This window comes from Nocardioides sp. SYSU D00038 (genome assembly GCF_016924665.1).
GTDB lineage: Bacteria > Actinomycetota > Actinomycetes > Propionibacteriales > Nocardioidaceae > Nocardioides.
In genome coordinates this window covers 1-111,796 of record NZ_JAFFJT010000004.1, presented here as the reverse complement: position 1 = coordinate 111,796, position 111,796 = coordinate 1, and the positions used below count along the sequence as shown (strand labels likewise).

The 111,796-nt window shown below is 73.8% G+C and carries 108 protein-coding genes and 1 tRNA gene (1 of these 109 cut by a window edge); 79 read left to right on the top strand and 30 right to left on the bottom strand.

Annotated elements, in window-relative coordinates; genetic code table 11:
- The 22 genes from thrC to JT721_RS00780 all read left to right on the top strand — a co-directional run.
- On the top strand, nt 1–541 hold the 3' end of the coding sequence (thrC, locus tag JT721_RS00885) for a threonine synthase (protein ID WP_205470999.1). The gene continues 548 nt to the left of window position 1, outside the view; only the last 541 of its 1,089 coding nucleotides appear in the window; its start codon lies off the left edge, out of view; its stop codon occupies nt 539–541.
- Nucleotides 538–1,449: a homoserine kinase gene (gene thrB, locus JT721_RS00880; protein ID WP_205470998.1), complete on the top strand. Its 912-nt coding sequence runs from the start codon at nt 538–540 to the stop codon at nt 1,447–1,449. Before thrC ends, thrB begins: the two co-directional genes overlap by 4 nt.
- A 337-nt stretch (nt 1,450–1,786) precedes the next feature.
- Complete coding sequence (gene rho, locus JT721_RS00875; protein ID WP_240339900.1) at nt 1,787–3,697, top strand: transcription termination factor Rho; 1,911 nt, start codon at nt 1,787–1,789, stop codon at nt 3,695–3,697.
- A gap of 231 nt (nt 3,698–3,928) precedes the next feature.
- Complete coding sequence (gene rpmE, locus JT721_RS00870; RefSeq protein ID WP_205470996.1) at nt 3,929–4,147, top strand: 50S ribosomal protein L31; 219 nt, start codon at nt 3,929–3,931, stop codon at nt 4,145–4,147.
- A 96-nt stretch (nt 4,148–4,243) separates the two neighbouring features.
- Nucleotides 4,244–5,317 (top strand): peptide chain release factor 1, encoded by a 1,074-nt coding sequence (gene prfA, locus JT721_RS00865; RefSeq protein ID WP_205470995.1) that lies wholly within the window; start codon nt 4,244–4,246, stop codon nt 5,315–5,317.
- A 4-nt stretch (nt 5,318–5,321) separates the two neighbouring features.
- Nucleotides 5,322–6,176 (top strand): peptide chain release factor N(5)-glutamine methyltransferase, encoded by an 855-nt coding sequence (gene prmC / locus JT721_RS00860; RefSeq protein WP_205470994.1) that lies wholly within the window; start codon nt 5,322–5,324, stop codon nt 6,174–6,176.
- A gap of 17 nt (nt 6,177–6,193) precedes the next feature.
- Entirely contained in the window at nt 6,194–6,919 is a 726-nt protein-coding gene (locus JT721_RS00855; RefSeq protein ID WP_307827765.1) for an L-threonylcarbamoyladenylate synthase, read from the top strand.
- A complete protein-coding gene (locus tag JT721_RS00850; protein ID WP_205470993.1) occupies nt 6,912–8,165 on the top strand; it encodes a glycosyltransferase family 4 protein in 1,254 nt (417 codons plus the stop codon). Before JT721_RS00855 ends, JT721_RS00850 begins: the two co-directional genes overlap by 8 nt.
- Before the next feature lie 133 nt (nt 8,166–8,298).
- Nucleotides 8,299–8,748 (top strand): hypothetical protein, encoded by a 450-nt coding sequence (locus JT721_RS00845; RefSeq protein ID WP_205470992.1) that lies wholly within the window; start codon nt 8,299–8,301, stop codon nt 8,746–8,748.
- Between the two features lie 30 nt (nt 8,749–8,778).
- A complete protein-coding gene (locus JT721_RS00840) occupies nt 8,779–9,000 on the top strand; it encodes an AtpZ/AtpI family protein (protein ID WP_240339875.1) in 222 nt (73 codons plus the stop codon).
- Between the two features lie 55 nt (nt 9,001–9,055).
- Nucleotides 9,056–9,877, top strand: a complete 822-nt coding sequence (gene atpB / locus JT721_RS00835; protein WP_205470991.1) for a F0F1 ATP synthase subunit A — start codon at nt 9,056–9,058, stop codon at nt 9,875–9,877.
- A gap of 83 nt (nt 9,878–9,960) precedes the next feature.
- Entirely contained in the window at nt 9,961–10,146 is a 186-nt protein-coding gene (atpE, locus tag JT721_RS00830; protein WP_082550515.1) for an ATP synthase F0 subunit C, read from the top strand.
- Nucleotides 10,147–10,181: 35 nt separating this feature from the next.
- Nucleotides 10,182–10,748, top strand: a complete 567-nt coding sequence (locus JT721_RS00825) for a F0F1 ATP synthase subunit B (RefSeq protein ID WP_205470990.1) — start codon at nt 10,182–10,184, stop codon at nt 10,746–10,748.
- Nucleotides 10,748–11,557 carry a F0F1 ATP synthase subunit delta gene (locus JT721_RS00820; protein ID WP_205470989.1) on the top strand — a complete coding sequence of 270 codons (810 nt, stop codon included), beginning with the start codon at nt 10,748–10,750 and terminating at the stop codon, nt 11,555–11,557. Before JT721_RS00825 ends, JT721_RS00820 begins: the two co-directional genes overlap by 1 nt.
- A 50-nt stretch (nt 11,558–11,607) precedes the next feature.
- Nucleotides 11,608–13,251 carry a F0F1 ATP synthase subunit alpha gene (atpA, locus tag JT721_RS00815; protein WP_205470988.1) on the top strand — a complete coding sequence of 548 codons (1,644 nt, stop codon included), beginning with the start codon at nt 11,608–11,610 and terminating at the stop codon, nt 13,249–13,251.
- Nucleotides 13,252–13,253: 2 nt separating this feature from the next.
- Nucleotides 13,254–14,168 carry a F0F1 ATP synthase subunit gamma gene (locus tag JT721_RS00810; protein WP_205470987.1) on the top strand — a complete coding sequence of 305 codons (915 nt, stop codon included), beginning with the start codon at nt 13,254–13,256 and terminating at the stop codon, nt 14,166–14,168.
- Nucleotides 14,169–14,173: 5 nt separating this feature from the next.
- Complete coding sequence (gene atpD, locus JT721_RS00805) at nt 14,174–15,628, top strand: F0F1 ATP synthase subunit beta (RefSeq protein ID WP_205470986.1); 1,455 nt, start codon at nt 14,174–14,176, stop codon at nt 15,626–15,628.
- A gap of 1 nt (nt 15,629) precedes the next feature.
- Nucleotides 15,630–16,019: a F0F1 ATP synthase subunit epsilon gene (locus JT721_RS00800; RefSeq protein ID WP_205470985.1), complete on the top strand. Its 390-nt coding sequence runs from the start codon at nt 15,630–15,632 to the stop codon at nt 16,017–16,019.
- Nucleotides 16,020–16,086: 67 nt separating this feature from the next.
- Nucleotides 16,087–16,548: a DUF2550 domain-containing protein gene (locus tag JT721_RS00795; RefSeq protein ID WP_205470984.1), complete on the top strand. Its 462-nt coding sequence runs from the start codon at nt 16,087–16,089 to the stop codon at nt 16,546–16,548.
- A 44-nt stretch (nt 16,549–16,592) separates the two neighbouring features.
- Nucleotides 16,593–17,732: an MFS transporter gene (locus tag JT721_RS00790; RefSeq protein ID WP_307827761.1), complete on the top strand. Its 1,140-nt coding sequence runs from the start codon at nt 16,593–16,595 to the stop codon at nt 17,730–17,732.
- Nucleotides 17,733–17,792: 60 nt separating this feature from the next.
- Nucleotides 17,793–18,110 (top strand): hypothetical protein, encoded by a 318-nt coding sequence (locus JT721_RS00785; RefSeq protein ID WP_205470982.1) that lies wholly within the window; start codon nt 17,793–17,795, stop codon nt 18,108–18,110.
- Nucleotides 18,111–18,172: 62 nt separating this feature from the next.
- A complete protein-coding gene (locus tag JT721_RS00780; RefSeq protein ID WP_205470981.1) occupies nt 18,173–18,790 on the top strand; it encodes a hypothetical protein in 618 nt (205 codons plus the stop codon).
- Between the two features lie 18 nt (nt 18,791–18,808).
- Here JT721_RS00780 and JT721_RS00775 read toward each other — a convergent pair whose 3' ends face one another.
- The gene (locus JT721_RS00775; protein WP_205470980.1) at nt 18,809–19,393 is read right to left on the bottom strand and encodes a cob(I)yrinic acid a,c-diamide adenosyltransferase; all 585 of its coding nucleotides are present in this window, start codon (nt 19,391–19,393) and stop codon (nt 18,809–18,811) included.
- Between the two features lie 154 nt (nt 19,394–19,547).
- Here JT721_RS00775 and JT721_RS00770 point away from each other — a divergent pair, with 154 nt between their 5' ends.
- The 6 genes from JT721_RS00770 (at nt 19,548) to JT721_RS00745 (ending at nt 24,282) form a co-directional block, all read left to right on the top strand.
- Nucleotides 19,548–19,856: an STAS domain-containing protein gene (locus JT721_RS00770; RefSeq protein WP_205470979.1), complete on the top strand. Its 309-nt coding sequence runs from the start codon at nt 19,548–19,550 to the stop codon at nt 19,854–19,856.
- An 82-nt stretch (nt 19,857–19,938) separates the two neighbouring features.
- Nucleotides 19,939–21,951 carry a protein meaA gene (locus JT721_RS00765; RefSeq protein WP_205470978.1) on the top strand — a complete coding sequence of 671 codons (2,013 nt, stop codon included), beginning with the start codon at nt 19,939–19,941 and terminating at the stop codon, nt 21,949–21,951.
- A 2-nt stretch (nt 21,952–21,953) separates the two neighbouring features.
- A complete protein-coding gene (locus tag JT721_RS00760) occupies nt 21,954–22,565 on the top strand; it encodes a histidine phosphatase family protein (protein ID WP_205470977.1) in 612 nt (203 codons plus the stop codon).
- A 46-nt stretch (nt 22,566–22,611) separates the two neighbouring features.
- Nucleotides 22,612–22,806: a hypothetical protein gene (locus JT721_RS00755; protein WP_205470976.1), complete on the top strand. Its 195-nt coding sequence runs from the start codon at nt 22,612–22,614 to the stop codon at nt 22,804–22,806.
- A gap of 25 nt (nt 22,807–22,831) precedes the next feature.
- Nucleotides 22,832–23,362 (top strand): ferritin, encoded by a 531-nt coding sequence (locus tag JT721_RS00750; protein WP_205470975.1) that lies wholly within the window; start codon nt 22,832–22,834, stop codon nt 23,360–23,362.
- An 11-nt stretch (nt 23,363–23,373) separates the two neighbouring features.
- Complete coding sequence (locus JT721_RS00745; protein WP_205470974.1) at nt 23,374–24,282, top strand: FAD-dependent oxidoreductase; 909 nt, start codon at nt 23,374–23,376, stop codon at nt 24,280–24,282.
- Nucleotides 24,283–24,285: 3 nt separating this feature from the next.
- Here JT721_RS00745 and JT721_RS00740 read toward each other — a convergent pair whose 3' ends face one another.
- Nucleotides 24,286–24,606, bottom strand: a complete 321-nt coding sequence (locus JT721_RS00740; RefSeq protein WP_240339874.1) for a DUF952 domain-containing protein — start codon at nt 24,604–24,606, stop codon at nt 24,286–24,288.
- Complete coding sequence (nucS, locus tag JT721_RS00735) at nt 24,606–25,280, bottom strand: endonuclease NucS (protein WP_205470973.1); 675 nt, start codon at nt 25,278–25,280, stop codon at nt 24,606–24,608. The genes JT721_RS00740 and nucS overlap by 1 nt, the downstream gene beginning before the upstream one ends.
- 25 nt (nt 25,281–25,305) lie before the next feature.
- On the opposite strand from nucS, the gene JT721_RS00730 reads away from it, so the two are divergent.
- The gene (locus JT721_RS00730; RefSeq protein ID WP_205470972.1) at nt 25,306–25,815 is read left to right on the top strand and encodes a GNAT family N-acetyltransferase; all 510 of its coding nucleotides are present in this window, start codon (nt 25,306–25,308) and stop codon (nt 25,813–25,815) included.
- 71 nt (nt 25,816–25,886) lie between these two features.
- Nucleotides 25,887–27,689, top strand: a complete 1,803-nt coding sequence (locus JT721_RS00725) for a 3-hydroxyacyl-CoA dehydrogenase family protein (RefSeq protein ID WP_205470971.1) — start codon at nt 25,887–25,889, stop codon at nt 27,687–27,689.
- On the opposite strand, the gene JT721_RS00720 is transcribed toward JT721_RS00725, so the two are convergent.
- Nucleotides 27,674–28,588, bottom strand: a complete 915-nt coding sequence (locus tag JT721_RS00720; protein ID WP_205470970.1) for a hypothetical protein — start codon at nt 28,586–28,588, stop codon at nt 27,674–27,676. The genes JT721_RS00725 and JT721_RS00720 overlap by 16 nt on opposite strands.
- Nucleotides 28,589–28,799: 211 nt before the next feature.
- Between JT721_RS00720 and JT721_RS00715 the strand changes: the two genes are divergently transcribed.
- Entirely contained in the window at nt 28,800–29,573 is a 774-nt protein-coding gene (locus JT721_RS00715) for an endo alpha-1,4 polygalactosaminidase (RefSeq protein WP_205470969.1), read from the top strand.
- 2 nt (nt 29,574–29,575) lie between these two features.
- Complete coding sequence (locus JT721_RS00710) at nt 29,576–30,364, top strand: alpha/beta fold hydrolase (RefSeq protein WP_307827755.1); 789 nt, start codon at nt 29,576–29,578, stop codon at nt 30,362–30,364.
- Here JT721_RS00710 and JT721_RS00705 read toward each other — a convergent pair.
- Both JT721_RS00705 and JT721_RS00700 read right to left on the bottom strand, forming a co-directional pair.
- Entirely contained in the window at nt 30,333–31,250 is a 918-nt protein-coding gene (locus JT721_RS00705; RefSeq protein WP_205470967.1) for an LLM class flavin-dependent oxidoreductase, read from the bottom strand. The two genes, JT721_RS00710 and JT721_RS00705, sit on opposite strands and share 32 nt — an antisense overlap.
- 53 nt (nt 31,251–31,303) lie before the next feature.
- Nucleotides 31,304–31,840 (bottom strand): CGNR zinc finger domain-containing protein, encoded by a 537-nt coding sequence (locus JT721_RS00700; protein WP_205470966.1) that lies wholly within the window; start codon nt 31,838–31,840, stop codon nt 31,304–31,306.
- A 38-nt stretch (nt 31,841–31,878) separates the two neighbouring features.
- Between JT721_RS00700 and JT721_RS00695 the strand changes: the two genes are divergently transcribed.
- Complete coding sequence (locus JT721_RS00695; protein ID WP_205470965.1) at nt 31,879–32,856, top strand: DMT family transporter; 978 nt, start codon at nt 31,879–31,881, stop codon at nt 32,854–32,856.
- Between the two features lie 174 nt (nt 32,857–33,030).
- Here JT721_RS00695 and JT721_RS00690 read toward each other — a convergent pair whose 3' ends face one another.
- The 4 genes from JT721_RS00690 to mce all read right to left on the bottom strand — a co-directional run bounded on the left by JT721_RS00690 (nt 33,031) and on the right by mce (nt 37,561).
- Nucleotides 33,031–34,197, bottom strand: coding sequence for an AI-2E family transporter (locus JT721_RS00690; RefSeq protein WP_307827753.1), 1,167 nt, complete (start codon nt 34,195–34,197; stop codon nt 33,031–33,033).
- A complete protein-coding gene (locus tag JT721_RS00685) occupies nt 34,194–35,564 on the bottom strand; it encodes a hypothetical protein (protein ID WP_205470964.1) in 1,371 nt (456 codons plus the stop codon). Before JT721_RS00685 ends, JT721_RS00690 begins: the two co-directional genes overlap by 4 nt.
- Before the next feature lie 111 nt (nt 35,565–35,675).
- Nucleotides 35,676–37,013 (bottom strand): crotonyl-CoA carboxylase/reductase, encoded by a 1,338-nt coding sequence (ccrA, locus tag JT721_RS00680; protein WP_205470963.1) that lies wholly within the window; start codon nt 37,011–37,013, stop codon nt 35,676–35,678.
- A gap of 95 nt (nt 37,014–37,108) precedes the next feature.
- Entirely contained in the window at nt 37,109–37,561 is a 453-nt protein-coding gene (gene mce, locus JT721_RS00675; protein ID WP_205470962.1) for a methylmalonyl-CoA epimerase, read from the bottom strand.
- Nucleotides 37,562–37,729: 168 nt separating this feature from the next.
- Between mce and JT721_RS00670 the strand changes: the two genes are divergently transcribed.
- Both JT721_RS00670 and meaB read left to right on the top strand, forming a co-directional pair.
- The gene (locus JT721_RS00670; RefSeq protein ID WP_205470961.1) at nt 37,730–38,932 is read left to right on the top strand and encodes an acetyl-CoA C-acetyltransferase; all 1,203 of its coding nucleotides are present in this window, start codon (nt 37,730–37,732) and stop codon (nt 38,930–38,932) included.
- Nucleotides 38,916–39,881 carry a methylmalonyl Co-A mutase-associated GTPase MeaB gene (gene meaB, locus JT721_RS00665; RefSeq protein WP_205470960.1) on the top strand — a complete coding sequence of 322 codons (966 nt, stop codon included), beginning with the start codon at nt 38,916–38,918 and terminating at the stop codon, nt 39,879–39,881. The genes JT721_RS00670 and meaB overlap by 17 nt, the downstream gene beginning before the upstream one ends.
- A 222-nt stretch (nt 39,882–40,103) precedes the next feature.
- Here the strand turns inward: meaB and JT721_RS00660 are convergent, their stop codons facing one another.
- Nucleotides 40,104–40,679: a DinB family protein gene (locus JT721_RS00660; protein ID WP_205470959.1), complete on the bottom strand. Its 576-nt coding sequence runs from the start codon at nt 40,677–40,679 to the stop codon at nt 40,104–40,106.
- A gap of 80 nt (nt 40,680–40,759) precedes the next feature.
- On the opposite strand from JT721_RS00660, the gene JT721_RS00655 reads away from it, so the two are divergent.
- From JT721_RS00655 to JT721_RS00640, 4 genes are all read left to right on the top strand, one after another.
- On the top strand, nt 40,760–41,419 hold the full coding sequence (locus JT721_RS00655; protein ID WP_205470958.1) for a VOC family protein: 660 nt from the start codon (nt 40,760–40,762) through the stop codon (nt 41,417–41,419).
- Between the two features lie 119 nt (nt 41,420–41,538).
- On the top strand, nt 41,539–41,700 hold the full coding sequence (locus JT721_RS00650; RefSeq protein WP_205470957.1) for a hypothetical protein: 162 nt from the start codon (nt 41,539–41,541) through the stop codon (nt 41,698–41,700).
- Between the two features lie 31 nt (nt 41,701–41,731).
- A complete protein-coding gene (locus JT721_RS00645; protein ID WP_205470956.1) occupies nt 41,732–42,235 on the top strand; it encodes a PH domain-containing protein in 504 nt (167 codons plus the stop codon).
- 58 nt (nt 42,236–42,293) lie between these two features.
- Nucleotides 42,294–42,845, top strand: a complete 552-nt coding sequence (locus JT721_RS00640) for an MmcQ/YjbR family DNA-binding protein (RefSeq protein ID WP_205470955.1) — start codon at nt 42,294–42,296, stop codon at nt 42,843–42,845.
- Nucleotides 42,846–42,849: 4 nt separating this feature from the next.
- On the opposite strand, the gene JT721_RS00635 is transcribed toward JT721_RS00640, so the two are convergent.
- Nucleotides 42,850–44,100 (bottom strand): endonuclease/exonuclease/phosphatase family protein, encoded by a 1,251-nt coding sequence (locus JT721_RS00635; protein ID WP_205470954.1) that lies wholly within the window; start codon nt 44,098–44,100, stop codon nt 42,850–42,852.
- Between the two features lie 97 nt (nt 44,101–44,197).
- Between JT721_RS00635 and JT721_RS00630 the strand changes: the two genes are divergently transcribed.
- Together JT721_RS00630 and JT721_RS00625 are read left to right on the top strand one after the other, a co-directional pair.
- The gene (locus JT721_RS00630) at nt 44,198–45,166 is read left to right on the top strand and encodes a tetratricopeptide repeat protein (protein ID WP_205470953.1); all 969 of its coding nucleotides are present in this window, start codon (nt 44,198–44,200) and stop codon (nt 45,164–45,166) included.
- A gap of 10 nt (nt 45,167–45,176) precedes the next feature.
- Nucleotides 45,177–45,599, top strand: a complete 423-nt coding sequence (locus JT721_RS00625; protein ID WP_205470952.1) for a hypothetical protein — start codon at nt 45,177–45,179, stop codon at nt 45,597–45,599.
- On the opposite strand, the gene JT721_RS00620 is transcribed toward JT721_RS00625, so the two are convergent.
- Nucleotides 45,554–46,495, bottom strand: coding sequence for a LysR family transcriptional regulator (locus JT721_RS00620; protein WP_205470951.1), 942 nt, complete (start codon nt 46,493–46,495; stop codon nt 45,554–45,556). The genes JT721_RS00625 and JT721_RS00620 overlap by 46 nt on opposite strands.
- 74 nt (nt 46,496–46,569) lie before the next feature.
- Between JT721_RS00620 and JT721_RS00615 the strand changes: the two genes are divergently transcribed.
- Nucleotides 46,570–47,508, top strand: coding sequence for an EamA family transporter (locus JT721_RS00615; RefSeq protein ID WP_205470950.1), 939 nt, complete (start codon nt 46,570–46,572; stop codon nt 47,506–47,508).
- Here JT721_RS00615 and JT721_RS00610 read toward each other — a convergent pair.
- The 7 genes from JT721_RS00610 to JT721_RS00580 form a co-directional block, all read right to left on the bottom strand.
- Entirely contained in the window at nt 47,419–47,832 is a 414-nt protein-coding gene (locus tag JT721_RS00610) for a universal stress protein (protein WP_205470949.1), read from the bottom strand. The genes JT721_RS00615 and JT721_RS00610 overlap by 90 nt on opposite strands.
- 4 nt (nt 47,833–47,836) lie before the next feature.
- Nucleotides 47,837–49,372: an APC family permease gene (locus JT721_RS00605; protein WP_205470948.1), complete on the bottom strand. Its 1,536-nt coding sequence runs from the start codon at nt 49,370–49,372 to the stop codon at nt 47,837–47,839.
- 125 nt (nt 49,373–49,497) lie between these two features.
- On the bottom strand, nt 49,498–50,253 hold the full coding sequence (locus JT721_RS00600; protein WP_205470947.1) for an NUDIX hydrolase: 756 nt from the start codon (nt 50,251–50,253) through the stop codon (nt 49,498–49,500).
- Nucleotides 50,254–50,285: 32 nt separating this feature from the next.
- On the bottom strand, nt 50,286–52,505 hold the full coding sequence (gene glgB / locus JT721_RS00595; protein WP_205470946.1) for a 1,4-alpha-glucan branching protein GlgB: 2,220 nt from the start codon (nt 52,503–52,505) through the stop codon (nt 50,286–50,288).
- The gene (locus JT721_RS00590) at nt 52,502–53,938 is read right to left on the bottom strand and encodes a hypothetical protein (RefSeq protein WP_307827745.1); all 1,437 of its coding nucleotides are present in this window, start codon (nt 53,936–53,938) and stop codon (nt 52,502–52,504) included. Before JT721_RS00590 ends, glgB begins: the two co-directional genes overlap by 4 nt.
- A complete protein-coding gene (treS, locus tag JT721_RS00585) occupies nt 53,935–55,656 on the bottom strand; it encodes a maltose alpha-D-glucosyltransferase (RefSeq protein WP_240339871.1) in 1,722 nt (573 codons plus the stop codon). Before treS ends, JT721_RS00590 begins: the two co-directional genes overlap by 4 nt.
- Before the next feature lie 14 nt (nt 55,657–55,670).
- On the bottom strand, nt 55,671–57,656 hold the full coding sequence (locus JT721_RS00580; RefSeq protein ID WP_205470944.1) for an alpha-1,4-glucan--maltose-1-phosphate maltosyltransferase: 1,986 nt from the start codon (nt 57,654–57,656) through the stop codon (nt 55,671–55,673).
- Nucleotides 57,657–57,857: 201 nt separating this feature from the next.
- Between JT721_RS00580 and glgP the strand changes: the two genes are divergently transcribed.
- From glgP to JT721_RS00555, 5 genes are all read left to right on the top strand, one after another.
- The gene (gene glgP, locus JT721_RS00575; RefSeq protein WP_205470943.1) at nt 57,858–60,437 is read left to right on the top strand and encodes an alpha-glucan family phosphorylase; all 2,580 of its coding nucleotides are present in this window, start codon (nt 57,858–57,860) and stop codon (nt 60,435–60,437) included.
- Between the two features lie 61 nt (nt 60,438–60,498).
- Nucleotides 60,499–63,360 carry a BTAD domain-containing putative transcriptional regulator gene (locus JT721_RS00570; protein ID WP_205470942.1) on the top strand — a complete coding sequence of 954 codons (2,862 nt, stop codon included), beginning with the start codon at nt 60,499–60,501 and terminating at the stop codon, nt 63,358–63,360.
- A 100-nt stretch (nt 63,361–63,460) separates the two neighbouring features.
- A complete protein-coding gene (locus JT721_RS00565; protein WP_205470941.1) occupies nt 63,461–63,982 on the top strand; it encodes a GNAT family N-acetyltransferase in 522 nt (173 codons plus the stop codon).
- A 32-nt stretch (nt 63,983–64,014) separates the two neighbouring features.
- On the top strand, nt 64,015–65,817 hold the full coding sequence (locus JT721_RS00560; protein ID WP_205470940.1) for a hypothetical protein: 1,803 nt from the start codon (nt 64,015–64,017) through the stop codon (nt 65,815–65,817).
- A gap of 44 nt (nt 65,818–65,861) precedes the next feature.
- Entirely contained in the window at nt 65,862–66,842 is a 981-nt protein-coding gene (locus tag JT721_RS00555) for an Ig-like domain-containing protein (protein WP_205470939.1), read from the top strand.
- Between the two features lie 1,269 nt (nt 66,843–68,111).
- Here the strand turns inward: JT721_RS00555 and glgX are convergent.
- Entirely contained in the window at nt 68,112–70,265 is a 2,154-nt protein-coding gene (glgX, locus tag JT721_RS00550) for a glycogen debranching protein GlgX (protein WP_205470938.1), read from the bottom strand.
- A 144-nt stretch (nt 70,266–70,409) separates the two neighbouring features.
- On the opposite strand from glgX, the gene JT721_RS00545 reads away from it, so the two are divergent.
- The 4 genes from JT721_RS00545 (at nt 70,410) to JT721_RS00530 (ending at nt 73,748) form a co-directional block, all read left to right on the top strand.
- Nucleotides 70,410–71,189, top strand: a complete 780-nt coding sequence (locus JT721_RS00545) for an enoyl-CoA hydratase/isomerase family protein (RefSeq protein WP_205470937.1) — start codon at nt 70,410–70,412, stop codon at nt 71,187–71,189.
- A gap of 102 nt (nt 71,190–71,291) precedes the next feature.
- Nucleotides 71,292–71,801 carry a hypothetical protein gene (locus tag JT721_RS20595; protein ID WP_240339870.1) on the top strand — a complete coding sequence of 170 codons (510 nt, stop codon included), beginning with the start codon at nt 71,292–71,294 and terminating at the stop codon, nt 71,799–71,801.
- A 189-nt stretch (nt 71,802–71,990) separates the two neighbouring features.
- Nucleotides 71,991–72,779, top strand: coding sequence for an electron transfer flavoprotein subunit beta/FixA family protein (locus tag JT721_RS00535; RefSeq protein WP_205470936.1), 789 nt, complete (start codon nt 71,991–71,993; stop codon nt 72,777–72,779).
- 18 nt (nt 72,780–72,797) lie between these two features.
- A complete protein-coding gene (locus JT721_RS00530; RefSeq protein ID WP_205470935.1) occupies nt 72,798–73,748 on the top strand; it encodes an electron transfer flavoprotein subunit alpha/FixB family protein in 951 nt (316 codons plus the stop codon).
- Between the two features lie 63 nt (nt 73,749–73,811).
- On the opposite strand, the gene JT721_RS00525 is transcribed toward JT721_RS00530, so the two are convergent.
- A complete protein-coding gene (locus tag JT721_RS00525) occupies nt 73,812–74,270 on the bottom strand; it encodes a DNA polymerase ligase N-terminal domain-containing protein (RefSeq protein WP_205470934.1) in 459 nt (152 codons plus the stop codon).
- Between the two features lie 76 nt (nt 74,271–74,346).
- Here JT721_RS00525 and JT721_RS00520 point away from each other — a divergent pair, with 76 nt between their 5' ends.
- From JT721_RS00520 to JT721_RS00495, 6 genes are all read left to right on the top strand, one after another.
- Nucleotides 74,347–75,597 carry a glutamate-5-semialdehyde dehydrogenase gene (locus tag JT721_RS00520; protein WP_205470933.1) on the top strand — a complete coding sequence of 417 codons (1,251 nt, stop codon included), beginning with the start codon at nt 74,347–74,349 and terminating at the stop codon, nt 75,595–75,597.
- 29 nt (nt 75,598–75,626) lie between these two features.
- Nucleotides 75,627–75,779: a hypothetical protein gene (locus JT721_RS00515; RefSeq protein WP_205470932.1), complete on the top strand. Its 153-nt coding sequence runs from the start codon at nt 75,627–75,629 to the stop codon at nt 75,777–75,779.
- 4 nt (nt 75,780–75,783) lie between these two features.
- On the top strand, nt 75,784–76,404 hold the full coding sequence (gene nadD / locus JT721_RS00510; RefSeq protein ID WP_307827736.1) for a nicotinate-nucleotide adenylyltransferase: 621 nt from the start codon (nt 75,784–75,786) through the stop codon (nt 76,402–76,404).
- Nucleotides 76,401–76,778 (top strand): ribosome silencing factor, encoded by a 378-nt coding sequence (gene rsfS / locus JT721_RS00505; protein WP_205470931.1) that lies wholly within the window; start codon nt 76,401–76,403, stop codon nt 76,776–76,778. The genes nadD and rsfS overlap by 4 nt, the downstream gene beginning before the upstream one ends.
- On the top strand, nt 76,775–77,410 hold the full coding sequence (locus JT721_RS00500; RefSeq protein ID WP_205470930.1) for a histidine phosphatase family protein: 636 nt from the start codon (nt 76,775–76,777) through the stop codon (nt 77,408–77,410). The genes rsfS and JT721_RS00500 overlap by 4 nt, the downstream gene beginning before the upstream one ends.
- A 43-nt stretch (nt 77,411–77,453) precedes the next feature.
- Nucleotides 77,454–77,526: transfer RNA gene (locus JT721_RS00495), tRNA-Ala, on the top strand.
- A gap of 147 nt (nt 77,527–77,673) precedes the next feature.
- Here the strand turns inward: JT721_RS00495 and JT721_RS00490 are convergent.
- Entirely contained in the window at nt 77,674–78,069 is a 396-nt protein-coding gene (locus tag JT721_RS00490; RefSeq protein WP_205471006.1) for a RidA family protein, read from the bottom strand.
- 66 nt (nt 78,070–78,135) lie between these two features.
- On the opposite strand from JT721_RS00490, the gene JT721_RS00485 reads away from it, so the two are divergent.
- Entirely contained in the window at nt 78,136–79,140 is a 1,005-nt protein-coding gene (locus JT721_RS00485) for a YafY family protein (protein WP_205470929.1), read from the top strand.
- 10 nt (nt 79,141–79,150) lie between these two features.
- Here JT721_RS00485 and JT721_RS00480 read toward each other — a convergent pair whose 3' ends face one another.
- A complete protein-coding gene (locus JT721_RS00480; protein ID WP_205470928.1) occupies nt 79,151–79,534 on the bottom strand; it encodes a hypothetical protein in 384 nt (127 codons plus the stop codon).
- 198 nt (nt 79,535–79,732) lie between these two features.
- Between JT721_RS00480 and JT721_RS00475 the strand changes: the two genes are divergently transcribed.
- The 3 genes from JT721_RS00475 to JT721_RS00465 all read left to right on the top strand — a co-directional run bounded on the left by JT721_RS00475 (nt 79,733) and on the right by JT721_RS00465 (nt 81,638).
- Nucleotides 79,733–80,878 carry an NAD(P)/FAD-dependent oxidoreductase gene (locus JT721_RS00475; RefSeq protein ID WP_205470927.1) on the top strand — a complete coding sequence of 382 codons (1,146 nt, stop codon included), beginning with the start codon at nt 79,733–79,735 and terminating at the stop codon, nt 80,876–80,878.
- Nucleotides 80,879–81,017: 139 nt separating this feature from the next.
- Nucleotides 81,018–81,161: a GPGG-motif small membrane protein gene (locus JT721_RS00470; RefSeq protein WP_205470926.1), complete on the top strand. Its 144-nt coding sequence runs from the start codon at nt 81,018–81,020 to the stop codon at nt 81,159–81,161.
- Nucleotides 81,162–81,212: 51 nt separating this feature from the next.
- Nucleotides 81,213–81,638 (top strand): cupin domain-containing protein, encoded by a 426-nt coding sequence (locus tag JT721_RS00465; RefSeq protein WP_205470925.1) that lies wholly within the window; start codon nt 81,213–81,215, stop codon nt 81,636–81,638.
- 85 nt (nt 81,639–81,723) lie between these two features.
- On the opposite strand, the gene JT721_RS00460 is transcribed toward JT721_RS00465, so the two are convergent.
- Nucleotides 81,724–83,196, bottom strand: a complete 1,473-nt coding sequence (locus tag JT721_RS00460; RefSeq protein WP_205470924.1) for an NAD(P)/FAD-dependent oxidoreductase — start codon at nt 83,194–83,196, stop codon at nt 81,724–81,726.
- Between the two features lie 90 nt (nt 83,197–83,286).
- Between JT721_RS00460 and JT721_RS00455 the strand changes: the two genes are divergently transcribed.
- Together JT721_RS00455 and JT721_RS00450 are read left to right on the top strand one after the other, a co-directional pair.
- Nucleotides 83,287–84,255: an AraC family transcriptional regulator gene (locus tag JT721_RS00455; protein WP_205470923.1), complete on the top strand. Its 969-nt coding sequence runs from the start codon at nt 83,287–83,289 to the stop codon at nt 84,253–84,255.
- A gap of 28 nt (nt 84,256–84,283) precedes the next feature.
- Nucleotides 84,284–85,084, top strand: coding sequence for a siderophore-interacting protein (locus JT721_RS00450; RefSeq protein WP_205470922.1), 801 nt, complete (start codon nt 84,284–84,286; stop codon nt 85,082–85,084).
- 29 nt (nt 85,085–85,113) lie between these two features.
- Here JT721_RS00450 and JT721_RS00445 read toward each other — a convergent pair whose 3' ends face one another.
- Nucleotides 85,114–85,875 (bottom strand): SDR family NAD(P)-dependent oxidoreductase, encoded by a 762-nt coding sequence (locus JT721_RS00445; protein WP_205470921.1) that lies wholly within the window; start codon nt 85,873–85,875, stop codon nt 85,114–85,116.
- 119 nt (nt 85,876–85,994) lie between these two features.
- On the opposite strand from JT721_RS00445, the gene JT721_RS00440 reads away from it, so the two are divergent.
- The 9 genes from JT721_RS00440 (at nt 85,995) to JT721_RS00400 (ending at nt 98,134) form a co-directional block, all read left to right on the top strand.
- Nucleotides 85,995–86,642 (top strand): TetR/AcrR family transcriptional regulator, encoded by a 648-nt coding sequence (locus JT721_RS00440; protein WP_205470920.1) that lies wholly within the window; start codon nt 85,995–85,997, stop codon nt 86,640–86,642.
- 153 nt (nt 86,643–86,795) lie between these two features.
- Nucleotides 86,796–89,273: a leucine--tRNA ligase gene (leuS, locus tag JT721_RS00435; RefSeq protein ID WP_205470919.1), complete on the top strand. Its 2,478-nt coding sequence runs from the start codon at nt 86,796–86,798 to the stop codon at nt 89,271–89,273.
- A gap of 66 nt (nt 89,274–89,339) precedes the next feature.
- Nucleotides 89,340–90,212, top strand: a complete 873-nt coding sequence (locus tag JT721_RS00430; RefSeq protein ID WP_205470918.1) for an alpha/beta fold hydrolase — start codon at nt 89,340–89,342, stop codon at nt 90,210–90,212.
- Between the two features lie 37 nt (nt 90,213–90,249).
- On the top strand, nt 90,250–91,125 hold the full coding sequence (locus JT721_RS00425; RefSeq protein ID WP_205470917.1) for a DegV family protein: 876 nt from the start codon (nt 90,250–90,252) through the stop codon (nt 91,123–91,125).
- Between the two features lie 108 nt (nt 91,126–91,233).
- Nucleotides 91,234–92,259, top strand: coding sequence for a ComEA family DNA-binding protein (locus tag JT721_RS00420; protein WP_205470916.1), 1,026 nt, complete (start codon nt 91,234–91,236; stop codon nt 92,257–92,259).
- A 26-nt stretch (nt 92,260–92,285) separates the two neighbouring features.
- The gene (locus JT721_RS00415; protein WP_205470915.1) at nt 92,286–94,598 is read left to right on the top strand and encodes a ComEC/Rec2 family competence protein; all 2,313 of its coding nucleotides are present in this window, start codon (nt 92,286–92,288) and stop codon (nt 94,596–94,598) included.
- A gap of 17 nt (nt 94,599–94,615) precedes the next feature.
- Entirely contained in the window at nt 94,616–95,659 is a 1,044-nt protein-coding gene (locus JT721_RS00410; protein ID WP_205470914.1) for a glycosyl hydrolase family 18 protein, read from the top strand.
- A 94-nt stretch (nt 95,660–95,753) separates the two neighbouring features.
- A complete protein-coding gene (gene holA, locus JT721_RS00405; RefSeq protein ID WP_205470913.1) occupies nt 95,754–96,755 on the top strand; it encodes a DNA polymerase III subunit delta in 1,002 nt (333 codons plus the stop codon).
- An 89-nt stretch (nt 96,756–96,844) separates the two neighbouring features.
- Nucleotides 96,845–98,134, top strand: a complete 1,290-nt coding sequence (locus JT721_RS00400; protein ID WP_205470912.1) for an APC family permease — start codon at nt 96,845–96,847, stop codon at nt 98,132–98,134.
- Here JT721_RS00400 and JT721_RS00395 read toward each other — a convergent pair.
- The 3 genes from JT721_RS00395 to JT721_RS00385 form a co-directional block, all read right to left on the bottom strand.
- Nucleotides 98,067–99,485, bottom strand: coding sequence for a PLP-dependent aminotransferase family protein (locus tag JT721_RS00395; protein ID WP_205470911.1), 1,419 nt, complete (start codon nt 99,483–99,485; stop codon nt 98,067–98,069). The two genes, JT721_RS00400 and JT721_RS00395, sit on opposite strands and share 68 nt — an antisense overlap.
- A gap of 100 nt (nt 99,486–99,585) precedes the next feature.
- Nucleotides 99,586–99,846, bottom strand: a complete 261-nt coding sequence (gene rpsT / locus JT721_RS00390; RefSeq protein WP_205470910.1) for a 30S ribosomal protein S20 — start codon at nt 99,844–99,846, stop codon at nt 99,586–99,588.
- 123 nt (nt 99,847–99,969) lie between these two features.
- Nucleotides 99,970–100,944 (bottom strand): phosphotransferase, encoded by a 975-nt coding sequence (locus JT721_RS00385; protein WP_307827728.1) that lies wholly within the window; start codon nt 100,942–100,944, stop codon nt 99,970–99,972.
- A 58-nt stretch (nt 100,945–101,002) separates the two neighbouring features.
- On the opposite strand from JT721_RS00385, the gene JT721_RS00380 reads away from it, so the two are divergent.
- The 3 genes from JT721_RS00380 (at nt 101,003) to JT721_RS00370 (ending at nt 105,936) form a co-directional block, all read left to right on the top strand.
- A complete protein-coding gene (locus JT721_RS00380) occupies nt 101,003–102,583 on the top strand; it encodes an FMN-binding glutamate synthase family protein (RefSeq protein ID WP_205470909.1) in 1,581 nt (526 codons plus the stop codon).
- 114 nt (nt 102,584–102,697) lie between these two features.
- Nucleotides 102,698–104,575 (top strand): translation elongation factor 4, encoded by a 1,878-nt coding sequence (lepA, locus tag JT721_RS00375; protein ID WP_205470908.1) that lies wholly within the window; start codon nt 102,698–102,700, stop codon nt 104,573–104,575.
- Between the two features lie 260 nt (nt 104,576–104,835).
- Entirely contained in the window at nt 104,836–105,936 is a 1,101-nt protein-coding gene (locus JT721_RS00370; RefSeq protein ID WP_205470907.1) for a hypothetical protein, read from the top strand.
- Nucleotides 105,937–105,954: 18 nt separating this feature from the next.
- On the opposite strand, the gene JT721_RS00365 is transcribed toward JT721_RS00370, so the two are convergent.
- Nucleotides 105,955–106,725, bottom strand: coding sequence for a hypothetical protein (locus JT721_RS00365; RefSeq protein WP_205470906.1), 771 nt, complete (start codon nt 106,723–106,725; stop codon nt 105,955–105,957).
- Between the two features lie 87 nt (nt 106,726–106,812).
- Here JT721_RS00365 and JT721_RS00360 point away from each other — a divergent pair, with 87 nt between their 5' ends.
- The 4 genes from JT721_RS00360 to JT721_RS00345 all read left to right on the top strand — a co-directional run bounded on the left by JT721_RS00360 (nt 106,813) and on the right by JT721_RS00345 (nt 111,684).
- Nucleotides 106,813–108,153, top strand: a complete 1,341-nt coding sequence (locus JT721_RS00360; protein WP_205470905.1) for an O-antigen ligase — start codon at nt 106,813–106,815, stop codon at nt 108,151–108,153.
- A 192-nt stretch (nt 108,154–108,345) separates the two neighbouring features.
- On the top strand, nt 108,346–109,617 hold the full coding sequence (locus tag JT721_RS00355) for a hypothetical protein (RefSeq protein ID WP_205470904.1): 1,272 nt from the start codon (nt 108,346–108,348) through the stop codon (nt 109,615–109,617).
- Nucleotides 109,614–110,747, top strand: a complete 1,134-nt coding sequence (locus JT721_RS21530; protein WP_205470903.1) for a glycosyltransferase family 4 protein — start codon at nt 109,614–109,616, stop codon at nt 110,745–110,747. Before JT721_RS00355 ends, JT721_RS21530 begins: the two co-directional genes overlap by 4 nt.
- Before the next feature lie 25 nt (nt 110,748–110,772).
- Nucleotides 110,773–111,684, top strand: coding sequence for an aminoglycoside phosphotransferase family protein (locus tag JT721_RS00345; protein ID WP_205470902.1), 912 nt, complete (start codon nt 110,773–110,775; stop codon nt 111,682–111,684).
- Nucleotides 111,685–111,796: the final 112 nt, after the last annotated feature.

The following is a 111,796-nucleotide window of genomic DNA, read 5'->3' as shown; positions in this document are numbered from 1 at the left end:
CCTCGGCGACGCCCCCGACGTGCACCTGCTGCCGGTCGGCAACGCCGGCAACATCTCGGCGTACTGGCTCGGCTACACGCAGTACGCCGACCTCGGCCTGGCCACCCGCACGCCGGTGATGCGCGGCTTCCAGGCCGAGGGCGCCGCGCCGCTGGTGACCGGCGAGCCGTTCCCCGACCCCGAGACCCGGGCCACCGCGATCCGGATCGGCAACCCGGCGTCGTGGAAGCTCGCCGAGGCGGCTCGCGACGAGTCTGGTGGCAGCTTCGAGGCGGTCTCGGACGAGCAGATCCTCGCCGCCCAGCGCGAGCTCGCGAGCCGCGACGGCGTCTTCGTCGAGCCGGCCTCGGCCGCCGGCATCGCCGGCCTGCTCCAGCAGCTGGGCCGGGGCGAGTCCTACTCCGGGCTCACCGTCGTGGTCACCGTGACCGGCCACGGGCTCAAGGACACCGCCACCGCCCTCGAGGGCTTCGGTCCGATCGCCGACGCGGTCGTGGACGCCGACGTCGACGCCGCCGCCCGGGCGGCCGGGCTCGCGTGAGCGGGTTCGTCGACGGACCGGTGCGGCTGACGGTTCCGGCGACCTCGGCCAACCTCGGCCCCGGCTTCGACTCGCTCGGGCTGGCGCTCGACCTGCGCGACGAGCTGGTCGGCGAGGTGCGCCCCGGCGGCCTCGAGGTCGAGGTCGAGGGGCCCGGCGCCGAGGCGCTGCCCCGCGACGAGCGGCACCTCGTGGTCCGCGCGATGCGGGCGACGTTCGACCGGCTCGACGCCCACCCGCCGGGACTGTGGCTGCGCTGCGGCAACGTGGTGCCCCACGCCCGCGGGCTCGGCTCGTCGTCCGCGGCGATCGTCGGCGGCATCCACCTGGCCCGGGCCCTGGTGCGCGACGGGCGCGAGCGCCTCGACGACCTGGCGGCGTTCGCCCTGGCCGCCGACCTCGAGGGCCACCCCGACAACGTCGCCCCGGCCAGCCTGGGCGGCTTCGTGGTGTCGGGCCGCGACGACGACGGCCGCTGGTGGGCGGTGCCGTCGCCGGTCGACCCGCGGATCGCCGCGGTGGCGTTCGTGCCCCCGGAGCCGGTCTCGACGGCGGTGGCCCGGGCGCTGCTGCCCGCGCAGGTGCCCCACGCCGACGCGGCCGCCGACGCCGGCCGGGCCGCGCTGCTGGTCGCGGCGCTGGCCGGGCGCCCCGACCAGCTCTGGCGCGGCACCCGCGACTACCTCCACCAGGAGCAGCGCCGCACCGCGATGCCGGACTCGCTGGCGCTGGTCGACCGGCTGCGCTCGTCCGGGGTCGCGGCCGTGGTCTCCGGCGCCGGTCCGACGGTGCTGGCCCTCCACGACGCCACCGACCCGGCCGCCACGGCGGGGCTGCTCGACCGCTGCCCGGACGGCTGGGCCGCGCACCGCCTCGCCGTCGACCCGGTCGGCCCGCGGACGGGCTGACGGCCCCGGCGGTGGGATGGGGTGATCCCCGTCTCGCTGGTGGTACATTGGCCGCGCGCCGGCGATCTCGGCGTGGTCTCCCGTTCATCCGAACCCATCCGATGACCCCGGGAGCGCCCCTCTTCCCGTGTCGTGCGAGCTCTCGCACCGTCGTCCTCGTCCGAGGACGACCCGCCCACGGGCAGGCTCATGACCAGACGCCGCCGGCTCCAGCCCGCGCGGCGGTGATACGTGGGAAGGACCTCACGTGACGGAAGCTCTCGACCCCACCACCCCGGCCCCGGAGGCGGCTCCGGCCGGCACGGGCGCGAAGAAGCGCGGCGGTGGGCTCAGCACGATGCTGCTCGCCGACCTCAAGTCGCTCGCCGGCGGCCTGGGGGTGCCCGGTGCCGGCTCGATGAAGAAGGCCCAGCTGGTCGAGGCGATCAAGGCCGCCCAATCGGGTGGCCAGTCGGGTGGCCAGTCGGGTGGTCAGTCGGGTGGCCAGTCCGGTGGCCGGTCCGACAGCCGGTCCGGCAGCGGGTCCGGCGGGGACGACCGCCCGGCCGTCGCCGAGCGGGACGCTTCCCGGCCGCGCGAGCAGCAGGACGGGACGCCGGACACCGGGCGCGACGACCAGCCCCGCTCCGACCAGCAGGGCCGGGGTGACGGCCAGGCCAAGGGTGAGGGCAAGGGCGAGGGCAAGGTTGAGGGCAAGGGCGGCAAGCAGCGCGGCAAGGGTCAGAAGAAGGCGCAGGAGGACCGGGCCGACCGCGACGACCAGCAGGACCGGCAGGACGCCCAGGAGCGGCGCGACCAGCAGGACCGCCGCGACCAGCAGCAGGACCGGCAGGACCGCCGCGACCAGCAGCAGGACCGGCAGGACCGCCAGCAGGACCGCCAGCAGGACCGGTCCGAGCGCCAGGGTGACCGCGACGCCGACGGCCAGCAGGGCCAGGGCGCCCGCGACCGGGGCACCGACCGGGCCACCGATCGGGCGGGCGACGACGGCGACGGCACCAGCCGCCGCAACCGCCGGCGCCGGGGTCGCGACCGCGACCGACCCCGCGCGGCCGGGGGAGCGGGCGGCACGCCGCGCAACGAGCCCGACACCACGATCCTCGAGGACGACGTGCTGGTGCCGGCCGCCGGCATCCTCGACGTGCTCGACAACTACGCCTTCGTGCGCACCAGCGGCTACCTGCCCGGCACCGACGACGTCTACGTCTCCCTGTCGATGGTGCGCAAGTTCGGCCTGCGTCGCGGCGACGCGATCGTCGGCCAGGTGCGCCAGCCCCGCGAGGGCGAGCGCAAGGAGAAGTTCAACCCGATGGTGCAGATCGACAGCGTCAACGGGGCCGACCCGGAGGCGTCGAGGAACCGGGTGGAGTTCGCGAAGCTCACCCCGCTGTACCCCTCGGAGCGGCTGCGCCTCGAGACCGAGCCGACCAACCTGATCGGCCGGGTCATCGACATCGCGGCCCCGATCGGCAAGGGCCAGCGCGGCCTGATCGTCTCGCCCGCCAAGGCCGGCAAGACCATGATCATGCAGTCGATCGCCAACTCGATCACGACCAACAACCCCGAGTGCCACCTGATGGTCGTCCTGGTCGACGAGCGTCCCGAGGAGGTCACCGACTTCGAGCGCTCGGTCAAGGGCGAGGTCATCTCCTCGACGTTCGACCGGCCGGCCAGCGACCACACCACGGTCGCCGAGCTGGCGATCGAGCGGGCCAAGCGGCTGGTCGAGCTCGGCCACGACGTCGTGGTTCTCCTCGACGGGATCACCCGCCTGGGCCGGGCCTACAACCTGGCCGCGCCGGCGTCGGGCCGGATCCTCTCCGGCGGCGTCGACTCCGCGGCGCTCTACCCGCCCAAGCGGTTCTTCGGCGCCGCCCGCAACATCGAGAACGGCGGCTCGCTCACCATCCTGGCGACCGCGCTGATCGAGAGCGGCTCGAAGATGGACGAGGTGATCTTCGAGGAGTTCAAGGGCACCGGCAACATGGAGATCCGGCTGCGCCGCGACTTCGCCGACAAGCGGCTGTTCCCGGCGATCGACGCCGTCCAGTCCGGCACCCGCCGCGAGGAGCTCCTGATGAGCAAGGAGGAGCTCGCGATCGTCTGGAAGCTCCGCCGGGTGCTCTCCGCCCTCGACGGCCAGCAGGCCCTCGAGCTGCTGCTGGAGCGGCTGAAGAAGTCGCAGACCAACATCGAGTTCCTGATGCAGGTGCAGAAGACCACCCCCACCGCCGAGGGCGGCGAGTAGCCCCGGCGAGGAGCGCCCGTCGCGACCCCCGACGGCCGAGCGCCCTCCGGCGGGATCCGGAGGGTTCTCGCCCCACCGGGTCTCGACGACGCTCGCCGGGGCTCGCTGCTCGACCGGCGGGGACGCAGGAATTGGGCGGGACCCGGCGGTGTTACTAGACTTGCGTGTTGGTCCCGGTTCACGTCCGGCGTGTCCGAACGTCGACGACCCGGGGCACCGAGAGAGGACACCATGAAGAAGGACATCCACCCCGACTACATCGAGACCCAGGTGACGTGCACCTGCGGCGCGTCGTTTACGACCCGCAGCACGGCGTCCGCCGGCTCGATCCGCGCCGACGTGTGCTCGAACTGCCACCCGTTCTACACGGGCAAGCAGAAGATCCTCGACACCGGTGGCCGCGTGGCCCGGTTCGAGGCCCGCTACGCCAAGGCGAAGAAGAGCTCCTAGCCGGTCCCGAGCGCCGACCCACCGCGTCCCCACGCGGAGGGTCGGCGCTCGTGCTGTCCCCACCCCCACACGCCACCGCCACCCCAGGAGCGCCAGATGTTCGAGGCCGTCGAGGGCATGGTCGCCGAGCACGCCGACCTCGAGTCGCGGCTCGGCGCACCCGAGACGCACGCCGACGCGCGCCTGGCCAAGCGGCTGAACCGGCGCTACGCCGAGCTCAGCCGGGTGATCGGCACCTGGCGGGAGTGGCAGCGGCTGGCCGGCGACATCGAGGCGGCCCGCGAGCTCGCCGACGAGGACCCCGCGTTCGCCGAGGAGGCCGCCGGGCTGGAGGCCCGGCGCGAGGAGGCGGCCGAGCGCCTGCGCCGGCTGCTGGTGCCGCGCGACCCCACCGACGACAAGGACGCGATCCTCGAGATCAAGTCGGGCGAGGGCGGCGAGGAGTCCGCACTGTTCGCCGGCGACCTGCTGCGGATGTACACCCGCTACGCCGAGGCTCGCGGCTGGGGGGTCGAGGTGCTCGACGCCGCCGAGTCCGACCTCGGCGGCTTCAAGTCGGTCACGGTCGCGGTCAAGGCCAAGGGCACCCCCGACCCCGGGGAGACGCCGTACGCGCTGCTGAAGTTCGAGGGTGGCGTCCACCGGGTGCAGCGGGTGCCGGTCACCGAGTCGCAGGGCCGGGTGCACACCAGCGCCGCCGGCGTCCTGGTGCTGCCGGAGGCCGAGCAGGTCGACGTCACCGTCGACGAGAACGACCTGCGCATCGACGTGTTCCGCAGCAGCGGACCGGGCGGGCAGAGCGTCAACACCACCGACTCCGCCGTCCGCATCACCCACGTCCCCACCGGCATCGTGGTCAGCTGCCAGAACGAGAAGAGCCAGCTGCAGAACAAGGAGCAGGCGCTGCGCATCCTGCGCGCCCGGCTGCTCGTGGCTGCGCAGGAGGAGGCCGACGCCGAGGCGAGCGAGGCCCGCCGCAGCCAGGTGCGCACCGTCGACCGCTCCGAGCGGATCCGCACCTACAACTTCCCGGAGAACCGGATCTCCGACCACCGCACCGGCTACAAGGCCTACAACCTCGACCAGGTGCTCGACGGTGACCTCCAGCCGGTGCTCACCTCGTGCGTCGAGGCGGACCTCGCGGCGCGGCTGGCCGCGCTCGAGGACTGAGCCGATGACCGCCCGTCGGGCGCTGCTGGCCGCGGCGGTCGAGCGGCTGCGCGCCGGCGGGGTCGAGAGCGCCGAGCACGACGCCGCGGCCCTGCTCGCCCACGTGCTCGGCACCGACCGCTCCCGGCTGGTGCTGGTGGACGAGGTCGGGCCCGACGTCGAGCGTCGCTACGCCGACCTGGTCGGACGGCGCGCGGCCCGCGAACCGCTGCAGCACCTCACCGGGGTGGCCCACTTCCGCCACGTCGAGCTGGCCGTCGGTCCCGGCGTCTTCGTGCCGCGGCCGGAGACCGAGCTGCTGGCCGGCTGGGCGGTCGAGCAGGCTGCGGCGCTAACCGCCGACGGGGCGAGCCCGGTCGTGGTCGACCTGTGCACCGGCTCGGGCGCGATCGCGCTGAGCATCGCGGACGAGGTGCCCGCGGCGCGGGTGCACGCCGTCGAGATCGACCCGCCGGCGCACGCCTGGGCCGAGCGCAACCTCGCCGGCACCGGCGTCGACCTGCGGCTGGGCGACCTCGCCACCGCCTTCGACGACCTGCTGGGCGGCGTCGACGTCGTGACCTGCAACCCGCCGTACATCCCCCTCGAGGCGTGGGAGTCGGTGGCACCCGAGGCACGCGACCACGACCCCCACCTCGCGCTGTTCTCCGGCGCCGACGGGCTCGACGCGATCCGGGTGCTCGAGCAGCGGGCCGCGGTGCTGCTGCGGCCCGGGGGAGTGCTCGGCGTCGAGCACGCCGACGCCCAGGGCGACGCCGTGCCGGCGGTCTTCCGCGCCACCGGTCGCTGGGTCGAGGTGCGCGACCACGCCGACCTCGCGGGCCGCCCGCGGTTCACCACGGCACGACTGGCACGATGACTGGCACCATGGGCGGTGTGAGCGAGCGTTACCCCACCACGACCCCCGAGGAGCGCGAGGCCGCGGTCGTCGCGGCGACGCTGGAGGTGCAACGTGGCGGCCTGGTCGTGCTGCCCACCGACACCGTCTACGGCATCGGCGCCGACGCCTTCGACCACCAGGCCGTCCAGGACCTGCTCGCCGCCAAGGGGCGCGGCCGCGAGATGCCGCCCCCGGTGCTGATCAGCTCGCCCGCGACCCTCGACGCCCTGGCGGTGCGGGTGCCCGAGTGGGCGCGCGCCCTGGCCGAGCGGTTCTGGCCCGGTCCGCTCACCCTGGTCTGCCACCAGCAGTCCTCGCTGCAGTGGGACCTCGGCGACACCCGCGGCACCGTGGCGGTACGGATCCCCGACCACGACGTCGCCCGCGAGATCCTCGAGCGCACCGGGCCGATGGCGGTGAGCTCGGCCAACCGGACGGGGATGCCGGCGGCCACCGACGCCGACCAGGCCCAGGAGATGCTCGGCGCCGACGTCGGGGTCATCGTCGACGCAGGGGAGTCGCCCGGCGGCGAGGCCTCGACGATCGTCGACGTCACCGTCGAGGGCGGCCGGGTGCTGCGCCTCGGGGCGATCCCCGTCGCGGCGCTCGACGAGGTCGTCGCGCCGTTCGGCGTCAGGCTGGGCGACGCCGCTCCGGACGAGGGCACCGACGAGGGCACCGACGAGGGCACCGACGAGGAGGGCGACGTCACCGGTGCGTGAGTACCTGGTGGTCTTCCTGGTCGCCGCCGCGGTCACCTACCTGCTGACCGTGGTGGCCCGGGAGATCGCGCTGCGCACGGGGGCGGTCGCGCGGGTGCGCGACCGCGACGTCCACGACGAGCCGATCCCCTACCTGGGCGGGCTGGCGATGCTGGGAGGCGTCGTCGCGGCGTACCTCGTGGCCCGCCAGCTGCCGTTCCTCTCCGAGAGCAGCCCGTTCGTCTTCCGCGACGCCGGCGTCGTGATCATCGCCGGGGCGCTGATCTGCGCGGTGGGAGTGCTCGACGACCTGTTCGAGCTCGACGCGCTCACCAAGCTGGGTGGGCAGGTGCTGGCCGCCGGGTTCCTGGTCGGGAACCAGATCCAGTACAACTTCTTCACCTGGACCAACGGCCACCAGTACTCCTTCGACAACGCCCAGGCCGCGCTGCTCACCGGTTTCGTCGTGGTCGCCACCGTCAACGCCGTCAACTTCGTCGACGGGCTCGACGGACTGGCCGCCGGCGTGGTCGCCATCGGCGCGATGTCGTTCTTCGTCTTCTGCTACCAGCTGACCCGGATCAGCGAGCTCAACCGCGCCACCACCGCGGCCCTGCTCAGCGCCGCGCTCGCGGGCGTGTGCGTCGGCTTCCTGGCCCACAACTTCCACCCGGCCCGGATCTTCATGGGCGACTCCGGCTCGATGCTGATCGGGCTGCTGCTCTCGGCCAGCGCGGTCACGCTCTCGGGCCAGCTGCGCCCCACCGACATCACCGGGACGAGCGGTGCCGGCCCCAACCTGCTGCTGACGCTGCTCCCGGTGCTGCTGCCGGTCTCGATCCTGGTGGTGCCGTTCGCCGACCTGGTGCTCTCGGTCGTGCGCCGCACCCGGCAGGGGCGCTCGCCGTTCTCGGCCGACAAGCAGCACCTGCACCACCGGCTGCTCGAGATCGGCCACTCCCAGCGCCGGGCCGTCTTCATCATGTGGATGTGGGCGGGGCTGGTCTCGTTCGGCACCGTGCTCGGCGCGCTCTACTCCGGACCGCGGCTGTGGGTGCTGCTCGGCGTGATGAGCGCGCTCACCGTGGCGCTGACCTTCGTGCTGCCGATCGTGCACAAGCCGGCGATCCTGGAGATCCTGGACGAGCCCGAGCCCGAGCCCGAGCCTGAGCCCGGCGACGAGGCCGAGGGGGCGGAGGGGGCGGAGCCGGCCGCCGAGGGGCAGGACCGGGGCCCGCTCCAGCAGCCGGCCGGCCCCCGTCCCTGAGCCGGGCCCGCAGCCGGGGTCGGTGTTCTGGATCGATCGAATTCAGTCCTGCCGGACTTTGTGATAGTTTTCACGAGCGTCCCCGATACGCTCGGGAGGCGCTCCCCGCACCCGATGAGAACGGCCGCCGACGATGACGACCGACCAGCCGCGAGACACCCGCCACGGCGTGGTGCGCGTGCTCGTCGGAGCGGTCGCCGCCGCGACGCTGGCGACGCTGGTCGCCGTGCTGCTCGCCGCGACCCGGGCGGACGCCGCCGCTGTCCGCGGCGCGCTGGCCGGGGGAGCGATGGCGGTCGTCGTCTTCTCCCTGGGTGCCTTCTTCGTCAACGCCGTGGCCCGGCTGATGCCCGCGCTGTCGCTGCTCCTGGCGCTGCTCACCTACACCCTCCAGGTGGTCGTCATGGCGGCCTTCTTCGTGGCGCTCTCGCGCGGTGGCGCCCTCGGCGACACCCTCGACCGGCAGTGGCTGGGTGGCACCGTGATCGCCGCCACCGCGGCGTGGCTCGTGGGTCAGGTGGTGCTCACGACGCGCCTGCGCATCCCGGTCTACGAGCTGGCGGGACAGGGGGGTGAACGATGAGCTTTGTCGACGTGTATCGTCCACTTCGCGATGGCTCAGGAGCACCCACCGTCCGAGCGGCGCGAGGAACCGCAGCAGCCGGCCGGCGACCCCTGGATGGCCTTCGGCTACCTCGTGTCGGGCGTCTTCCTCTACGGCCTCGTGGGCTGGCTGCTCGACCGGTGGCTCGACACCTCGTTCCTCGTGGTGGTCGGCATCGTGACGGGCGCGGCCCTGGGTACCTACCAGACCTGGGCGCGGTTCCGGCCCTGAACCCGAACCCGTGCCGTGCGGCAGCAACGACAGTGCAGACACAGGAGACGACACCGTGAGCTTCGGCAGCGTCATCATCCCCGGCGAGTTCACGCCCCCGGGTCCCGGCGACTTCAACCTCCCGGCGATCGGTGGCGGTCACGACACCTTCGAGTTCCTCGGGCAGGCGCAGGTCTCCGGCGTCACCAAGCCGATGCTCCAGCTCGTCGTCTCGGCACTGGTCATCTTCGCGCTCTTCTACCTCGCCTCGCGCAAGCGTGCGATGGTGCCGGGCAAGCTGCAGTTCGTCGGCGAGGAGGCCTACGGCTTCGTCCGCAACAGCCTCGGCCGCGACATCATCGGCAGCCACGACTTCGCGCGGTTCGTGCCCTACCTGTTCGCGCTGTTCTCCTTCATCCTGCTCAACAACCTGTTCGCGACGATCCCGTTCATCCAGTTCCCGACGTTCTCGCGGTCGGGCATGGTCTACTCGCTCGCCCTGATGAGCTGGGTCATCTACAACGTCGTGGGCATCAAGAAGCACGGCTTCGTGGGCTACTTCAAGCTCCAGTCGGTGCCCGCGGGCGTGGGCGGACCGATCCTGCTGCTGCTGATCCCGCTCGAGTTCATGTCCAACATCCTGGTCCGGCCGGTCACCCTGGCGCTGCGACTCTTCGCCAACATGTTCGCGGGCCACCTGCTGCTGATCCTCTTCGCGCTCGGCGGTGAGTACCTCATCACCGAGATGGCGATCCAGTACGCCCCGGTCGGCGTCCTCGCCTGGGTGCTGTTCATCGCCGTCGCCTTCCTGGAGATCCTGATCCAGTTCCTCCAGGCCTACGTCTTCGTCCTCCTGAACGCCATGTACATCCAGGGCGCGCTCGCGGACGAGCACTGATCCACCCTCGTTCGACCCAGATCTGCACCACCCCCTGTGAAGTAAAAACCGAAAGGAAGAGTGCCGTGGAAGGCAACCTCAACATGATCGGCTACGGCCTGGCCGCGATCGGCCCCGGCGTCGGCATCGGTCTGATCTTCGCCGCGTACATCAGCGGTGTCGCCCGGCAGCCGGAGGCCCAGAGCCGCCTGCAGTCGATCGCCATCCTGGGCTTCGCGCTCGCCGAGGCGCTCGCGATCATCGGTATCGCCCTCGCGTTCGTCCTCTGACGTCCGCTCTCCGTAGGTCCTGAAAGGGTTCTGCCATGCAGACACTGATCCTCCCCGGAGTGGTGAGGGCTGCCGAGGAAGGCGGGCACGAGCTCAACCCGCTCCTCCCGCACCCCATCGAGCTGATCCTGTCGCTCGTCGTGTTCGGCCTCCTCTTTCTCCTGATCCGCAAGTTCGTGGCTCCGAAGTTCGAGGAGATCTACACCGAGCGCACCAAGGCGATCGAGGGCGGTCTGGCTGCGGCCGAGACCAAGCAGGCCGAGGCCGACGCCAAGCTCGCCGAGCTCGAGCAGCAGCTCGCCGACGCCCGTCACGAGGCGGCGCGGATCCGCGAGGAGGCCCGCGAGCAGGGCGCCCAGATCGTCGCGGAGATGCGTGAGCAGGCGCAGACCGAGGCGGCTCGCATCGTCGAGCACGGCAAGGCCCAGATCGAGGCGGAGCGCCAGCAGGCGGTCACCTCGCTCCGCAGCGAGGTCGGCACCCTGGCCACCACCCTGGCCGGTCGGATCGTGGGCGAGTCCCTCGAGGACGACGAGCGCCAGGGCCGGGTCGTCGAGCGCTTCCTGGCCGACCTCGAGGCCGGGACCCCGGGGGTCAACTGATGTCCACCCTCCGAGGCGCCTCGGCCGAGGCCGTCGCCGCGCTCGCGGACGAGCTGGGGACCTCGGTCTCCGGCACGTCGGCGGCGCGGGTCGCCGACGACCTGTTCTCCGTGGCGGCGGCGCTGCGGTCCGAGGGCGCCCTGCGCCGCTTCGCGACCGACGCGTCGATCCCCGCCGAGGCCAAGACCGGCCTGGTGACCGAGGTCTTCGGCGGCAAGGTCGACGACGCGACGCTCTCCCTGCTGACCTCGGCGGTCGGCCGCCGCTGGACGGCCGGGCGCGATCTCGCCGACTCGCTCGAGCGGCTCGGGGTCGTCGCGCTGGTGAAGTCGGCCGGCAAGGACGGTGTCCGGCTGGCCGACGAGCTGTTCGCGTTCGCCCAGGCGGTCAAGGACAACCCCGACCTGCGCGACGCGCTCTCCGACCCGGCTCGCACCACCGCCGACAAGCGAGCCCTCCTCGAGGGCCTGCTCGGCGGCAAGGCACTGCCGGCCACGGTGACGCTCGCCGGGCAGTCGCTCGACGGCAGCCACCGCACCGTCGGCGCCGCGCTGGCCGAGTACCAGAAGATCGTCTCGGAGGTGCAGGGCGAGAACGTCGCCACGGTCCGCGTGGCCCGCCCGCTGCCCGACGCCGACGTTGCCCGCCTCGCCGACGTGCTGTCCAAGCAGTACGGCCGTCCGGTCCACATCAACCTGCTGGTCGACCCCGAGGTCCTCGGCGGCATCCGGGTGGAGATCGGCGACGACGTGATCGACGGGACGGTCTCCGGCCGGCTCGACGACGCCCGCCGACACCTCGTCGGCTGACCGCTACCACCCACCCAGACTTTCGAAGACAGAAGAGAGAAGGCACCACGATGACGGAGCTCTCCATCCGTCCGGACGAGATCCGCGACGCCCTGCAGAAGTACGTCGCCGACTACAAGCCCGAGGCGGCCAGCAAGGAAGAGGTCGGCACGGTCGCGGAGGCCGGTGACGGCATCGCGCGGATCAGCGGTCTCCCGTCGTGCATGGCCAACGAGCTGCTCGAGTTCGAGGACGGCACCCGCGGCCTGGCCCTGAACCTCGACACCCGCGAGATCGGCGCCGTCATCCTCGGTGACTTCGACAAGATCGAGGAGGGCCAGACGGTCAAGCGCACCGGCGACGTGCTCTCGGTGCCCGTCGGCGACGGCTACCTCGGTCGCGTCGTCGACCCGCTCGGCAACCCGATCGACGGCCTCGGCGAGGTCGAGACCACCGGTCGCCGCAACCTGGAGACCCAGGCACCCTCGGTGATGCAGCGCAAGTCGGTGCACGAGCCGCTCGCCACCGGCATCAAGGCCATCGACTCGATGACCCCGATCGGTCGTGGCCAGCGCCAGCTGATCATCGGTGACCGCGCCACCGGCAAGACCACGGTCGCGATCGACACGATCATCAACCAGAAGCAGTACTGGGAGACCGGCGACCCGGAGAAGCAGGTCCGCTGCATCTACGTCGCCATCGGCCAGAAGGGCTCGACCATCGCCTCCGTGCGTGGGGCCCTCGAGGAGGCCGGCGCGCTGGAGTACACCACCATCGTGGCCGCCCCCGCGTCCGACTCCGCCGGCTTCAAGTACCTCGCCCCCTACACCGGCTCGGCCATCGGCCAGCACTGGATGTACGAGGGCAAGCACGTCCTCATCGTCTTCGACGACCTGACCAAGCAGGCCGAGGCCTACCGCGCGGTCTCGCTGCTGCTGCGCCGCCCGCCGGGCCGCGAGGCCTACCCCGGCGACGTGTTCTACCTGCACAGCCGGCTCCTCGAGCGCTGCGCCAAGCTCTCCGACGACATGGGCAAGGGCTCGATGACCGGCCTGCCGATCATCGAGACCAAGGCCAACGACGTCTCGGCGTTCATCCCGACCAACGTCATCTCCATCACCGACGGCCAGATCTTCCTGCAGTCGGACCTGTTCGCGGCCAACCAGCGCCCGGCCATCGACGTCGGCGTCTCGGTCTCCCGCGTGGGTGGTGCGGCGATGACCAAGGCGATGAAGGCCGTCACCGGCTCGCTCAAGGTCGACCTGGCGCAGTTCCGCGCGATGGAGGCGTTCGCGATGTTCGCCTCCGACCTCGACGCGGCCTCGCGCCAGCAGCTCGACCGCGGCCAGCGCCTGATGGCGCTGCTCAAGCAGCCGGCCTACTCGCCGTACCCGGTCGAGGAGATGACGGTCTCGCTGTGGCTCGGCACGACCGGTCGCCTCGACAAGGTGCCCACCGAGGACGTGCTGCGCTTCGAGACCGAGTTCCTCGACTACCTGCGCCGCTCGCACGAGGGCGTCCTCGCCGCGATCCGGGAGTCCCTGAAGTTCGAGGACGACACCGAGTCGAGCGTGGCCGACGCCTACGAGTCGTTCCTCGACCAGTTCGAGACGTCCGAGGGCGGTTCGATCAAGGTCGGTCACGAGGCGCCCGCCGAGGCCCTCGAGGACGACGAGCTCGAGCAGGAGCAGATCGTCAAGCAGAAGCGGGGCTGACGATGGCCGTATCGCTGCGTGAGTACCGCGCGCGGATCAGGTCGACGGAGTCGATGAAGAAGATCACGCGCGCCATGGAGCTCATTGCTGCGTCGCGCATCATCAAGGCGCAGCAGCGGGCCCAGGCGGCAGCGCCGTACGCCCGTGAGCTGACCCGGGCCGTCTCCGCGGTGGCGACGTTCTCGAACGTCGACCACCCCCTCACCAAGGAGGAGGAGGACCCCAAGCGGGCGGCGGTGCTCATCGTGACGAGCGACCGCGGCCTGGCCGGGGCCTACTCCTCGAGCGTGCTCAAGGAGGCCGAGCGCCTCGTCGAGCGACTGCGCGACGAGGGCAAGGAGGTCGACCTCTACATCAGCGGCCGCAAGGGCGAGGCGTACTTCAAGTTCCGCAACCGCCCCGTCGTCCGCGCGTGGACCGGCTTCTCCGACCAGCCGTCCTACGACGTGGCCGCCGAGATCGGCGCCGCGCTGATCGAGTCCTTCCTCAAGGAGCAGGGGGAGGAGGGGGACGTGGACGAGGTCCACGTCGTCTACACCCGGTTCCGCTCGATGCTGGTGCAGGAGCCCACCGCGGTGCGGCTGCTGCCGCTCGAGGTGATCGAGGGCGAGGAGGCGCCGTCCGGGTCGGACGTGCTCCCGCTCTACGAGTTCGAGCCGTCACCGGAGGCGGTGCTCGACGGCCTGCTGCCGCAGTACGTCCAGAGCCGGATCTTCTTCGCCCTGCTGCAGGCGGCCGCCTCCGAGCTCGCCGCCCGCCAGAAGGCGATGAAGTCCGCCACGGACAACGCCGACGAGCTGATCAAGAAGTACACCCGCATCGCCAACCAGGCCCGCCAGGCCGGCATTACCCAGGAAATCAGCGAGATCGTCGGTGGCGTCAACGCGCTGGCCGACGCCAACGCCGGGAGTGAGTGAGAGACATGACTGCGACTGTTGAAGAGACCAAGGACACCGCCGCCGGTGCGACCGGCCGTGTCGCGCGCGTGACCGGCCCCGTCGTGGACGTCGAGTTCCCGGTGGACGCGATGCCCGAGATGTACAACAAGCTGGAGGTCGACCTCGAGCTCGAGGGCGAGACCCGCACCCTGGTGCTGGAGGTCGCGCTGCACATCGGCGACGGGATGGTTCGCGCCATCTCGATGAAGTCGACCGACGGCCTGGTCCGCGGCGCCGTCGTCACCGACACGGGCGGCCCGATCACGGTGCCCGTCGGCGACATCACCAAGGGTCACGTGTTCAACGCGACCGGTGACGTGCTGAACCTCGAGGAGGGCGAGACCTACGAGGTCACCGAGCGGTGGGGCATCCACCGCAAGGCCCCGGCCTTCGACCAGCTCGAGTCGAAGACCACGATGTTCGAGACCGGCATCAAGGTCATCGACCTGCTGACGCCCTACGTCAACGGCGGCAAGATCGGCCTGTTCGGCGGTGCCGGCGTCGGCAAGACCGTGCTCATCCAGGAGATGATCGCCCGCGTCGCCAAGGACCACGGCGGTGTGTCGGTGTTCGCCGGCGTCGGCGAGCGCACCCGTGAGGGCAACGACCTCATCGAGGAGATGACCGAGGCCGGCGTCATCGGCCAGACCGCTCTCGTCTTCGGCCAGATGGACGAGCCGCCGGGCACCCGGCTGCGCGTCGCGCTGTCCGCGCTGACGATGGCCGAGTACTTCCGCGACGTCCAGAACCAGGACGTGCTGCTGTTCATCGACAACATCTTCCGGTTCACCCAGGCCGGCTCGGAGGTGTCGACCCTGCTGGGCCGGATGCCCTCCGCCGTGGGCTACCAGCCCAACCTGGCCGACGAGATGGGTCAGCTCCAGGAGCGGATCACCTCGACGCGAGGCAACTCGATCACCTCGATGCAGGCGATCTACGTGCCCGCCGACGACTACACCGACCCGGCGCCGGCCACGACGTTCGCCCACCTCGACGCGACCACCGAGCTCTCGCGCGAGATCGCCTCGCTCGGCATCTACCCCGCGGTGGACCCGCTGACGTCGACCTCGCGGATCCTGGACGCCCAGTACATCGGGCAGGCCCACTACGACTGCGCGATCCGCATCAAGCAGATCCTGCAGCGCAACAAGGAGCTCCAGGACATCATCGCGATCCTCGGTGTCGACGAGCTCTCCGAGGAGGACAAGATCATCGTCTCCCGGGCCCGTCGCATCCAGCGGTTCCTGTCGCAGAACACCTACGTGGCCAAGCAGTTCACCGGCATCGAGGGCTCCACGGTGCCCGTGGCCGACACCATCGAGGCGTTCAACAAGATCGCCGACGGTGACTACGACCACGTCGCCGAGCAGGCGTTCTTCATGTGCGGCGGTCTCGACGACGTCGAGGCCAAGTGGGCCGAGATCCAGAAGAACCTCTGACATGGCCGACTTCCTGCAGGTGGAGCTCGTCGCGGCCGACCGCACGGTCTGGTCGGGCGAGGCCACCATGGTCATCGCGAGGACGGTCGACGGCGACGTCGGCGTGCTGCGTGGGCACGCGCCGATGCTCTCGCTGCTGACGCAGGCCACGGTCGAGATCACCGAGCCCGAGAGCGGCGGCGTGGTCGCGGCGGTCGAGGGCGGCTTCATCTCCGTCGCCAACGACCGGGTGTCGATCCTCTCCGAGCGGGCCGTGCTCGCCGAGGAGATCGACGTGACCGCGGCTCGCCAGGACCTCGAGGCCGCCAGCGCCATCGAGGACCCGGAGGAGTCCGCAGCCGCCGTCCGCAGCGCCGAGGCCCGGATCCGGGCGGTCGAGAAGGCCGGCTGACCCGGTTCCCGGCTCGGCGCGGTCGCCCGCTAGGGTGACCGCACCGAGAGGGGAGAGGGTGCCGGGGATGCCGTGGTGGGAGTGGCTGCTCGACGCAGCAGGCGCGCTCCTGGTCCTCGTCGTCCTGGCCGGCGTCGCCCTGGTCGTCCGCCGGCGGGTGATCGCCCGCAACGGCGGCACGTTCGAGCTCAGCCACCGCGTCCGGTCCGAGAGGGCCGGACGCGGTTGGCTTCTCGGGGTGGGGCGCTACTCCGGGGAGCGGCTGGAGTGGTTCCGCATCTACTCGCTGTCCCCACGCCCGAAGCGCACCTGGGTGCGCTCCACCCTCAGCTACGAGGGCCGGCGTGACCCGGAGGGGCCCGAGCTCCTGGCGCTCTACCCCGACCACCTCGTGATCGAGTGCCGGTCGGCGGACGGACCGGTCGACCTCGCGATGAGCTCGCAGTCGCTGACGGGGTTCCAGGCCTGGCTCGAGTCGCGCCCTCCCGGCACCGACTGGTCCCGGGGCCTGGGCGGTCACCGGCGGTGACCCGCCCCACCCCCACGGTCGCCGGTGCGCGGACGGCCGTATTCGTGACCTTCGCGCTCAACGGGCTGCTCTTCTCGAGTCTCGCCGTGCGCATCCCCGACCTGCGGCACGGGCTCGACCTCGACAACCGGCGGCTCGGCCTGCTGCTGCTGGCGATCGCGGCCGGCTCGCTGCTGGCGCTGCCCACCACCGGCCGGCTGATCGAGCGGTGGAGCACGCCGGTCGTCGCCCGGGCCGGCATCCTGTTCGCGGCCGCGGGCCTGGTGGTCGCGGCCGTCGGCGCGGGGCCGCTGGGGCTGGTCGCCGTGGCCGCGCCCGGGCTCTTCGGCTACGGCATCGGCATCGGTGTGTGGGACGTCGCGATGAACGTCGAGGGCGCCGAGGTGGAGCGCCGGCTCGGCCACACGATCATGCCGCGGTTCCACGCCGCGTTCAGCGTGGGCACCATCGCGGGCGCCGGCATCGGGGTGCCGGTGGCGGCGGTCGACCTGCCGATGACGGTCCACCTCGCGGGCGTCGTCGTCCTGGCGCTGGTGGTCGGGCTGCCCGGCGCCCGGGCGTTCCTACCGCCCGCCCCGGAGCCGCAGACGCCGGCCGCTCCGGCCCGCTCGGCCTGGCGCGAGCCGCGGGTGCTGGCGGTCGGGGTGATGGTGCTGGCCTTTGCCGTCGTGGAGGGCTCGGCCAACGACTGGCTGACGCTCGCGGTGATCGACGGCTACGACGCCCCGCACTGGGCCGGCGTGCTGGCCTTCGCCGGCTTCGTCACCGCCATGACGCTGGGCCGGGTGGTCGGACCGGCCGTGCTCGACCGGCACGGCCGCGCCGCCGTGCTCTGGGCCTGCGCCGCGCTGGCGACCGCGGGCATCCTGCTCCTGGTCTGGGGCGGCCACCCGGCGCTCGCCGGCCTCGGCGTGCTGCTGTGGGGGCTGGGCGGGTCGCTCGGCTTCCCGGTCGGCATGAGCGCGGCCGCCGACGACCCCGCGCGGGCCGCCGCCCGGGTGAGCGTGGTCGCGACGATCGGCTACGCGGCGTTCCTCGCCGGACCGCCACTCCTCGGTGCGCTGGGCGATCGCGTGGGGACCCTGGAGTCGCTCCTGGCCGTAGCGGCGCTGATGGTGCCGGCCGCGGTCACCGTGCTGGCCGCGCGACCGCCGCGGGTCGAGGCCGCGAATCGTCAAGCCTGACTGGCGATTCGCACCTGCTGGGCGGTCGGGTCATTTGGATCGGTCTGGCACGGTGGTGGCATGCTCGTGGCTCTCGGTCTTCTCGCCCTGCTCGTCGCCCTCACCGGGGCCCTGACCGCCGTCGCCGGCCGTCGGCTCGACCCGCGCGACGACGGCGGCCGCGCGCCCTCGGCCCGGGTCGCGGCCGCCATCGACGAGCGGCTCCGACGCACCGGCCAGGTCGTCGACGTGCTCGTCGACCCGCGTCCCGACGCCGAGGTCCTCCGCGGCGAGGAGCCGCTCCCGCGCCGGGCGGCGGCGTACCGCGTGGTGGGCATCGGGCTGCTCGGCGTGGGTCTGGTGCTCGTCGTCGGGCTGCTGCTCCTGACCTCGGGCTGACCCGGCTCCGCCGCTGCCGCGGAGGTGCTTGCCCCGGTGGGGCCGGCGTGGGAATCTCGGCCATGATCCTCCGACACCTGCGCCGCAACGCGGTCGCGTACCTCGCCCTGTTCGTCGCCCTCGGCGGCACCTCCTACGCCGCGGTGAACCTGCCGAAGAACTCGGTCGGGACCAAGCAGATCAAGAAGAACGCCGTCACCTCGGCCAAGCTGAAGAAGAACGCGGTCAACTCCACGAAGGTCAAGGACGGCACCCTGCTCGCCTCGGACCTGCGGGCCGACCAGCTGCCCAAGGCCGCCTGGGGCGATGCGCTGGTGCGCAACGGCGACGACCCGGTCGCCGACCCCGACGGGACGTTGGCCCTGACGTACACGTTCACGGTTCCTCGCAGCGGGCCGGTGCTGCTCGAGCTGTCGGCGCCCGACCGGAACCGCAGCTGCACCGTCGGGTTCGCGTTCACCGGCATGTACCTCGACGGCAAGCCGGTGCCCGGCACGGGCGTCGGGCTCCCGGTGCCGGGTGGCGATCCGGTGCCCTTCTCGTCGGTGGCGACCGTCAACGTGGCCAAGGGGACCCACACCGTGGGCGTCCGGGACGACTGCCCCCTCGGCCTCCTCAACGTCGGCACCTCGGTGTCGACCGGAACCTGGACCGCGGTCGCCCTGGGCAGCACCAGCTGACCCGGGAGGCGAGCGGGGTCAGGCCTGCCGGCCCCGCTCGCCACCCGGCACCCACAGCACGTCGCCGCGCTCGCGGTTGGCGTGGCGAGCCAGGATGAACACCAGGTCGCTGAGCCGGTTGAGGTAGGTGATCGCCAGCCGGTTCATGGTGTCGCCGTGCACCTCGTGCGCCGCCCAGGCGGAGCGCTCGGCCCGCCGGACCACGGTGCGGCACACGTGCAGGTGTGCCGCACCCGGCGTGCCGCCGTTGAGGATGAACGACCGCAGCGCCCCGAGGTCGGCGTTGTAGTGGTCGCACCAGCCCTCGAGCCGGTCGACGTAGGACTGCTCGATGCGCAGCGGCGGGTACTCGGGGTCGGGCACGACCGGTGTGCAGAAGTCGGCGCCCACGTCGAAGAGGTCGTTCTGCACGTGGGTGAGCACCGCGACGACGTCGTCGTCGAGCCCGCCGGTCGCGATCGCGAGCCCCAGCTGGGCGTTCGCCTCGTCGACGTCGGCGTAGGCATGCAGGCGCAGGTCGTTCTTGGAGGTCTCGCTCATGTCGCCGAGCCGGGTGGTGCCGCCGTCGCCGGTGCGCGTGTAGATCCTCGTCAGGTTGACCATGGGCCGAGGGTAGCCCCGGCCCAGCCCGGTCCGGCTCGGCCCCCGGTCCGGGGTCGCGGAAAGTTCCGCGGGCCGCCGAGCAACCTCCGGGGCATCCCGCGCGTCTATGTGGGTAAAGAACGACTACGACGGCGGAGCGGGAGAGCGGGAGCAGATGGACATCGTGCGAGACGGGGCGACCCTGGTGCTGAGCGGGGACTTCGACGTCCGCAGCACCTGGGAGGTCCGCACCGCCCTCCACGAGCTGCTGTCCGGCTCCGACACCGAGGTCGTCGTCGACCTGACCGGCGTCGACACCATCGACCTCACCGCCCTCAAGGTGCTCGCCGCCGCCTCGCGGCAGGCCGGTCGACGCGGCAACCACGTGACGCTGCGCGGCTGCGGTCCCGCCGTGCGTCGCCTGCTCCACCTCTCCCGGCTGATCCGGGTGGTCGAGGTCGAGCGCGCCGCCGCCTCCGCCTGACCCAACGAGCGGGCGTCGCGGTGTCGGATAGGCCACACGCCGAGCTGTTACCAAGCAGTAGCCGACGTCCTACCCTCGGACCATGACCGAGAACGAGCGTCCGCAGAAGGATCGCCCCTGGGTGATGCGCACCTACGCCGGCCACTCGACGGCCGAGGCGTCCAACGCGCTCTACCGCGGCAACCTCGCCAAGGGGCAGACCGGCCTCTCGGTCGCGTTCGACCTGCCGACGCAGACCGGCTACGACCCCGACTCCCCGCTGGCCCGCGGCGAGGTCGGCAAGGTCGGCGTCCCGGTGCCGCACCTCGGCGAGATGCGCAAGCTGTTCGCCGACATCCCGCTCACCGACATGAACACGTCGATGACGATCAACGCCACCGCGATGTGGCTGCTGGCGATGTACCAGGTGGTCGCCGAGGAGCAGAACCCCGAGCTGTCGCCGGAGGAGGTCGCCGCCCAGCTGGCCGGCACCACCCAGAACGACATCATCAAGGAGTACCTCTCGCGGGGCACCTACGTGTTCCCGCCCGAGCACTCGCTGCGGCTGATCAGCGACATGATCGCCTACACCGTCCACCAGATCCCGAAGTGGAACCCGATCAACATCTGCAGCTACCACCTGCAGGAGGCCGGGGCGACGCCCACGCAGGAGCTGGCCTACGCGCTGTGCACCGCGATCGCCGTGCTCGACCAGGTGCAGACGTCGGGCCAGGTCGACGAGGCCGACTTCGAGAAGGTGGTCGGCCGGATCTCGTTCTTCGTCAACGCCGGCGTGCGGTTCGTCGAGGAGACCTGCAAGATGCGGGCGTTCGTGCAGCTGTGGGACGAGATCACCCGCGACCGCTACGGCGTTCAGGACCCCAAGATGCGGCGGTTCCGCTACGGCGTGCAGGTCAACTCGCTCGGCCTGACCGAGGCGCAGCCCGAGAACAACGTGCAGCGCATCGTGCTGGAGATGCTGGGCGTGACCCTCTCGAAGAACGCCCGGGCCAGGGCGCTCCAGCTGCCGGCCTGGAACGAGGCGCTCGGCCTGCCGCGGCCGTGGGACCAGCAGTGGTCGCTGCGCCTCCAGCAGGTGCTGGCCTTCGAGTCCGACCTGCTGGAGTACGACGACATCTTCGACGGCTCCCACGTCATCGAGGCCAAGGTCGCCGAGCTGGTTGAGGGCGCCCGCGCGGAGATCGACCGGGTGCAGGCGATGGGCGGCGCGATCGCCGCGGTGGAGTCGGGCTACATGAAGGAGGCGTTGGTCTCCTCCCACGCCGCCCGCCGGGCCCGGATCGAGTCGGGCGAGGAGAAGGTCGTCGGCGTCAACGTCTACGAGACCACCGAGCCGTCGCCGCTCACCGCCGACCTCGACGCCGCGATCCAGACCGCCGACCCCGAGGCCGAGAAGGCCGCGGTCGCGAGCGTGGAGGCCTGGAAGGCCGGCCGTGACGAGGCCGGCGTGGCCGAGGCGCTCGCCGCCCTGGCCGCCGCCGCGAAGACGTCGGAGAACCTGATGGCCGCGACCCTGGCCGCCGCCCGGGCGGGCGCGACCACGGGCGAGTGGGCCGGCACCCTGCGCGAGGTGTTCGGCGAGTTCCGCGCGCCCACCGGCGTGAGCGGTGCCGTCGGCGTCGCGGAGGCCGGGGCCGAGCTGGCCGCGGTGCGCGCCCGCGTGCAGCAGACCGGCGAGGAGCTCGGCGGGCGGCTCCGGCTGCTGGTCGGCAAGCCCGGCCTCGACGGGCACTCCAACGGCGCCGAGCAGGTCGCCGTCCGGGCCCGCGACGCCGGCTTCGAGGTCGTCTACCAGGGCATCCGGCTCACCCCCGAGCAGATCGTCGCGGCCGCCGTGGCCGAGGACGTGCACTGCGTCGGCCTCTCGATCCTGTCCGGCTCGCACATGGAGCTGGTGCCCGCGGTGCTCGACGGGCTGCGCGCCGCCGGGCTCGACGACGTCCCGGTGGTCGTGGGCGGCATCATCCCCGACTCCGACGGACGCCGGCTGACCGAGCTGGGCGTGGCCGGGGTCTACACCCCCAAGGACTTCGGCCTCACCGAGATCATGGACGGCATCGTCGACGTGATCCGCCGGGCCAACGGCCTGTCCTGACGATGTCGTCGCTCCAGTGCCCGGCGCGCCTGTACGTCGCGCGCCACGGCGAGACCGAGTACGAGACGCAGCTGGTCTCCGACGACGGCGGCAGCCTGACCGCCCGCGGCCGAGAGCAGGCCCGCGAGCTCGGTGAGCGGCTGCGTGGCGAGCGGATCGCCCGGGTGTGGTGCAGCCCGCTGTCGCGCGCGGTGCAGACCGCCGAGATCGCCGCCGGCGTGCTCGGGGTCGACGTCGTCGTCCGCGAGGGCCTGCGCGAGTACGCCGTGGGCGACCTGGCCGGGAGCGACGCCGACGAGGCCTCGACCATCGGGCCGGTGCTGCGCGCCTGGGCCGAGGGCGACGACGAGGCTACGATCCCCGGCGCCGGCCGGGTGGCCGACTGGGTGGCCCGGGTCGGCGGCGTGCTCGAGGAGGTCGCCGACGCCCACCCCGGCGAGGCGGTGCTGGTGGTCAGCCACGGCGGCGCGATCCTCTCGACCGTGCCCCAGCTCGGCGGCCGGCCCCGGCGCAGCGCTGCCGACGTGACGCTCCCGCACGCGGCGTACCTCGCCGTGGAGCGCGACGCCGACGGGTGGCGGCCGCTGGCCGACGAGTCCGAGTCCGGTCGGTGAGCGAGGTCACTGAGGCAAGCCTTGCCTGACTGATATCGTTCGCGTCGTGGGCAAGGGCAAGGACCGGACGCGCAAGCTCCCCAAGCTGGAGTGCTGCGAGTCGCGCTCGAAGTGCGGTCGCTGCCCCCTGCGGATGCTGAAGGAGGGCACCCTCCCCGAGGGGTATACGGTCAAGAAGCGCAAGCTCGTGCGGGTGGACGGCAAGAAGTTCACCAAGAAGAAGCTCGCGAAGGCCGCCTGACCACCGAACACCGAGGAGCCCCCTCATGCCCGCCGATCGCTTCGTCCAGCAGCTGAACGTCCAGATCGGCAACGAGCTGGCGGCCCACAACCAGTACCTCGCGTGCGCGGTGCACTACGACGCCGAGACGATGCCGCAGATGGCGGCGTTCTTTTACCGCCAGGCGCTCGAGGAGCGTGACCACGCCATGATGATGGTCCAGTACCTCCTCGACACCGACGCACCGGTCACCATCCCGGGCGTCGAGGCTCCGATCTCGACCTTCGACGGCGTGGTCGCGCCCGTCGAGCTCGCGCTGGCGCAGGAGAAGCGGGTCACCGAGCAGATCAACGACCTGCTGCGGATCGCCCGCGAGGAGTACGACTTCGCCTCCGAGCAGTTCATGCAGTGGTTCATCAAGGAGCAGGTCGAGGAGATCGCGACCATGTCGGACCTGCTCGCGGTCGTGCGGCGCAACGCCGACGACCTCGAGGACATCGAGGAGTACGTCGCCCGCGAGGCCGGCGGCGACGAGTCCGACCCGACCGCCCCGCGGGTGGCCGGCGCCGGCGCCTGACCCACCGCGCCATGGCCCGCGTGACCGTCGTCGGCGCCGGGGTCGTCGGACTGACCAGCGCGGTCCGGCTGCTCGAGGCGGGGCACCGGGTCGACGTGCTCGCCCGCGACCTGCCGGGCGAGACGACCTCCGCCGTGGCCGCCGCGCTCTGGTACCCCTACCTCGCGCTGCCGCAGGACCGGGTCACGGCCTGGTCGCGCACGTCGTACGCCGCGTTCGCGCGGCTGGCGGACGAGCAGCCCGCGGCCGGCGTGCGGATGCGGCCCGGCAGCGAGCTGCGCCGCACCGCCGGCGACCGACCCTGGTGGGCCGACGCCGTGCCCGACCTGGTCGATGAGCCGGCGCTGACGGGCCCCTACGAGCGGGCGTGGACCTTCACGGCCCCGGTCGTCGAGATGCCGGTCTACCTCGGCTGGCTGGTCGAGCGGGTGCTCGCCCTGGGTGGCACGGTGACCCGGCTGAACCTGTCGGCCCTCCCGTCGGGCGCCGACGTGGTCGTCAACTGCTCGGGCATCGGCGCCCGCCACCTCGCCGGCGACCTCGGCGTCGTGCCGGTGCGCGGGCAGGTCGTGCGGGTGGCGCAGACGGGCATCGAGCGCTGGGCGCTCGACGCCGAGGGGCCGACGTACGTCGTGCCGCGGAGCCACGACGTGGTGGTGGGCGGCACCGAGGTCGAGGGGGAGTGGAGCCGCACGCCCTCGCCCGAGATCGCCGGCGACGTGCTGCGGCGGGCGATCCGGCTGGTGCCCGAGCTCGCCGGTGCCGAGGTGCTGTCGCATAAGGTCGGCCTGCGCCCGCGCCGGGCCGAGGTGCGGGTCGAGCGGGTCGACGACGTCGTGCACAGCTACGGCCACGGCGGCGCGGGGGTCACGCTGTCGTGGGGGTGCGCCGAGGAGGTCGTGGCGCTCGTCGGCGGTTGAGGGTCACCGCGCGAGCGGCTGCACCCCGACCACGGCGTCGGGCTGGATCGGGCCGTAGACGTGGGGGAAGGTCTCCTCGACGCCCGGGGCCGGCGGCTCCTCGACGACCGGGCTGGCGAGCAGGTCGGTGTCGATCTCGAGCAGCACCAGCGGCTCGGTGACGTCGGCGTAGAAGCGCTCCAGCACCCCCCGCCACTGGTCGGCCCGGCTGGCGTGCACGAACCCCTCCTCCTCGAGGCTCACCCCGAGGGTGGACGTCGTGTAGCTGCCGGTGCGCTGCGCCTCGGCCCACTCCGAGGCCAGCGCCACGTGGTAGATCAGCATCAGAACAGCCGCTCGGTCGAGTCGTCCATGCCGCGCAGCGCGTCGTAGTCGACGACCACGCAGCGGATCCCGCGGTCCTCGGCCAGCACCCGCGCCTGCGGTCTGATCGCCTGGGCGGCGAAGACTCCCTGCACCGGCGCCAGCAACGGGTCGCGGTTGAGCAGTTCGAGGTAGCGGGTGAGCTGCTCGACCCCGTCGATCTCGCCGCGGCGCTTGATCTCCACGGCCACGGAGGCGCCGTCGGCGTCGCGGCACATCAGGTCGACCGGGCCGATGGGGGTGGGGTACTCGCGGCGGACCAGGGTCAGGCCCTCGGCCAGGGTGGCGGGGTGCTCGGCGAGCAGCTCCTGGAGGTGCTTCTCCACTCCGTCCTTCTGCAGGCCGGGGTCGACGCCGAGGTCGTGGGAGGTGTCGTGCTGGATGTCCTCGATGAGGATCCGCAGGGTGTCGTCGTCCTTGCCGGTGACGACCCACTCGACCTGGCCCTCGTCGTTGACGCCCTCGCGGACCTTGCACGGCGGCGACATCCAGTTCAGCGGCTTGTAGGAGCCGCCGTCGGAGTGGATCAGCACCGAGCCGTCGGCCTTGAGCATCAGCACCCGGTTCGCCATCGGCAGGTGGGCGGTCAGCCGCCCGGCGTAGTCGACCTGGCAGCGCGCGACGACGAGTCTCACGGTCGCTGAATCTACAGTGGTCTCCGTGCACGCCGTCCGTCACGCCCGCGCGGCCGACCTCGTGGGCCTCGCCGCCATCGAGGACGCCGGCGTCCCGCTCTTCGAGTCGGTGCTCGGCGACCTGACCGGCGACCCCCTCGCCAGCCCGGCGCCCCCCGGTCGACACCGGGTCGACGAGCCGGGCTTCCTGCTGGTGGCCGGCGACCCGGCGGTGGCCTTCGCGCACGTGCGCTTCCACGACGACTGGGCCCACCTCGAGCAGGTCTCGGTGCACCCCGACGCGATGCGGCAGGGTCTCGGCACCACGCTGGTGCGGGCGGCGATGGAGGAGGCCCGCTGGGCGGGCTTCGACCGGATCAGCCTCACCACCTACCGCGACCTGCCGTGGAACGGCCCGTTCTACGCCGGCCTCGGGTTCGCCGAGGTGGAGCGTCCCGAGCCGTTCCAGCAGCGGCTGCGCGAGCAGGAGACGGCGCTCGGGCTGGACCGGCACGGGCCCCGGGTGGTCATGCAAGCGGAGCTCCGGCGCACCTAGGAGCCGATGTTACTGGCGAGTGAACTAAGTCACGGTGACCCTGCCGCGTGACCCGTGACACCATGCCCGGCATGACGGCTGCTCCCCAGGAACCGACCCGCACCTTCGAGACGATCGGCGTGGTCGGGCTCGGCACGATGGGCGCCGGGATCGCCGAGGTCTTCGCCCGCAACGGCCTCACGGTCGTGGGGGTCGAGGTCGACGACGACGGCGTCGCCCGCGGTCGCCGGCAGCTGGAGGACTCCACCGCCCGCGCCGTGCAGCGCGGCAAGCTCACCGAGGCCGAGCGCGAGGAGCTGCTCGGGCGGGTCACCTTCACCACCTCGCTCAAGGACCTCGCCGAGGCCGACCTGGTGGCCGAGGCGATCGGGGAGTCGCTGGAGGCCAAGAAGGACGTGTTCCGCGACCTCGACGCGATCGTGTCGCCGAGCACCATCCTGGCCACCAACACCTCGTCGCTGTCGGTGACCGAGCTGTCGACCGCCACCGCGAGCCCCGGCCGCGTCGTCGGCCTGCACTTCTTCAACCCCGCGCCGGTGCAGGAGCTGGTCGAGGTGGTGCGCACGGTCGTGACCGAGCCCGACGTGCTCGCCGACGTGCAGGCGCTGGCCACCCGGATCGGCAAGGCGCCGGTGGTCTGCGGCGACCGGGCGGGCTTCATCGCCAACTCGCTGCTCTTCGGCTACCTCAACCACGCCGCCTCGATGTTCGAGAGCCGCTACGCCTCGCGCGAGGACATCGACGCCGCGATGCGCTTCGGCTGCGGCTACCCGATGGGGCCGCTGGCGCTGCTCGACCTGATCGGCCTCGACACGGCGTACGAGGTGCTCGAGACGATGTACGACCAGGGTCGCGACCGCCTGCACGCGCCGACCCCGATCCTCAAGCAGATGGTCACCGCGGGGCTGCTCGGCCGCAAGACCGGCCGCGGCTTCTACACCTACGAGGCCCCGCACAGCCCCACGGTCGTCGCCGACGACCGCACCCCGTCGGCCGACGACCTGCCGCAGCTGCGCCACGACGTCAAGCAGGTCGGCGTGGTGGGCACCGGCACCATGGCCGGTGGCATCGTCGAGGTCTTCGCCAAGGCCGGCTACGACGTGCTCTACGTCGGGCGCAGCCAGGACAAGGTCGACGGCGTGGTCGCGACGATCACCAAGAACTTCGACAAGCAGATCCAGCGCGGCCGGGCCACGGAGGAGGCCAAGGCCGAGGTGCTGGCGCGGCTGACCGGCTCGACCAGCCTCGAGGACCTGCGCGACGTCGACATCGTGGTCGAGGCCATCGCCGAGGACCTCGCGATCAAGACCACGCTCTTCGAGAACCTCGACGAGATCTGCAAGCCCGGCGCGATCCTGGCCACCACCACGTCCTCGCTGCCGATCATCGCCTGCGCCCAGGCGACCAAGCGGCCGGAGCAGGTCGTCGGCATGCACTTCTTCAACCCCGCGCCGATCATGAAGCTGGTCGAGGTCGTCTCCACCGTCTCCACCTCCGAGGAGGTCACCGAGACCACCCGGGCGCTCTGCTCCGCGGTGGGCAAGGTCGCGGTGAGCTGCTCCGACCGGGCCGGCTTCATCGTCAACGCGCTGCTGTTCCCCTACCTCAACGACGCCGTGAAGATGCTCGAGGCCCACTACGCGACGGCCGACGACATCGACACCGCGATGAAGCAGGGCTGCGCGCTGCCGATGGGGCCCTTCGAGCTGCTCGACGTGGTCGGCAACGACGTCTCGCTGGCGATCCAGCGCGAGCTCTACCTCGAGTTCCGCGAGCCGGGCTTCGCCCCGGCGCCGCTGCTCGAGCACCTGGTCACGGCCGGCTACCTCGGGCGCAAGACCCGACGCGGCTTCCGCGACTACTCCGCCCGCTGAAGGTCCACCTCCAGCTCGAGGAGCAGGGACGGTGCGGCCGGGTCGTCGGCGTCGACGCACGCCACCAGCCGGCCGCGGTCGCTGTCCCACGACCGCACGGCCAGGCCCTCGACCTTGGCGACCCGACCGCCCACCAGCGGCAGCGGCTCGACGGCGAGGACGGCGTCGTCGCGGAGCAGGCCCAGGGCGGTGGCGGTGACCGGTCCGTCGGCGACGGCGTCGGGCGCGTCCTCGACCGCCGCGGCGACCAGCACCAGGCCGTCTCCTGCCCAGCGAGCCAGTGAGACAGCATCGGTGACGGCGAGCCCGCCGCCGAGGTCGTAGCGACGCACGCCGGTGACCGCCGCCGGGCCGGGATGGCCGGCGAACTTCGCCAGCAGCGTCGTGAGGTCGAGGTCGACACTCGCGGTCGGGACGCCGAGCGCCGGCAGCCCGCGCTGCCAACAGCGCAGCACGCCCGCGGCGGGGGAGCAGCAGCCCTCGAGGTTGAGCCGGTCGGGCGCGACGTCGAGCGCGGCGGCCACGGCGGCGTACGTCGGCGCCAGCTCGGTCACGGCGGTGCGTCCGTCGCCGCGCAGCAGCACCCCGCGGGTGCGGGCGGGCGTCGAGCCCGAGCCGAGCAGCAGCACGTCGGCGCCGAGGGTGCACGCCGCCTCGAGGTCGGGCTTGAGGTGCTTGGTGCCCTCGGCCTCCGAGAACGTCGTCCGCCCGTCGACCGGCGGCAGCAGCCGCAGCGCGGTGACGGGGTCGCCGGGGTCGTCGGGCACCAGCGCGGCGTGGGTGGCGTCGTCCTGGGCCACCAGCCAGCGACCGTCGTAGGCCGCGACCGCGGAGGCGGCCCGCACCGGACGGCCGTCGGCGAACCGGAGCTCGCGGGTGCCGGTGCAGGTCAGCCGCATGGGTCGATTCTGCCGCGAGGGAGGAGTCGGGGCAGGGCGCTAGGACGGGAGTGCCCGAAATGAAGAGCACCGGTTGCCTCCGTACCCGCCCCATGTACGGGTCGGAGGCAACCGGTGCGTCTCATCTCGTGGTGACCGTTCAACGAGCATCCCGCGGCGAGGTCACGCCCGGCCGCGGTGGGCTGGACCACTGCGTTGCTACGGTTCCGGGGTGCCCCGCCGCCTCGTCCCCCTCGCCGTGCTGGCGGCGCTCCTCGGCCTGCTGGCCACCGCGGTGCCCGCGGTGGCGGTGACGCCGCCACCCTCGGCCACCGACGTCGACTACCAGCTCGGCGGGCCGGCGACGGTGCCGGCGAACGTCGGCATCGTGGTGCGCGACCGGACCGCCGCCCCGGTGCCGGGTCGCTACAACATCTGCTACGTCAACGGCTTCCAGACCCAGCCGGACGCGAAGCGCTTCTGGCGCGCGCGGTGGGGCCTGGTGCTCCAGGACCGGCGCGGCCGGCCGGTGGTCGACGAGGCGTGGGGGGAGTGGCTGCTCGACCTGCGCACCGGCGAGAAGCGGCGCCGGATCGCGGCGATCGTCGGCCGCTGGACGGCCGGCTGCGCCCGCGCCGGCTACGACGCCGTGGAGTTCGACAACCTCGACTCCTTCACGCGCAGCCGGGGGCTGCTGAAGCGGCACCAGGCGCTCCGGTTCGCCCGGCTGCTGACCCGCGCGGCGCACCGCGCCGGGCTGGCCGCGGGCCAGAAGAACCTGGCCGGCCTCGACGGCACCCGCGTCGGCTACGACTTCGCGGTCTCCGAGCAGTGCGGCCGCTACGACGAGTGCGGCGCCTACGTCGATGCCTTCGGCGACCGGGTGATCGTCGTGGAGTACCGCGCCCGCGACTTCCGGCGCACGTGCGCGGCGTGGGGCGACCGGCTGCCGGTCGTGCTGCGCGACCTCGACCTCAGGCCCGGCGGCCTGCGCCGGTGGTGCTGAGCGTGCCGCAGCGGTCGACCGGCCTGCACACCACGCTGCTCGGCGAGAGCGGGCCGCTGCTGGCGTTCTGCCACGGTCTGTTCGGGCAGGGCAAGAACTGGACGACGATCGCCCGGGGGCTGGCCGCCGACCACCGGGTGCTGCTGGTCGACATGCCCCACCACGGGCGGTCGGCCTGGCACGACTCCTTCGACTTCATCCAGGTCGCCGACGAGCTGGCCGGGCTCTTCGACGAGGACGACCCCGTGCGGCTGGTCGGGCACTCGATGGGCGGCAAGGCCGCGATGGTGCTGGCGCTGCGCCACCCGCAGCTGGTCGAGCGGCTCTGCGTCGTCGACGTCGCACCGGTGGCCTACCGCTCGCGCAGCGAGTTCGCCGGGTTCATCGCGGCGATGCAGGCGATCGACCTCGAGCGGCTCGAGCGGCGGTCCGAGGCCGACGGGGCGATGGCCGACGCGGTGCCCGACCCGACCGTGCGCAGCTTCCTGCTGCAGAACCTGCGCCGCGACGACGCCGGCTGGTCGTGGCAGCCCAACCTCGAGGTGCTCGGCCGCGACCTCGACGTGGTCGGTGGCTGGCCGGAGGAGGCGCTGGCCGGCGCGGCGCCGTACGACGGCCCGGTGCTGTGGGTGGCCGGGCAGAACTCGGGCTACGTGCGCGAGGAGCACGCCGAGGCGATGCGGCGCTGGTTCCCCCTCCACCGCCGGGTCACGATCAAGGGGGCCGGCCACTGGGTGCACTCCGAGCAGCCGGAGGTCTTCACCGAGGTGCTGCGGCGCTTCCTGGGCTGAGCCCGGCACCGGGCCGGTCAGCGAGGCCGGCCTCCAGCACGGCCAGACGGCTCGCCGCGTCGTCGCCGCGCGGCCACAGCACGGCGACGGTGCCGAACCCGAGGGCGGCGTAGCGGCCCACGCAGTCGCGGAGCGACTCCACCGAGTCCAGCGGTCGCTCGCCGCCGTAGCCGAGCACCACCAGGCGGTCGAGGTCGTCGGGATCGCGTCCGGCGGCCGCGCACGCCTCGTCGAGCAGGTCGACCTGGCGGGCGACCTCGGCGTGCGGGGTGCCGGCGTAGACGCGGGGGTCCTGCGCGACGTCCTGGGTGATCCACAGCCCGGCGTGCCGGGCGGCCAGCGCCATCCCGGCCCGTCCGGTGCCGGCGACGGCCAGCGGGGGACGGCGACCGGGGTCGCCGCCGAGGTCGACGTCGCGGGCGGTGAAGAACTCGCCCTCGACGTGCACCCGGGGCTCACCGAGCAGCTGGTCGGTCATGGTCACGAACTCGCGGAACCGGGCCGTGCGGCGGGCCCGGGGCAGGCCGACCTCGGCGATGGCGTCGGAGTCGGTGCCCGGGCCGCCCGCGCCGAGGCCGAGCACGAAGCGGCCGCCGGCGACGTCGTGGAGGGTGAGCGCGGCCTTGGCGGTGGTGACCGGGTGCCGGAAGTTCGGGGCGGTCACCATGGTGCCGAGCCCGATCCGCGCGGTGGTGGCCGCCGCCGCGGTCAGGGTGACCCAGGCGTCGTGGAAGACCGGGCGGCCGCCGAGCACCAGGTGGTCGTAGAGCCAGCCGCGACCGATGCCGATGCGCTCGGCGTGCTGCCACTCCTCGCGCAGGTCGGGCCAGGGCCCGTCGGGCCACATCACCGCGTCGAGCTGGACTCGTGAGGGGTCGCTGGGCACCCGCGGAAGCCTAGCGACGGTGGGGTCGGGCCTGCGCGCTCGGGCCTGTGCGCTCAGCCCTCCGCCTGGCGGGCGCGGTAGGCGGCGACGGCGTTGCGGTTGCCGCAGGTCGTGGAGCAGAACCGGCGCGAGCGGTTGCGGCTGAGGTCGAGCACCAGGGCCTGGCAGGTGTCGTCGGCGCAGACGCCGAGCCGGGAGAGCTCGTCGGCGCGGATCACATCGACCATCGCCATCGCGGTCTCGACCAGGATCCGCTTCGCGAACGGCTCGTCGGGGCGGACGGCGTGGACGTGCCAGTCCCACCGGTCGTGGCGCACCAGCTGGGGGACCGCCCGGGTCTCGGCGAGCATCTGGTTGACCAGCTCGACGGCGCGGTCGCGGTCGCTGGTGAGCAGCTCGCGCAGCCGCGGCCGCAGCGCGCGGACCTCGTCGAGCTCGGCCGGGTCGTGGTCGCGGCGGCCGGTGTACTCCCACCGCGCGAAGAACGCGTCGAGCTCCTCGAGCGACTCGAGGGTCTCGGGCTCCTCGGCGGTGTTGACCAGGGCCACGGCCGCCTGGAGGGACACGTCGGTGTCATGAGCGAAAACCACGTTGACAGGTTACCGGATCCCCCGTAGCGTCATGTGTCATGACCACCGTGACCAATGACACCCCTGCCGCCCCCGACGTCGCGGCGGGTTCACGCCTCGTCACCGGACTGGTCCTCGCGCTGGTCTCGGCCGGCACCTTCGGCCTCTCCGGGGCGCTGGCCCGCGGTCTGCTCGACACCGGCTGGAGCGCCGGCGCCGTGGTGCTGGTGCGGATCGGGCTGGCGGCGCTGGTGGTGCTGCCCTTCGGTCTGGTCGCGGCCCGCGGTCGCTGGTCGCTGCTGCGCCGCCACGCCGGCACCGTCGTGCTCTACGGCGGCCTGGCGGTCGCCGGCGCGCAGTTCTGCTACTTCTCGGCCGTCTCCCGGATGCAGGTGGGCCCGGCCCTGCTGATCGAGTACACCGCGCCCGCGGCGGTCGTGGTCTGGCTCTGGCTGCGGCACGGGCAGCGTCCGGGCCGGGTCACCCTGATCGGCGCGGCGATCGCCGTGGCCGGGTTGGTGCTGGTGCTCGACCTGCTCTCCGGCGCCGACCTCGACCCGATCGGCGTGCTGTGGGCGCTGGCGGCGATGGTGGGCGCGGCGACCTACTTCGTGATCTCGGCCGACGAGTCCAACGGCCTGCCACCGCTGGTGCTGGCCACCGGCGGCCTGGTGGTCGGCGCGGTGCTGCTCGCGCTGCTGGGGCTGGTCGGCCTGCTGCCGATGGAGGCGGCGCGCGCCGACACGTCGTACGCCGGCCGGGAGGTGGCGTGGTGGCTGCCGCTCGTGGTCCTGGGCCTGGTCACCGCCGCCATCGCCTACGTGACCGGCATCGCCGCCGGCCGCCGCCTGGGCTCGCGGCTGGCGTCGTTCGTGGCGCTCACCGAGGTCGTGGCCGGCGTGGTCTGGGCCTGGGTGCTGCTCGACGAGCTGCCCCGCCCGGTGCAGCTGCTCGGCGGCGTGCTGATCCTGGTGGGCGTGGTGGCCGTGAAGGCCGGCGAGCGGACCGTCGTGCACCGCGAGCCCGTCGTCGCCTGACGTCGGCCCGCCCGGGGCGGGGTAGTCCCTGACGAAGTGGCCGGGTTCCGGAGCCCGTGGGCGACCACATCGTCCGGGACTATCGCGGGCCTGCTGTGCGGTAGTCCCTGACGTTTCCGGGGTCGACCGGGTCGGGGGACCCCGAAAACGTCAGGGACTATCCCGGTGGGGTTGCTAGCGGGCGTCCTGGCGGCGGATGAACACCTCGCGCACGATCAGCAGGATGGCGGCGGCGGTGGGGATGGCCATCAGGGCGCCCACGACGCCGAGGAGGCTGGCGCCGATCAGGGCCGCGATCACCGTCACCACGCCGGGTACGTCGACCGAGCGTGACATCACGCGCGGGTAGACGACGTAGTTCTCGAACTGCTGGTAGAAGACGTAGAAGATCACGCACGCGATGCCGATCTTCGGGTCCTCCGCGAAGCCGATCGCGCAGACCACGACCGCGCCGATGGTGGCGCCGATCATCGGGATCACGTCGAGGACGGCGACCACGAAGGCCAGCGCCACGGCGTACTCGCCCAGACCGACGACGAACAGGAACACCAGTGAGGTGATACCGGCGCACAGCGCGACCACGAAGGCGCCCGAGACGTAGGCGCCGATCGAGTCGAGGATCCGGTTGCCGAGCCGGGTGACCCGGTCGCGCCGCGAGGCCGGGGCGAGCCGGAACATCGCGGTCTTGGTCTTCTCCAGCGAGGAGAGGAAGTAGAGCGTCAGGACGATGATGATGAACGCGTTGAACAGGGCGCCCAGCACCGCCAGGCCGATCCCGATGGCGCCGCCGAACAGGCTCGAGACGAAGTCGCCGTCGGTGACGTAGTCGCGGATCTTGTCGATGACCTGGTACTCGTCGTCGAGCTCCTGCACCCGGTCGTTCTGCCGGAGCTGGTCGAGCCAGCCCGGCGCGTTGTCGGTGATCTTGGCGACCTGGTCGGTGATCACCGGCACGATCGCCACCACGAACAGCGCGATCGCCGCGATCGCGGCGACGATCACGACCGTCACCGCGAGGCTGCGGCGCACGCCGCGGCGCTCGATGAGCTCGACCGCGGGGTTCAGGCCGGCGGCGAGGAACAGCGAGACGATGATCAGGACCAGCGAGCTGCCGATGGCCTGGACCTGGGTGAGCACCCAGTACGCCAGCAGCGCCCCCAGCGCCCCGGCGAACCCGACGTAGAACGGCGCCCGGTGGTCGAGCGGGGGACCGGGCTCGCCGAGGTAGGAGCCGCCGTCGTCCGCGGTCCTCGCCCCGGCGCTGCGGGACGCCTGCCCGGGGGCGCCCTCCGGGCCGCCGGCCGCCGGTGCGGCGCCGGCCGGCGCCCCCTGGTCGCTCACTCCTTGTCGTCCTCGCCGAAGCCGGCCACGACGTCGCGCAGCGAGGCGAGCTGGGCGGTGATGGCGTCGCGGCGCTTGACCAGCCGGTCGACCTCCGCCTGGAGGGTGGCGCGCTCGCGCTCGACCTCGGCGTTGCTGTTGGCGGTGATCGCCTCGGCCTGGGTGGCGGCGGCGCTGATCACCTGCTCGGCCTCGCGGCGGGCACGGCTGAGGATGCCCTCGGCCTCGGTGGCCGCGGCCGAGCGGGTCTCGGACGCCTTGGCGATGGTGTCGCGGGCGCGGTCCTCGGCGGCGGTGGCCCGCGCCTCGGCCTCCTCGACGAGCTTCTTGGTCTCGGCCGTGGCCGAGGCGTGGAAGTCGGTGGCCTCGCGGGCCAGCCGCTCCTTCTCCACCGCGAGCATCCGGCGGGCCTCCTGCACCTCGCGGTCGACGGCGGCGCGGGCCTGCTCGGCCTCGCGCTGGGCGCCGGTGCGCAGCTCGTTGGCCTCCTGGGTGGCCGCCAGCCGCAGCTGCTCGGCCTCGCGGCGGGCCGAGGCGATGAGGTCCTCGGACTCGGCACGCGCCAGCGAGCGCTCCTGGTCGGCGTCGGCCATCACCCGGGCGCGGCGCTCGTCGAGCTCCTTGACCTGGGCGTTGCGCAGGTCCTCGACCTCGCGGGAGGCGTCGGCCTTGATCGCGGCGGCATCGCGCACCGCCTGGTCGCGGATCTCCTGGGCCTCCGACCGGGCGATCGCGCGCACCTCGGCGGCCTCCTCCTCGGCCAGCCGCAGCATCGCGCTGGCCCGGCCGCCGAGGCCGGCGTACGACGGCGCCTCCTGCTCCGAGATCTGGGTGCGCAGCTGCTCGAGCTGGCGCTCGAGCTCGATCACGCGCTCCTCGGACTGGCTCAGGCTGGCGCCGAGGTTGACCTTGTCGGTGAGCAGCTGGCGGAGCCGGGCGTCCACGGCGTCGCGGTCGTAGCCGTTGCGGCGTACGACGGGCAGCGCCTCGCCGGGACGCGCCGGGATGGGCGGGGGCGTGGCCGAGGCAGCGGGAGCGGCGTTGCGCGGGAACGCGGGCTGACCCTGCTGACCCTGCTGACCCTGCGGGCTCGGCTGGTTCGGGGGAGCGGCGGGCGGCACCACGGGCACCTCGGTCGCGACGGTGTCGGTGCCGGCGCCCGCCTCGGCCGACTGCTCGGGCGCCTCGCCCGCGGCCTCGTCGAGGGCCGGGATCACCTGGGTCTCCTCGGCGTCGGCCGGGCTCGACGGCTCCCCCTGCTGGGTGCGCTGCTGGGTCCGCTGCTGGGTCCGCTGCTGGGTCTGCCCCGGCGCCTCCGCCTGGCCGGGCTTCTCCTCGTCGAAGATGGACAGGCCGTCGTCGCTCATGTCAGCGAGCTCCCTCTGTGGTGGCTGGTCGGTCTGGGGTGTGGCTCCCATCCTGACCGATCACCGGCCGTCAGCCCACCCCGGCCCCGACCCGTCTCCCCACCACGTGGATCAGACACCGCGGAAGCGGTTGATCTCCTTCTCGTGCTTCGCGCGCAGCTCGGCGTCGCGCACGCCGAGGCCCTCCTCGGGGGCGAGGCAGAGGACGCCGACCTTGCCCTGGTGGGCGTTGCGGTGGACGTCGAGCGCGGCCTGGCCGACCTCGTCGAGGGAGTAGGTGCGCGACAGCGTCGGGTGGATCTTGCCCTTGGCGACCAGCCGGTTGGCCTCCCACGACTCGCGGTAGTTGGCGAAGTGGCTCGAGACGATCCGCTTGAGGTTCATCCACAGGTAGCGGTTGTCGTACTCGTGCATGTAGCCGCTGGTCGACGCGCAGGTGGTGATGGTGCCGCCCTTGCGGGTGACGTAGACCGAGGCCCCGAAGGTCTCGCGGCCGGGGTGCTCGAAGACGATGTCGATGTCCTCGCCGCCGGTGAGCTCGCGGATCATGCCGCCGAACCGGCGCCACTCCTTCGGGTCCTGGGTGTGCTCGTCCTTCCAGAACCTCAGGCCGGCCTCGGAGCGGTTGATGATCATCTCCGCGCCCATCGAGCGGCAGATCTCGGCCTTCTCCTCGTTGGAGACCACGCAGACCGGGTTGGCGCCGCCGTTGAGCGCGTACTGGGTCGCGAAGCCGCCGAGGCCTCCGGAGGCCCCCCAGATCAGCACGTTGTCGCCCTGCTTCATCGCGCCGCCGTTCTTGCTGACCAGCTGGCGGTACGCCGTGCAGTTGACCAGCCCGGGGGAGGCGGCCTCCTCCCAGGTGAGGTGGTCGGGCTTGGGCATCAGCTGGTTGGCCTTGACCAGCGCGACGTGCGCGAGCCCGCCGAAGTTGGTCTCGAAGCCCCAGATCCGCTGCTGGGGGTCGAGCATGGTGTCGTCGTGTCCGTCGGAGTCCTCGAGCTCGACCGAGAGGCAGTGGGCCACGACCTCCTGGCCCGGCTTCCACTTCGTCACGCCGGGCCCGGTGCGCAGCACCACGCCGGAGAGGTCGGAGCCGACCACGTGGTACGGCAGGTCGTGGCGCGCGGTGAGCGGCGAGAGGCGCCCGTAGCGCTCGAGGAAGCCGAAGGTCGAGACCGGCTCGAAGATCGAGGTCCAGACGGTGTTGTAGTTGATGGCGCTGGCCATCACGGCCACCAGGGCCTCGCCCGGGCCCAGCTCGGGCAGCGCGACGTCCTCGACGTGCAGCGACTTGCGGGGGTCCTTGTCGCGGGAGGCCACCCCCTCGAACATGTCGACCTCGTCCTTGTGGACCGTCACGGCCCGGTAGGACTCGGGGATCTCCAGGTTCGCGAAGTCCTCCGTCGCGGTGTCGCCGGCGAGGATCGCGTCGAGGATGTGCTGCACGTCGGGCTCCTGGGGGTCAGGGTCAGGCGTCGGGCGGTTGGGGGCCGAGATTACTCATGGGTAACAGCGGGAGGCATCCCCGTGTGACCTAATCGTCAGTGGGCTTCGGCGGCCGGCTCGACCAGCTCCACGAGCACGCCGCCGGCGTCCTTGGGGTGGATGAAGTTGATCCGGGAGTCCGACGTGCCGCGCCGTGGGGCGTCGTAGAGCAGGCGGACGCCGCGCTCGCGCAGGATCTCGCTGACCGCCTCGACGTCGGTGACCCGGTAGGCCATCTGCTGCACGCCCGGGCCGCTGCGGTCGAGGAACTTGGCGATCGTCGACTCCTCGTTCAGCGGCGCCAGCAGCTGGATGTGGGAACCGGAGTCACCGACCGCCATCATCGCCTCGCGCACGCCCTGCTCCTCGTTGACCTCCTGGTGCGCGAGCCGCATGCCGAAGGTCCGCTCGTAGAAGGAGATGGCCTCGTCGAGATCCGGCACGGCGATGCCGACGTGGTCGATCGCGGTGAACAGGTGCTGGGGCAGCTGCAGCAGGTCGGAGGTCATGCGCTCATGGTCGTACGACGGCCGCGGCCGCAGCAGCAGGTTGTGACATGTGCCTCACGAGCGCCCCTGCGCAGCCCATGGCCAGCGATGTGACCGGTGAGTATCGTCGCCAAGGAGCCGGTGCCCGTGCCGAGGAGGCCCGCTCTCGTTCCCCACTGGAGGAAAGTCATGTCCGACGCCCGTCAGACCAGTGTCATCGTCGCCGGTGCGCGCACCCCGATCGGCCGCCTGCTCGGCGGCCTGAAGTCCCAGTCGGCCGCCGACCTGGGCGGGGTCGCGATCAAGGGAGCGCTGGAGAAGGCCGGGATCTCCGGCGACCAGGTCGACTACCTGATCATGGGCCAGGTGATCCTGGCCGGGGCCGGCCAGAACCCCGCCCGCAAGGCCGGCATCGCCGCGGGCCTGCCCTGGAACATCCCCTCGATCACCATCAACAAGGTGTGCCTGTCGGGCCTCAACGCCATCGCGATGGCCGACCAGCTGATCCGCGCCGGCGAGCACGAGGTCGTCGTGGCCGGCGGCATGGAGTCGATGACCCAGGCCCCCCACTTCCTCGCCGGCTCGCGCGAGGGCGTGAAGTTCGGCGACACCAAGCTCGTGGACTCGATGGCGTACGACGCGCTCTACGACCAGGCCACCCAGCAGGCGATGGGCGGGCTGACCGAGCAGGTCAACGCCGAGGGCGTGAAGCTCACCCGCGAGGAGCAGGACGCGTTCGCCGCCGCCTCGCACCAGAAGGCCGCCGCGGCGTGGAAGAACGGCGTCTTCGACGACGAGGTCGTGCCGGTCTCGATCCCGCAGCGCAAGGGCGACCCGGTCGTGGTGACCGCCGACGAGGGCGTGCGCGGCGACACCACCGCCGAGTCGCTGGGCCGCCTGCCCGCGGCGTTCGCCAAGGACGGCACCATCACCGCCGGCTCGGCCTCGCAGATCTCCGACGGCGCCTGCGCGGTGGTCGTGATGAGCAAGGCCAAGGCCGAGGAGCTCGGCCTGGAGTGGCTGGCCGAGATCGGCGCGCACGGCATGGTCGCCGGCCCCGACTCCAGCCTCCAGCTGCAGCCGGCCAACGCCACCAAGCGGGCCTGCGAGAAGGAGGGCATCGCGCCCACCGACCTCGACCTGGTGGAGTTCAACGAGGCGTTCGCAGCGGTGGGCATCGAGTCGACCCGCGCCCTGGGCCTGGACGAGTCGAGGGTCAACGTCAACGGCGGCGCGATCGCGCTCGGCCACCCGGTCGGCATGTCCGGCGCCCGCGTCGTGCTGCACCTCGCGCTGGAGCTCAAGCGCCGCGGCGGCGGCGTCGGCGCGGCCGCGCTGTGCGGTGGCGGCGGGCAGGGCGACGCGCTGATCGTGCGTGTCCCGCAGGGCTGAGCAGGTCCCCGACCTCGTCGCGCGGGCCCGGGACGGTGAGTCCCGGGCCGTCGCGCGGCTGATCTCGCTGGTCGAGGACGAGTCACCGCTGCTGCGCGAGGTGATGGCCGCGCTGGCGCCGTACGGCAGCCGGGCGCGGGTCGTGGGCATCACCGGCTCGCCGGGCGTGGGCAAGTCGACCTCGACCAACGCGCTGGTCCGCGAGCTGCGGGCGGCGGGGCGCCGGGTCGGTGTGCTCGCCGTGGACCCGTCGTCGCCGTTCTCCGGGGGCGCGCTGCTCGGCGACCGGGTGCGGATGGGCGACCACGCGCTCGACGAGGGCGTCTACATCCGCTCGATGGCGGCCCGCGGGCACCTCGGCGGTCTGGCCTGGACGACGCCGCAGGCGCTGCGGGTGCTCGACGCGGCCGGCTTCGACGTGGTGCTGATCGAGACCGTCGGCGTGGGGCAGTCGGAGGTCGAGGTCGCCGGGCTCGCCGACACGACGGTCGTGCTGCTCGCGCCCGGACTCGGCGACGGGATCCAGGCGGCCAAGGCCGGGATCCTCGAGATCGGCGACCTCTACGTCGTCAACAAGGCCGACCGCGACGGCGCCGACCAGGTGCGCCGCGACCTGCGCTCGATGCTGAAGCTGGCCGAGCGGACCGAGGGGGCCTGGCGGCCGCCGGTGCTCGCCACGGTGGCCCAGTCGGGTCGCGGCGTCGCGGAGGTCGTGGCCGCCCTCGACGACCACCACGCCTGGCTCAGCGAGCACGGCGAGCTCGAGCGCCGCCGGGTCCGCCGGGCCCGTGACGAGATCGAGGCCATCGCCCTTACCGCGCTGCGCGCCGGGTGGGCCGGCGTACACGGTGCCACCGACCTCGACGTCCTCGCGGCCGCCGTCGTCGGCGGCGAGACCGACCCCTACGCCGCCGCGGACCGCCTGCTCGAGTCCGCCCCGCGGGGGTAGTCCCGGACGTTGTGGTCGGGTCCGACCCGCTGGTGGGGGCCATTTCGTCCGGGACTACCGGCCCGCGGCGGGGATAGTCCCTGACGTTTCCGGGGTCGGCGGGCCGGCTAGGTGCCGCAAACGTCAGGGACTATCCCGCCGGGCCCGCTGGGGTAGTCCCGGACGACGTGGTCGGGTCCGGGCCTCCGGAGGGGGCCGTTTCGTCCGGGACCACCGCACCGGTCAGGCCATCGACCGCTGGCCGTCGAGCGACTCCCGGATGATGTCGGCGTGGCCGGCGTGCTGGGTGGTCTCGGCGATCAGGTGGAGCAGGACCCGGCGGGCCGACCAGCGCGCACCCTCGGGGAACCAGGGGGCGGCGGGCAGCGGCTGGGAGGCGTCGAGGTCGGGCAGGGTGCGCACCAGCTCGTCGGTGCGGGCGGCGACGGCGTCGTAGTCGTCGAGCAGGCCGGCGAGGGTCTCGCCCTCGACCATCCGGAAGGCGTCCTGGTACGCCCGCACCTCAGGCGGCGGGTTGGTCCAGTCGATGGCGTCCCAGTCGATCTGAGGCAGCTCGGCCGGCCCGTCGACGATGAAGTCGGCCCACATCCGCTCGGTGGCGGTGACGTGCTTGACCAGGCCGGCGAGCGTGAGCTCGCTGACGGTCGTGCGCTCCGCCGCCTGGACGTCGGTGATGCCCTGCGCGGTGAAGCGGAACAGGGCGCGGTGCTTGTGGAGGGTGTCGAGGAGGTCGGCGCGCTCGGGGTCGAGCAGGGACGCGGGGGCGGGATCGGTCTGGGTGCTCTGATCGGTGGTCATGACGAAGACGCTACGGGCCATAGAGGTCAGTTCCTGACCGCTTTCAGGTTCCTGGTGCGGAACTTCCTAGAGTCGGTCCTGTGAGCCCACCCCGCGCCGTGCCGGTGCTGCCGTGCGCCTCCCTCGACGACGCCGAGCGGTTCGCGGCCGCGCTGGGGTTCGGGGTCGTGCACCGCCGCGAGCAGCCCGAGCCCTATCTCGTGCTCCGCGACGACGACGGCATCGAGGTGCACTACGCCGAGGTGCCGGGTCTGGCGCCCGACGACTCGGTGGCGTCGTGCCTGGTCGTCGTGCCCGACCCGCGGGCGGTCTACGAGCGGTGGGCCGCCGGGTTGCGGGCCCGGTACGGCGAGCTGCCGACCACCGGCGTGCCGCGGGTCGTGCCGCCCCGCGGTCGCGAGGGCGACCGGGCGTCGTTCACGGTCGTCGACGTCGGCGGCAGCTGGTGGCGGGTGGTGCCCGAGCGGATCGACGCCGAGGAGCCGATCACCCCCGGCGGGCCACTGCGCCGGGCGCTGGCCCGGGCGCGGGTGCTCGGCGACGACGAGGCCGCCCCGCTGCGGGCGCGGGCGGCGCTGCGGGCCGCCTGGACCGGTGCCGGTCGCGGTGAGCCCGAGGCCGATCGGCGCGAGGCGGCGACCTACCTGGCCGAGCTGGCGCGGCGCTGCGACGACGAGGAGGACGCCCGCGAGTGGCAGGACGTCGCCGACCGGATCGCCGGGGGCGCCGGGCCGGGCTGACCCGCCCGCCGGCAGGCCAGCGCGCCTCCGTCGTCCGGGCGCCCGGCTTTGGTACCAATGTGACGAGCCGCGTCTCGGACCCTCGTGGCGTGCCCGCACCACCGACGGAGGAGAGAGCCATGCAGAAGGCGGTCGTCGCCATCCTCGTGGTGTTCCTCGGCTTCTGGATGTTCACCGATCCCTCCGGCCTCGCTGACGCCGCGCAGTCGGCCGGCGGCGGGCTCTGGACCTGGACCCAGGACCTGTTCCGGGCGCTGATCGACTTCCTCGGCGAGCTGTAGCCGGGGCAGGCCCGTGACGTCGATCGGCTCGATGACGGAGCCGAACATCCGCAAGCACCTCCTCCGTGACGAGGGCGAGGTGATCGTCGACGAGGTACGCCGGCACTGGGTGGCCTTCGTGGTGCCGTTCGCTGAGCTCGCCGGCGCCTTCGTGCTGCTGCTGGCCTCGCTCGTGGTCGACCTCGACCTGGCTGGCCTGCTGCTCCTGCTGGCGATCGGGCTGCTGCTGCACGGCGGGTGGGGTGCGCTGCGCGAGCACCGCGACCGGTTCGTGATCACCAACATGCGGGTCTTCCGGGTGCACGGCGTGCTCACCTCCAACCTGGCCACCATGCCGCTGCACCGGATCCTCGACATCGCCGTCAAGAAGCCGGTGACCGGCCGGATCCTCGGCTACGGCCACTTCGTCTTCGAGTCAGCGGCGCAGGAGCAGGGCCTGCGCGACATCCGTTACGTCGGCCGGCCCGACGAGCGCGACCTCGCCATCCAGCGGGTGGTGCAGCGCTCTGGCCTGCGGGGCCCCCGGGTCAACTGAGCGCCGACTCGGGCGCATCGTGGGCCCGTCTGTCGGCAGGCCGTGCTTGGCTGCCGTCGTGGTGACCTCCGACGACGTCCGCGCGGTGGCGCTGGCGCTGCCGCGGGCCTACGAGCGCCTGGTCGGCGGCCGCTGGAAGCTGCGGGTGGGCCAGATCGTGTTCTGCGCGTTCAGCCGCGACGAGACCGCGATGGGGTTCGGCTACCCCCGCGACGCCCGCGACGGGCTGGTGGACGGCGACCCGGACACGTTCTTCCTGCCGCCGGCGCGGGACCTGCGCTACCAGTGGGTGTGCGCGCGCCTCGACCGGCTCGACCCCGACGAGATGCGCGAGCTGGTCACCGACGCCTGGCGGATGTGCACGCCGCGGATGCTGCACGACCTGCCGGAGCAGCCGCCGCCGACCGCGGCCGCTTGGGCGGCGATGGACGCCGGCGATCTCGCGACGCTGGCCGACCTGCTCGACCCCGAGGTCCGGTTCCGCGACCGCCGCCTCGAGGTGCTCGGCCGCACGGCGCTGCTCGAGCACCTGCGCCACCACCCGGCGCCCCGGCCGCCGGACGAGGTCGAGGTGCGCGACGGCCGGGTCCGACGCTGGGAGCGGGGTTGAGCGATCAGGGACGCACGTCGACCCAGACGGCCCGGTGGTCCGAGCTCGGGAAGGGGTACTCGCCGGTCAGCCGCGAGAGCGGGTCGGACGGCACCGGCCAGAAGACGCCGGCACCGCGGACCCGCAGGTGGCGCGACGGCAGCACGTAGTCGGCGCGCAGGTTGCCCGGAGCGGTGTCGGCGAAGTCGGCGGTGTCGAGGCGCGGGTCCGACGCGTGGGTGAGGTTGGCGCCGCCCTGCCGCGCCGCGGCGTCGGCGCCGCCCGCCGAGGCGGGTCGCGGGTCGGTCACGCGCGGGTGCTCGAGCAGCTGCTGGATGGCGCCGGGCACCGAGTCGCCGTCGCGCGGGTCGCTGTTCTGGTCGCCCGCGATCACGAACGACGCGTGCCGGGGCAGGCCACCGTGCCGGCCGCGGTCGTCGTAGATGTAGCGCCGGCCGGCGACGTAGTCGGCCCAGAACCGGATCTCGTCGTGGTTGCGGGTGCCGTTGCGGTCCTCGGTCCCGTCGAAGGTGGGCGGGGTGGGGTGCGAGACGAGGAAGTGCACGGTGCGTCGCCCGACCCGCACGGGCACGTCCCAGTGGGACTTGCTCGAGAGCCGTACGTCGCGCAGCTCGGCTGGGGAGTACCAGTCGGCCGGTGCGGGCGTGGCCGGGTCGTCGGGCAGCAGGGCGCCCGGCAGGTCGGCCCAGCGGAAGTGCTGGAAGGTGCGCGCCGACCGGTGGTCGATCGGGTAGCGGCTCAGCACCACCATGCCGTACTGGCCGGGGAACTCGCCGAACCCGTAGGCGTCGTTGCCGCCGCCCACCGCGCCGTTGTTGTCGAGGTCGTGCCCGCTCGGGACGCCGGTGTTGGAGGGCGCCACGAACGCGTGGGGGTAGTGGATGGGGCGGGCCCCGCCCTGGCCGACCTCGAGGTAGTTGTCGCGGAACAGGTCGACGGCCCGGCCGCCGGGCACGTAGTCGAACTCGTTGAGCAGCAGCACGTCGGGGCGGGTGCGCTGGACGATCTCGGCCACCGTGGCGGCCTGGGCGTCGTCGCGCGTGGACAGGTCGGCCACCAGCTCACCCGCGCCGGCGCGGTTGAGCGAGGCGTTGAACGTCTCGAACCGGACGGTGGCGCCGTGGTGGTGGGGTTGGTAGGGACGGGCCCCGCGGTCCGGGTGCGGTCCGGGGTGGCGACCACCGGCGACCGCGGTGGCGGGGGCGAGCAGGACGAGCGAGGTGGCGACGGCGACGGCCGCCCGAGAGATGGCCATGCCTCCACCCTCGTACGCCGCGCCGCCCCGGTCACCGACCGCAGGACGAACACCGGGTGACGCGCGGCCGCCGGGCGCGGCTCCCTAGGATTGCCCCATGACGCAGCAGCCGTTCTCCCGTCCGGGCGCGATCGACCTGTCCGCGCTCAAGCGACCCGCCTCCCCGCCGCCGGGCGGCCCCGCGGCCCCCGGCGCACCCGGTGCCCCCGGCGCTCCCGGCGGGGCCGGTGTCGCGGGCGGCTCGTCGTACTCGGTGGAGGTCACCGAGCAGAACTTCCAGTCCACCGTCGAGGCGTCGATGACGGCCCCGGTGCTGCTGGCCTTCCACTCCCCGAGCCGGATGCCGGAGAGCACGCGGCTGGCGCGCGACCTGGCGACGGTGGCCGAGGAGTACGAGGGCCGGTTCCTCGCCGGTCTCGTCGACATCGACGCGGTTCCGGCGATCGCCCAGGCGATGCAGATCCCGTCGGTGCCGCTCGTGGTGGCGGTGCTCGACGGCCGTCCGGCGCCGCTGCTGCAGGACGCGCTGCCGATCGACGAGCTGCGCGGCGCCCTCAACCAGGTGATGCAGCAGCTCACCGCCCAGGGCATGACCGGTCGCCACCAGCCCCGTTCGGCCGCGCCGGCCGACGGCGTCGACGGCGAGCCGGCCGGTGACCCGCGCTACGCCGCCGCCGAGGCCGCCCTGGAGGCCGACGACTACGAGGGCGCGGTCGCGGAGTACCAGAAGCTGGTCGACGCCAACCCCGCCGACAGCGAGGCGGCCGCGGGGCTGGCGATGGCCACGGTGCTGCTGCGCACGAAGGGCGTCGACATCGCCGCCGCCCGCGAGGCGGCCGCCGCCAACCCCGACGACGTCGACGCCCAGACGCTGGTCGCCGACCTCGACCTGCTCGGGGGTCACGTCGACGACGCTTTCGCCCGGCTGGTCGAGCTGGTCCGGCGGACGGCGGGCGCAGACCGCGACCGGGCGCGCGAGCACCTGATCGGGCTGTTCGGGGCGGTCGGCAACGACGACCCGCGGGTGCTGCGCGGCCGCCAGAACCTCGCCTCGGCGCTGTTCTGAGGTGGCCGCGATGACCCCGCTCGCCCTGCGCACCGGCACGACGCGCTACGCGATCACCGGCGTGCTGCTGGCCGTGGTGGGGCTGGCCGTGGCCGCCTGGCTGGTGGTCGACCTGGTGTCCGGCGACCACCGCGGGCTGCTCACCGTGGTCGCCCGGGGCGCCGCAGCCGTCGGCTGGCTGGCGCTCGCCGCGGTGGGGCTGAGCGACCGGGCCGTGCCACGCGGGCTGCTGGTCGGCGTGGTGGGCCTGGTGACGGCGCTGGTCGCGCTGGTCGCGGGGCTGGTCGTGACGCCGGACGACTTCGCCGGCCTGGTGGCCGGTGGCCCGGACACCGGCGAGGGCGCGCGCCGCCTCGGCGTGGTGCTGCTCGCGCTGCTGGTCGCCGGCTACGCCTGGTCGCGGGTGCGCGCCTGGCGTCGGTCGCGCTCCTGATCGGCACGGGTCGCCCGAAGCGCCGCCAGGGTGGCCGCGACCGCGGGTGACTCGCCCATGCTGCGCCGGTGGACCGCGAGGATGCCCCGGCGGGGCGCCGGGTCGGTGACCTCCACCGCGACGAGGCGGTCGCCCAGCGGGGCCCGGCCGAGCCGTGGCACCAGCGCGACGCCCAGCCCGGCGCGCACCAGCGCGAGGTGCGACTCGAACTCCATCGACTCGTGCACCACCCGCGGCAGCCGCCCGGTCCCGTCGTGCATCCGCACCAGCCACTCGCGGCAGATGGTCTCGACGGGGGTGGCGATCCAGTCGACGTCGGCCAGGTCGCCCGGGGTGACGCACGCCTTCGAGGCGAGCGGGTGGTCGCGGTGGACGACCAGGTCGGCCAGGTCGCTGCCGACCTCCTCCGCGTGCACGTGGTCGGGGATGGCCAGGGAGACGTGGCCCCAGGCGTGCACCAGGCCGAGCTCGACGTGCCCGGCGGCCACCAGCGCGATCGTGTCCCAGGGCTCCTTCTCGGTGAGCGCCACCGACAGGTCCGGGTGGTCGCGCAGCAGCGAGCTGACGACCGGCGCGACCAGCCCGCGCATCGCGGTCGAGAACGCCGCCAGCCGCAGGTGCCCGGCGACCGCGCCGGCGCGGTGGTGCAGCACCGACTCCAGCCGCTCGAGGTCGGTGAGCAGCCGGCCGCCCTCGTCGACGAGGTGCCGGCCGTGGCGGGTGAGCATCACGCCGCGGCCGACCCGCTCGAGCAGCGGTACGCCGGTCTGCCGCTCCAGGCGCTTGACCTGCTGGGAGACGGCGCTCGGGGTGTAGCCCAGGGCCTCGGCGGCCGCGACCACCGAACCGTGCACGTCGACCGCGCGCAGCGCGGCCAGGGCGGCGAGGTCGATCATGTAGTGACGCTACCGGAAACCGTGCACGAACGTTCGCTGGTGCTGCACGGTCGCGGGCCGGGAGCATGGCGGGCATGGATCGGCGCGATTCCCTCCTGGCCGCCCTCGTGGCCACGATCTGGGGCTTCAACTTCGTGGTCATCGACTGGGGCATGGCCGGCGTGCCACCGCTGCTCTTCGTCGCGGTGCGGTTCGCGGTGGTGCTGCTGCCCGCGGCGCTCTGGCTGCGCCGCCCGCCCGCGCCCTGGCGCACGGTCGCGGCCGTCGGGGTGTTCATGTCGTTGGGCCAGTTCGGCTTCCTCTACGCCTCGATGGCCGCCGGTCTCCCGCCCGGCCTGGCGGCCCTGGTGCTGCAGGCGCAGGTGGTCTTCACGATCGTGATCGCCGCCGGGGTGCTGCGCGAGACCCCCTCGGGCGCCCAGGTGGCCGGCGTCGTCCTCGGTTGCGTCGGGCTGGCCGTGGTCGCCGTCGGGCGCGGCGGCTCGGTGCCGCTCGCGGCGCTGGGCCTGTGCCTGCTGGGTGCGCTGTCGTGGGGGATCGGCAACGTCGTGGCCCGCGCCGCCCGCGTCGGTGGCGGCCTGTCGCTCACGGTCTGGTCGGCCGGGGTCGTGCCGGTGCCCGCGCTGGCGCTGTCGCTGCTGGTCGACGGGCCGGCCGCGGTGGCCGACGGGTTCGCGGCGTTCGGGTGGCAGGCGCTGCTCTCCACGCTCTACACGGCGGTGCTCGCCTCGCTGGTCGGCTACGGCGTCTTCAACACCCTGCTCGCGCGCAACCCGTCGGCCGCCGTGGTGCCCTGGGTGCTGCTGGCGCCGGTGGTGGCGATGACCTCGGCGTGGCTGCTGCTCGACCAGGTGCCGAGCGCCGGCGAGGCGGTGGGCGGGCTGCTGCTCGTGACGGGCGTGCTCGTGGCGGTGCGGACCCGCTCAGCCGGCCGGGACGCAGAGCACCGGCCGGTTGCTCAGGTGGAGGAGCTTGTGGGGGGTCGAGCCGAGCATCGCGCCGCGGATGGGTGACTCGCCGTTGGTGCCCACCACGATGACCGTGGCGTCGACCAGGTCGCCCACCTGCACCAGCGCGTCGGCGGGCTTGGCGTCGACCAGCTCGACGCGCGCGGTCACCCCGGCGGCGGTGGCCCGCTCGAGAGCGTGCGAGGTGGCGGTGCGGCCCATCTCGCGCAGCGCGTCGCGGTGGGAGCGCAGCTCGTCGCCCATGCCGCCCGGCGGGGCGGCGCCGTAGACCAGCACCAGCTCCTCGCCGTACCTGGTCGCCACCTCGATGGCGACCTCGAGCGCCCGGTCCGCGCCCGGCGACTCGTCGTAGCCCAGCACCACGGCCATCGGATCAGCCCTCCAGTCCGTCGGGGTCGGGGCGCGGGGCCTTGAGCCCGTGCACCACGTCGGGGTCGGGGAGCGAGGGTCGCTCGTCCCAGTAGCGTCGGTCCTGCACCCGCCACACGACCATGAACACCACGCCGGCGAGGAACACGGCCACGCCGATGACCAACGGCGGGCCGACGCCCAGCCAGGACTGGCCGCTGTAGGAGTTGTCGGGGTCGGCCATGTCGCGCACCGAGAGCACCAGCAGCCAGAGCAGCAGCACGGCGCCGACCACCGGCGCGATCCCGATGAGCACCAGGTTGCGAGCGCTCTCGGTGAGGTGCTTGCGGTAGTAGACCGCGCAGGCGATGCCGGTGAGGGCGTAGTAGAAGGCGATCAGCAGGGCCAGCGCGGTGAGCGAGTCGAAGAGCGCGTTCTCGCTGACCTGGTACATGCCGACGTACCAGACGATCGCGATGGCGGCCACGGTCCAGGTGCTGACGTCGGGCGTGCGGTGGGTGGGGTGGATCCGCCCGATCGGGCGCGGGATCGCGCCGCGCCGCGCCATCGACAGCCCGGTGCGCGAGGCGGGCAGGATCGTGGTCTGGGTGGAGGCGATCGCGGCGGTCGAGACCGAGAGCAGCAGGATCCAGTCGAAGCCGCCGAGCACCTCCGAGGCGAGGTAGGCGAAGACGAACTCCTCCTCCCCGGCGTTGTCGTCGAGCCACTGGGTGCCGGCGAACGCGACGACGGCGATCGCCACCGACACGTAGGTCACCAGCAGCATCACCGTCGAGAGCAGGGCGGCCCGGCCCGGGGTCTTGTCGCCGTCGGTCGTCTCCTCGCTGAGGTTGACCGCCGATTCCCAGCCCCAGTAGGCGAACACGCCGAGCAGCAGGCCCGAGCTGAGCGCCGCGCCGCCGGCGCCGAACGGGTTCAGCCAACCCAGCGACGGGGTGATCTCGTCGAGCGGGCTGTCGCCGTCGACGGCCCGGTAGATGGCGACCGCGGCGAAGACCAGCAGCGAGACGACCTGGATCAGGATCAGCACGTTCTGCAGGCGGGCCGAGACGTCGGTGCCGAGCACGCAGATCCACGTCATCAGCAGCACCAGCGCGACGGCGAGCGGGATCCGGATCCAGGCGTTGTCGCCGGCCTCGACCAGGCTGTCGCTGCCGAGCAGCTCACCGAAGCCGTAGAGCCCGAACCGGATGCCGACGTCGGCCAGCGAGCCGACGATCAGCACGCCGGTCATCATGATCGCCCAGCCGCCGATCCAGCCGAACCACGGCCCGAGGGCCCGGGTCACCCAGCTGAACGTCGTGCCGCAGTCGGGGTCGACCCGGTTGAGGTAGAGGAACGCGGTGGCGATCAGCGCCATCGGCACGAACGACGCGATCAGGATGCCGGGGGCGTTGACCCCGGCCAGCGCGGTGACGGCGCCGATGATCGCAGCGAGCGAGTACGCCGGCGACGTGGACGCCAGCCCGATCACGACGGCGTCGACGAAGCCGATCGCCCCCGGCTTGAGCTGTGCCTCCTGGGCTCGTGCCTCTGCCATGACCACACCCCTCATGCGTCGTGTGGGCCATGTCTAGTGCATCCACCCCGCTCTCGGGAACCGTCCGCCACGCATTTCGTGTCGGAGCAGGGGTCGCACGCGTGAAATCGTCGTCAGGACGGGGTTCAGCGACCGCTCTCGGTGTACGCCGGGCTGGCGCCGCCCAGGTTGGCGAGCGCCGACTCCAACCGCCGGGCGGTGAACTCCGCGCACCGCTCCCGGGCCTCCTCGACGGTGCAGAACGCCGCCGAGCGGATCTCGCGGGCCTCCTTGACGATGCGGTCGGTGAGCGAGGCGTCGTGGACGCCCCCGTCGAAGACCAGGCAGAGCGCGTCGTCCCACCCGCTCCAGGGCGGCAGCCAGTCGGTGAGCAGCAGCCGCCCGGCGGGGATGGTCAGCGCGAGCTCCTCCTCGACCTCGCGGGCGACCGCGAGCTGGGGTGACTCACCCACCTCGACCACGCCGCCGGGCAGGTCCCAGTCGGACTTGTAGGTGAGCTGGCACAGCAGCACCCGATCGTCGGGGTCGCGCACCAGCATCTGCGCGATCGCGCGCTTGCGCGGCAGGAACGAGTTGAGCAGGGCCCGGAAGCCCTCCGGCTCGTGGGCGGGCAGGTCGTCGGCGAGCCGCGCGTAGACGACCCGATCGACGACCTCGTCGTCGACCGTCACCCCGCGCATCACGCCCTCGCGCCGCATGCCGGCCCAGGTCGCGACCCGCATCGCGGCCTCGTCGCCCGGGTCGACGTGCGCCTCCACCCGGGGGTGGGCGGTGAGCGCCGCCTCGACCTCGCGACGGACGTCGTCGACGGCCGCGCCGGGTGCCCAGCTGATCCGGGCCACGCCGTCGCTGACGGTCACGGTCGTGGTCGGATCGCTCACGAGGACAGGGTAGTGGGGACCGGGAGGGTCGATCAGGCGCGGCGGCGGAACCACACGGTGGCCAGCGGCGGCACCACCACGTCGGCGTGGGCGGGCTGGCCGCTCCACTCGCCCTCCACCGCCTCGACCGAGCCGAGGTTGCCCACGCCGGAGCCGGTGTAGGAGGTGGCGTCGGTGTTGAGGACCTCGTCCCAGGTGCCCGCCGCGGGCAGCCCGAGCCGCAGGCCGTCGTGGGGGAGCGGGGAGAAGTTCGAGACGCACACCAGCTCGGGCTCGTCGCCCCCCGAGCGCCGGACGAACGAGAAGACGTTGCGGCCGGCGTCGTTGGCGTCGATCCACTGGAAGCCCGCGGGGTCGTTGTCGAGGGTCCAGACCGAGGGGGTGTCGGTGTAGGCGTGGTTGAGGTCGCGCACGAGCGCGTGCACCCCGCGGTGCTCGGGGTGGTCCAGCAGCCACCAGTCGAGCTCGCGCGACTCGGCCCACTCCGACTCCTGGCCGATCTCGGCGCCCATGAACAGCAGCTGCTTGCCGGGGTGGGCCCACATGTAGGCGAGGTAGGCGCGCAGCGTCGCGAGCTGCTGCCACCGGTCGCCGGGCATCTTGCGCAGCAGCGAGCCCTTGCCGTGGACGACCTCGTCGTGGCTCAGCGGCAGCACGAAGTTCTCGGCGAAGGCGTAGACCAGCGCGAAGGTCATCTCGCTGTGGTGGTGGACCCGGTGGATGGGGTCGCGCTGCAGGTAGCCCAGTGAGTCGTGCATCCACCCCATGTTCCACTTGAAGCCGAAGCCGAGCCCGCCCGAGGACGTCGGGCCGGTGACCTGCGGCCACGACGTCGACTCCTCCGCGATCGTCGTCACGCCGGGGACCCGGCGGTAGACGGTGGCGTTCATCTCCTGGAGGAACTGCACCGCCTCGAGGTTCTCGTGACCGCCGTGCACGTTGGGCGACCACTCGCCCGGCTGGCGGGCGTAGTCGAGGTAGAGCATCGAGGCGACGCCGTCGACGCGCAGCCCGTCGGCGTGGAACTCCTCGAGCCAGTAGATCGCGTTGGCGTAGAGGAAGTTGCGCACCTCGTTGCGGCCGAAGTTGAAGATGTGGGAGCCCCACTCCTGGTGCCAGCCGCGCTGGGGGTTGGGGTCCTCGTAGAGCGGGGTGCCGTCGAAGCGCGCCAGCGCCCACGGGTCGGTGGCGAAGTGGCCCGGCACCCAGTCGAGGATCACGCCGATGCCCGCCTGGTGCAGCCGGTCGACGAGCAGCTTGAAGCCGTCGGGGTCGCCGAAGCGGGAGTCGGCCGCGAAGTACGACGTCACGTGGTAGCCCCACGAGCCGCCGAACGGGTGCTGCATCACCGGCATCAGCTCGACGTGGGTGAAGCCGAGGTCGGAGACGTACGCCGGCAGCTCGTCGGCCAGCTGCTCCCACGTGCGGCCCCGCCGCCAGGAGGCGAGGTGCACCTCGTAGACCGACATCGGGGCGGCCACCGGCTGACGCCCGGAGCGCTCGGTCATCCACGCGTCGTCGCCCCACGCGTAGGTCGACTCGTGCACCCGCGACGCGGTGGCCGGCGCGGTCTGGCTCCACCGCGCCATCGGGTCGGCCTTGCGCCGCCACTCGCCGTCGGCGCCGAGCACGTCGTAGTGGTAGGTGGTGCCGTGCCCGACGCCGGGGACGAACAGCTCCCAGACGCCCGAGGTGCCGAGCTGGCGCATCGGCAGCGTGCGCACGTCCCACTCGTTGATCTCGGTGGCCAGCCGCACCCCGCGGGCGCCCGGCGCCCACACCGCGAACGCGGTCCCGGTGACCGGGTCGGCCCCCGGTGCCTCGTAGTGGTGCACCCGGGCGCCGAGCACGGTCCACAGCTGCTCGTGGCGGCCCTCGTTGATCAGGTGGAGGTCGACCTCGCCCAGTGTGGGCAGGAACCGGTAGGGGTCGTCGGCCTCGGCGGGCGAGCCGCCGTAGGTCGTGACGACGCGGTACTCCGGCACCTCGGCCACCGGCAGCACGCCGACCCAGACGCCGTCCTGCTCGTGGGCCAGCTCGACCTCGGCCCAGCCGCCGCCGGCGACCCGGTGGCGCACCACCACGGCCTCGGCCAGGGGCTTGAGCACCCGCACGGTGACGGCGCCGCCGTGCGGGTGGGGGCCGAGCACGGCGTGCGGGTCACCGTGCTCACCGGCGACGAGCCGACCGAGGTCGGCAGGGTCGACGGGACGCGGGTCGCCGGGCTGGGGGGTGCGGGCGGGGGTGGTCATACGGCTCCGATCCGGGCCACGGCCTCGAGCGGGATCTCGACCCAGGTGGGACGGTTGCGGGTTTCGTAGACGGTCTCGTAGACGGCCTTGTCGGCCACGTAGGCGTCGAGCAGCACCTTCTGGTCGGCGGTCAGCGGTCCGTCGGCGTACGCCGAGAGGAACGCCTCGCGCGCCCGGCTCGACCACTCGCGGCTGCGGATGACGAGCTGGGCCTCCTCGACGGCGTCCTCGCCCCCGTGGACGTCGCGGCCCTGCCGGGTGACGGCATGGGGTGCGTAGTCGAAGGAGCGCAACATGCCGGCGACGTCGCGCCACACCGAGTCGGGCAGCAGCCGCTCGGCCAGCGGCTTGGCGGGCTCTCCCTCGAAGTCGACGATCTTCCAGCCCAGCGCGGTGCGCAGGGTCTGGCCGAGGTGGAGGTCGCCGTGCACCCGCTGCACCGGCAGCTCGCCGAGGTCGGCGACCCGGTCGAAGGCGGCGGTCAGCCGCTGCACGTGGGCGGCCAGACCGGGCACGACGTTGGCGGCCTCGCGCAGCCGTCGGACCATCGCCGCGGCCACCTCGGGGGCGGCGACGGTGTCGGTGCCGAGCACCAGCAGCTGCTCGTGGACCTCGCGCAGCGCCGCACCGAGGCGGGCGGCCTCGCCGGCGAAGTCGCCGCCCGACTCGGCCGCGGCGGTCTCGGGCTCGGCGAACAGGGTGCGCACGCTGCCCAGCGCCAGGTCCCAGCCGTCGGTGGCGGTGCGCAGGAACTTCTGCAGCATCGCGAGCTGGACCACCGAGTCGGTGGGCTCGTCGACGACGTCGACCCAGCCGTAGAGCGGGGCGACGTGCTCGGAGCCGGCGCGGGTCAGCGCCTCGTGGATCTGGATGTCGGGGTTGAGGCCCGGGGTGATCTTGCGGAACACCTTGAGCACCGCGTCGTCGCCGAAGGCCACCGAGGAGTTGGACTGCTCGCCGGAGAACAGAGTCGAGTGCGCCTCGAGGTCGATCTCGTGCTCGCCCACGGTGTGGAATGCCAGCCCGGAGCGGTCGGCGGCCTCGCCGGCGGTGCTCACCGAGAAGGCGCGCTGCCAGCAGGCCATCGCCTCGCGGTCGTGCAGGGCGTCGTAGGCGTGCACCCAGCCCCGCTCGGGGTCCTCCCACCAGCCGACGAAGGCGTGGTCGAGCCGGCCCTGCGGGTCGGTGTAGAGGGCCAGCGGCACCTGGTAGAGCTCGGTGTCGGGCTGCTGGCCGTCGTCGTAGCTGACCTCGACGACGTGGACGACGACCCACGGGCTGTCGTCGAGCCGGCCCGGCACCTCGCCGAGCGTGCGCACGTCGCTGACCCGCAGCGGGCGGCCCTTGCCCCCGAACCAGCGGGTGCGCTCGAGGTAGGAGGCCAGGTCGTCGGGGGACGGCGAGGCCGCCCCCTGGTGGCTGGTGTCGGTCACAGCAGCGGTCCCTCCTCCGGCTGCTCGGGACTGATCAGCCGGAACCAGTAGAAGCCGTAGCCGCCCGGGGTGAGCAGGTAGGGCAGCTCGCCGATCGAGGGGAACGGCACGCCACCGAGCAGCTCGATCGGCACCATCCCCTCGTAGCGGCGCAGGTCGAGCTCGACGGGCTGCGGGAAGCGGGAGAGGTTGTTGACGCACAGCAGCACGTCGGTGCGCCCGTCGGCGTCGGTGTACTCGCGGGTGTAGCTCAGCACGGCGGCGTTGGAGCCGCCGAGGTCGGTGAAGGTGCCCAGGCCGAACGCCGGGTGGCGGCGTCGGGCCTGGATCATCCGCCGGGTCCAGTGCAGCAGCGACGACGGGTTCTCCAGCTGGGCCTCGACGTTCACCGACTGGTAGCCGTAGACGGGGTCCTGGATCGCCGGCAGGTGCAGCTTGCCGGGGGTCGCGGCGGAGAAGCCGGCGTTGCGGTCGGGGGTCCACTGCATCGGCGTGCGGACGCCGTCGCGGTCGCCGAGCCAGATGTTGTCGCCCATGCCGATCTCGTCGCCGTAGTAGAGGACGGGGGAGCCGGGAAGCGAGAGCAGCAGCGCGGTGAACAGCTCCATCTGGTTGACGTCGTTGTCGAGCAGCGGGGCCAGTCGACGCCGGATGCCGATGTTGGCCTTCATGCGGGGGTCCTTGGCGTACTCGTCCCACATGTAGTCGCGGTCCTCGTCGGTGACCATCTCGAGGGTCAGCTCGTCGTGGTTGCGCAGGAAGATGCCCCACTGGCAGTTGTCGGGGATCTCCGGGGTCTGCTCGAGGATCTCCGAGATCGGGAACCGCGACTCCCGCCGCACCGACATGAAGATGCGGGGCATCACCGGGAAGTGGAAGGCCATGTGGCACTCGTCGCCGCCGGTCTCCGGGTCGCCGAAGTACTCGACGACGTCGGCGGGCCACTGGTTGGCCTCGCACAGCAGCACCCGGCCGGGGTAGTTGTCGTCGACGAACCGCCTGACCTTCTTGAGCATCTCGTGGGTCTCGGGCAGGTTCTCGCCGTTGGTGCCGGGTCGCTCGTAGAGGTACGGGACGGCGTCGAGGCGGAAGCCGTCGAGGCCCATGTCGAGCCAGAAGGCCATCGCCTTCAGCATCTCCTCGTGGACCTTCGGGTTGTCGAAGTTGAGGTCGGGCTGGTGGGAGAAGAACCGGTGCCAGTAGTACTGCTGGCGCACCGGGTCCCAGGTCCAGTTCGAGGGCTCGGTGTCGACGAAGATGATCCGCGCGTCCTGGTAGAGCTCGTCGGTGTCGCTCCACACGTAGAAGTCGCCGTAGGGGCCGTCGGGGTCCTCGCGGCTGGCCTGGAACCACGGGTGGGCGTCACTCGTGTGGTTCATGACGAAGTCGATGATCACCCGGATGCCGCGGGCGTGGGCGGCGTCGAGGAACTCGTGGAAGTCGTCGACCGTGCCGATCTCGGGGAGCACGCCGGTGTAGTCGGCGACGTCGTAGCCGCCGTCGCGCAGCGGCGAGGTGAAGAACGGCGGGATCCACAGGCAGTCGACCCCGAGCCACTCGAGGTAGTCGAGCTTCTCGGTGAGACCGCGGAAGTCGCCGGTGCCGTCGCCGTTGCTGTCGCGGAACGACCGCACCAGCACCTCGTAGAACACCGCGGTCTTGAACCAGTCGGGCGTCGACACGTGCGAGGGGGACCCGCCGGTCGTCGAGGCTGGCATCGGGGGGATCGAGGTCATCGGCTGCTCCGGACCGTGAGGACGTGGGCCGGCTCGTGGCCCGGGTCGAGACGGACGTAGTTGTGCTGGCTCCAGGTCCACTCCTCGCCGGTGATCTCGTCGTGCACGACGAACGAGTCGCCCCAGGCCAGTCCCAGGGCCGGCAGGTCGAGGTGGACGATGGTCTCGCGGGTGCCGTGCGGGTCGAGGTTGACCACCACCACGACCGTGTCGACCGCGCCGGGCAGCTGCCCGGCGGTGGTCTTGCTGTAGACGAGCACCGAGTCGTCGTCGCTGGCGTGGACGGTGACGTTGCGCAGCAGCTGGAGGGCGCGGTGGTCGCGGCGCACCTCGTTGAGCCTGGTGAGGTACGGCGCCAGGCTGCGTCCCTCCGCCGCGGCGGCGTCCCAGTCGCGCACCCGTACCTGGTACTTCTCCGAGTCGAGGTACTCCTCGCTGCCCGGCCGCACCGCGACGTGCTCGAAGAGCTCGTAGCCGGCGTAGACGCCCCAGCTCGGCGAGCCGGTCGCGGCCAGCACCGCCCGCACCTTGAACGCCGCCGGACCGCCGTACTGGAGGTAGGAGTGGAGGATGTCGGGGGTGTTGACGAAGAAGTTCGGCCGCATCACGTGGTCGGTCTCCCGCGACACCTCGACGAGGTAGTCCTCGAGCTCGCGCTTGCCGGTGCGCCAGGTGAAGTAGGTGTAGCTCTGGTGGAAGCCCACGGCGCCGAGGCCCTGCATCATCGCCGGGCGGGTGAACGCCTCCGACAGGAAGACGACGTCGGGGTCGGTGCGCCGCACCTCCTTGAGCAGCCACTCCCAGAACGCCAGCGGCTTGGTGTGGGGGTTGTCGACGCGGAAGATCCGCACCCCGTGCGCCATCCAGTGCCGCACCACCCGCAGCACCTCGCGGCAGATGCCGACCGGGTCGTTGTCGAAGTTGACGGGGTAGATGTCCTGGTACTTCTTGGGCGGGTTCTCGGCGTAGGCGATGGTGCCGTCGGCGCGGGTGGTGAACCACTCCGGGTGGGAGGTCACCCACGGGTGGTCGGGCGCGGCCTGCAGGGCCAGGTCGAGGGCGACCTCCAGGCCGAGCGAGGTCGCCCGCGCCACGAAGGCGTCGAAGTCGTCGAGGGTGCCGAGGTCGGGGTGGACGGCGTCGTGGCCGCCGTGGCGCGACCCAATGGCCCACGGCGAGCCGGGGTCGTCGGGACCCGGGGTGAGGGTGTTGTTGGGCCCCTTGCGGTTGACCTCGCCGATCGGGTGGATCGGCGGCAGGTAGATGACGTCGAAGCCCATCGCCGCGACCGCGTCGAGGCGCTCGGCCGCCGTGCGCAGGGTGCCGGCGCGCACGGTGCCGTCGGCGTCGCGGGTGGCGCCCTCCGAGCGCGGGAAGAACTCGTACCAGCTGCCGAACAGGGCCCGCGGCCGGTCGGCGTAGATGCGGTAGGGGCCCTCGGCGGTGACCAGCTCGCGCACCGGGTGGGCGGCCAGCACCGCCTCGAGGCCGGGGTCCTGGAGCGCGGCCAGGCGGGCCGCGGGCGGGCGGTCGGTGTCGGCGGCGGTCTCGATCGCGGCCCGGACCAGCGCGTGGTCGGGGGAGCCGGCGGGCAGGTCGGCGAGCACCTGCTCCAGCAGCAGCCCGCCCTCGGTGAAGACCAGCTCGACGTCGACCCCGGCCGGGACCTTGACCGCGGCGTGGTGCTGCCAGGTAGCGACGGGGTCGGACCAGGCGCTGATCTCGAAGGTCCAGCTGCCGCCGTCGTCGGGCAGCAGCCACGCCTCGAAGCGGTCGGGCACGTCGTCGACCGGCGTCATCCGCACCGGCGGCCGGCGCTCGCCGTCCGGGCCGGTGAGGACCACCTCGGCGCCGAGCCGGTCGTGACCCTCCCGGAACACCGTGGCGCGCACGGGGAACGGCTCGCCGACGGTCGCCTTGGCCGGTTGGCGGCCGAGGTCGACGACGGGGGTGACGTCCATGACGGGGATACGGCCGACCATTGCTCCAACCTAGCGAGGGACGATCGCCGCGACGTCAGCGCGTCGGGGCGGTCGCCGGGGACGGCGACGTCCCTCCAGTCGCCACTCGGTGCGACTTTCAACCCGCCCCGTCCGCTGGTCGGGCAGGCGTTCGTCGGCGGCCCCCGCGACGGCGGCGCCGAACTGTTGGATCGATCCAAGATCCGCGCTAGCGTGCCGAGGGTGCGAGCGATCAGACGATTCACGGTCCGTCCTGTCCTGCCGCCCGCCCTGGGTGCCCTCGGCGATCTCGCCGGCAACCTCCGGTGGTCGTGGCACCCACCGACCCAGGACGTCTTCGCGGCGGTCGACCCGCAGGTGTGGCAGTCGGTGCAGCACGACCCGGTGCGCCTGCTCGGTGCCGTCGACGCCGCCCGCTTCGAGGAGCTCGCCCACGACCAGGGCTTCCTCGACCGGCTCGGCGCGGCCAAGGCCGACCTCGACGCCTACCTCTCCGGCGACCGCTGGTACCAGCAGCGGGTGCCGGACGGGCCGCGCGCGATCGGCTACTTCTCCCCGGAGTTCGGCATCACCGCGGTGCTGCCGCAGTACTCCGGCGGGCTCGGCATCCTCGCCGGCGACCACCTCAAGGCCGCCAGCGACCTCGGGGTGCCGATCGTCGGCGTCGGCCTGCTCTACCGCCACGGTTACTTCCAGCAGTCGCTCTCGCGCGAGGGCTGGCAGCAGGAGACCTACCCCGTCCTCGACCCCGACGAGCTGCCGATCTCGCTGCTCCGTGAGGCCGACGGCACCCGCGCCACCATCTCGATCGACCTGCCCGACGGGCCGCCGCTGGTGGCCCGGATCTGGGTGGCCAGCGTCGGCCGGGTGCCGCTGCTGATGCTCGACACCGACGTCGAGGGTAACCCCGACCACTACGTCGACGTCACCGACCGGCTCTACGGCGGCAACACCGAGCACCGGCTGCGCCAGGAGCTGCTGCTCGGCGTCGGCGGGGTGCGGGCGCTGCGCGTCTACAGCCGGATCACCGGCGCGCCTGAGCCCGAGGTGTTCCACACCAACGAGGGCCACGCGGGCTTCCTCGGCCTGGAGCGGATCCGCGAGCTCACCGTCGACCCGTCCGGGCCCGGACTCGACTTCGACACCGCGCTCGAGATGGGTCGCGCCTCGACGGTCTTCACGACCCACACCCCGGTGCCGGCGGGCATCGACCGGTTCCCGCGGTCGCTGGTCGAGCAGTACTTCAGCGAGGGCGGCGCCACGCCCGGCGTGCCGGTCGAGCGGATCCTGCCGCTCGGCAGCGAGGACTACGACGGCGGCGACCCCGCGGTGTTCAACATGGCGGTGATGGGCTTCCGGCTGGCGCAGCGCGCCAACGGCGTCTCGCTGCTCCACGGGCACGTCAGCCGCGGCATGTTCAACGGCCTGTGGCCGGCCTTCGACGAGGCCGAGGTGCCGATCGGCTCGATCACCAACGGCGTGCACGCGCCCACCTGGGTCGCCCGCGAGGTCTTCGACCTGGCCGCCGCCCAGGGGGCCGACCCCTTCGGGGACGACGCCGACTCGTTCTGGGCGGCCGTCGACAAGATCCCCGCCCAGGACATGTGGGCGGTCAAGCGCCGGCTGCGTGAGCGGCTGGTCGAGGACGCCCGGAGCCGGCTGGCCCAGGCGTGGGAGAAGCGCGGTGCGGCGCCGGCCGAGCTCGGCTGGATCGACGGCGCGCTCGACCCCGACGTGCTGACGATCGGGTTCGCGCGCCGGGTGCCGTCGTACAAGCGGCTGACGCTGATGCTGAGCGACAAGGAGCGGCTCAGGTCGCTGCTGCTGCACCCCGAGCGGCCGGTCCAGCTCGTGATCGCCGGCAAGTCCCACCCGGCCGACGACGGCGGCAAGAAGCTGATCCAGGAGCTCGTGCAGTTCGCCGACGACCCGGAGGTCCGGCACCGCATCGTCTTCCTGCCCAACTACGACATCGCGATGGCACAGCCGCTCTACCCCGGCTGCGACGTGTGGCTCAACAACCCGCTGCGCCCCTACGAGGCCTGCGGCACCTCGGGGATGAAGGCCGCCCTCAACGGTGGGCTGAACCTCTCGATCCTCGACGGCTGGTGGGACGAGTGGTACGACGGCAGCAACGGCTGGGCGATCCCGTCGGCCGACGGCGTCGACGACCCCGACAAGCGAGACGACCTCGAGGCCGCGGCGCTCTACGACCTGGTCGAGAACGAGGTCGCGCCCCGCTTCTACGACGTCGGGCCGGACGGCACGCCGGGTCGCTGGCTGGAGATGGTGCGCCACACGCTGAAGTCGCTCGGCCCCAAGGTGCTGGCCACCCGGATGGTCCGCGACTACGTGCGCGAGCTGTACTCCCCGGCCGCCACCAACGCCCGGTCGCTCAACGCCGACTACGCCGGCGCGGCCCGGCTGGCTGCGTGGAAGACCCGGGTGCGCTCGGCCTGGCCGTCGGTGCGCGTCGAGCACATCGAGAGCAGCGGCCTGGGCGACGCCCCCGAGGTCGGGCAGCAGCTGTCGGTGCGGGCCTTCGTCGCGCTGGGCGAGCTGTCGCCCGACGAGGTGGAGGTGCAGCTGGTGCACGGTCGGATCGACACCGAGGACCGGCTCGGCGACCCCGAGGTCTCCCCGCTGCACCTGGCCGAGAGCTACGAGGGCGGCCGGCACCGCTTCGACGTCGACGTCGCGCTGCACCACAGCGGCGCCTTCGGCTACACGGTGCGTGTGGTGCCGCGCAACGAGCACCTCACCTCGCCCGCCGAGCTCGGGGTGGTCGCGCTCGCGGTCTGAGCGTCCCGACCCGCGGCGTTCGGTAAAGAGAACCGCTCACCAGGTCATAGGGTGACCCCCGATGATCACGGTGCTCGGACCCCTCGCGGTCCACGGTGACGGCCCCGTCGACGTCGGCTCGCCCCGGCACCGCGAGGTGCTCGCCGCGCTGGTCGTCGACGCCGGACGGGTGGTCTCCACCGACGCCCTGCTCGAGCGGGTCTGGGGCGACGGCGCCCGCGGCGGCACCACCGCCAACCTGCACGCGATCATCTCCCGGCTGCGCGCCCGGCTGCGCGACGGCACCGGTATCGAGATCGCCACGGCCCCGCCCGGCTACCGGCTCGATGCCGGGCCGGGGGAGGTCGACGCCGTCCGGTTCCTCGACCTGCTGGCCGCCGCCCGCGCCGCCCAGGCGGCCGGCGAGACCGAGGCCGCCCGCCAGCACGTCGCCGACGGCCTGGGCCTGTGGCGGGGCGCGGCGTACGCCGACATCCCGCACCCGTTCGCCGAGGCCGAGGCCGCCCGGCTCGACGGGCAGCGGCTGGCGGCCGAGGAGCTCGCCGGCGAGCTCGACCTGGCGCTGGGCCACCACGAGCCGGTGCTCGACCGGCTGCCGGCCCTGGTGGCGCAGCACCCGCTGCGCGAGTCGCTGCGGGCGCTGCTCATGCGGGCGCTCTACCGCGCCGGGCGGCAGGCCGACGCGCTCGCGGTCTACGCCGAGGTCCGCGAGGTGCTGGCCGACGAGCTCGGCCTCGACCCCGGGCCCGAGCTGCAGCAGCTGCACCAGCGGATCCTCGAGCACGACCAGTCGCTCCTGGTCGAGCGGCCCGCGCCGGCGCCGGCCGTCCCCGCGCGCCCGGCGGCCGCCGAGGCGCCGGCCACCGGCGGGCTCCGCTCCGACGTGGTGCCGCCCAGCAGCCCGCTGCTCGGCCGCGAGCAGGAGGTCGCCTACGTGCGCTCGCTGCTCGAGGGGTCGACCCAGCGCCTGGTCACGCTCACCGGCGTCGGCGGGGTGGGCAAGACCCGGCTGGCGCACGCGGTGGCCGAGGCCGCCGCCGCGTCGTACCGCGACGGCGCGGTGGTGGTCTCGCTGGCCCCGCTGAGCGACCCCGCGACCGTGCTGCCCGAGGTCGGTCGCGCCACCGGGCTGAGCGGGGTCGAGGGCCTCGACCCGGTGCCGGCGCTGGTCGAGCACCTGCGCGGTCAGCAGCTGCTCCTGGTGCTCGACAACCTCGAGCACCTGCTCGACGCCGCCGCCCCGCTGAGCCGGCTGGTGGCGAGCTGTCCCGAGCTGACCGTGCTGGTGACCAGCCGCACCACGCTGCGGGTCCGGGGCGAGGTGCAGTACCAGGTGCCGCCGCTCCCGCTGCCCGAGCCCCAGGAGGCCGACCCGGAGGTGCTGGCCGACTCGGCGGCGGTGGCGCTGTTCGTCGACCGGGCCGCCGCGGTCGCGCCGTCGTTCGCCCTCGAGCCCGGCAACGCGGCCGCGGTCGGCTCGATCTGCCGACGGCTCGCCGGCATCCCGCTGGCCATCGAGCTCGCCGCGGCCCGGGTGCGGCTGATGCCGCCGGCCGCGATGCTGGCCCGGCTCGAGGAGGTGATGGCCGCGGGCGGTGCCCGCGACCTGCCGCCGCGGCAGCGCACGATGCGCACCGCGATCGACTGGAGCCACGAGCTGCTGGAGCCGGCCGAGCAGGAGCTCTTCCGCCGCCTCTCGGTCTTCGCGGGCGGGTTCACCCTCGACGCCGTCGAGGCGGTCGCCGACGACCTGCCCGGCGTCCTCGGCCTGCTGGAGTCGCTGGTGGAGCACTCGCTGGTGCTCCCCGACGCCGACCACCCCGACCTGGCCCGGTTCCGGATGCTCGAGCCCATCTCGCAGTACGCCGACGGGCTGCTCCGCGGCGAGGAGCGGGCTGCCTCCCGGCAGGCCCACCGCCGCTACTTCCGCGACCTGGCCGGCCGCCTCGAGCCGGCCTACCGGGGGCCGGGCACGATCGGGGCCCTGGCGGTCGCCGAGCGCGAGCACGCCAACTTCGTCGCGGCGCTCGACTCCGGCATCGAGGACGGCGACGGCGACCTCGCCGGCTGGTTGGCCTGGGACCTGTGGCTGTTCTGGTGGCTGCGCGGCGCGCTGCTCGAGGGCCGGAGGATCTGCTCGGCCCTGCTCGGGATGGAGCTCTCCGACCCGGTGCGGGTGCGGACGAGTGCCGTGCTGGCGGCGATGGCCTTCGCGGGCGGCGACCTGCGGACCGCGCGCGAGTACTGGGAGAGCGGCAACGAGCTCGGCGAGCGCACCGGTGACCTGGCCGGTCGGTCGCACAACCTCGCCGGCGTCGGCCTCGTGGCGCTGGGCGAGGGCGACCTCGACGGCGCGGTGCGCGCGCTCGAGGACACGATCCCGCTGTGCGAGGAGGCCGGGCTCGGCGGCGCCTGGATGTGGACGCTCGCGCACGTGTGGCTCGGCACGGTCGCGCTGCTCCAGGGCGACCTGGCGCGGGCCGCCGAGAAGGTCGACCTCGCGCTGGCGGCTGCGCACGAGCGCCAGGACCCGCTCGCCATCTACATCACGCTGTTCACCGCCGCCCAGGTCGCTCTCGCGACCCACGACCCCGCGACCGCCCGGCGCCAGCTCGAGGAGGGCATCCGGCTCAGCCTCGACACTGGCGACATGGCCAACCTGGCCTACTTCCTCGACACCCTCGGCGTCGTGGACTCCCTCGCCGGGGCGCACCGGCGGGTCGCGGTGCTGCACGGCGCCGCGCAGCGGCTGCGCGAGACCGTCGGGGCCAACGTCTACGGCTACTACAAGCCCGACGAGGCGATGCTGGCCCAGGCGATCGACGGCGCCCGCGCGGCCCTGGGGGCGGCGTTCGACGAGGCCGTCGCGGCCGGCCGGAGGATGGGCATGCCGGAGGTCGTGGCCTTCGCCACCGGCTCCTAGCGGGCCCCGGCGGCGGCCGCCGGCGTCGGGTCAGGGCGGCGACAAGGCGCCGCAAGCGATCCGCAGGGGAGCCGCAAGCGGCGCCGCCGAGGGTGGTGCCATGGACGAGACCACCACCTGGCTGCCCGTCGGCTGGCAGCACCCGACCCGGGTCGCGCTGCCCACCGGGCACCACCTGCGCCCCATCCGGGCCACCGACGTCGACCTCGACCTGCCCGCGGTGATGGGGTCGCGCGACCGGCTCTGGTCGATCTACGGCGCGGCGTGGGGCTGGCCCCCGGTCGGCATGACCCGCGAGCAGGACCGCGAGGACCTCGCCCGGCACGAGGCCGAGATCGAGGCGCACGAGTCGTTCAACTACGCGCTCTTCGACGCCGCCGAGTCCGCGCTGCTCGGCTGCGTCTACGTCGACCCGCCCGAGAAGGCCGGCGCCGACGCCGAGATCTCGTGGTGGGTGGTCGACGCCCTGGTCGGCAGCGAGGTCGAGGCCGCCCTCGACCGGTTGGTGCCGGCGTGGATCGCCAGCGACTGGCCGCTGACCCGACCGCGCTACGTGGGCCGCGACCTGACCTGGGACGAGTGGATCGCCCTGCCCGACCTGCCGGCCCGCGCCGCCCTGTGACCCCCGCACCTCTCCCGAACGGACCAGCAACCATGCCTCCCCGCCCCCACTCCCGCCGCGGCCGCACCCGGCCCCGAGTCGTCGGCGCGCTGCTCGCCAGCCTCGGCCTGCTCCTGAGCCTGCTCGCGCTGGCGCCGCCGGCGATGGCCGGCCAGGTCGGCGTGACCATCGGCATCCAGGGCGCCGGCCGCGTCGACGTCGTCGAGGGCTCCCTCGAGGACAACGGCTCCACCGTGTGCGACTTCACGACCAACAGCGACCACCGGGTCACCCACTGGTGCTCGCGGGTGCGCAACTCCGAGCCCTTCGAGGCGTGGGTGTGGCTGCGGCCGACCCCGGCCGCGGCGCCCCGGGGCGCGTGGAGGTTCGACGGCTGGGAGGGCTGCGACCAGACCCGCGAGACCAAGGGCGTGACCGAGTGCGCCGTCCACTCCGGCGCGTTCTCCTCCGACGAGCGCAAGCCGCTGGCGCGCTTCCGCGACGTGCAGCCGCCGGTGATCAGCAACCTCCGGCTCACCCAGGTGCCGGAGACCCAGGGCACCTTCCGCGTCGACTTCGAGTACGACGGCATCTACGCCGAGTGCCGTCTCGACGAGCAGGCCTACGCGCCGTGCGAGCCCGGGAAGGTGATCAGCGCGCCGGCGGGCGCGCACGAGTACTGGGTCCGCACCGAGGACATGTCGGGCAACGTCAGCGCCACCAGCCTGATGTTCCGCGCGGTCGAGACCCAGCTCCTGACGGCCCCGCCGAAGGAGTGGAACAGCAGCGAGGTGCGGTTCACGTTCCGCACCATCGGCGGCAGCGAGTTCCTCTGCCGGCTCGACGGCGCCGACCTGAAGCCGTGCGGTGCCGGTCCCGACGGCGTGATGGCCTACGGCGGTCTCTCCGACGGGTGGCACACCTTCGAGGTCACCAGCCGCCACTTCGGCTGGGTCGACCAGACCTCGGCGACGTACTCGTTCGTCGTCGACACCAGCGCCCCCGAGGCGGTCCTCGAGCGGCACGTGATCGACGGCACCTCCGCCCGCTTCGAGTGGCACGCCACCGGTGCGGTGCGCCACGACTGCCGGCTGACCCTCGGCCTGACCGAGGGCCGGTGGACCCGGTGCGACTCACCGATGGTCTACACGGGGCTGCCGGACGGTCAGCACCGCTTCGAGGTCCGCAGCACCGACACGGCCGGCAACCAGCAGCAGGTCCCGACCTCGCACGCCTGGATCGTCGACGCGGGGGCACCCGAGACCACGCTCACGGGCGGCCCCGCCGACCGCGGCTGGCTGCTCGACCGCACGGCGCGGTTCACCCTCGGCGCCAGCGAGGCCGGCACGCTGTCGTGCACGCTCGACGGCAGGGCCCGTCCGTGCGCCCCGGGGGCACTCACCCTGCCCGGGCTGACCTCCGGCACCCACCTGCTCACCGCGACCGCCACCGACGGGCGCGGCAACGTCGACGCCTCGCCGGCGACCCGCAGCTGGACGGTGCCCCACCTGGCCGCCGAGCTGCGCCAGCGGAAGAAGTGGACGACCAAGCGCTCCGCCCGCGCCTACGGCGGCAGCTACGTCACCACCCGGCGCAAGGGCGCCGCGCTGACCCGCCGGGTCACCGGCGCCCGGCGGATCGCGCTGGTCGCTGGCGGCGGCCGCCGCCACGGCACGGTCAGGGTCTACGCCGGCAAGCGGCTGCTCGGCACGGTCCGACTCGCCGGCCGCGCCACCAGTCGCCGGCTCGTCGTCCTACCGGCGCTCGCGGCGCCGTACACCGGCCCGGTCCGGGTCGTGGTCACCAGCAAGAAGCGGCCCGTCCGCATCGAGGGCCTGGGGGTGGCGACCCGATGAGCGCCTCCCGGCCCAGCACCTCTCCCCTCCACGAAAGGCACGTCATGAAGAAGCTCCTGCTGGCCCTGCTCGCGACGCTCGTCGCGACCGCGGGCCTGCTGGCCCCGTCGACCCCCGCCTCTGCGGCGGGGGAGTGGCAGGACGGGAAGTCCGACTCCGACATCATCTACGACTGCTGGCTCAAGCAGCCGCGCACGGGCGTCAGCGCCAACGTGGGCTGGCGCACCGCCGACAACCAGGTCCCCGAGGTCGGCGAGACGTTCTACGTCCGCGGCTACATCGGCCTGATCGGCATGCCGTGCAGCGAGGGCGTCAACGTCGTACCCCAGCTGGTCCTCCCCGCCGGGCTGGAGTTCGCCGAGGGCGCCTACATGTGGGACCTCCAGGACTACGGCGACTCCCAGGACATGCGCGAGCGCAACTTCACCTACGACGAGCTCCCCGAGGCGACGCTGATCGGCGACGAGAACGGCAACCCGTTCTTCCTCGACCAGGGCGACGTCTTCGAGTTCCAGTTCCCCGTCAAGGCCACCCGCCAGATGAAGGGCCCCGCCACCCAGCGCCCCGAGTGCCGCAAGCGGATCGAGGGTGACGGGCCCTGCCCGATCGCGGAGTCCGGCGACCACTTCCAGGTCGGCTTCACCGTCAACGGGCACGGCGGCGACCGGCACTACGTGACGCCGTACGTCGGGCTGTTCGTCGCCCCGAAGGGCGGCAGCGGCGGCCCGGGTCAGCCGACCGTCAAGGCCGCCTCGAAGACCACCGCCACCTACGCGGTGAAGAAGGGCAAGAAGGGCACGGCGACGGTCAAGGTCACCAGCGCCAAGGTGCCGACCGGCCAGGTCGTCCTGCTCGACAAGGGCAAGCGGATCGCCAGCGGCAAGCTCGCGGCCGGCCACCGCGGCCGGATCGTGCTGAGGCTGCCCAAGCTGAAGAGGGGCGTGCACAAGCTCGTGGTCAAGTACCTCGGCTCGAGCACGGTCAAGCCGTCCGCGTCGGCCACCAGGACCCTCCGGGTGCGCTGACGACACAGACCCGGGAGACCTGGGGGTCCACCGGTGCCGGGGGGGGGGGGGGGGGGGCCCCCCCCCCCCCCCGGGGGGGGGGCGCCCCCGGGGGGGGGGGGGGGGGGGGCCCCCCCCCCCCCCCCCCCCGGTCGTCGTGCCCACCGCTGGTCGAGGTGCGAAGGCCGCCAGGCCTGAGCCTCGAGACCCGGTGAGCCGAACGCCCTCCCGTTCGCGGGGACTCCGCGGACGGTGCTCGGGCGGGGGCTGACTCCGGGTGGTGTGATCCGGGCGGGTGCTGACTGTTGGTGGGGTGTGGGTGCGGGGTGCCGCGCGTGGTGGGGCACTGCGGCTGCTGCGCGCCGGACGTCGTTCGGCACTCGTTGCCGTGTCGCCGGACTCTGCCCTGCGGTTCCCCGGCGCTCGTCTCGGCGCCACGCCGCCGTTGACGTGCCGAACGACGCCCCTCGCTCCGCTGCCTCCGTGCCGTGCGACGCGGCACGCCGGCGTGCGGATCGGGCGCGCGCCGGTGGTCGAGCAGCGAGCGCCAGCGAGCGTCGTCGAGACCCGGTGAGCCGACCGCCGGGCGTTGGTCGAGGTGCGAAGGCCGCCAGGCCTGAGCCTCGAGACCCGGTGAGCCGAACGCCCTCCCGTTTGTGGGGACTCCGCGGACGGTGCTCGGGCGGGGGCTGACTGCAGGTTGGTGTGATCCGGGCGGGGTGCTGACTGTTGTGGGGTGTGGGTGCGGGGTGCCGCGCGTGGTGGGGCGCTGCGGCTGCTGCGTGCCGGACGTCGTTCGGCACTCGTTGCCGTGTCGCCGGACTCTGCCCTGCCGTTCCCCAGGTTCGCTGCGGCGCCACGCCGCCGTCTACGTGCCGAACGACGCCCCTCGCTCCGCCGCCTCCGTGCCGTGCGACGCGGCACGCCGGCGGTGGGGCCGGTGCGTGCGCTGGTTGAGGAAGGACGAAGTCCTTCACTCGTTACCCGGTGAGACGAGAGCCTTCCCGTTCCCACCGGAGGGCTTTCGTCGTACGGGGTTTCGAGACAGTCGCTAGCGCGACTTCCTCAACCAGCGGTGGTGGGGCGAGCGCCCTCCCCAAGCACCGCGAGCGACCCCAGGTTTCGCCGAGCCGTCGTTCATTGACGCCGGGTCGGTGCGATCTGGTGACAACTGGCGCCGGGTCGGCGCTCCCGAGTCAGCATCCCGTTCCCACCGGAGGGCTTTCGTCGTACGGGGCTTCGAGACAGTCGCTAGCGCGACTTCCTCAACCAACGCGGCTCGACCACCGCTCAGGACTGGCGGAAGACCACGAGCGACTGGCGGCCCAGGGCGAGGCGGTCGCCGGCCTTGACCGGGGTGCCGACGGGGAGCTTGGCGTCGGTGGAGAGGACCACCTCGCCGGCCTGCACCCAGTCGTTCTCGGGGAGCTCGAGGCGCAGCGGGCTGTCGCCGGGGTTCATCCAGATCATGAACGACGCGTCGAACTGCTGCTCGCCGCGGGGGCCGGGGGAGCGGAGCGGGGCGCCGGAGACGAACATGCCGACGCAGGTGAGCGACTCGTCGTGCCAGTCGTCGCCGGTCATCTCGCGACCGGAGGGGTGCAGCCAGGCGAGGTCCTTGGGACCGCCGCGGATGGTCGGGCGGCCTTCGAACCAGTGCCGCTGGCGCAGCGCAGGGTGCTCGCGGCGCAACCGGAGGGCGGTCTTGACCACGTCGTAGACGTCGAGCCAGGCGTCGTCGGGGCGCCAGTCGATCCAGGAGGTCTCGTTGTCCTGGCAGTAGGCGTTGTTGTTGCCGCGCTGGGTGCGCCCGCGTTCGTCGCCGGCGGTGATCATCGGCACGCCGTTGCTCAGGCAGAGCGTCGCCATCAGGTTGGCCACCACCCGGCGGCGTCGCGCGACGATCGCCTCGTCGTCGGTCTCGCCCTCGACGCCGTGGTTCCAGGAGCGGTTGTTGTCGGTGCCGTCGCGGTTGTCCTCGCGGTTGGCCTCGTTGTGCTTGTGATCGTAGCTGGCCCAGTCGCGGGCGGTGAACCCGTCGTGGGCGGTGACGAAGTTGACCGAGGCGTACGGCGAGCGCCCGTCGTCGGCGTAGAGGTCGGAGGAGCCGGCCAGCCGGGTGGCGACGGTGCGGATGCCGCCGGACTGGTTGCGCCAGTAGTCGCGCATCTCGTCGCGGAACTGGTCGTTCCACTCGATCCACGGCGGCGGGAACTCGCCGACCCGGTAGCCGGTCATCGAGGCGTCCCAGGGCTCGGCGACGAGCTTGACGTGGCGCAGCACCGGGTCCTGGCCGATGGCGACCAGCAGGTGGGAGCGCATGTCGACCTCGTGGTCGGTGCGGGTGAGCGCGGAGGTCAGGTCGAAGCGGAACCCGTCGACGTGCATCTCGGTGACCCAGTAGCGCAGGGAGTCGAGGATCATCCGCAGCGCGAACGGGTGGGAGGCGTCGACGGTGTTGCCGCACCCCGTGACGTCCCAGTAGGTGTCGTCGAAGCCGGCGCCGGTGGACGGCGGCCGCACCCGGGTGTAGACGAGGTCGTCGAGGCCGCGGAACGACAGCGTCGGACCGAGCGCGCCTGCCTCGGCGGTGTGGTTGTAGACCACGTCGAGCAGCACCTCGAGCCCGGCGCGGTGGAACTCCCGGACCATGTGCTTGAACTCGGTGACCTGCTGGCCGCGGTCGCCGGAGGCGGAGTAGGCGGCGTGGGGCGCGAAGTAGGCCAGGGAGTTGTAGCCCCAGTAGTTGACCAGGCCGCGCTCGCGGATCGACGGTTCGGTCACGAAGTGGTGCACCGGCAGCAGCTCGACCGCGGTGACCCCGAGGTCCTTGAGGTAGTCGATCACCGCGGGGGTCGCCAGGCCGGCGTAGGTGCCGCGCAGCTCCTCGGGCACCCGGTCGTGGAGCTGGGTCATGCCCTTGACGTGCAGCTCGTAGACCACGGTGTCGCGCCAGCGTCGGTAGAGCCGCTCGTCGCCCTCCCAGTCGAAGTGGTCGTCGGCGACCACCACGCCCTTGGGCACGTGGGGTGCGGAGTCCACGGTGCTCAGCTCCTCCGGCGCGCCGAGCTGGTAGCCGAAGATCGCGGGGTCGGTGCCGAGCTCGCCGCTGACCGCCCGGGCGTAGGGGTCGAGGAGCAGCTTGGCGGGGTTGAACCGCAGCCCCTGCTCGGGCAGCCACGGCCCGGCCATCCGGTAGCCGTAGCGGGTGCCGGGGGCGACGCCGGGCACGGCGCCGTGCCAGATGCCGAGGGACTGCTCGGTGAGCCGGTGCTGCTGCTCGCCGCCCTCCTCGTCGAAGACGCACACCCAGGCCGCGGTGGCCTCGGGGGCGTGCACCGCGAAGTTGGTCGCCTCGGCCGACCAGGTCGCGCCCAGCGGGAAGTGCCGGCCCGGCCACACGGCCGCCCGCTCGCCCTCCCTGCGCCACAGTCCCGGACTCATTCCCGTGATTCTCCCCGATGACGGCACAATGCCCCGGAGGTGCCCCCGGTCGTCCGGCCGGAGGGGTGAGGCCCGCCACGTCGGCGGCCGCACCGGGACCGACCGAGGACCGAGCCGAAGCAGAAGCGAGCACAGGAGCGTGGCATGGGTGAGTTCGTCCGACTCGAGGTGGCCGACGGCGTGGGGACGATCCGGCTCGACCGGCCGAAGATGAACGCCCTCAACGAGCAGGTGCAGGAGGAGATCCGGGGCACCGCGGCCGAGGCCACCGCCCGCGACGACGTCAAGGCGGTCGTCGTCTACGGCGGCGAGCGGGTCTTCGCGGCGGGCGCGGACGTCAAGGAGATGGCCGAGATGTCACACACCGACATGGTCAAGCGCTCCTCCGGCCTGACCAGCGCCTTCACCGCCGTCGCCCGGATCCCCAAGCCGGTCGTGGCCGCGATCACCGGCTACGCCCTGGGCGGCGGCTGCGAGCTCGCGCTGTGTGCCGACGTCCGGTTCGCGGCCGAGGACGCCACGCTGGGCCAGCCCGAGATCCTGCTCGGCATCATCCCCGGCGCCGGCGGCACCCAGCGGCTGAGCCGCCTGGTCGGCCCGAGCGTCGCCAAGGACATCATCTTCACCGGCCGGTTCGTGCCCGCCGACGAGGCGCTGCGGATCGGCCTGGTCGACCGGGTGGTGCCCGCCGACCGGGTCTACGACGAGGCGGTCGCGTGGGCGGCGCAGTTCGCCGGTGCTGCGACGTACGCCGTCCGGGCGGCCAAGGAGGCCATCGACCGCGGCCTCGAGGTCGACCTCGAGACCGGCCTGGAGATCGAGCGGCAGCACTTCGCCGCGCTGTTCGCGACCGAGGACCGCACCACCGGTATGCGATCCTTCGTCGAGAACGGTCCGGGCAAGGCCCGCTTCGAGGGTCGCTGACCTCCGGCGCGGAGCGGAGCAGGAATGGGTGCGCCACCCGTCGGACGACGTCGCGCCGAGCCGGGGCCGAGGCTGGGTCGACTGACGGGACGAGGAGGAGCGATGAGGCTGTCCAGGTCCGGGAAGCGGGCGTCCACGACCGAGGGCGAGGGCGTCCCGACGACGGCCGTCCCGACGACGGCCGGCCCGGTGCCTGAGGGCCCCGAGGGCCGACCGGCGGAGGCCGACACCGCGGCAACCACGCCGACGACCCGCACGGGTGCGGTCGTCGTGCCGCCGCCGCCGAAGCGCCGCCGGCTGCGGGCACCCAGCCTGCAGACCTGGCGCAAGGTGCTGGCCCAGCTCCTCTGGCTGCTGTTCGTGCTCGCCGCCGGGTTCCTCGCCGTGGGTGCGCTGCTGATCGCGGTCGACGCCAACGCCGACAACGACCTGGTCGCGTTCGTCCTCGACGCAGCGGACGCCCTCGACCTGGGCGTCTTCTCGGTCGACAACGGCGTGATGAAGTTCGACGGCGCCAACGCCGAGACCAAGAACGCGCTCTTCAACTGGGGCCTGGGCGCCATCGCCTGGCTTGTCGTCGGCCGCCTGGTCGACCGGCTGGTCCGCCCCTGACCCGCCGCTGACCCGCCCCTGACCCGGTGTGACGCGTCCCACCGCCCAGACGTTGGCCCGGGTGGTTGACTCGGCGGTAACCTCACCCACGCCACGCGCGGCGCCCTCTGTGGGCGCCCAGCGGCGTGGTCCCGAGGCAGAGCAGTGCCACACCGAGTGCACAGGAGGGGCCGTCCCGGCCACACCACCATGAACATTGTCGTCTGTGTGAAGTACGTGCCCGACGCCACTGCCGACCGGCAGTTCGAGTCGGACAACACCGTGGACCGCGTCGGCGTCGACGGGCTGCTCTCCGAGCTGGACGAGTACGCCGTCGAGCAGGCCCTCCAGATCAAGGAGAAGGCCGGCGACGACACCGAGGTCACCGCGCTGTGCGTGGGCCCGGAGAAGGCGGTCGACGCGGTGCGCAAGGCGCTCCAGATGGGTGCGGACAAGGGCGTGCTGGTCTCCGACGAGGCGATCGCCGGCTCCGACTACGTCGCCACCTCGCTGGTGCTGGCCAAGGCCGTCGAGAAGATCGGCCAGCCCGACCTGGTCGTGTGCGGCATGGCCTCCACCGACGCCTCCGGGAGCGTGGTGCCGGCGATGCTCGCCGAGCGCCTCGGCCTCCCTCAGGTCACCTTCGCCTCGGTCGTCGAGACCCAGGGCGACCAGGTGCGGATCAAGCGCGACAGCGACACCGCCACCGAGGTGGTCGGCGGCACCATGCCGCTGGTGCTCTCGGTGACCGACCAGACCGGCGAGGCCCGCTACCCGTCGTTCAAGGGCATCATGGCCGCGAAGAAGAAGCCGCTCGAGACCTGGTCGCTCGCCGACCTCGGTGTCGACGCCGGCGAGGTCGGCCTCTCGGTCGCCTGGACCGCGGTCGAGGACACCTCCGCCCGCCCGCCGCGCACCGCCGGCGAGATCGTCAAAGACGAGGACGGCTCCGGCGCCACCGCGCTGACCGAGTTCCTCGTCTCCAAGAAGTTCATCTGAGGACCGGGAGAGGTAGACATGTCTGAAGTCCTGGTGGTCGTCGACCACGTCGACGGCGCGATCCGCAAGCCCACCTTCGAGCTGCTGACCCTGGCCCGCCGCCTCGGCGAGCCGGCCGCGGTCTTCTTCGGCTCGTCCGACAAGGGCGCCGAGGTGGCCCAGAAGCTCGGCCAGCACGGCGCCGAGAAGGTCTACGTCGTCGACGACGCCGAGATCAAGGGCTACCTGGTGGCCCCCAAGGCGGAGGCCCTGCAGCAGCTGGTCGAGAAGGCCGCGCCCGCCGCGGTGCTGTTCGTCTCCGGCTACGAGGGCAAGGAGGTGGCGGCCCGGCTGGCGATCAAGACCGGCTCGGGGCTGATCACCGACGCCGTCGACCTCGACGAGAACGGCGTGGCGACCCAGAGCGTGTTCGCCGGCAACTACACCGTGACCGGCAAGGTCACGCACGGCACGCCGCTGATCACCGTCAAGCCCAACTCCGCCCCGGTGGAGGAGGTGGGCGCGGCCGGCACCGTCGAGGAGTTCGCCGCGACGATCTCGGACGCCGCCAAGACCGCGCAGATCGTGGCCACCCAGCCGCGCCAGGCCAGCGGCCGCCCCGAGCTCACCGAGGCCGCGATCGTGGTCTCCGGCGGCCGCGGCACGGGCGGCAACTTCGAGCCGATCGAGAAGCTCGCCGACGCCCTCGGCGCGGCGGTCGGCGCCTCTCGCGCCGCGGTCGACTCCGGCTGGATGCCGCACACCTTCCAGGTGGGGCAGACCGGCAAGACGGTCTCGCCGCAGCTCTACGTCGCCAACGGCATCTCCGGCGCGATCCAGCACCGCGCCGGCATGCAGACCTCGAAGACGATCGTCGCGGTCAACAAGGACGAGGAGGCGCCGATCTTCGAGCTCGTCGACTTCGGCGTCGTCGGCGACCTGCACACGGTGCTCCCGGCCGTCACCGAGGAGATCGAGAAGCGCAAGTAGCCGCTCCGGCTGCCGTCGAGCGCCCCGTCACCGGTTGGTGGCGGGGCGCTCGTGCGTCCGGGGTCAGGACTCGCTGCCCGCCTCGAGGTCGGCGTTGGTGAGCCCGCTGACCACAGAGGCCTCCTCGAGGGCCAGGTCGCGGCCGGGGTCGGCGTGCTCGCCGTCGACCTTGAGCAGCAGCCAGTTGCGGTCGTGGCCGCCCATCCGGGTGTGCTGGAGCACGAAGCCGCCGGCCAGCTTCTCGCCGTGCAGCACGAACCGCAGGTGTCCGGCGGCGAGCGCGGCGGCGGGGGCGTCGGCGTCGTAGCCGCCCCGGTCCCAGATGATCTTCGAGCCGTGCTCGGTGCCCTCGACGTCGGCGTGGTCGAGGTCGTGGTCGTCGACGCGCATCGCCAGCCGCTTGACCTGCGGGTCGAGTGAGGGGACCTTCGGCACCGCCCACGACGCCAGCACGCCGTCGACCTCGAGCCGCAGGTCGTAGTGGCGGGTGGTGGCGTGGTGACGGTGCACCACGAACAGCATGCCGGGGACGATACGGGCCCGCTCGCGAGGCTGGGACGAGCCCTCGGCGGCGGCCCGACCCACCTATCCTGAGGGCATGACGAGCGAGCAGGACGTCCGCAACCTGGCGGCCCGGGCGCGGGCCGCCAGCCACGAGCTGGCCCTGGCCACCCGCGCCACCAAGGACGCCGCGCTGCACGCCATGGCCGACGCGCTGGAGGCCCGGGCCGCCGAGCTGCTGCCGGCGAACGCCGACGACGTGCGGCGGGCGGAGGAGGGCGGCACCCCGCCCAACGTCGTCGACCGGCTGCGCCTCACCGAGGAGCGCCTCGCCGGGATGGCCCAGGGGCTGCGCGACGTCGCCGGCCTGCCCGACCCGGTGGGGGAGGTGGTGCGCGGCAGCACCCTGGCCAACGGCCTGGAGCTGCGCCAGGTGCGGGTGCCGTTCGGCGTCGTCGGCATGATCTACGAGGCCCGCCCCAACGTCACTGCCGACGCCGCTGGCCTGTGCCTGAAGTCCGGCAACGCGGTCCTCCTGCGCGGCAGCTCGAGCGCGGCGGCGTCGAACGCCGCGATCGTCGAGGTGCTCCGCGACGCCGCCGTCGGGGCCGGCCTGCCCGCCGACGTCGTCCAGCTGGTGCCGGCCGACTCCCACGACACCGTCAAGGCGCTGATGCGGGCCCGCGGGCTGGTCGACGTGCTGATCCCGCGCGGCGGCGCCGGCCTGATCAACAGCGTGGTCGAGGAGTCGACCGTGCCGGTGATCGAGACCGGGGTCGGCAACTGCCACGTCTACGTCGACCGCGCCGCCGACCTCGACAAGGCGCTGGCGATCGTGCTCAACGCCAAGACCCACCGCACCAGCGTCTGCAACGCCGCCGAGTCGCTGCTGGTGCACGCCGACCTGGCCGACACCTTCCTGCCCCGTGTGGTGACGGCCCTGCAGGAGGCCGGGGTGACGATCCACGGCGACCCCGCGTTCGCCGCCCACGACGGCGTGCTGCCGGCGACCGACGACGACCACGCCGCCGAGTACCTCTCGCTCGACATCTCCGCCGCGGTCGTGCCCGACCTCGACGCGGCGGTGGCCCACATCCGCCGGTTCAGCAGCCAGCACACCGAGGCGATCGTCACCGAGGACCAGGCCGCCGCCCGGCGGTTCGTGGCCGCCGTCGACTCCGCAGCGGTGCTGGTCAACGCCTCGACCCGGTTCACCGACGGCGGCGAGTTCGGCTTCGGCGCCGAGATCGGGATCAGCACGCAGAAGCTGCACGCCCGTGGCCCGATGGGGCTGCCCGAGATGACCTCGACCAAGTACGTCGTCACCGGCGACGGCCACGTCCGCTGACCCCCGGACCGACCGTTACGATGTCGGGCATGTCGCTCACCGCACTGACCGTCGCCGCCGCCGAGGAGCACCACGAGGTCAACGACGCCCTCTCCTGGGGCATCGGGGCCATCACGCTGGTCATCCTGCTGGGCCTGCTCCTCGGGCTGATCGCCTTCGGTGGCGGACGCGAGCACTCCTGACGCCGTGACCGGCGGTCGCCGGGTCGGCGTCATGGGCGGCACCTTCGACCCGATCCACCACGGCCACCTGGTCGCGGCGTCCGAGGTGCAGTCGTGGTTCGACCTCGACGAGGTCGTCTTCGTGCCCACCGGCGACCCCTGGCAGAAGTCCGACCGCGAGGTCTCACTCGCCGAGCACCGCTACCTGATGACGGTGATCGCGACCGCCGCCAACCCGCGGTTCACGGTCTCGCGCGTCGACATCGAGCGCGACGGCCCGACGTACACGATCGACACGCTGCGCGACCTCAAGGCGGCGCGGCCCGACGACGAGCTGTTCTTCATCACCGGCGCCGACGCCCTCGCCGACATCTTCACCTGGCGCGAGCCCCAGGAGCTGTTCGCGCTGGCCCGGTTCGTCGGCTGCACCCGGCCCGGCCACGAGATGGACGCCGCGACGCTGGCCTCGATCCCTTCGGACCGGGTCACCATGGTCGAGATCCCCGCATTGGCGATCTCGTCCACCGACTGCCGTGCGCGCCAGCGTCGCGGGGAGCCCGTGTGGTACCTCGTGCCGGACGGTGTGGTGCAGTACATCGGGAAGCACCACCTCTACCCCCAGACCGAGACCCGGGAATTCGCATGACCGCCACCGACCACGCCGTCGAGCTCGTCCACGCCGCCGCCCGTGCGGCCTCCGACAAGCTCGCCTCGCAGATCATCGCGTTCGACGTCAGCGAGCAGCTGGCCATCACCGACGCCTTCGTGCTCGCCTCCGCCGGCAACGACCGCCAGGTCAAGGCCATCGTCGACGAGGTCGAGGACAAGCTGCGCGAGATCGGCGCCAAGCCGATCCGCCGCGAGGGCGAGCGCGACGGTCGATGGGTGCTCATCGACTACGGCGAGGTCGTCGTGCACGTGCAGCACGAGGAGGAGCGGCAGTTCTACGCCCTCGAGCGGCTGTGGCGCGACTGCCCCACGATCGAGCTGCCCGCGGACGTCACCTCTCACGAGCGGTGACCCGCCGGCTGATCCTGGCCCGGCACGGTCGCACCGCCTGGAACCACGCCAAGCGCGTGCAGGGCCAGCTCGACGCCGAGCTCGACGAGACCGGCCACGCCCAGGCGGAGCGGCTGGCCGCGTGCGTGGCGCCGCTGCGCCCGGACGTGCTGTGGAGCAGCGACCTGACCCGGGCCGCCGTCACCGCGTCGTACGTCGCCGCGGCGACCGGGCTGGAGGTCCGCACCGACCCGCGGCTGCGCGAGTGCGACCTCGGGCCGCGGCAGGGGCTCACCCACGACGAGTACGCCGCGCTGGCCCCCGAGGAGTTCGCGCAGTTCCGCCTGGCCCGCTACGACGCCGTCCCCGGCGCCGAGCCGACCGTCGCCGTACGCGCCCGGATGACCGCGGCCGTGGCGGACCTGCTCGCCGCCGTGCCGCCCGGGGGACTGGGGGTCGCGGTCTCCCACGGCGCCGCCCTGCGGATGACCGTCGCGGCCCTGCTGGGCTGGCCGGACCCCGCGCTGGAGACCCTCGGCCCGCTGGGCAACTGCGGCTGGCTGGAGCTCGTCGAGCACCCCCACTCCGACGGCCTGGCGCTCACCGCCTACAACCGGACCCCCGATTTCGCGTCGCGCGGCGCCGTTGGCTAGTATTCCGCGAGTTGCCCGACGGGAGACCGACGGGAGACGGCACGGGGCTGTGGCGCAGCTGGTAGCGCATCTGCATGGCATGCAGAGGGTCAGGGGTTCGAGTCCCCTCAGCTCCACACATCGCAGAAGGCCCGCCGCTACGCGGCGGGCCTTCTGCGTGTGTGTCGACGGCACGTGGAGCGAACGGCGAGGCAGCCGCGGGTCGGCCATCACGGCCACCCGCCCCACGGACCCCCGTCCCCGGAGTCACACCCACGCAAGCCTCACGCCACGGCAGTCCCCTCCAGCTCGACCACCAGCCCGGGCAGCGCCAGCCGGTTGACGCCGAGCATCGTGGTGGGCGGGGCCACCCCCGCCGCGCCGAGCCGCGCGGCGAGCACGCCGTAGTGGGGGAACAGGGCGTCGACGTCGGTGGTGTGCACGTTCAGCCGCACCAGGTCGGCCAGCGACATGCCGGCCTCGGCCAGCACCGCCTCGAGGTTGTCCAGGGCGAGCGCGAGCTGGGCGGCGGGGTCGCCGGCGTGCTGCGGCCGACCGTCGGCGTCGGTGGCGGCCTGGCCGGAGCAGTAGAGCGTGCGGGTGTGCCCGGAGACCACCTCGCCCTGGTTGAAGCCCAGGGCGAGGGACCAGGTGACGGGGTTGACTGCTGTCCTGTTGATCGTCATGGGCGGCAGCCTGCCGAGCAATCACGACACCCTCGGTCATGTATTCGGTAGCGTCCTGGGGTGCGTGCTGACAGGTTGGTCTCGCTGGTGCTGCTGCTGCGCCAGCGCGGTCGCTTGAGCGCGGCCACCCTGGCCCGGGAGCTGGAGGTCTCGACACGCACCGTGCTGCGCGACGTCGAGGCGCTCTCGGCGGCCGGCGTCCCGGTCTACGCCGAGCGCGGCCGGCACGGCGGCTTCGCCCTGCTGCCCGGCTTCCGCACCGAGCTCACCGGGCTCAACCACGACGAGGCGCTCGCCCTGCTCGCTGCCGGCTCGGCGCGCGGCGAGCAGGTGTTCGGGCTCGGGCCGGCGCTCGCCTCGGCGCTGCGCAAGGTCGTCGACGCACTGCCGGAAGACCACCGGACCACCGTCGACGGGCTGGCCCAGCGGTTCCTCGTCGAGCCCGAGACCGACCTGCTCTCGCGCCGATCGACCGTCGTCGAGGAGGTGCCGGCCGCCACGATGGCCGTGGTCCGGCGGGCCGTGCTCGCCGGGCACCGGCTCCGCCTCCACTACGCCGCCAGCGGCCGGGAGGCCGAGTGGCGCACGGTCGACCCGATCGGCCTGGTCACCGTCCGCGACCGCCCGTACCTGCTCGCGACCCGCGCCGGGGCCGACCGCACCTACCGCCTGTCGAGGGTGCTGGTCGCCGAGGAGCTGGCCGAGGCGGCGGAGCGGCCCGAGCGGGTCGACCTCGACTGGGTCTGGCGCGAGCGGTGCGCGCAGTTCCTCGCCGACGGCCACCTCGCGGTGCAGGTGCGGGTCGACCCCGCGCATCGGGAGGCCCTGCTGGCGCACGCCGTCGCCGTGCGCGCCGAGGAGCCCGACGCGGACGGCTGGCTGCGGCTGGAGGTGACCTACGAGGACGCCTGGCACGCCGAGTGGGCGCTGTGGCAGCTCGGCACCCGCGCCGAGGCGCTCTCGCCGCCGTCGCTGCGCTCCGCCCTGCGCGAGCGGGCCGCGGCGCTCGTCACCCGCTACGACGGCCCGTCGGGTGCTGTCGTGCGTGGTCGTGGCGGCCGGTAGGCCCGAGCCGTCAGTCCAGGTACCAGGTGCCGGTGATCACGACCTTGCCCCGGGTGCGCTTGAGGTTGAGGACGAGACCGTAGTCGCAGAATCCGGTGCGGCCACTGGTCTCGCAGTGCGGATTGGCGAACCGCATGTAGGACCGGGCCTTCTTGATCTCGCGGACGTCGCGCGCCTTGCGGGTGTGGCGCTTGACCCAGCCCCAGCGCCGATTGTTCGCGTGCCGCTCGAACGTCGTGCTGAACCGGTGGGCCCAGGAGGCCTGCCTGGACGCCTCCGTGGACGCGGACGTAGCGGAGGCAGGCGCGGCCGTCGCGACAGGGGGGACGCCCATCGTGAGGGTGGCGACCACGAGGACGAACGCGGCCAGGTGTCGGTGGGCCAAGATCTTCATGGGTGCTCGTCTCTCAGTGCTCGGGACGTGGAGCGCGGACGGGTACGGATGGCGTCGACTGCTACAACGAGGCGGAGGAGGTCGTGTCACGCGCACCCGCAGCGCGGTCGGGACGAAGTCGCGCACGGCGGTGGTGGCCGGCTCGTCGACGTCCGGTCGCTAGAGTCCACACGCCGGACGAGCGTGAGGAGCAGGCGGATGCGGGTGTTGGTGCTGGGTGCGGGGTTCGGCGGGCTGGAGCTGTCGAGCCGGCTTTCGGAGGAGCTGGGCGACGCCGCCGAGGTGGTGCTGGTCGACCGCGCGGAGGGCTTCGTGTTCGGCTTCTCCAAGCTCGACGTGATGTTCGGGCGCACCACGGCGGACCACGTGCTCCACCCCTACCGCGACCTGGTCAAGCCGGGCGTGCGCTTCGTGCCGGCCGCGATCACCGCGATCGACCCGGCGGCCAAGCGGGTCGAGACCGACGCCGGCACCTTCGAGGCCGACGTGCTCGTCGTGGCGCTCGGTGCCGACCTGCACCCCGAGGCCACCCCGGGGCTGGTCGAGGCCGGCCACGAGTTCTACTCGGTGCCGGGCGCGTTCGCCGCCCGCCGGGTGCTCGAGGAGTTCCCGGGCGGCCGGGTGGTCGTCGGGGTCACCTCGACGCCGTTCAAGTGCCCGCCGGCGCCCAGCGAGACCGCGCTGCTCGTGCACGACCTGCTCGTGGAGCGCGGCCTGCGCGAGCAGTCGGAGGTGGCGCTGGTAATGCCGCTGGGCGCACCGATCCCGCCGTCGCCCGCCGCGTCGGAGGCGGTGCTGGCGGCGTTCGCCGAGCGGGGGATCGAGTGGCACCCGGAGACCCTGGTGCGCGCCCTCGACCCCGAGCGCCGGGTGGCCGTGCTCGCCGACGGCGGCGAGATGCCGTTCGACCTGTTCCTCGGCGTGCCGACCCACCGGGTGCCCCGGGTGGTCGCCGAGTCGGGGCTCTGCGTCGACGGCTGGGTGCCGGTCGACCCGCTGACCCTCGAGACCGCCCACCCCGACGTCTACGCCGTGGGCGACGTCACCAGCGTCGGCACCCCCAAGGCCGGCGTGTTCGCCGAGGGCCAGGCCGCGGTCGTCGCGGAGCGGATCGTCGAGCGGCACCGCGCCGCCGGCGACGCCGCTGCGACGTACGACGGCACCGGGGTCTGCTACCTCGAGCTCGGCCGCGACGAGGTGGCGAGGGTCGAGGTCACCTTCCGCACCGGGGAGCGGCCGGCCGGTCGCTTCGAGGCCGCCTCCACGGCGCTCGGCACCGACAAGGCGGAGTTCGGGAGCAGCCGGGTGCGCCGCTGGTTCGGGCGGGAGTGGGCTGCCCACTGAGCCGTCCACCGGCCGGCGGGGGTCTGCCGCATCGCCGCGCTGGCTACTGGGGGGCCACGACCGAGCGCTCGGGCGGTCACGTCGACATGGGGGCCGGGGGCGGAGATCCCGCACCGGAGCGGCACAGAGAGGTGGAGGCATGGAGTTCGTGCTGTGGATCATCGCCGTGGTCCTCGTCATCGGCGGCATCGTCAACCTGGTCCGGGGCGAGACGCTCTGGGGCATCGTGCTGATCATCGTCGGGCTGCTCGTGGGCCCGGGCGGGGTCAGCATCTTCACGTAGCCGCTGCGGGCCGCGGCGGGGGAGCGGGCCGACGGCTGCCACGATGGGCCTATGCGCCCACCGCTCGCCGAGGCCCTCGACCTGCAGCCCCACCCCGAGGGCGGCTGGTACCGCCAGACCTGGGCGGCCCCCGAGACCGTGACCCTGCCCGACGGGCGGGTGCGACCGACCGCCACGCTCATCCACTTCCTGCTGCCGGCGGGCGAGACCTCCGCCTGGCACCGGGTCGCGTCCGACGAGGTGTGGGTGGGCCAGGTCGGCACCGTGCGGCTCCAGCTCGGGGGCGCCGCCGACCGGCCGGTCGAGGGCGAGGTGCTCACCCTCGGCATCGACGTGGCCCACGGCGCCCGGCCCCAGGTCGTCGTACCGGCCGGCGTCTGGCAGCGCACCCGCCCCGCCGAGGGCGACGCCCTGGTCAGCTGCCTGGTCTCCCCGGGCTTCGACTTCGCCGACTTCGAGCTGGCCGGGGAGCGGTAGTCCGTGACGTTCGGGCCCCTCGCGGGACCCAAACGTCACGGACTACCGGCCCGCGAGGGCCAAAACGTCACGGACTACCGCCGCGTCAGGCCTCCACCAGCTCGTCCCAGTCGACCCTGGCCAGGCGCTCCTGGTACTCCGCGACCAGGCCGGGCCAGTTCGTCGTGATCCGTGGACCGTCGACGTACCAGCTGTTGCAGTCGGCCCACACCGAGCCGAGCAGGCGGGTCTGCATCTCGACGTCGTAGCGCTCCGCGACGTCGGGGCGTACGGCTACCGCGCGGGCGCCGCCGTCGGCGATCCGGCGCACCACCTGGGCGATCCAGCCGGCCTGCGCCTCCATCATGCCGATGATCGAGCTGCCGCCCAGGTTGGTGTTGGGGCCGTAGACGCAGAAGAAGTTGGGGAAGCCCGGCACCGTGACGCCCAGGTGGGCCCGAGCGCCGTCGGCCCACACCTCGTGGAGGTCGGCACCGCCGGCGCCGGTCACCGTCATCGGCGCCAGGAAGCTGGTGGCGGCGAAGCCGGTGCCCCAGATGATCGTGTCGACCTCGTGCAGCCGTCCGGTGGCGTCGCGCACGCCGGTGGGCTCCACCGACGCGACGGGCTCGTCGACGACCTCGACGTGCGGCCGGTCGAGCGCGGGGTACCAGTCGTTGGAGAACAGGATCCGCTTGCAGCCGATCGGGTGGTCGGGCACCAGTCGCCGGCGCAGGTCGGGGTCGGAGACCTGGCGGCGCAGGTGCAGCCGCCACACCGCGCGCACCAGGGCCAGGAACGCCGTGGAGTAGGCGCCGGGGCCGCGCAGGGCCCGGTTGAGCAGCTCGGTGAGGTGGAACGTCGTGCGCCGCTCGAAGCGGGTCAGCCGCGGCAGCCGCTGGAACAGCGCGTGGTGGCGGGGGGCGTACTCCTTGTCCGGCTTCGGCACGACGTACGGCGCCGAGCGCTGGAAGACCGTCATCGAGGCGACCTCGTCGACGATGCCGGGCACGAACTGGATCGCGCTCGCGCCGGTGCCGACCACCGCCACCCGGCGCCCGGCCAGCGGCACGTCGTGGCGCCACTGCGCGGAGTGGAACGCCGGCCCGGCGAACGACCCCAGCCCCGGCAGGTCGGGCACCACCGGGTTGGAGAGCTGCCCGACGGCCGAGACCACGACGTCGGCCTCGTGGGTGGTGCCGTCGGTGGTCAGCACCCGCCAGGTGCACGTGGCCTCGTCGTACGTCGCCGAGGCGACCTCCTGCCCGGTGCGCACCAGGTCGGCCAGGCCCTCGGCGCGCGCGGTGGCCCGGATGTAGGCGAGGATCTCGGCCTGCCCGGAGTAGCGGCGCGGCCACCGCGGGTTTGGGGCCCACGACCAGGAGTAGAGCGGCGACGGCACGTCGCACGCGGCGTTGGGATAGGTGTTGTCGCGCCAGACCCCGCCGAGCTCCTCGGCGCGCTCGAGGATCGTGATGTCGGTGATGCCCTGCTCGCGCAGGGCCCGGGCGGCGCCGAGGCCGCCGAAGCCGGCGCCGACGACCACCACGCGGGGGCTGCGGGGACGGTTCTCGTGCATGGCGCCGACGCTAGGGGCCCGCGGTCGCCGTCGGGAGGCGCCGAGCGAGCCGGAGTTGATAATTCCGGCCACGCTGGCGAGGCTGGGGGCGTGGCAGCGCTGCTCGGCCGGTCCGCCGCCGATCACTGGCAGTTTCCGCGCTCGGCAGGCGGCGTCTCCCACCTGGTCTGGTACGCCGGCACCCGGGGACTGGGCGCCCGGGCGGCCCTCGCCGGCACCGGGCTCGCCACCGGCGACCTCGGCGCGGTCGGGGTCGAGCTCACCGCCGCGCAGGAGCTCCGCGTCGTGCGCAACCTGGTCACGCGGGTCGGGGCCGACGCCGCGGCCGGGGCCGGCCTCGGCCGCACCTACCGGCTCAGCACCTACGGCATCTTCGGCTACGCCGTGCTGTCGAGCCCCACCGTGCTCGACGCGATCCGGCTGGCCCTGCGGTTCTTCGACCTCAGCCACGCGTTCGTCGCACCCACCGCCGCCCTCGAGGGGGAGCGGGTCGAGGTCGGGCTCGACGCGGCCGACCTCCCCGCCGACGTGCGGACCTTCCTGCTCCACCGCGACGCCGAGGGGATCCGCACCGCGCTGCGCGAGCTGCTGCCCGGCGCGGCCCGCGTCGAGCTCACCGCCGACGGCGACGACCGGGTGCGGCTGGCGTTTCGCGCCGCCTACCTCGACCGGGTGCTGCCCGCGGCGGCCGTCGGCGACGCCGAGCTGTGCGAGGGGCTCTGCCACGACCTCGTCGACCGGCGCCGGGCCCGGCACGGGGTCGCCCGCGACGCCCGGGTCGTGATCACGCAACGGCTGCGGACGGGCGCCCCGATGGCCGCGGTCGCCGCCGGCCTCGGGCTCAGCGAGCGGTCGCTGCGCCGCCACCTGGCGACGGCGGGCACGTCGTACCGGGCCCTGCTCGACGAGGTCCGATCCTCGCTCGCGGGCGCCCTGCTCGACACGGGGCTCGGTGTCGCGGAGGTCGCTGGCCGGCTGGGCTACGCCGAGGCCGCCAGCTTCATCCACGCCCACCGGCGCTGGACCGGCACCACGCCCGGCCGAGTAAGGTCGACCTAACTTCCGGGAACGACGACGAAGGATCCGCATGCACGCACGAGTCCGCTCCACCGCCCGCATCACCCCCTCGCTGGTCCGGGTGGTGCTCGGTGACGGCGACCTCGACGGGTTCGTCGCGCCGGACGAGACCGACGCCTACGTCAACGTCGCCATCCCGCCCGCCGAGGCGCCGTACGACGCGGTGTTCGACCCCCAGCAGGTGCGCGCCGACCACCCGGCCGAGGTCCAGCCGGCCCGGCGTCGCTACACCGTGCGGTCGTGGGACCCCACGGCGCGCGAGCTGACCATCGACTTCGTGGTGCACGGCACCGAGGGCGTCGCCGGCCCCTGGGCCGAGGCTGCACGCCCCGGCGACGTGCTGGTCTTCGAGGGGCCGAGCGGCGGCTACCGGCCAGACCCGGAGGCCGACTGGCACCTGATGGTCGGCGACGAGTCGGCGCTGCCGGCCATCGCCGCCTCGCTGGAGGCGGTGCCTGCGGGTGCACCGGTGGTGGTGCGGCTGGTCTGCGACGGGCCCGACCACGAGCTGGAGCTGACCACGCCGGGGCGGCTCGACCTGGCCTGGCTGCACCGCACCGGCGTCCCCGCCGACGCGACGCTGCTCGCCGACTCGCTGCGCGACCTGGCGTTCCCCGAGGGGCGGGTGCACGCGTTCGTGCACGGCGAGGCCGAGGAGGTGCGGGCGGTCCGCCGCCACCTGCTCGCCGACCGCGGCCTGCCGCGCGCCGAGATGTCCTGCTCGCCGTACTGGCGCCGGACGATGACCGACGAGGCCTGGCGCCGGGTCAAGCGCGAGTTCGTCGCTGCGATGGAGGCCGACGTCGGCTGAGGCCGGGCTGGTTCCGGCCGGGCCCGGGCTCAGGTGATCGTCATGCCGCCGTCGACGGCGAGCGTCTGACCCGTCACGTAGCCGGCGGCGTCGGAGGCGAGGAACACCACGGTCGCGGCCAGCTCGCGCGGGTCGCCCTTGCGGCCGGCCGGGATCCGGGCCTGCTGCGACTCCAGGTAGCCGGGTGGGTAGAGGTCGGTCATCTCGGAGGTGAAGAACCCCGGGGCGATCGCGTTGACCCGGATGCCCTTGCGGCCGGTCCACTGCTGGGCGAGGTCGCGGGTCAGGCCGATCAGCCCGGCCTTCGACGCGGCGTACGCCGCCTGCGGGAGCCCGGCGGTGGTGATGCCGAGCACCGAGCTGATGTTGATGATGCTCGACCCCGGCGCCATCACCCGGCCGCAGGCCTGGGCCATCCAGTAGCAGCCGTGGAGGTTGACGTCGACGACCTGGCGGAACTGCTCCGGGGTCTCCCGGGTGGCGGGCACCGCGGTGCCGACGCCGGCGTTGTTGACCAGCACGTCCACGCGTCCGAGCTGCTCCACCGTGAGCGCCACCAGGTCGGTGCACGACTGCGGGTCGGACACGTCGGTGCCGACCGGGAGGGCGCGGCGACCGGCGGCCTCGACGAGCGCGGCGGTGTTGGCGAGGCGGTCGACGCGGCGGGCACCGAGAGCGACGTCGGCGCCGGCCTCGGCCAGTGCCTGGGCGAACGCGACCCCCAGGCCGCTGGAGGCGCCGGTGACGACGGCGACCTTGCCGTCGAGGCGGAACAGGTCGGAGACGGTCATGCCGGGCATCATGCCCGACCGGCGGGGTGGCCGGATCTGGACATCGCCAGGGACGGTGACGAGACTCGGGGTGCCCGGTCGCCCGCCGCGGCGTCCGGCCCGCGGAGAGGTGGTGCAGCATGGCGGTACCCCGCAACCACGCCGAGCGGCACGCCGCCCGGCGGGTCGAGCTGGCGGAGTCGGCGCTGCACACCCTCGGCGAGCTGGGCTACGCCCGCACCACGCTGCGCGAGGTGGCCAACCACTCGGAGTTCAGCCACGGGGTCGTGCACTACTACTTCCACGACAAGCTCGAGCTGATCATCTACGCCGTGCGCCACTACAAGGCGCAGTGCGTCACCCGCTACGACGGCGTCGTGTCCGACTCCACCTCGCCCGACGACCTGGTCGACCGCTTCGCGGCCAAGCTGGTCGAGACGCTCGAGCAGGAGGCGCCGATGCACCGCCTCTGGTACGACCTGCGCACCCAGTCGATGTTCGAGGAGGAGCTGCGCGAGGCGGTCACCCTGATCGACGCCACGCTCGAGGAGATGGTCTGGCGGGTCGTCACCCGCTACGCCGAGCTGGCCGGCCGGGCGCCGGTGGTCGACTCCTCGGCGGCGTACGGCGTGCTCGACGGGCTGTTCCAGCAGAGCCTGCTGGCCCACCTGACCGGCACCGGCGACGCGCTCGGCGAGCTGGTAGCCCGGGTGCAGGGGCTGCTGCCGCTCCTGCTGTCCCCGGCCTCCGACCCGGGCGGGGAGCGGGCGGCGGCCGGTCTCCGGTAGGCTGGCGGCGTGCGCTGGGACCTGCTCCTTACCTAGCCGCGCTGCCGGTGCCCCGGTCGTCCCGGGCCCACCCAGCGCGGCCGCCCCTCTGCCCCGAGGGGCTTTTTTGTGCCCCGAGCAGGCTGCCCTTCCGCGACCGACGAGAGACGAGCGATGAGCGAGCAGGACGAGACCCCGACCACCTACGACGTGCAGGCCGTGCAGGAGAAGTGGCTGCCGGTCTGGGACGAGCTCGAGCCCTTCCGGGCCGACGACGGCTCCGAGCGCGAGAAGAAGTACGCGCTCACGATGTTCCCCTACCCCAGCGGTGACCTGCACATGGGGCACGCCGAGGTGACGGCGCTGCACGACGTGATCGCGCGCTACTGGCGGCTGCGCGGCTACGAGGTCATGAACCCGATGGGCTGGGACTCCTTCGGGCTGCCCGCCGAGAACGCCGCGATCCGCAACGACGAGCACCCCGCGACGTACACCTACGCCAACATCGAGACCCAGTACGAGTCGTTCAAGCGCTACGCCGTCGGCTTCGACTGGTCGCGCCGGCTGCACACCAGCGACCCGGAGTACTACCGCTGGACCCAGTGGCTGTTCCTGAAGTTCCGCGAGCGCGGGCTGGCCTACCGCAAGAACAGCCCGGTCAACTGGTGCCCCAACGACCAGACGGTGCTGGCCAACGAGCAGGTCGTCGACGGCCGCTGCGAGCGCTGCGGCGCCGAGGTCACCAAGCGCGAGCTCACCCAGTGGTACTTCAAGATCACCGACTACGCCCAGCGGCTGCTCGACGACATGGAGCCGCTCGAGCGGAGCTGGCCCGACCGGGTCATCACCGCCCAGCGCAACTGGATCGGGCGCTCCGAGGGCGCCCACGTGGAGTTCGTCGTCGAGGGCCGCGCCGAGCCGGTCACCGTCTACACCACCCGCCCCGACACCCTGTTCGGCGCGACGTTCATGGTGGTCGCGGCGGACGCCGCGCTGGCCTCCGAGATCGTCGCCGACGACCGGCGGGCCGACCTCGAGGCCTACCGCGACGAGGTGCGCAAGGCCTCCGACATCGACCGGTTGGCGACCGACCGACCCAAGACCGGCGTCGACCTCGGCGTCACCGCCACCAACCCGGTCACCGGCGAGCGGGTGCCGGTGTGGGCGTCGGACTACGTGCTGGCCGACTACGGCACCGGCGCGATCATGGCCGTGCCGGCGCACGACCAGCGCGACCTCGACTTCGCTCGCGTCTTCGACCTCCCGGTGCGCCGGGTGGTCGACACCGGCGAGCCGAACCCGGAGGAGACCTACGAGGCCACCACCGGCGACGGCACCTACGTCAACAGCGGCCCGCTCGACGGGCTCACCGACAAGGCCGCCGGGATCCGCACCATCATCCAGCGGCTGGAGGCCGAGGGCACCGGCCGCGGCACGGTGAACTTCCGGCTGCGCGACTGGCTGCTGAGTCGCCAGCGCTACTGGGGCGTGCCGATCCCCGTCGTCCACTGCGAGAAGTGCGGCGAGGTGGGCGTGCCCTACGACCAGCTGCCGCTGGAGCTGCCCGACCTGCGGGGCGCCGACCTCAAGCCGCGGGGCGTCTCCCCGCTGGCGGCGGCGACCGACTGGGTCGAGGTCGCGTGCCCCGACTGCGGGGGCCCGGCCCGGCGCGACACCGACACCATGGACACCTTCGTCGACTCGTCCTGGTACTTCCTGCGCTACTGCTCGCCGCACTACACCGACGGCCCCTTCGACGAGGAGCTGGTGCGGCGGTGGATGCCGGCCGACATCTACATCGGGGGCGTCGAGCACGCGGTGCTCCACCTGCTCTACGCGCGCTTCTTCACCAAGGTGCTCCACGACATGGGGATGGTCGACTTCGTCGAGCCGTTCGCCGCCCAGCTCAACCAGGGCTTCGTGATCAACCGCGGCAAGAAGATGAGCAAGTCGCTGGGCAACGGCGTCAGCCTGGGCGAGCAGCTCGCCGAGTTCGGCGTCGACGCCGTGCGGCTGACCCTGGTCTTCGCCGGTCCGCCCGAGGACGACATCGACTGGTCGGAGATGTCGCCCGGCGGGTCGCTGCGCTTCCTCCAGCGTGCCTGGCGCCTGAGCGGCGACGTACGCAGCCCGGCCGGTCGGCCGTTCGCCGTCGAGGGCGGCGACCAGGCACTGCGCAAGGTGACCGCGCGCACCCTCCACGACGCCGCCGAGCTGGTCGAGGCCTACCGGTTCAACGTGATGGTGGCCAGGGTGATGGAGCTGGTCAACGCGACCCGCAAGGCCATCGACTCCGGCCCCGGGCCCGACGACCCCGCGGTGCGTGAGGCGACCGAGGTCGTCGCGATGCTCCTGTCGATGGTGGCGCCCTACACCGCCGAGGAGATGTGGGAGCGGCTGGGCCACCAGCCGTCGGTCGCCAACGCCGGCTGGCCGCAGGTCGACCCGGCGCTGCTCGTCGAGGACTCGGTGACCGCCGTCGTGCAGGTGCAGGGCAAGGTGCGGGCCCGGCTCGAGGTGTCGCCGGCGATCGCCGAGGCCGAGCTCGAGGCCCTGGCGCTGGCCCACCCCGACGTGGTGCGGGCCGTCGACGGGCGCGAGGTGCGCAAGGTGGTCGTGCGGGCGCCCAAGCTCGTCAACGTCGTCGTCTGAGCCGGCCGACGAGGCAGGTGGTTCGGACCAGCGATGAGTCCGGGCCGCGGTGGGAGTCTGAGCGGCATGACCGAGACCACGACCTCCCAGACCTCCGTCGTCGGCGAGGGTGCCGACGCGATCACCTACGACGTCCACGGCGACCTCGCGAGCGCCACGGCGGACCGACCCACGCTGCTGCTGATCGGCGCCCCGATGGACGCGGTCGGCTTCACCACGCTGGTCGGCCTCGTGACCGACCGCCCGGTGGTGACCTACGACCCGCGCGGCGCCGGCCGCAACCCGACCGGCACCGGACCGATCACCGTGGCGCAGCACGTCGACGACGTGCACCGGGTGATCGAGGCGGTCGGCGCCCCCGTCGACCTGCTCGGCAGCAGTGGCGGGGCCGTCACCGCGCTGGCACTCGCGGCGACGCACCCCCGCGACGTGCGGCGGGTGGTCGCCCACGAGCCGCCCGCCGCCGACCCGCTGCCGGACCGGGACCGGGTACTGGCGGTCTGCCGCGACCTGGTCGCGACGTACGACGCCGCCGGCGAGGGGCCGGCGATGGCGAAGTTCATCGCCTTCGTGATGCACGAGGGCGAGGTGCCGGCCGACTACCTCGACCGGCCGGCGCCCGACCCGGCGATGTTCGGCATGTCGGCCGACGACGACGGGGTGCGCACGAACCCGCTGATCCGCAACATGCCCGACATCAACGCCCACCCGATCGACGCCGACGCGCTGCGGGCGCTCGGCGACCGGCTCGTCCTGGGCGTGGGCGCGACGTCGGGGGAGATCCTGCCCGCCCGCGGGGCCCGCGCCGTCGCGGCGCTCGTCGGGGCTCGGGTGGTGGAGTTCCCGGGCGGCCACAACGGCTTCTCCGGTGGCGAGTACGGCCAGCCGGCCGGCGAGCCGGAGGCGTTCGCCGAGACCCTTCTGGGCCTGCTGGCCTGAGGTCGGTTGCCGGGGACGACCGGTTAGCATCCCCACCATGCCGGTCGTCGTCGTCACCGACTCGACGGCCAGCCTCCCCGCCGAGCTGGCCGCGGCCCGGGGCATCGTGGTCGTGCCGCTCCAGGTGGTGATCGGCGCGGAGGTGCTCGACGAGGGCGAGGGGGGTGCGACGCCGGCGATGGTGGCCGAGGCGCTCAAGGTCTGGACGCCGGTGAGTACGTCGCGGCCCACGCCGGCGGCGCTGGGGGAGGTCTACGAGCAGGCCGCGCGCGCGGGCGCCAGCGCGATCGTCTCGGTGCACCTCTCCGGCGACATGAGCGGCACCTTCGAGTCGGCCCAGCTCGCGGCCCGCGACGCGCCGGTGCCGGTGGTCACGGTCGACTCGCGCCAGGTCGGCGTCGCCACCGGCTACGCGGCGCTGGCGGCAGCGGACGTCGTCGACGCGGGTGGTTCGGCCGAGGAGGCCGCCGCTGCGGCGCGGGAGCGGGCGGCGGCGTCGTCGTCGCTGTTCTACGTCGACACCCTCGAGTACCTCCGGCGCGGCGGGCGGATCGGCGCCGCGGCGGCGCTGCTCGGCGGCGCGCTGGCGGTCAAGCCGCTGCTGACCATCGCCGACGGCCGGGTGGAGTCTCTGGAGCGGGTGCGCACCTCCGGCCGGGCGCTGGCCCGGCTCGAGGAGCTCGCGGTGCAGGCCGCGGGTGACGGTCCGATCGACGTGTGCGTGGCCCACCTGGCCAGCCCCGAGCGCGCCGCGCAGCTCACCGAGCGGCTGGCCGAGCGGCTCGCGGACCGGCTGGAGGGCCGGGAGGTCTGGTGCGGCGAGCTGGGCGCGGTGCTGGGCGCGCACGTCGGCCCCGGCATGCTCGCGGCCTGCGTGGCGCCCCGGCTGCCGGTCCAGGGCGGGGCCGGCTGAGCCCGGACGGGCCATCAACCGTCCACAGCCCGGCGCCCGGACCCGCTCGTCCACAGACCGCGGTCCGGCCGGCGTCGAGCGACCCCGGCGGCGCCTAGCGTCCTCGACATGCGCACCCGTCGAGCCCAGACCGCCCACCAGGAGGCCGTGTCGCGCCGGCTGGCGCTGCTGGGGGACCAGCTCGCCGTGCCGGTCGACCACCTCGTGTCCCCGGCTCCGCCGCCACCGCCACCGGCGGGCAGCCCGCCGGCGCCGCACCGGCCGTCGTGGTGGGACGACCACACCCGGCTGGCCGCCGACCGGCACCCGCCGCCGCCACGCGACCCGGCCGGGCCCCCCGCGCTGCCGCCGTTGCTCTCCTCGGGCGAGCCGGTGCCGCGTCCCGGCCGGCACGCCGCCCGCCGGCGGTCGCGCCCGTCAGGCCCGCCCGGGCTCCCGGCGCTGCCGGCGACGCTGCGTGGGCCCGCCGGGCTGGGCCCGGCCCAGCTCACGGTGGTGGCCCTGCTGCTGGTGGTCGCGCTGGGTGTGACCTGCTGGTGGCTGGCCCGCTCCGAGCCCGAGGAGGTGGCCGCTGCGCCGCGCCCGGGTCCGAGCGGGGCACTGGTGCCGGTGCCCGACACCCCGCTCCGGCCGGTCGCCGGCGGCAGCCCCACCGTCCCGGAGGCGGGCGGCGCCGCTGCGTCGGCCGGAGGCACCGTGACCGTCGACGTGACGGGCAAGGTGCGCCGTCCCGGCATCGCGGTGCTCGACGCCGGGTCGCGGGTCGTGGACGCCCTGGCGGCCGCCGGCGGGGCCCGGCGGGGCGTCGACCTGTCCACGCTCAACCTGGCGCGCCTGCTGGTCGACGGCGAGCAGGTCGTGGTGGGCGAGCCGGTGCCGGCCGGGGTCCCGCTGCCGGTCGGGTCGACCAGCGGGCAGGCGGGTGGGGCGGCCGCCCCCGGGCCGCTGGTCGACCTCAACACCGCTTCGGCCGTCGAGCTCGAGTCCCTGCCGGAGGTCGGCCCGGTCACGGCCCAGGCGATCCTCGACTGGCGCGGCGAGCACGGCGGGTTCACGGCCGTCGACGAGCTGCTCGAGGTCGACGGCATCGGACCCGCCACCCTGGAGACCCTGGCCCCCCTCGTGACGGTCTGACGTGCCCGCCGACGAGGAGCCCGCCGGTGCCCCGGCCGCCCGACCGGGGGGAGGGGGCCGACCTCCGGCTGCCGCTGCTCGGTGTCGCCGCGTGGGCGGGGGTGCTCGCGGCCCGGGGGGCGGGGCCGTGGTGGCCGGTGGTCGGGGCTGCGTGCCTGCTGCTTCTGGTCCACGGGGTCGCACCCCGCCCCGGCACCCGCCGCCTGCTGACCGCGCTGCTGCTGGTCGTGGCGGTCAGCGCCGTGGTCGGGGGCCTGCGCCACGACCGGGTGACGTCGGGACCGGTCGCCGAACGGGCCGCCGAGGGCGCGGTGGCCACCGTGACCGGGCGGGTGGTCGACGACCCACGGGTGCTCACCGGCCCCGGCGGCGAGCCCCGCCGGCTGGTGCGGCTGCGCGCCGAGAGGCTCACGTCGAGGGGGCGCACCCACCGGGTGCGGGTGCCACTGCTCGTCGTCGGCGACGAGCGGTGGGCACGGGCGCCGCTCGGCTCGACTGTCGATGCCACTGGTCGCCTGGTGGCCGCCGACGGCCCGGACGTCGCCGGCCTGCTGGTCGCCAGTGGCCCGCCCCGGGTGCGGGCCGGGCCCGACCCGTGGTGGCGGGCGGCCGGCGCGCTGCGCGCCTCGATCCGCGACGCCGTCGCGCACCGCCCCGACGATCAGCGGGCGCTGGTCCCGGCCCTGGTCGACGGTGACGACAGCCGGGTCGACGACCGGCTCGAGGAGGAGTTCCGCACCACCGGGTTGACCCACCTGCTTGCGGTGTCGGGCACCAACCTCACGCTGGTGGTCGGGTTCCTGCTGGTGCTGGCCCGGTGGGTGGGCGTGCGCGGTCGGTGGCTGACCCTGGTCGGTGCCGTCGGGGTGCTCGGCTTCGTGCTGCTGGCCCGCACCGAGCCGAGCGTGCTGCGGGCGGCGGTGATGGGCTCGATCGCCCTGGTCGCGCTCGGCACCCACGGCCGCCAGCGCGCCCTGCGCGGGCTCGGGGGAGCGGTGGTCGTGCTGCTGTGGGTGGAGCCGACGCTGGCCGCCGCGCCGGGCTTCGCGCTGTCGGTGCTGGCGACCGCGGGCATCCTGGTGCTGGGGCCGGGGCTGCGCGACGCGCTGGCGCGGTGGCTGCCCCGGTGGGCGGCCGAGGCGGTGGTCGTGCCGCTCGCGGCCCAGCTCGCCTGCACGCCGCTGGTCGCCGGCCTGTCCGGGGAGGTCAGCCTGGTGGCGGTGGTGGCCAACCTGCTGGCCGCCCCGGCCGTGGCACCGGCGACGGTGCTGGGGCTGGGCGGGGGCGTCGTCGGCCTGGTCTGGGACCTGCCGGCCCGGGGGCTGGGCACGCTGGCGGGGTGGTCGGTGGGCTGGATCGCCGCGGTGGCCGGCCACGGCGCCGCGCTGCCCACCGCCTCGGTCTCGTGGGGCTCCGGACCGTTGGCGCTGTCGTTGCTCAGCATCGTGGTGCTGCTGCTGGCGTGGCTGGCGCCGGCGGTGCTCCGGCGGCGCTCGACCGGGATGGCCTGCTGCCTGGTGATGGTGGTCGTGGTGCTGGTGCGCCCGCCCACCCCGGGCTGGCCGCCCGCGGGCTGGGTGGTCGTGGCCTGCGACGTCGGGCAGGGCGACCTGCTCGCGGTGCGCACCGGCCCGGGGCACGCCCTGGTGGTCGACGCCGGCCCCGAGCCCGCCGCGGCCCGCCGCTGCCTCGACGACCTCGACGTCGAGCAGGTCCCGCTACTGGTGCTCACCCACTTCCACGCCGACCACGTCGACGGGCTGGCCGGGGTGCTGGCGGGCCGGCACGTCGACCGGGTCGAGACCACCCGGGTGCTCGACCCGCCGGCCGGGGTCCGGGCGACCACCGAGGAGCTCGACGACGGTCCGGAGCCGCTGGTCGCGCCCTACGGCGCCACCCGGCAGGTGGGCGCGGCGACCGTCCAGGTGCTCTGGCCGCGCGCCGGTGCGGTCGAGGCGGGGAGCGGTGACGGCGACAGTGCCAACGACGCCAGCGTGGTGCTGCTGGTGGAGGTGGCCGGGGTGCGGCTGCTGCTCACCGGCGACCTCGAGCCGCCTGGCCAGGCGGCACTGGCCCGGCTGGTGCCCGGTCTCGAGGTCGACGTGCTCAAGGTGCCCCACCACGGCAGCCGCCACCAGGACCTGGCCTGGCTCAGCTCGCTGGGGGCCGAGCAGGCCCTGGTCTCGGTGGGCGCCGACAACGACTACGGTCACCCGGCGCCGGACCTGCTGACCGGGCTCGAGGACGCCGGCGCACAGGTGTGGCGCACCGACCGCGACGGCGACGTGGCGGTGGTGGTGCGCGACGGGCGGCTCGCGGTCGACGCCCGCGCGGACTGAACGCCTACGCTGCGCGGGTGCGCACCCTGCTCGCCGGACTCCTGGGACTCTCGCTGCTCGTGGCTGCGCCGGGCCCGGCCGCGGCGGAGCGGCCGGGGTCGTCGGTGTGGATCCCCTACTGGGAGACGCCCGGCGCGGTCACGGAGGTGGTGCGCAACGGCGATGTGTTCGCCGAGGCCTCCCTGTTCTGGTACGACGCCGACTGCCGCCGGCTGCACGCGTCGACGGGCGCCGGCGACCGCGGGGCCGTGCGCCGGCTCCGCGACGCCGGCCTGCGGCCGTTCGTGACCGTGCGGGCCGGCGGCCTCCCGCCGCGGGCGGCGGTGCGGTGCCTGGGCGACCGCGGGCGGCGCGCCGCGCACGTGCGGATGCTGGTCCGGCTGGCGACCTCGCGCGGCTACGCCGGCCTCGACCTCGACTACGAGCAGCTCGCGCTCACGACCGACCGTGCGCTGGGGCGCCGGGTCCGGGCGGCGTTCACCGCGCTGGTGAGCGACCTGTGCCCGGCGCTGCGCGCGGTCGGGCGGGACTGCTCGGTCACCGTGATGCCGCGGTGGCACGAGCGGCCCGTGGTCTGGCGAGGGGTGCTGCTGCCGTGGGTCTACGACTACGAGGCGCTGGGGGCGAGCGTCGACCGCCTGCGGGTGATGGCCTACGACCAGCACGCCGGGAAGGGGGCCGGGCCGGTGGCCGGGCTGCCGTGGGTGCGCCGGGTGGCCCGGTTCGCCGCCGCGCGGGTGCCCGGGGAGCGGGTGCAGCTCGGCGTGCCGACCTACGGCCGCGACTTCACCCGGCGCGGCAGCCGTTCGCTGGTGGGTGCCGAGGCGCTCCGGCTGGCCCGGCGGCACGGGGTGCGGCCGCGCTGGGACGCCCGGCAGGCCGAGCTCACCTTCCGCTACCGCACCCGCGGCACCTGGCACCGGGTCTGGTCGAGCTCCCCGCGCTCGGTGGCCGTGCGCAGCCGGCTGGCGCGCGAGCTCGGCCTCGCCGGGGCGGCGTACTGGGCGGCTGGGCTGACCGCGCCCGGCACCTGGGCGGCGGTCCGCCGGCGGCTGCGCTGACCCTGCGCTGACCCTGCGCCGACCCTGGCCCGACCTTGGCCCCGGTCGCGGGGCCCGACCCGCTGTCGGCGGGGTGTGGCAGGCTGGCGCCACCATGGCCGGCTCCCCACCTCCCGACGTCCCCGGCCCCGCCGACGTGCTCGGCCGGGTCACCCTGGTCACCGGCAAGGAGGAGTACCTCAGCGAGCGCACGGTGGCGGCGGTGCGCGCCGCCGTCCGCGCCTTCGACCCCGAGGCCGAGCTGGCCGAGTCGCCGGCCGGCGACCTCACCCTGGCCACCTTCGGCGAGCTCGCGGCCCCCTCGCTGTTCTCCTCGATCCGCTGCGTCGTCGTCCGCGGGCTGGAGAACCTGCCCGAGGAGTCGGTCGACGGACTGCTCGCCTACGCCGCCGCGCCGGCCGAGGAGGTCGCGCTGGTGCTCGTGCACGGCGGCGGCCCCCGCGGCAGCGGGGTGCTCACCAAGCTGCGCAAGCTCAAGCCGGTCACCGAGATCAAGTCCGCCGAGCTCAAGGCCTCCGAGCTGCCCGGCTTCGTGACCGCCGAGGCCCGGCGGCACGGTGCCCGGATCGACGCCGACGCCGCCCGCGCGCTGGTGGAGGCGATCGGCCAGGACCTGCGCGGCCTGGCCAGCGCCGCATCCCAGCTGACCCACGACTTCCCGGGCGAGACGCTCTCGGTCGAGCGGGTCAAGCAGTACTTCGGCGGCCGGGCCGAGGCGAAGTCGTTCGTGGTCGCCGACGCCGCCTTCGCCGGCCGCCGTCAGGCGGCCCTCGAGGAGCTCCGCTGGGCGATCGACGGCGGAACCCCGCCGGTGCTGGTCACGTCGGCGTTCGCCGGCAGCGCCCGCGGCCTGGCGCGGTTCAAGACCGCCCCGGGCCGGATGAGCGAGGGCGACCTCGCCCGCGAGGTCGGGGTGCCGCCCTGGAAGCTGCGCACCCTGCGCGACCAGGCCCGCGGCTGGTCGGAGGCCGGCCTGTCTCGCGCGATCCGGGCGGTGGCCCAGGCCGACGCCGACATCAAGGGCGCGGCCAGCGACGCCTCCTACACCCTGGAGCGACTGGTGCTGACCATCGCCGGGCTTCGCGAGCGCGGCTGAGCCGACCGTTCGGGGGCGGGTTAATTGGCCCTGTCGATCGGCTCACAATCGGACCACTGACCGGGCCGATCCGGCCCTAGGTTCGGAGCATGTCCACGACCCGAGGTCTCTCCGTCCCCCAGGGCGTCGCGCTGATGGTGGGTGCCGTGCTCGGCACCGGCGTGCTCGCCCTCCCCGCCCTCGCCGCGTCTGTCGCCGGACCGGCCTCGATCCTGGCCTGGGGGCTCCTCGTGGCGCTGTCGGTGCCGCTGGCCACGACCTTCGGTGCGCTGGGCGCCCGCTACCCCGACGGCGGCGGCGTCTCGACCTACGCCCGGCACGCCTTCGGCCCCCGGGCGGCGACGGTGGTCGGGTGGTGCTTCTTCGTCGCCGTGCCGATCGGTGCGCCGGCGGCGGCCGGGTTCGGGGCGGCGTACGTCGCCGACGCGGTGGGCGGTGGCCGCGCCGTCGAGCTCGGCACGGTCGCCGCGATCATGGCGGTCGTGGCGGGGATGAACTCCGCCGGCATCCGGGTCTCGGCGGGCGTGCAGCTCGGGATCGCGGGTGCCCTGGTCGTGCTGCTCGGGGTCGCGACGCTCGCGGCGCTGCCGCACGTCGACGCCGGCCACCTGACGCCGTTCGCGCCCCACGGGTGGGCCGCCGTGGGCAGTGCCGCCGCCCTGCTGGTGTGGGCGTTCGCCGGGTGGGAGGTGGTCTGCTCGCTCTCCGGCGAGTTCGCCGACCCGCGCCGTGCGATCCCGCGGGCGACCGCGCTGGCGGTCGGGGGCATCGGGGTGCTCTACCTCGGCCTGGCGTTCGCGACGGTGGGCGCGCTCGGCGACGACGCCGGCCCGGCACCGCTGTCGGACCTGCTGGTGCTCGGGTTCGGCGAGGCCGCCAGGCCGGTCACGGCCCTGGTCGCCCTGCTGCTCTCGGTGGGCGCGATGAACGCCTACTTCGCCGGGTGCTCGCGGCTCGGGGCGGCCCTGGCCCGCGACGGCTCGCTCCCGGCCTGGCTGGCGCACGGCTCGGCCGCCGGCGAGGTGCCCCGCCGGTCCCTGGGGGTGACGGTCGCCGGCGGTGCGGCCACGCTGCTGGCGATGGCGGTGACCGGTGCCGACCTGACCAGCACCCTGCTCGTGGTCACCGGCGTGTTCACCCTGGTCTACGTCGTCGGCACCGCGGCCGCGGTGCGGCTGCTGCCGCGCGGCACCGCCGTGCACGCCTGCGCCGTGGTCTCGCTGGCCGCGACGCTGGGTCTGCTGGCGGTGACCGGGCTGCCGGTGCTCGGCTCGCTCGCGATCGGCGCGGCGGCCCTGGTCTGGTGCGCGGTCACCGACCGGCGGCCCGCGCGCGCAGCCGAGCCAGTCGTCGCATGCCCGGCCGGATCGACGCGGTAGCGGCCGCACCGTAGCCGAGGACCACCCCGGCCGGTCGCCCGAGGGAGCAGTAGCCGGCCAGCGACTCGGCGACGACGCCCTCGGCCGCGGCCGCTCGCAGCAGGGCCTCGACGTCGGCCGGGGAGACGCCCTCGTCCCAGACGCCGGTGAGGTGCAGCCCCGCGGCCGAGGGCAGGAGGCGCAGGCCCAGGTCAGCCGCGGCGGTCGCGACCAGGTCGCGGCGCTCGGCGTAGACCCGGGTGGCCCGGCGCACGTGCCGCGCCATCAGCCCGTCGTCGATGAAGTCGGCCAGCGCGAGCTCGGCCTCCGGCCGGCCGAACCCGTCGGAGAGCTGGCGGGCCGCCGCGAGTGCGTCGAGGAGGCCGGGCGGGGCGACCAGGTAGCCCAGCCGCAGCGCCGGAAGCAGCGACTTGGAGAAGGTGCCGACGTAGATCACCCGGCCGTCGCGGTCGAGGCGGTGCAGCGGGTCGAGCGGGCGCTCGACGAACCGGAACTCGCTGTCGTAGTCGTCCTCGACCACGGCCAGGTCGTGGCGCCGAGCGTGGTCGAGGAGGGCGTGCCGCCGGGCCAGCGACAGCGGCGGGCCGAGCGGGAACTGGTGCGACGGGGTCACGAAGACCAGCCGGCACCGCTCCGGCAGCTCGTCGACGACCAGCCCCTCCTCGTCGACGCGCACCGGCACCACCCGGCAGCCGTGGGCCGCGAAGAGGTCGCGCGCCGAGGGGTAGCCGGGGTCCTCGACCGCCACGGTGTCGCCCGGGCGCAGCAGCACCCGCGCGACCAGGTCGAGGGCGTGCTGGGTGCCGTGGGTGGTGACGATGTCGTCGGGCTCGGCCTGCACCCCGCGCGCGTAGGCGAGGTGGCGGGCCACCGCCGCGCGGAGCGCCGGCTGCCCGGTGGGGCCGGCGTAGGTGCCGGGCACCGTCGCCGAGCGGGTGCGCGCCGAGACCAGCCGGCGCCAGGTGTCGTAGGGGAACAGCGAGCCGTCGGGGATGCCCGCGCGGAAGTCGTGGGCCGGCGGCGGGGAGTCGCCGCTCACCGGCCGCGGTGTCCAGGCCCAGCCGGCGCGTGGGCGCAGCGCGGCGCGGGCGGGCCGGCGGCGGGGGAGCGGGACCACGTCGGCGACGTAGGTGCCCGAGCCGGTGCGCGCCTCGAGGTGGCCCTCGGCGACCAGCCGCTCGTAGACCGTGGTCACGGTGTTGCGGCCCAGGCCGAGGTCCGCGGCCAGGGTGCGCGAGGCGGGGAGCCGGTCACCGCTGCGCAGCCGGCCCTCGCGGATCGCCTCGAGCAGGGCCCGGTAGAGCACGACCGAGCGCTCCCCGCGCACGGAGAGGTCGAGGCTCAGGTCCATGCCCGGCATCGTCGTACGCCGGGGAGGAGGAAATGACGACGACCCGCCCGGACACCCCGGGCGGGTCGGTCTGTGCTGCCGCGATCGACGGCGGCCGGACTCAGAGAGTGGCGGCCTTCTTGGCGATCGCGGACTTGCGGTTCGCGGCCTGGTTCTTGTGGATGACGCCCTTGGAGGCGGCCTTGTCGAGCTTGCGCGCGGCGTCGCGGGCGGCGGCGACCGCGGTGTCCTTGTCACCGGCCTCGGCGGCCTCGCGGAACTTGCGCACGGCGGTCTTCAGGCCGGTCTTGACGGCCTTGTTGCGCTCGTGACGCTTCTCGTTCTGCTTGTTCCGCTTGATCTGGGACTTGATGTTGGCCACAGGTGAACCTTCGTCAGTTGGTGGTGTCGGTGAGACTGGTCGATCGCTGGGGGGCGGCCGGCGTGGACGCCGGGCACGCGACGGATAAATCTAGCAGCGGGCCGGCGGAGCGCCCAAATCCGCTCACTCCCAGCCGCGGCGCTCGCAGAGCCAGTCCCACAGCACGTCGCCCTGCCAGGTCTGGTGCGCCCGGATGTAGGGCGACGTGGGTGGTCTCGGCTGCGCGCCGGAGGTCAGGAAGTAGGGGATCACGAGGGCGAGCACGATGTCGACCTGCTCGGCCGTCACAGAGGCGAACGTCGGGTGCTCGGCCAGCACCCGCTCGACGTCGAGGCCGTCGCCGCGCGGCCCGATCAGCAGCAGCAGCGAGTCGAGCCAGGCGGCGCCGCGCACCGGCCAGTTCCAGTCGCAGAGCACCATGCTGCCGTCGGCGCGGACGACGAGGTTGTCGTCGCGCACGTCGGTGTGCACCACGGTGTCGCCGTCGACCACCTCGGCGAACCGGGCGGCCAGCGCGGCGGCGTCGGCGTTGCGCGGGGAGGGGTAGAGCGCGTCCATCCGCTCCCACAGGTCCGGCCACGTGGCGAACTCGGTCGAGAACGGGTCCAGCGCCAGCCCCGGCGGCCCCGGGGTCAGCACGCGCGCCGTGCGCGCCAGCAGGTCCAGCGCGGCGGCCAGCTGGTCCTCGCGCCAGGGCCGGGCCGGCGCCGTCCCCTCCACCAGCTCGGTGCCGAGCGCGACCCAGTCGCCGTCGTGGGTCCACAGCAGCCGCGGCGCGGGGGTCTCGGGCGGCAGCGCGGCGAGCTTGCGGGCCTCCTCGCGGTAGGCGTCGGCGAACATCCGCTGCGCCTGCACGGAGGCCGCCTTGACGAAGTGGCGCGAGCCGTCGGCACAGGTGAGGGCCGAGGCGAACCCGGGGGTGAAGCCGCCGGTGCACGACGTCGCCGCGACCACCGGTGAGCCGCAGCGCTCCTCGACGACCGAGCGCAGGTGGGGCGGCAGGTGCACCCACTCCAGCCGGCGCGCGGTGCGCCCGGCGGGCACGGGGTAGGCGCCCACCGGGGGCCGGAGCGGGGCGGGACCGGAGGGGGACGACACGCGCCCCATCCTTCCGCGCCTGCTACCCGCGGCGGCGCAGACCCGCGAGGATGCGGGCGTGCTGCGGTTCCTCGTACTGGGTGTCCTGGCGTTCCTGGGTGCGGTCACGTTGCTGGCCGCGACCATCGGCGGCTGGGGCTGGTGGCTGGTCGTGGCGGTGCTGGCGCTGCTGCTGCTCGTCGCCGTCCACGACCTGGTGCAGACCAAGCACGCGATCCTGCGCAACTACCCGGTGCTCGGCCACCTGCGATTCCTGCTCGAGGACATCCGCCCCGAGCTGCAGCAGTACTTCATCGAGCGCAACTTCGACGGCCGCCCCTACGACCGCAACACCCGCACCGCGATCTACGCCCGCGCCAAGGGCGAGCGCGAGGAGCACCCGTTCGGCACCGAGCGCGACCTCTACGCCGTCGGCTACGAGTACCTCGTCCACTCCACCCGACCGGTCGACCCGCTGCCCGAGCCGCCACGGGTCCGGGTCGGCGGACCCGCCTGCCGCCAGCCCTACGACGTCGCGCTGCTCAACGTGAGCGCGATGAGCTTCGGCGCCCTCTCGGCGAACGCCATCGAGGCGCTCAACCGCGGCGCAGCTGCCGGCGGCTTCGCCCACGACACCGGCGAGGGCGCGATCAGCCGCCACCACCGCCACGGCGGCGACCTGATCTGGGAGCTGGGCTCGGGCTACTTCGGCGCGCGCACCCCCGACGGCGACCTCGACGAGCGGCTGTTCGCCGAGAAGGCGGCCGACCCCCAGGTGAAGATGGTCAGCCTCAAGCTGAGCCAGGGAGCCAAGCCCGGTCTCGGCGGCGTGCTGCCGGGCGTCAAGGTGACGCCCGAGATCGCCGAGACCCGCGGCGTCGCGGTGGGGGTGACGGTGGTGTCGCCGCCGTACCACCGGGCCTTCGGCACGCCGCGCGAGCTGGTGCGGCTCCTGGCCCGGCTGCGCGAGCTCGCGGGCGGCAAGCCGGTGGGCTTCAAGCTGTGCGTCGGCTCGCGCGTCGACGTGCTGGCGATCTGCAAGGCGATGGTCGAGGAGGACTCCACCCCCGACTTCGTGATCGTCGACGGCGCCGAGGGCGGCACCGGCGCCGCGCCCCAGGAGTACGCCGACCACGTCGGCATGCCGCTGACCGAGGGGCTGATGACCGTGCACGACGCGCTGGTCGGCGTGGGGCTGCGCGACCGGGTGCGGATCGGCGCGTCCGGCAAGGTCGCCACCGGGGTCGACGTGGTCAAGCGCCTGGTCCAGGGGGCCGACTTCACCCTCGCCGGCCGGGCGATGATGATGGCGACGGGCTGCATCCAGGCCCAGACCTGCCACACCAACACCTGCCCGGTAGGCGTGGCGACCCAGGACCCCAAGCGGATGCGGGCCCTGCACGTGCCGGACAAGACGGTCCGGGTGACCCGCTACCAGCGCGAGACCGTGGCGCAGGCCGTGCAGGTCATCGCCTCGATGGGCCTGCGCTCCTTCGAGGAGCTGCGCCCGCACATGCTGCGCCGGCGCATCGACCACCAGACCATCCGCAGCTACGCCGAGCTGTTCGAGCACCTCGCGCCGGGCCAGCTCCTGCGCGACCCGCCGCCGGCGTGGGAGAACGACTGGCGGCTCGCCGACCCCGACCGGTTCCGGCCCTGAGCCGTCGCCCCGGCGCCCGACCGGAGGGCGCGCGTGCGAATCGGCATCCCGCTCGACGCCGTGGGAGGATGACGAGGTCCCCACCCGCCCACCCGAGAGCCCCGACGAGCACCCGTGCCCGCACAGACCCCCGCGCCGAAGCCCGGCCACACCGACCCGGCGATCATCCGCAACTTCTGCATCATCGCTCACATCGACCACGGGAAGTCGACGCTGGCCGACCGGATGCTCCAGCTCACCGGCGTGGTCGACGAGCGGGCGGCGCGCGCCCAGTACCTCGACCGGATGGACATCGAGCGCGAGCGCGGCATCACCATCAAGAGCCAGGCCGTGCGGATGCCCTGGACGGTCCCGGCCGACAACGACGCCGGGGCCGAGCCCGGCACCTACGTGCTCAACATGATCGACACCCCGGGCCACGTCGACTTCACCTACGAGGTGTCCCGGTCGCTCGAGGCCTGCGAGGCCGCCGTGCTCCTGGTCGATGCCGCGCAGGGCATCGAGGCGCAGACGCTGGCCAACCTCTACCTCGCGATGGGCGCCGACCTCCACATCATCCCGGTGCTCAACAAGATCGACCTGCCGAGCGCCAACCCGGAGAAGTACGCCGCCGAGCTGGCCGGCCTGGTCGGCTGCGACCCCAGCGAGGTGCTGCGGGTCAGCGCCAAGACCGGGGTCGGCGTCGACGCGCTGCTCAACGAGATCGTCCGGCAGACCCCGCCCCCGGTGGGGGAGGCCGACCGCCCGGCCCGGGCCCTGATCTTCGACTCGGTCTACGACACCTACCGCGGCGTCGTCACCTACGTCCGCGTGGTCGACGGCCGGCTCAACCACCGCGACCGGATCAAGATGATGTCGACCAACGCCACCCACGAGATGCTCGAGGTCGGCGTGATCAGCCCCGAGCAGGTCAAGGCCGGCGAGCTCGGGGTGGGGGAGGTGGGCTACCTCATCACCGGCGTCAAGGACGTGCGCCAGTCGCGGGTCGGCGACACCGTCACCACCCTCCACAACGGCGCCACCGAGCCGCTGGGCGGCTACAAGCACCCCAACCCGATGGTCTACGCCGGGCTCTACCCCATCGACGGCGACCAGTTCGGCGACCTGCGCGAGGCGCTGGAGAAGCTCCAGCTCAACGACGCCGCGCTGGCCTACGAGCCCGAGACCTCCGGCGCGCTGGGCTTCGGCTTCCGCTGCGGCTTCCTGGGCCTGCTGCACATGGAGATCACCCGCGACCGGCTGGAGCGCGAGTTCAACCTCGACCTCATCTCGACCGCCCCCAACGTGGTCTACGAGGTGCAGATGGAGGACGGCTCGGAGATCGAGGTCACCAACCCCAGCGAGTTCCCCGAGGGCAAGATCGCCGAGGTCCGCGAGCCGGTGGTGCGGGCCACGATCCTGAGCCCGTCGGACTACATCGGCACGATCATGGAGCTGTGCCAGGCCAAGCGCGGCACGCTGCACGGCATGGACTACCTGTCCGAGGACCGGGTCGAGATGCGCTACACGCTCCCGATGGGCGAGATCGTCTTCGACTTCTTCGACCAGCTGAAGTCGCGCACCAAGGGCTACGCCTCGCTGGACTACGAGCGCTCGGGCGAGCAGGCCGCCGACCTGGTCAAGGTCGACATCCTGCTGCAGGGCGAGCCGGTCGACGCGTTCAGCGCGATCGTGCACAAGGACGCCGCCTACTCCTACGGCGTGATGATGGCCGGCAAGCTCAAGGAGCTGATCCCGCGCCAGCAGTTCGAGGTGCCGATCCAGGCCGCGATCGGGGCCCGGGTGATCGCCCGCGAGAACATCCGCGCGATCCGCAAGGACGTGCTCGCCAAGTGCTACGGCGGCGACATCAGCCGCAAGCGCAAGCTGCTGGAGAAGCAGAAGGAGGGCAAGAAGCGGATGAAGATGGTCGGCCGCGTCGAGGTCCCCCAGGAGGCGTTCGTGGCCGCCCTCAGCACCAACGCGCCGGCCGAGAAGACCGGCAAGAAGTAGCCCGCCGCCGCCGAGCCGTCGTTACTCGGCACGAGTAACGACGACTCGGCGCGAACGGGGCGGCCGCCGTCCCCAGAACTGAGTAAAGACCCGCGAGGGGCGGGGTGTCCCGCCCCGAGCGGCCGCAGCGTGGGCGTACGCCGGACCGCGGCGGGTGTCCCGGGAGTTCGGCCGAAACCCCGCCACGCCCCCGGGGCCGGCTGCCACACTGGACACTCGCACCACACGCGACGCGTCTCGGGAAGCCAAGGGGGAAGTGGATGAGCACGACCGATCCGAGCGAGGGCGCCCAGCCGTCCGGTGCCGGGGCGAGCGAGCGCGCCCAGGAGCTGCGGGCCAGCCTCGGCGCCCGCGGCGAGGCCGAGGCGCTGCTCGCGGAGGCCAGCGAGGTCCGCCGCAAGGCGCTCGCCGACGCCGACGCCATGGTGGCCGAGGCCCAGCAGCTCTCCGACCAGCTGCTCGCCGAGAGCAAGGGGTCCGCCGACCAGCTCACCGGCGAGGCCCGCGAGCGCGCCGACGCGATCCTCGCCCGCGCCCGCGCCGAGGCGGCCGAGCTCACCGAGGCCGCCCGCACCGCCGCCGAGCAGGTCCGCGCCACCGCCGAGCGCGAGTCCGAGGAGCTGCGCGCCCAGGTGCGCGCCGAGGTGGCCGAGCAGGGCCGCCGCGAGCTCGTCGAGATCCGCCAGCAGGCCAGCTCGATCATCGGGGACGTCGAGGCGTCGGTGCGGATCCTCGGGGTCGCGCTGGAGTCGGCGGCCACCAACGTCGGCGACATCCTCACCGCGCTCGGCACGCTGCGGGCCAGCACGGTCGACGTGCTGCCGGAGCCGACCCCTGGCGACCAGGAGACCCTCGCGGGAGGCGGCTCGCTGGCCGCGACCGGCACGCCGCTGTTCACCAGCACCCCGCCGGGCGCCGACGCCCCGCGCTCCGCCCCCGCCTTCGGTGCCGAGAGCACCGACGAGCCGGGCGGGGCGACCGCCGCCGTGGAGCCGACCGAGGAGTCCGCGGAGCCGGCCGCCGCGGAGCCCGCGTCGCAGCCCCGGGCGGGCCAGGCCAGGGGCAAGGGCCGCGCCCGGAGCCGCTCGGGTGCGAAGCCCGTCCGGCAGCCGGTGCCGCAGCCGCTCACCGAGGCGGCCGACGAGCCGCCCGCCGCCGTGGTCGCGGCGTCCGCAGAGGCGACCGAGCCGACCGAGCCGACCGAAGCGGCCGAGCCGGCCGCAGCGGGGGAGACGACGGGCGAGCCGGTCGAGGAGCAGACCCTCGAGGTGATGCCGCAGACCGAGCAGGCGAACCGGGACAAGCAGGAGCACGAGCACGCCGGGCGGCCGCTCGGCTGGCTGTTCCGCTCCACGCAGTAGCCGGGCTCGACCCGGTCCTCAGCAGTCCGGCGCCGCGCCGCCGCCGAGGGGTGCGGGCCGCGCCCAGACCGCCCCGATCCGGACGTCGTCCGGCACCGGCTCGAACAGCTCGAGCCGGGCGCGCGTCGTCGTCGCGGCGGGCAGGCAGGTCCACGTCGCCGAGACGACGGCGACCAGCCGGCCGGCCGGGTCGCGCAGCTCCGCCTGCACCACCGCGGCCGGCAGGGCGTCGACCGTGGCCACGTCGACGACCGCCACCGTGAGCCCGGCTCCGGGCTCGACGCCCACCGGCAGGGCCCGGGCCGCCGGCTCGGGCGCGCCGGCGGGGCCGGTCCAGGCCGCCTCGCGGAAGCCGACCTCGAGCCGGGCGGTCGCGGGGTCGGCGACGGGGACGTCGGTGAGGAAGTAGAAGCCGTGGGACTCGCCCGGCCCGACGCCCTCGGCGGTGCAGCAGCCGGACTGGTCGGGCATCGAGGTCGAGGTGCCGAGCACGGTGCCGTCAGCGTCGCGGAGGGTGGCCGCGAGCCGAGCCCGGCGCACCACCCGGTCGGTGTGGTTGGTGACCACCACCGACACCAGCGACCCGGTCACCCCCCAGTCGGTGGTGGTCAGCGAGGGCAGGGCACCGGGTGCGGTGGGGTCGGGGCCGCTGTCGCTCACCGGGGTGATCGCGAGCTGGTCGGAGATCGTGGTGCAGCCGCCCAGGACGGGCAGGACGAGCACCGCCAGCGCGGCGACGGCGACTGCCGGCCGGGCGCGCGGCCGCCGGCGTACCGAGTTTCGGGGCATGCGCTCCCCCCTTCAGCCGCATGTCCTCGTGCCTTCCTACTGTAGGGGGGACGGCAGGTCCGACCTGTCCACCGGGGGGTGAGTGGGATGTCCGTGTCGGTGCGCCCCGCACCCGCGCGCGCTCCCCGCGACGCCCCGCCCCCGTCGCCGGTGCGGACCGCCGCCGAGCTGGGCGTGCCGGTGGTGGCCGCGGCCGCGGCCGGGCTCGCGGTCGGCCTGCGCCCCCACCAGGCGCTCGCGGCCGTCGTCGGCGTGCTGCTGGTCGCCATGCTGGTGCGGGTCGAGTGGGCCGCCCCCGCGGCGGTCGTCGCGGCCCCGGTGAGCACCGTCCTCGCCGGCGTGCACCCCTGGCTGCCGGCCGTGCCGCCCGCCGTCCTGGTCGTCTCGTGGGCGCTGCGCCGGCTGCACGGCCGCCTGCACGCCGGCCGCCCGGGGACGGTCGCCGCGACCACCGCCGGACTGGCGGCGGTCGTGGTGCTGGCGGCGCTGGTCCACGGCAACGGCGACGCGGGCCTGGCGGCGCTGCTGCGCCAGCTCGGCCTGCTCGCGGTGCTGCTGGTGCTGCTCGACTGCCTGCGCGACGGGGTGCCTGCGCGTCGGCTCGCCTCGACCTACGTCGCCGCGTGCGTCGCGGCCGCCGTGCTCGGGCTGGTGGCCATCCCGCTCACCGACGCCACCCGGGTGCCCGGGTCGCTCGCCGTGCACCTGCTGGTCGCAGCGGTGCTGTCGGTCGGGCTGCGGCGGCTCGCGCCGCGGCCGCGACGGGTCGACACCGGCACCGCCGTCCTCCTCCTGGGCCTGCTCGGCACGGCGTCGGGCGGGGCCCTGCTCGGGCTGCTGGCCGGCGCGGGCGCGCTGGTGGCCACCGGCCTGCTCACCCGCCGCGCCGCGCTCGGGGTGGTCGTGGTGCTGCTGACCCTGGGCGGGCTGGCGCTGGCGACCGACTCCGAGCGGGTCGGTGCCGAGGTCCGCGACCTGGGCCGCCGGCTCGAGCACCGCGTCGACGCCCGCGCGGAGCTGTGGCGGGCGCCGGCGGAGATGGTCCGGGAGCACCCGCTGCTGGGGCTGGGCCCGGCGGCGGTCGACGTGCACCACGAGGACTACGCCGGGCCCACCGACGACGCCGTCCACGACCGCGACCAGGCCCACAGCACCTACCTGCAGGTGGCCGCCGAGACCGGCCTGCTCGGGCTGGGCGCGCTGCTCGCGCTGGTCGCCGCCGGGCTCGCCGGCGCCGCCCGCCGCTGGCGCCGCGACGCCGACCCGCTGGCCGCGTCCGTGCTCGCCGCCGGGGCGGCCGCGCTCGTGGCGGGAGGCCTGGTGACCCTCCACCTGGTGCTGCCGCTGTGGCTGCTGGTCGCGCTCGGCGGGGCCCTGGCAGACGGGGCACTGGCCGACGGGCCCCGCGACGCCGCTCCCCGAACCTGACGCACGGCGCCCGGTCTGGACCGATCCGTCCGAGACGCCGAAACCGCGAACCCGCAGGTCAGGGCTGGCCCACCATGGGCGGGCGGGCGCCGTCCGATCCACAACATCGGGTATCTCGGCACCGTGCGTCCGAGGTGCGCCGGGGGGCCACCAAGACTGGGGCGAAGCAGCCAGCACCACAGTGGGGAAGAGATGGAACTGCGCGACCTGGGGGGAGCGCTCTGGCGTCAGAAGCCGCTGGTGGCGCTGGTGCTCGCCGTCACGGCGGTGGCGGTGTGGGCCGGCCTGGCGCTCGCCCCCAAGACGTACGTCGCGACGGCGACCCTCGAGGTGACGGCGCAGCCCGGGGTCGAGGTCGACGCCGAGGAGCTCGACGCGCTGCGCGGCACGGTGGCCGAGCTGGCCGGCTCGCGCCAGGTGGCCGTCGAGGTGCGCGCCCGGCTGTCGGTCGAGCGCGGTGTGGAGGAGCTGCGCCGCGCGACCAGCGGCGAGCGGGTCGCCGGCTCCGGGGTGGTCGAGGTCTCGGCCGGCGACCCCGACCCCCGGGTGGCCGCCGAGGTCGCCAACCTCGTGGTCGAGGTGCTGCCCGCCGTCGACCCGGGCGGCGGCGTGCTGGCCCTCACCCCTCGCGACGCGGCGCTCCCGCCGCGCAGCTACCGCAGCCCCAACGTGCTGCTCGCCCTCGCCCTCGGCGCGGCGCTCGGCCTGCTGGCCGCGTCGTGGGCGGCACTGCTGCGCGACCGGCGCACCCACGTCGTCCGCTCGGCCACCGGTGCCGAGGAGGCCGCGGGCGCCCCGCTGCTGGCGCACGTCGCGGCACCCGACGACCCCACCGTGATGCCCGCCCTCGAGCCGGGCACGGCGGCGGCCGAGGTCTTCCAGCTGGTGCGCGACGCGGTCGGCTCCGGGCTGGGCGGCCCGCCGGTGACGACGCTGGTCGTCGCCGGGCTCGCCGACGACGACCTCAACACCTGGTTCGGCGCCAACACCGCGATCGCCCTGGCCGACGAGGAACGCCGGGTGCTGCTCGTCGACGGCCGGATGGGCGAGCGGTTCGGCCGGCCCGGGGCGGGCCAGCCCGAGACGCCCGGCCTCCACGACGTCCTGCTCGGCACCGCCGACCTCGCCAGCGCCGTCAGCGCCGGCCCGGTTCCCCACCTGGCGGTGCTGCCCAGCGGCACCCGGGGGAGCGAGCCGGCCGGGCCCCTGCTCGGGCGCCGGTTCGCGGCCGTGGTCGACCGGGCCCGGGCGCTGGCCGACGTCGTGGTCGTGCTCGCGCCCCCGCTCGACGTCAGCGACGACGCCTGCGTGCTGGCGGCCGGTGGCGCCCTGGTGCTGGTCGTGCCCGAGGACGCGACCACGCCCACCCTCCTCAGGGCACGGGCCGAGCGGGTGCGCGCCGCGGGCGCCCGCGTGCTCGGCGTCGTCCTGGTCTCGCCCGGCCGGGCCCTCGTGACGGCGTGAGCGTGTCGACCCGCCCGAGCGTGCGCGAGCCCGGCGACCCGGGCAGCCGGCGCCTGCACGTGCTGCACGTCGCGGAGCCCGTCGACGGCGGGGTGGCCGCGGTGGTGCTGGCCCAGGTGCGCGACCAGGTCGAGCGCGGCTGGTCGGTCTCGGTCGCCTGCCCGTCCACCGGCCCGCTCGGCTTCGCGGCCCGGCTGCTCGGTGCGGAGGTGCACTGGTGGGACCTCGGGACCGGGACCGCGGGCGGCGTCCGCGCCGCGCTGCTGCTCGCCGAGGTGCTCGCCGCCACCGGCCCCGACGTCGTCCACCTGCACGCCGGTCGGGCCGGCGTGGTGGGTCGGCTGGTCGTCCGCAACCGGGTGCCCACCCTCGTCGAGCCGCACGGGCACCCGGCCGCGGCCCGCACCGAGCGTCGGCTGGCGCGCTGGACCACCGAGCTGGTCTGCGCCACGGAGGGGGAGCGGAGCCGGGCCGCGGCGCTGGGCATGACCGGTCCGGCCTCGGTGCTCAGCCCGGGGGTCGACCTGGTGCGGCTGCAGCCGCTCGAGGAGCGCGACCGGGTGCTCGGTCGGCGGGCCCTGGCGCTGCCGGACGTGCCCACCGCGCTCTGCGTGGGGCGACTGACGGTCGACAAGGGCCAGCGCGACCTGCTGGCGGCGTGGCCGCGGGTGCGCGCGCAGGTGCCCGACGCGGCGCTCCACCTCCTCGGCGACGGACCCGACCGGCCGGTGCTGGAGCGGCTCGCCGCCGAGCTGGAGGGGGCGCGGGTCGTGGGCCGGCGCTCCGACGTGCCGACCTGGTACGGCGCCGCCGACGTCGTCGTGGTGCCCTCGCGCTCCGAGGAGCTGTCGCTGGTCCCGCTGGAGGCGATGGCGTCGGCGCGCAGCGTCGTGGCCACCCGGGTGCCGGGCATCCTCGACACGGTGCCGCCCGGCGCCGGGGCGCTGGTGGAGGTCGACGACCACACCGCCCTGGCCGATGCGGTCGCCGAGCGGCTGACCGATCCCGAGCGGGTCGAGGACGAGGGCTGGGCCGGGCGGGCGCACGTCGAGGCCCACCACGACGCCGCCGCCTCGGCCAACGCCCTGGCCCGGGTCTACCTCAAGGTGCTGGGCGCCCGGCGGCGCTGAGCCCGGCGTGTGCGACCATCCGCCGGTGCGTCGCTCGGAGCTGCCCGCGGGGGTGCTGGCCTTCGCCGACCGCGGTCCCGACTGGGCGGCGTACGTCGAGGCGCTGCCCGCCACCGTCACCGCGCTGCTCGCCGAGTGGGGCCTCCAGCCCGACGGGTCGCCCACCCACGGCTGGACGGCCCTGGTGCTGCCGGTGCGTGCGGAGGCCGGCCCGGCGGTGCTCAAGGTCGGCTTCGTCGAGGAGGAGACCGAGCACGAGCCGCTGGCCCTCCAGACCTGGGGCGGCCGCGGCGCCGTCCGGATGCTGCGGGCCGACCCGCGCCGCGGCGCGATGCTGCTGGAGCGGCTGGGGAGCCGCGACCTCACCACGGTCGACGCCCTGGCGGCGTGCGAGGTGGTGGCCGGGCTCTACGGCCGGCTGCACGTGCCGGCCCCGCCCCAGCTGCACCCGCTGGCCGGGCTGGTCGGCCGCTGGACCGGCGGACTGGCCAGGCTCGGGCGCGGCGCACCGGTGCCGCACCGCCTCGTCGAGCAGGCGGTCTCGCTGGGCCGCGACCTGGTGGCCGACCTCGAGGCGGACCCGCCCGGCGTGCTGGTGCACGCCGACCTGCACTACGAGAACGTGCTCGCCGGCACCCGGGAGCCGTGGCTGGCCGTCGACCCCCACCCGGTCATGGGCGACCCGCACTACGAGCCGGCCCCGATGCTGTGGGACCGCTGGGCCGAGGTGGTGGCCTCCGGCGACGTCCGGGCCGCCGTCCGCCGCCGGTTCCACACCCTGGTCGACGCCGGCGACCTCGACGAGGACAGGGCCCGCGACTGGGTGGTGGTCCGGATGCTCCACAACGTGCTGTGGGAGCTCGAGGACCACCCCGGCCGCCCCGACCACGACTGGCTGACCACCTGCATCGCCGTCGCGAAGGCCGTCCAGGACTGACCCGTCCCCGCCGAGTCGTCGTTACTCGTGCCGGGTAACGACGACTCGGCCGGGCGGGTGCGACGATGGGGCATGCCCACCGTGCTCTCCGTCAACGTCGGCCTGCCGCGCG

Excerpts from the sequence above, each read along its gene's own strand:
- JT721_RS00760 (WP_205470977.1), top strand. The coding sequence starts at position 21,954 with ATGTCGTCGCTCCAGTGCCCGGCGCGCCTGTACGTCGCGCGCCACGGC.
- JT721_RS00445 (WP_205470921.1), bottom strand. The coding sequence starts at position 85,875 with ATGACCGTCTCCGACCTGTTCCGCCTCGACGGCAAGGTCGCCGTCGTC.
- JT721_RS00440 (WP_205470920.1), top strand. The coding sequence starts at position 85,995 with ATGGCGGTACCCCGCAACCACGCCGAGCGGCACGCCGCCCGGCGGGTC.
- holA (WP_205470913.1), top strand. The coding sequence starts at position 95,754 with ATGGCCGGCTCCCCACCTCCCGACGTCCCCGGCCCCGCCGACGTGCTC.
- JT721_RS00555 (WP_205470939.1), top strand. The coding sequence starts at position 65,862 with ATGAAGAAGCTCCTGCTGGCCCTGCTCGCGACGCTCGTCGCGACCGCG.
- atpD (WP_205470986.1), top strand. The coding sequence starts at position 14,174 with ATGACTGCGACTGTTGAAGAGACCAAGGACACCGCCGCCGGTGCGACC.
- glgX (WP_205470938.1), bottom strand. The coding sequence starts at position 70,265 with ATGAGTCCGGGACTGTGGCGCAGGGAGGGCGAGCGGGCGGCCGTGTGG.
- JT721_RS00820 (WP_205470989.1), top strand. The coding sequence starts at position 10,748 with ATGTCCACCCTCCGAGGCGCCTCGGCCGAGGCCGTCGCCGCGCTCGCG.
- JT721_RS00565 (WP_205470941.1), top strand. The coding sequence starts at position 63,461 with ATGGACGAGACCACCACCTGGCTGCCCGTCGGCTGGCAGCACCCGACC.
- JT721_RS00720 (WP_205470970.1), bottom strand. The coding sequence starts at position 28,588 with ATGCGGCTGACCTGCACCGGCACCCGCGAGCTCCGGTTCGCCGACGGC.
- JT721_RS00645 (WP_205470956.1), top strand. The coding sequence starts at position 41,732 with ATGACGGAGCCGAACATCCGCAAGCACCTCCTCCGTGACGAGGGCGAG.
- JT721_RS00420 (WP_205470916.1), top strand. The coding sequence starts at position 91,234 with ATGCGCACCCGTCGAGCCCAGACCGCCCACCAGGAGGCCGTGTCGCGC.
- prmC (WP_205470994.1), top strand. The coding sequence starts at position 5,322 with ATGACCGCCCGTCGGGCGCTGCTGGCCGCGGCGGTCGAGCGGCTGCGC.
- JT721_RS00515 (WP_205470932.1), top strand. The coding sequence starts at position 75,627 with ATGTCGCTCACCGCACTGACCGTCGCCGCCGCCGAGGAGCACCACGAG.
- leuS (WP_205470919.1), top strand. The coding sequence starts at position 86,796 with ATGAGCGAGCAGGACGAGACCCCGACCACCTACGACGTGCAGGCCGTG.
- JT721_RS00610 (WP_205470949.1), bottom strand. The coding sequence starts at position 47,832 with ATGGCCGTGGTGCTGGGCTACGACGAGTCGCCGGGCGCGGACCGGGCG.
- JT721_RS00740 (WP_240339874.1), bottom strand. The coding sequence starts at position 24,606 with ATGCTGATCTACCACGTGGCGCTGGCCTCGGAGTGGGCCGAGGCGCAG.
- rsfS (WP_205470931.1), top strand. The coding sequence starts at position 76,401 with ATGACCGCCACCGACCACGCCGTCGAGCTCGTCCACGCCGCCGCCCGT.
- JT721_RS00425 (WP_205470917.1), top strand. The coding sequence starts at position 90,250 with ATGCCGGTCGTCGTCGTCACCGACTCGACGGCCAGCCTCCCCGCCGAG.
- JT721_RS00765 (WP_205470978.1), top strand. The coding sequence starts at position 19,939 with ATGACCGAGAACGAGCGTCCGCAGAAGGATCGCCCCTGGGTGATGCGC.
- JT721_RS00795 (WP_205470984.1), top strand. The coding sequence starts at position 16,087 with ATGCCGTGGTGGGAGTGGCTGCTCGACGCAGCAGGCGCGCTCCTGGTC.
- JT721_RS00400 (WP_205470912.1), top strand. The coding sequence starts at position 96,845 with ATGTCCACGACCCGAGGTCTCTCCGTCCCCCAGGGCGTCGCGCTGATG.
- JT721_RS00845 (WP_205470992.1), top strand. The coding sequence starts at position 8,299 with ATGACGACCGACCAGCCGCGAGACACCCGCCACGGCGTGGTGCGCGTG.
- JT721_RS00650 (WP_205470957.1), top strand. The coding sequence starts at position 41,539 with ATGCAGAAGGCGGTCGTCGCCATCCTCGTGGTGTTCCTCGGCTTCTGG.
- prfA (WP_205470995.1), top strand. The coding sequence starts at position 4,244 with ATGTTCGAGGCCGTCGAGGGCATGGTCGCCGAGCACGCCGACCTCGAG.
- JT721_RS00360 (WP_205470905.1), top strand. The coding sequence starts at position 106,813 with ATGTCCGTGTCGGTGCGCCCCGCACCCGCGCGCGCTCCCCGCGACGCC.
- JT721_RS00560 (WP_205470940.1), top strand. The coding sequence starts at position 64,015 with ATGCCTCCCCGCCCCCACTCCCGCCGCGGCCGCACCCGGCCCCGAGTC.
- atpA (WP_205470988.1), top strand. The coding sequence starts at position 11,608 with ATGACGGAGCTCTCCATCCGTCCGGACGAGATCCGCGACGCCCTGCAG.
- JT721_RS00465 (WP_205470925.1), top strand. The coding sequence starts at position 81,213 with ATGCGCCCACCGCTCGCCGAGGCCCTCGACCTGCAGCCCCACCCCGAG.
- JT721_RS00395 (WP_205470911.1), bottom strand. The coding sequence starts at position 99,485 with ATGGACCTGAGCCTCGACCTCTCCGTGCGCGGGGAGCGCTCGGTCGTG.
- glgB (WP_205470946.1), bottom strand. The coding sequence starts at position 52,505 with ATGACCACCCCCGCCCGCACCCCCCAGCCCGGCGACCCGCGTCCCGTC.
- atpE (WP_082550515.1), top strand. The coding sequence starts at position 9,961 with ATGATCGGCTACGGCCTGGCCGCGATCGGCCCCGGCGTCGGCATCGGT.
- JT721_RS00530 (WP_205470935.1), top strand. The coding sequence starts at position 72,798 with ATGTCTGAAGTCCTGGTGGTCGTCGACCACGTCGACGGCGCGATCCGC.
- treS (WP_240339871.1), bottom strand. The coding sequence starts at position 55,656 with ATGCCAGCCTCGACGACCGGCGGGTCCCCCTCGCACGTGTCGACGCCC.
- rpmE (WP_205470996.1), top strand. The coding sequence starts at position 3,929 with ATGAAGAAGGACATCCACCCCGACTACATCGAGACCCAGGTGACGTGC.
- JT721_RS00800 (WP_205470985.1), top strand. The coding sequence starts at position 15,630 with ATGGCCGACTTCCTGCAGGTGGAGCTCGTCGCGGCCGACCGCACGGTC.
- JT721_RS00725 (WP_205470971.1), top strand. The coding sequence starts at position 25,887 with ATGACGGCTGCTCCCCAGGAACCGACCCGCACCTTCGAGACGATCGGC.
- JT721_RS00745 (WP_205470974.1), top strand. The coding sequence starts at position 23,374 with ATGGCCCGCGTGACCGTCGTCGGCGCCGGGGTCGTCGGACTGACCAGC.
- JT721_RS00780 (WP_205470981.1), top strand. The coding sequence starts at position 18,173 with ATGATCCTCCGACACCTGCGCCGCAACGCGGTCGCGTACCTCGCCCTG.
- JT721_RS00475 (WP_205470927.1), top strand. The coding sequence starts at position 79,733 with ATGCGGGTGTTGGTGCTGGGTGCGGGGTTCGGCGGGCTGGAGCTGTCG.
- JT721_RS00840 (WP_240339875.1), top strand. The coding sequence starts at position 8,779 with ATGGCTCAGGAGCACCCACCGTCCGAGCGGCGCGAGGAACCGCAGCAG.
- JT721_RS00750 (WP_205470975.1), top strand. The coding sequence starts at position 22,832 with ATGCCCGCCGATCGCTTCGTCCAGCAGCTGAACGTCCAGATCGGCAAC.
- JT721_RS00365 (WP_205470906.1), bottom strand. The coding sequence starts at position 106,725 with ATGCCCCGAAACTCGGTACGCCGGCGGCCGCGCGCCCGGCCGGCAGTC.
- JT721_RS00625 (WP_205470952.1), top strand. The coding sequence starts at position 45,177 with ATGACCCCGCTCGCCCTGCGCACCGGCACGACGCGCTACGCGATCACC.
- JT721_RS00370 (WP_205470907.1), top strand. The coding sequence starts at position 104,836 with ATGAGCACGACCGATCCGAGCGAGGGCGCCCAGCCGTCCGGTGCCGGG.
- JT721_RS00450 (WP_205470922.1), top strand. The coding sequence starts at position 84,284 with ATGCACGCACGAGTCCGCTCCACCGCCCGCATCACCCCCTCGCTGGTC.
- JT721_RS00685 (WP_205470964.1), bottom strand. The coding sequence starts at position 35,564 with ATGAGCGACGACGGCCTGTCCATCTTCGACGAGGAGAAGCCCGGCCAG.
- JT721_RS00520 (WP_205470933.1), top strand. The coding sequence starts at position 74,347 with ATGACGAGCGAGCAGGACGTCCGCAACCTGGCGGCCCGGGCGCGGGCC.
- JT721_RS00355 (WP_205470904.1), top strand. The coding sequence starts at position 108,346 with ATGGAACTGCGCGACCTGGGGGGAGCGCTCTGGCGTCAGAAGCCGCTG.
- JT721_RS00635 (WP_205470954.1), bottom strand. The coding sequence starts at position 44,100 with ATGGCCATCTCTCGGGCGGCCGTCGCCGTCGCCACCTCGCTCGTCCTG.
- JT721_RS00695 (WP_205470965.1), top strand. The coding sequence starts at position 31,879 with ATGACCACCGTGACCAATGACACCCCTGCCGCCCCCGACGTCGCGGCG.
- JT721_RS20595 (WP_240339870.1), top strand. The coding sequence starts at position 71,292 with ATGAGGCTGTCCAGGTCCGGGAAGCGGGCGTCCACGACCGAGGGCGAG.
- JT721_RS00810 (WP_205470987.1), top strand. The coding sequence starts at position 13,254 with ATGGCCGTATCGCTGCGTGAGTACCGCGCGCGGATCAGGTCGACGGAG.
- JT721_RS00580 (WP_205470944.1), bottom strand. The coding sequence starts at position 57,656 with ATGGTCGGCCGTATCCCCGTCATGGACGTCACCCCCGTCGTCGACCTC.
- JT721_RS00620 (WP_205470951.1), bottom strand. The coding sequence starts at position 46,495 with ATGATCGACCTCGCCGCCCTGGCCGCGCTGCGCGCGGTCGACGTGCAC.
- JT721_RS00430 (WP_205470918.1), top strand. The coding sequence starts at position 89,340 with ATGACCGAGACCACGACCTCCCAGACCTCCGTCGTCGGCGAGGGTGCC.
- JT721_RS00785 (WP_205470982.1), top strand. The coding sequence starts at position 17,793 with ATGCTCGTGGCTCTCGGTCTTCTCGCCCTGCTCGTCGCCCTCACCGGG.
- JT721_RS00615 (WP_205470950.1), top strand. The coding sequence starts at position 46,570 with ATGGATCGGCGCGATTCCCTCCTGGCCGCCCTCGTGGCCACGATCTGG.
- JT721_RS00470 (WP_205470926.1), top strand. The coding sequence starts at position 81,018 with ATGGAGTTCGTGCTGTGGATCATCGCCGTGGTCCTCGTCATCGGCGGC.
- JT721_RS00770 (WP_205470979.1), top strand. The coding sequence starts at position 19,548 with ATGGACATCGTGCGAGACGGGGCGACCCTGGTGCTGAGCGGGGACTTC.
- JT721_RS00660 (WP_205470959.1), bottom strand. The coding sequence starts at position 40,679 with ATGACCACCGATCAGAGCACCCAGACCGATCCCGCCCCCGCGTCCCTG.
- rho (WP_240339900.1), top strand. The coding sequence starts at position 1,787 with ATGCTGCTCGCCGACCTCAAGTCGCTCGCCGGCGGCCTGGGGGTGCCC.
- JT721_RS00825 (WP_205470990.1), top strand. The coding sequence starts at position 10,182 with ATGCAGACACTGATCCTCCCCGGAGTGGTGAGGGCTGCCGAGGAAGGC.
- JT721_RS00605 (WP_205470948.1), bottom strand. The coding sequence starts at position 49,372 with ATGGCAGAGGCACGAGCCCAGGAGGCACAGCTCAAGCCGGGGGCGATC.
- JT721_RS00670 (WP_205470961.1), top strand. The coding sequence starts at position 37,730 with ATGTCCGACGCCCGTCAGACCAGTGTCATCGTCGCCGGTGCGCGCACC.
- JT721_RS00570 (WP_205470942.1), top strand. The coding sequence starts at position 60,499 with ATGATCACGGTGCTCGGACCCCTCGCGGTCCACGGTGACGGCCCCGTC.
- JT721_RS00535 (WP_205470936.1), top strand. The coding sequence starts at position 71,991 with ATGAACATTGTCGTCTGTGTGAAGTACGTGCCCGACGCCACTGCCGAC.
- JT721_RS00545 (WP_205470937.1), top strand. The coding sequence starts at position 70,410 with ATGGGTGAGTTCGTCCGACTCGAGGTGGCCGACGGCGTGGGGACGATC.
- JT721_RS00460 (WP_205470924.1), bottom strand. The coding sequence starts at position 83,196 with ATGCACGAGAACCGTCCCCGCAGCCCCCGCGTGGTGGTCGTCGGCGCC.
- JT721_RS00525 (WP_205470934.1), bottom strand. The coding sequence starts at position 74,270 with ATGCTGTTCGTGGTGCACCGTCACCACGCCACCACCCGCCACTACGAC.
- JT721_RS00775 (WP_205470980.1), bottom strand. The coding sequence starts at position 19,393 with ATGGTCAACCTGACGAGGATCTACACGCGCACCGGCGACGGCGGCACC.
- mce (WP_205470962.1), bottom strand. The coding sequence starts at position 37,561 with ATGACCTCCGACCTGCTGCAGCTGCCCCAGCACCTGTTCACCGCGATC.
- JT721_RS00480 (WP_205470928.1), bottom strand. The coding sequence starts at position 79,534 with ATGAAGATCTTGGCCCACCGACACCTGGCCGCGTTCGTCCTCGTGGTC.
- JT721_RS00630 (WP_205470953.1), top strand. The coding sequence starts at position 44,198 with ATGACGCAGCAGCCGTTCTCCCGTCCGGGCGCGATCGACCTGTCCGCG.